The organism is Brevibacillus halotolerans, assembly GCF_026891775.1.
Taxonomy (GTDB): Bacteria; Bacillota; Bacilli; order Brevibacillales; family Brevibacillaceae; genus Brevibacillus_B; species Brevibacillus_B halotolerans.
In genome coordinates this window covers 1-115,343 of record NZ_JAPTNK010000007.1, presented here as the reverse complement: position 1 = coordinate 115,343, position 115,343 = coordinate 1, and the positions used below count along the sequence as shown (strand labels likewise).

At 39.7% G+C, this 115,343-nt stretch carries 47 protein-coding genes, 4 pseudogenes and 1 other annotated feature (1 of these 52 running past the window's edge); of the genes and pseudogenes, 34 read left to right on the top strand and 17 right to left on the bottom strand.

Features of this window, described 5'->3' with window-relative positions; all coding sequences use genetic code 11:
- The 7 genes and pseudogenes from O0550_RS11325 to O0550_RS11295 all read left to right on the top strand — a co-directional run.
- Nucleotides 1-223, top strand: the final stretch of a protein-coding gene (locus O0550_RS11325; RefSeq protein ID WP_258426342.1) for a helix-turn-helix transcriptional regulator. 794 nt of this gene lie to the left of the window's left edge; the window shows 223 of its 1,017 coding nt (coding positions 795-1,017); its start codon lies beyond the left edge, outside the window; the stop codon is at nucleotides 221-223.
- A 96-nt stretch (nucleotides 224-319) separates the two neighbouring features.
- Complete coding sequence (locus O0550_RS11320) at nucleotides 320-811, top strand: DinB family protein (protein ID WP_003339361.1); 492 nt, start codon at nucleotides 320-322, stop codon at nucleotides 809-811.
- Between the two features lie 126 nt (nucleotides 812-937).
- Complete coding sequence (locus tag O0550_RS11315; RefSeq protein WP_258426341.1) at nucleotides 938-2,011, top strand: P1 family peptidase; 1,074 nt, start codon at nucleotides 938-940, stop codon at nucleotides 2,009-2,011.
- A 279-nt stretch (nucleotides 2,012-2,290) separates the two neighbouring features.
- Entirely contained in the window at nucleotides 2,291-2,719 is a 429-nt protein-coding gene (locus O0550_RS11310) for an SRPBCC family protein (protein ID WP_003339359.1), read from the top strand.
- A 1-nt stretch (nucleotide 2,720) separates the two neighbouring features.
- Complete coding sequence (locus O0550_RS11305) at nucleotides 2,721-3,068, top strand: ArsR/SmtB family transcription factor (protein WP_003337621.1); 348 nt, start codon at nucleotides 2,721-2,723, stop codon at nucleotides 3,066-3,068.
- A 701-nt stretch (nucleotides 3,069-3,769) separates the two neighbouring features.
- Nucleotides 3,770-4,342: a TetR/AcrR family transcriptional regulator gene (locus O0550_RS11300; protein ID WP_258426340.1), complete on the top strand. Its 573-nt coding sequence runs from the start codon at nucleotides 3,770-3,772 to the stop codon at nucleotides 4,340-4,342.
- A gap of 65 nt (nucleotides 4,343-4,407) precedes the next feature.
- Nucleotides 4,408-7,104 (top strand): annotated as a pseudogene (locus O0550_RS11295) (cytochrome P450).
- Nucleotides 7,105-7,267: 163 nt separating this feature from the next.
- Here O0550_RS11295 and O0550_RS11290 read toward each other — a convergent pair.
- A complete protein-coding gene (locus O0550_RS11290) occupies nucleotides 7,268-7,945 on the bottom strand; it encodes a TetR/AcrR family transcriptional regulator (protein WP_003337616.1) in 678 nt (225 codons plus the stop codon).
- Between the two features lie 175 nt (nucleotides 7,946-8,120).
- On the opposite strand from O0550_RS11290, the gene O0550_RS11285 reads away from it, so the two are divergent.
- From O0550_RS11285 to brnQ, 7 genes are all read left to right on the top strand, one after another.
- The gene (locus tag O0550_RS11285) at nucleotides 8,121-9,137 is read left to right on the top strand and encodes an NADP-dependent oxidoreductase (RefSeq protein ID WP_003339352.1); all 1,017 of its coding nucleotides are present in this window, start codon (nucleotides 8,121-8,123) and stop codon (nucleotides 9,135-9,137) included.
- A gap of 611 nt (nucleotides 9,138-9,748) precedes the next feature.
- Complete coding sequence (locus O0550_RS11280) at nucleotides 9,749-12,976, top strand: amino acid adenylation domain-containing protein (protein ID WP_258426384.1); 3,228 nt, start codon at nucleotides 9,749-9,751, stop codon at nucleotides 12,974-12,976.
- A gap of 98 nt (nucleotides 12,977-13,074) precedes the next feature.
- The gene (locus tag O0550_RS11275) at nucleotides 13,075-23,841 is read left to right on the top strand and encodes a non-ribosomal peptide synthetase (protein ID WP_258426339.1); all 10,767 of its coding nucleotides are present in this window, start codon (nucleotides 13,075-13,077) and stop codon (nucleotides 23,839-23,841) included.
- 104 nt (nucleotides 23,842-23,945) lie between these two features.
- Nucleotides 23,946-43,409, top strand: a complete 19,464-nt coding sequence (locus O0550_RS11270) for a non-ribosomal peptide synthase/polyketide synthase (RefSeq protein WP_258426338.1) — start codon at nucleotides 23,946-23,948, stop codon at nucleotides 43,407-43,409.
- Nucleotides 43,410-43,507: 98 nt separating this feature from the next.
- On the top strand, nucleotides 43,508-45,310 hold the full coding sequence (locus O0550_RS11265) for an ABC transporter ATP-binding protein (RefSeq protein WP_258426337.1): 1,803 nt from the start codon (nucleotides 43,508-43,510) through the stop codon (nucleotides 45,308-45,310).
- Nucleotides 45,301-47,085 (top strand): ABC transporter ATP-binding protein, encoded by a 1,785-nt coding sequence (locus O0550_RS11260; RefSeq protein ID WP_258426336.1) that lies wholly within the window; start codon nucleotides 45,301-45,303, stop codon nucleotides 47,083-47,085. The genes O0550_RS11265 and O0550_RS11260 overlap by 10 nt, the downstream gene beginning before the upstream one ends.
- Before the next feature lie 109 nt (nucleotides 47,086-47,194).
- Nucleotides 47,195-47,447: a binding site (T-box leader), on the top strand.
- 378 nt (nucleotides 47,448-47,825) lie between these two features.
- On the top strand, nucleotides 47,826-49,196 hold the full coding sequence (brnQ, locus tag O0550_RS11255; protein ID WP_258426335.1) for a branched-chain amino acid transport system II carrier protein: 1,371 nt from the start codon (nucleotides 47,826-47,828) through the stop codon (nucleotides 49,194-49,196).
- Nucleotides 49,197-49,947: 751 nt separating this feature from the next.
- Here brnQ and O0550_RS11250 read toward each other — a convergent pair.
- From O0550_RS11250 to O0550_RS11240, 3 genes are all read right to left on the bottom strand, one after another.
- Nucleotides 49,948-50,166 (bottom strand): helix-turn-helix domain-containing protein, encoded by a 219-nt coding sequence (locus tag O0550_RS11250; protein WP_003339344.1) that lies wholly within the window; start codon nucleotides 50,164-50,166, stop codon nucleotides 49,948-49,950.
- A gap of 10 nt (nucleotides 50,167-50,176) precedes the next feature.
- Nucleotides 50,177-50,659 carry a DUF2975 domain-containing protein gene (locus O0550_RS11245; RefSeq protein WP_003339343.1) on the bottom strand — a complete coding sequence of 161 codons (483 nt, stop codon included), beginning with the start codon at nucleotides 50,657-50,659 and terminating at the stop codon, nucleotides 50,177-50,179.
- A 716-nt stretch (nucleotides 50,660-51,375) separates the two neighbouring features.
- Nucleotides 51,376-51,972 carry a hypothetical protein gene (locus O0550_RS11240; protein WP_003339337.1) on the bottom strand — a complete coding sequence of 199 codons (597 nt, stop codon included), beginning with the start codon at nucleotides 51,970-51,972 and terminating at the stop codon, nucleotides 51,376-51,378.
- A gap of 196 nt (nucleotides 51,973-52,168) precedes the next feature.
- On the opposite strand from O0550_RS11240, the gene O0550_RS11235 reads away from it, so the two are divergent.
- From O0550_RS11235 to O0550_RS11205, 7 genes and pseudogenes are all read left to right on the top strand, one after another.
- Nucleotides 52,169-52,843, top strand: a complete 675-nt coding sequence (locus O0550_RS11235; protein WP_101668254.1) for a DUF1232 domain-containing protein — start codon at nucleotides 52,169-52,171, stop codon at nucleotides 52,841-52,843.
- A gap of 377 nt (nucleotides 52,844-53,220) precedes the next feature.
- On the top strand, nucleotides 53,221-53,598 hold the full coding sequence (locus tag O0550_RS11230; protein ID WP_022584904.1) for a replication termination protein: 378 nt from the start codon (nucleotides 53,221-53,223) through the stop codon (nucleotides 53,596-53,598).
- 214 nt (nucleotides 53,599-53,812) lie between these two features.
- Nucleotides 53,813-53,959: pseudogene (locus tag O0550_RS24675) on the top strand (type I methionyl aminopeptidase); the annotation flags it as partial.
- Between the two features lie 161 nt (nucleotides 53,960-54,120).
- A complete protein-coding gene (locus O0550_RS11220; RefSeq protein WP_003339331.1) occupies nucleotides 54,121-55,656 on the top strand; it encodes an FAD-dependent oxidoreductase in 1,536 nt (511 codons plus the stop codon).
- Nucleotides 55,657-56,383: 727 nt separating this feature from the next.
- On the top strand, nucleotides 56,384-75,562 hold the full coding sequence (locus tag O0550_RS11215; RefSeq protein ID WP_258426334.1) for a non-ribosomal peptide synthase/polyketide synthase: 19,179 nt from the start codon (nucleotides 56,384-56,386) through the stop codon (nucleotides 75,560-75,562).
- A gap of 85 nt (nucleotides 75,563-75,647) precedes the next feature.
- Complete coding sequence (locus O0550_RS11210) at nucleotides 75,648-76,946, top strand: MFS transporter (RefSeq protein ID WP_258426333.1); 1,299 nt, start codon at nucleotides 75,648-75,650, stop codon at nucleotides 76,944-76,946.
- A 337-nt stretch (nucleotides 76,947-77,283) separates the two neighbouring features.
- Complete coding sequence (locus O0550_RS11205; RefSeq protein WP_258426332.1) at nucleotides 77,284-78,024, top strand: YheC/YheD family protein; 741 nt, start codon at nucleotides 77,284-77,286, stop codon at nucleotides 78,022-78,024.
- A 1,427-nt stretch (nucleotides 78,025-79,451) separates the two neighbouring features.
- Here O0550_RS11205 and O0550_RS11200 read toward each other — a convergent pair.
- The 3 genes from O0550_RS11200 to O0550_RS11190 all read right to left on the bottom strand — a co-directional run bounded on the left by O0550_RS11200 (nucleotide 79,452) and on the right by O0550_RS11190 (nucleotide 82,066).
- Nucleotides 79,452-79,763 (bottom strand): hypothetical protein, encoded by a 312-nt coding sequence (locus O0550_RS11200; protein ID WP_181748318.1) that lies wholly within the window; start codon nucleotides 79,761-79,763, stop codon nucleotides 79,452-79,454.
- Nucleotides 79,764-80,137: 374 nt separating this feature from the next.
- On the bottom strand, nucleotides 80,138-80,779 hold the full coding sequence (locus O0550_RS11195) for a L,D-transpeptidase family protein (RefSeq protein ID WP_003339327.1): 642 nt from the start codon (nucleotides 80,777-80,779) through the stop codon (nucleotides 80,138-80,140).
- Between the two features lie 441 nt (nucleotides 80,780-81,220).
- Entirely contained in the window at nucleotides 81,221-82,066 is an 846-nt protein-coding gene (locus O0550_RS11190) for a M15 family metallopeptidase (protein WP_258426331.1), read from the bottom strand.
- Nucleotides 82,067-82,594: 528 nt separating this feature from the next.
- On the opposite strand from O0550_RS11190, the gene O0550_RS11185 reads away from it, so the two are divergent.
- Both O0550_RS11185 and O0550_RS11180 read left to right on the top strand, forming a co-directional pair.
- The gene (locus O0550_RS11185) at nucleotides 82,595-84,058 is read left to right on the top strand and encodes a BglG family transcription antiterminator (protein WP_181748312.1); all 1,464 of its coding nucleotides are present in this window, start codon (nucleotides 82,595-82,597) and stop codon (nucleotides 84,056-84,058) included.
- A 269-nt stretch (nucleotides 84,059-84,327) separates the two neighbouring features.
- The gene (locus O0550_RS11180) at nucleotides 84,328-85,416 is read left to right on the top strand and encodes an ETX/MTX2 family pore-forming toxin (protein WP_258426330.1); all 1,089 of its coding nucleotides are present in this window, start codon (nucleotides 84,328-84,330) and stop codon (nucleotides 85,414-85,416) included.
- Between the two features lie 152 nt (nucleotides 85,417-85,568).
- On the opposite strand, the gene cyoE is transcribed toward O0550_RS11180, so the two are convergent.
- The 7 genes and pseudogenes from cyoE to O0550_RS24660 all read right to left on the bottom strand — a co-directional run.
- A complete protein-coding gene (gene cyoE / locus O0550_RS11175; protein ID WP_068793051.1) occupies nucleotides 85,569-86,420 on the bottom strand; it encodes a heme o synthase in 852 nt (283 codons plus the stop codon).
- A 347-nt stretch (nucleotides 86,421-86,767) separates the two neighbouring features.
- The gene (locus tag O0550_RS11170; protein ID WP_258426329.1) at nucleotides 86,768-90,712 is read right to left on the bottom strand and encodes a non-ribosomal peptide synthetase; all 3,945 of its coding nucleotides are present in this window, start codon (nucleotides 90,710-90,712) and stop codon (nucleotides 86,768-86,770) included.
- Nucleotides 90,709-91,947 (bottom strand): MupA/Atu3671 family FMN-dependent luciferase-like monooxygenase, encoded by a 1,239-nt coding sequence (locus O0550_RS11165; protein ID WP_258426328.1) that lies wholly within the window; start codon nucleotides 91,945-91,947, stop codon nucleotides 90,709-90,711. Before O0550_RS11165 ends, O0550_RS11170 begins: the two co-directional genes overlap by 4 nt.
- Before the next feature lie 30 nt (nucleotides 91,948-91,977).
- Nucleotides 91,978-96,636 carry a type I polyketide synthase gene (locus tag O0550_RS11160; RefSeq protein WP_258426327.1) on the bottom strand — a complete coding sequence of 1,553 codons (4,659 nt, stop codon included), beginning with the start codon at nucleotides 96,634-96,636 and terminating at the stop codon, nucleotides 91,978-91,980.
- A 6-nt stretch (nucleotides 96,637-96,642) separates the two neighbouring features.
- Entirely contained in the window at nucleotides 96,643-97,311 is a 669-nt protein-coding gene (locus O0550_RS24670) for an AMP-binding enzyme (protein ID WP_428994075.1), read from the bottom strand.
- A pseudogene (locus O0550_RS24665) lies at nucleotides 97,291-98,610 on the bottom strand (non-ribosomal peptide synthetase); the annotation flags it as partial. The gene O0550_RS24670 and the pseudogene O0550_RS24665, both read right to left, overlap by 21 nt.
- Nucleotides 98,584-99,924, bottom strand: a pseudogene (locus tag O0550_RS24660) (condensation domain-containing protein); the annotation flags it as partial. The pseudogenes O0550_RS24660 and O0550_RS24665, both read right to left, overlap by 27 nt.
- A 361-nt stretch (nucleotides 99,925-100,285) precedes the next feature.
- Here O0550_RS24660 and O0550_RS11150 point away from each other — a divergent pair.
- The 4 genes from O0550_RS11150 to O0550_RS11135 all read left to right on the top strand — a co-directional run bounded on the left by O0550_RS11150 (nucleotide 100,286) and on the right by O0550_RS11135 (nucleotide 104,368).
- Nucleotides 100,286-100,804 (top strand): hypothetical protein, encoded by a 519-nt coding sequence (locus O0550_RS11150; RefSeq protein WP_003337573.1) that lies wholly within the window; start codon nucleotides 100,286-100,288, stop codon nucleotides 100,802-100,804.
- 410 nt (nucleotides 100,805-101,214) lie between these two features.
- Nucleotides 101,215-101,922 (top strand): iron-sulfur cluster repair di-iron protein, encoded by a 708-nt coding sequence (gene ric / locus O0550_RS11145; RefSeq protein WP_003339314.1) that lies wholly within the window; start codon nucleotides 101,215-101,217, stop codon nucleotides 101,920-101,922.
- 221 nt (nucleotides 101,923-102,143) lie between these two features.
- Nucleotides 102,144-102,833, top strand: coding sequence for a Crp/Fnr family transcriptional regulator (locus tag O0550_RS11140; RefSeq protein WP_258426325.1), 690 nt, complete (start codon nucleotides 102,144-102,146; stop codon nucleotides 102,831-102,833).
- Nucleotides 102,834-103,138: 305 nt separating this feature from the next.
- A complete protein-coding gene (locus O0550_RS11135; RefSeq protein ID WP_258426324.1) occupies nucleotides 103,139-104,368 on the top strand; it encodes a DUF438 domain-containing protein in 1,230 nt (409 codons plus the stop codon).
- 518 nt (nucleotides 104,369-104,886) lie between these two features.
- On the opposite strand, the gene shc is transcribed toward O0550_RS11135, so the two are convergent.
- Nucleotides 104,887-106,779, bottom strand: a complete 1,893-nt coding sequence (shc, locus tag O0550_RS11130; protein WP_258426323.1) for a squalene--hopene cyclase — start codon at nucleotides 106,777-106,779, stop codon at nucleotides 104,887-104,889.
- A 94-nt stretch (nucleotides 106,780-106,873) separates the two neighbouring features.
- On the opposite strand from shc, the gene O0550_RS11125 reads away from it, so the two are divergent.
- From O0550_RS11125 to O0550_RS11105, 5 genes are all read left to right on the top strand, one after another.
- Nucleotides 106,874-108,061, top strand: coding sequence for a DUF2515 domain-containing protein (locus O0550_RS11125; protein ID WP_258426322.1), 1,188 nt, complete (start codon nucleotides 106,874-106,876; stop codon nucleotides 108,059-108,061).
- Nucleotides 107,982-108,461, top strand: a complete 480-nt coding sequence (locus O0550_RS11120; RefSeq protein WP_309304378.1) for a CBO0543 family protein — start codon at nucleotides 107,982-107,984, stop codon at nucleotides 108,459-108,461. Before O0550_RS11125 ends, O0550_RS11120 begins: the two co-directional genes overlap by 80 nt.
- Before the next feature lie 409 nt (nucleotides 108,462-108,870).
- Nucleotides 108,871-109,677, top strand: a complete 807-nt coding sequence (locus tag O0550_RS11115) for a TrmB family transcriptional regulator (RefSeq protein WP_258426321.1) — start codon at nucleotides 108,871-108,873, stop codon at nucleotides 109,675-109,677.
- 79 nt (nucleotides 109,678-109,756) lie between these two features.
- Nucleotides 109,757-110,485, top strand: a complete 729-nt coding sequence (locus O0550_RS11110; RefSeq protein WP_022586542.1) for an AzlC family ABC transporter permease — start codon at nucleotides 109,757-109,759, stop codon at nucleotides 110,483-110,485.
- Nucleotides 110,476-110,808: an AzlD domain-containing protein gene (locus tag O0550_RS11105; protein WP_003337559.1), complete on the top strand. Its 333-nt coding sequence runs from the start codon at nucleotides 110,476-110,478 to the stop codon at nucleotides 110,806-110,808. Before O0550_RS11110 ends, O0550_RS11105 begins: the two co-directional genes overlap by 10 nt.
- A gap of 277 nt (nucleotides 110,809-111,085) precedes the next feature.
- On the opposite strand, the gene O0550_RS11100 is transcribed toward O0550_RS11105, so the two are convergent.
- Nucleotides 111,086-111,352 carry a hypothetical protein gene (locus tag O0550_RS11100; RefSeq protein WP_258426320.1) on the bottom strand — a complete coding sequence of 89 codons (267 nt, stop codon included), beginning with the start codon at nucleotides 111,350-111,352 and terminating at the stop codon, nucleotides 111,086-111,088.
- 168 nt (nucleotides 111,353-111,520) lie between these two features.
- On the opposite strand from O0550_RS11100, the gene O0550_RS11095 reads away from it, so the two are divergent.
- Nucleotides 111,521-111,721: a hypothetical protein gene (locus O0550_RS11095; RefSeq protein ID WP_003339303.1), complete on the top strand. Its 201-nt coding sequence runs from the start codon at nucleotides 111,521-111,523 to the stop codon at nucleotides 111,719-111,721.
- A gap of 847 nt (nucleotides 111,722-112,568) precedes the next feature.
- On the opposite strand, the gene O0550_RS24860 is transcribed toward O0550_RS11095, so the two are convergent.
- Nucleotides 112,569-112,685, bottom strand: coding sequence for a competence protein CoiA family protein (locus tag O0550_RS24860; RefSeq protein WP_463674879.1), 117 nt, complete (start codon nucleotides 112,683-112,685; stop codon nucleotides 112,569-112,571).
- A gap of 174 nt (nucleotides 112,686-112,859) precedes the next feature.
- On the opposite strand from O0550_RS24860, the gene O0550_RS11090 reads away from it, so the two are divergent.
- Nucleotides 112,860-114,536, top strand: a complete 1,677-nt coding sequence (locus O0550_RS11090) for a multicopper oxidase family protein (protein WP_258426319.1) — start codon at nucleotides 112,860-112,862, stop codon at nucleotides 114,534-114,536.
- Nucleotides 114,537-115,343 lie beyond the last annotated feature (807 nt).

The following is a 115,343-nucleotide window of genomic DNA, read 5'->3' as shown; positions in this document are numbered from 1 at the left end:
AGACGGTACACGACAAGCGAAATCGATATTAGATTTAGTCCGGGTGGTTGAAGAGCGCAGCGATGGGACAGGCTGGATCGATACAAGGATTCCGCGTGCTGAAATTCCCTTCTATGCTGAGCTTGTTTGGAATCTAGGCATGGAGGCGATGGCGAAGGAGCCGCAAGAACTTATTTCTTATGTGAGGGAAAAGATTACAAAAATGGCGGAGCGTTATCGGTAAATAAACTTTTTTCATGCGTTCCATTATGACAGAGTTTGTCACTATTAGCTGTTAGAATCAAGAAGAGAAATCTAATAGACTAAAGAGGTGTAAAGCATGTCCAATGTTGTGAAGTTACGGGATGAGTTATTTCATCAGATGAAAGTAGCTATGAAAAGTACAATTTTACTTCTTCAGAAGATTAAAGAAGAGGATTGGGGGTATCGACCTGCTCCGAACATGCGTACTCTACACGAATTAGCCTGTCATCTAGTAGCAATTCCTGAGGTAGACCTTCTTATTATGCAGGAGAAAGGAGAGGATACCATAAGACAGATTGAACAAAAATACAACACATTGGATACGGCCAAGTCCCTGGCACAAGAGATGGAACAAGGATACCAGATGTGCATCTCTTATCTGTTAGCTATGTCAGAAGATGAGTTTTTCAACAAGAAAACAACTCCTTTTTATCATGAACACTCTGCTTCTCAGGCTCACTGGTTTACGGAGAGCGTTACCCATATGTTTCATCATCGCTCACAGTTATTTACTTATTTAAAATTGCGAGGATATGAGGTGAGCATGTTTGATTTGTATGTTGAATAGAGAGTGGTGTGTAAATGCTAGTAACAGATGCTGCTAAAGACTTGTTACTATGGAAGATGTTAATTTTTATGCTGAAAGCTGTATGTAATAATAAAAGATAGATGAATGCTGGGGAGATGTGCATCCATGAGTCAACCTACAAAAAAAAAAGTTCGTGAGCTAGGAATCGTGATTGGAACGTTGCCAACAGGAAGGAAAAATTGCATTACAGATGTTAGCGGTGTAAAAGTTGGTCATGTCACCATAGATCGACCGCTAGATAATGGCACGCAAGATTATGCATGTACCGGTGTTACCGCTATTTTGCCTCATGGGGGTAATTTATTTCAGGAAAAAGTGACAGCAGCTAGTTATGTAATCAATGGATTTGGCAAAACAACAGGTCTTGTACAGATAAATGAATTAGGAGTGCTGGAATCCCCGATCATGCTGACTAATACGTTTTCGGTGCCGGCTGTTACGCTAGGGACCTTACAGGAAATGCTAGCACAAAATCCTGAGATTGGTGATACGACAGGTACGATCAATGTGGTAGTTGGTGAATGTAATGACGGTTATCTCAATGCTATTCGTAGATGTGTTATTCAACCAGAAGACGCTAGAGCAGCAATTATGAATGCGACGGAGAATCAATCCGAAGAGGGAGCTGTCGGCGCTGGAAAAGGTATGGTTTGCTTTGGGTATAAAGGCGGGATAGGGAGCTCTTCTCGTCTCGTCCAGATAGATGGTAAGGAATATTCAGTTGGTGTACTTGTGCTAAGCAATTTTGGAAAAAAAGAAGAATTTCAAAGAGATAAATATCAACAACAATTCGCAAATGTTCAGCGTTCCTCCACTGCTATTGAACATACGTCGGATGGTTCAATCATGATTGTCCTTGCTACCGATGCCCCCGTCAATGAGCGGCAATTGCTACGTTTGGCCAAGCGTTGTGCCATCGGCCTTGGGAGAACAGGTAGCTATTATGGTCATGGCAGCGGAGATATTGTGATTGCTTTTTCAACCGCACATAAAATTCCACATCATAGTGATCATATTGTGGAAAAACGAATGCAGCTACGTGAGGAGCATCCTGTAATGAATCAATTGTTCACTGCTGCAAGTGATGCGACAGAGGAAGCAATTCTTAACTCATTATCTAAAGCCAGAACAACAAAGGGACGTAATGGAAGAGTTGTTGAGGAATACGTATTCACATAAACAAAGATGATGGAGGAAGGAATTATTTGTTAGCTAAGATGGTTTGACATGAAACCAAATGGTGTCATATAATCACAAAGTGAAACCAAATCGTTTCGAATAAACGTGTTATAGATTTATCTCCTTAAGACTGCCAACCGGGGATAGTTTGGCACGAATCGAACAAAATAATTCATGATGTGGAAGATTTTGTTGTATGACCAAAAATGGATATGGGTCAGCTTTATATCTTCGTGGCGACAAATATCAGATAAGTAACAAATTGATGGAGGTAAATAAATGCAAACGAATCAATCTAACAAGATTCCTGAGATTCGCCAAACAATCGTGTGCAATGCACCAATTGAGCGAGTATGGGAAGCTGTTGCGACATCAGAAGGAATTGCTGCATGGTTTATGCCTAATGATTTTAAGCCAATTAAGGGGTATGAGTTCCAATTGAATGCTGGCCCTTTTGGTATGTCTCCTTGTAAGGTAATGGAGCTTGATCCGCCTAAGCGTCTTTCCTTTACATGGGGAAAAGATTGGACCGTTACTTTTGAACTAACTACCTTAGAGGATGGAACAACAGAGTTTACGCTGATTCACAGCGGCTGGGACCCAGATACAGTCACCGAGTTTGGTGAAACCCATATCGTCGTGCGAGACAGAATGGCAAATGGCTGGGTAGGCTTACTGAAAGCATTACGTACTCACGTCGAGGCGTAATATGAGTGCACCAGCTCACAAGTATGATGTGTTTCAAGCCATTGCTGACCCAACGCGACGGCAGCTACTGGAATTGTTAGGTGATCAGGAGCTGTCTGTTACCGCAATCAGTAGCCATTTTCCGATGACTCGGACAGCGGTTTCTAAGCATTTACGGATATTAACAGAGGCTGGGCTACTCACGGAAAGAAAAGTGGGACGTGAAACAAGGTATCGACTTAAAGCAGATCCATTACTTGAATTGAAGAAGTGGCTCGAATACTATGAACGATTCTGGGAAAATAAATTGTCTGCGTTGAAACGTTATGTAGAAGCAGAAGATAAGGCAGTGGAAGAAAGAGGTCGTTAAATAGCGGCCTTTTTCTGTTTTTGTATAGCCTTGCAGGAAGATTTACTTTCTGAGATAAGCTAAAAAATATTTATCCGTGAAAGCAGAATAGGCGTTCAGGGTTACATAAAACGGTGAACAAAACAGATAGAACAAACGTTCTTACACCGGAGAAAACGGCATTTTTCTTAGATACAACTGGATTATTTTAAAGGTTTTCATGTATATAAATGGATTTGTATACTGTTATTTACAAATTATTAGGCCGAAAATCTTCATTTTGTTCAATCGTAAAAGGGATGAAGAATAACCAGCATAATCATACTTTGCTTGTCTTAAAGCACCTGCTGATAACACAAAAAGCCCATAAATATAAGCTTTTTACGAAGTTAGTTGATTTTGTTTCCGAGGAGCAGGAGCTAGAAAACCATAAAACAGAACGAATGTTCGTACCCCGGTAATTTCATCATTTTAGAGATAAATCACTCTCATGAACATATTTAAATCGGGAAAAAATCAGGAACGGACAGCTTGTAACACAATGCTATCAGGGAAGACCGTACATAGCCTGTAGAAAAAGGTCAGGTAGGGAACCCAGATTATGTTGAGGGAATTTTTATCAGAAAAGTTGAATTTATATAATAATTGGTGTAATATTCTATCAAGTGATAGTTTCATCTATCAAAAAATGAACCGATCAAAAAGAAAGAGGGGCCTTCAAGATGAAAAATGCCAGATCAGCGACAAGGGAGGCTAGGCTTAATGCCATTTTGGATGCGGCTACAGAATTACTAGTGGAAAAGCCAACTGCATCTTTGAATGAAATTGCCGAATACGCCGGTATCGGCATTGCGACTCTGCACAGATACATCGAAAATAGGGATCAATTGATCCTGCAACTAGGATTAAGATCTTCTCAGGTGTTCAGAGAGACGATAAAGCAAATTCCGTTAGACGAGGAAAACATCGAATCCTATATTTCACAATTGGTTGAGGCGTTAATTCCACTCGGGGCTAAGATTTATTTTCTAGCTCATGAATCTACGCTGTATTACAGTCAAGAGATGATGGAAGCTGAGGAGGAGGTAAAGGAACCTATTCGACACTCCATTCAGATATTGCAACGCAAAGGCTACCTCCGTGCCGATATGAACAGCGAATGGATTTTGAATGTCCTGTACTCACTTCTCTTTATGACATGGCAGCAGGTTCAAGAAGGTCATATTGCGAAAAGATCGGCCGCGTCGCTTCTTTTAGACACACTTTATCATGGTTTTAAACAAGAAAAATCATAAGTAGATTTGATGATGCGTAGCAGGGCAACTACACTTTCGCGAATGAATCTGAAAGGATGTTTGTGATGAAAGAAGTAGGATATATTCCGCAACCCAAAACGTATGGTCCGCTTGGCAATTACCCCTTAATAGACAAAGATACACCGACACTTTCACTCTGTAAACTTGCAGAAGAGTTCGGTCCAATCTACCGATTAACCCTTTCTGGAAGTTCAAGCTTGGTTATTTCTGGTCATTAACTAGCGGCTGAGGTTTGTGACGAGTCGCGTTTCTTCAAAAACATTACAGGTGATTTGGAAAATGTTCGTGCCTTTAGTGGAGATGGTTTATTTACGAGCAGGATTGAGGAGCCTAATTGGCAAAAGGCCCATAATATCCTCCTACCTACTTTTAGTCAACAAGCAATGAAAGGATACCATTCGATGATGGTGGATATTGCCTTGCAGTTGATCCAAAAATGGGCACGTCTTAATCCTAATGAAAGTATAGATGTTCCTGGCGATATGACTCGACTTACATTGGATACGATTGGGTTATGCGGCTTTAATTATCGCTTTAATAGTTTTTATAGAGAAACACACAGCCCTTTTATCAACAGTATGGTTCGCGCACTTCAAGAAGCGATGTATCAGAGTGGAAGATTGAAAATTCAAAACACACTAATGGTGGGAACCAGACGTCAGTTTACCCAAGATATTGAAACGATGTTTTCATTAGTAGACAAAATCATCGAGGAACGAAAGGCGAATGGCGATCAGGGTGAAATCGATTTGCTCACCCGCATGCTTAACGGGAAGGACCCGCAAACTGGAGAGAGACTGGATGACAAAAATATCCGGTATCAAATCATCACATTTTTAATAGCAGGACATGAAACAACAAGCGGCTTATTATCATTTGCTCTCTATTTTTTGCTGAAAAACCCAAAGGTGCGAGAAAAAGCCTACCAGGAAGTGGATCGGGTATTAACCGGTGTATCTCCTTCGTATCAGCAGGTTCTACAACTTACATATGTGCGTATGATTTTACAGGAATCCTTACGTTTATGGCCAACAGCCCCGGGATTTGAACTTACCGCTCGGGCAGATACAATCATTGGAGGGAAGTATGCCATAAAAAAAGGCGAAGTTGTTGCATTACTCTTACCCCAGCTTCATCGAGATAAAGATGCTTGGGGAGATGATGCTGATGAATTTTGCCCCGAGCGATTTGAGGACCCTGATAAAGTCCCCCATCATGCCTATAAACCTTTTGGAAATGGTCAACGAGCCTGCATTGGGATGCAATTTGCACTGCATGAAGCCACTTTAGTTCTAGGTATGATTCTCCAGAACTTTGAATTAATTGATCATACGAACTATCAGTTAAGCATTCAACAAACATTAACGATCAAACCAGAAGAATTTTACATACGTGTCAAACAGCGAAAGAAACAGAAGCTAGACCAATCTAGCCAAGAGCCAGAAGTAGGAGCTGTAAACATACGAGGGACAGATAGTCGATGGGAACAGATTAAAACATCCATAGCTAGGGTCAACCATGTATCTTTACTAATCCTTTATGGGTCAAATTTAGGCACAGCAGAGCGTACCGCACGAGAGCTTTCTACTATTGCGGGTTCACTCGGTATCAGAAGTGAGATGGCACCGCTTGATGATTGGCTAGGAAAGTTACCGAAAGAGGGAGTCGTACTGATCGTTACCGCTTCTTATAATGGAAAGCCCCCCAATAATGCCCGTAAATTCGTGCAATGGCTGGGAGGAGTAGAGGCAGATGCGCTTCAAGGAGTTACGTATGCGGTTTTTGGATGTGGAGACCGCAATTGGGCAAATACCTATCAAGACGTCCCGAGATTTATTGATGAGCAGCTTACTTTAAAAGGAGCAAAAAGGCTTTCGTTGCGAGGCGAAGCTGACACTAGCGGAGACTTCGAAAAACAATTAGAAGACTGGCAGAAGCGGATGTGGCTTGACGTCATGGAGACTTTTATTCTACAGGAAAACCTTGAGGAAAAACATCACGGAACCCTTACGATTCAATTTATGAATGACTTGTCAGATGTACCGCTCGCCCTCAAGTATAATGCTGTCTATGCCTATATAAAAGAAAACCGGGAACTGGAGAGTGCTAATTGTGGGCGAAGCATCCGGCGAGTAGAAATCACACTGCCAGATGGTCTTAGCTATCAGGAGGGGGATCAAATCGGGGTATTACCGAAAAATAGGAAGGAGCATGTCGAACGAATTTTACGACGCTTTGGCTTAAACGGGAACGATCACTTGATTTTGAGGGCAGATGGACGTAACATAGCCCATCTTCCGCTGGATCGACCAGTACGACTTGATGATTTGCTGAGTCAAAATGTAGATCTGCAAGCAACCGTGACTCATGCACAGCTACGTGAGCTTGCAGCTTACACGGTTTGTCCTCCACATAAACGTGAATTAGAGGCTTTGTTAGATGAGATTACCTATGAACAGCAGGTAGAGAAGAACGGGATGTCGATGCTAGAACTGCTTGAAAAATATGAAGCCTGCGAGATGCCCTTCGAAAGGGTTATCGAGCTGTTGCCCCCGCTTCAGCCGAAATATTATACGATAACTAGTTCTCCAGAGAACAGTCCCCATCAGGCTAGTATTATGATAGGAGCTGATTCTCTAGAAAGTGAATGCGGAGTACATCTGGGAATGCTCGATCATTACTTAGCTGATTGCCGCCCAGAAGAGAAAATTATAATGTTCATCAGTACACCAGAATCTTAATATCCAACTCCTGAAAACATTCAAGAACACCGGCTATTATGGTCTGAAAAGAAGTGCAAGCTTTCTAATATGTATTCAATTCCCAACGAATATCCTATATGGAATAGGGACAGTTGAGCACAGTTAGTCTGATTTGCAATGTAGCTTACACGCTTTATATGAGCTACTCTGTCCACGTAATTTTTTGAATACATTGCCCTACCTGCATGGGAATGAATGAGTCATCTACGTCAGGAATAAGCTCGGGTTTGAGCAGTTGATGCTTTTTCATCTGATAGTAATCAAATAAGGCTTGTTCTAAAGTCATGTGATTTTGAATCAAAAAAACAGGACTAAGTAAACTTGGCAGGAGTAGCTCGTCCTGAGCAATTAATAAAGAAGGATTAACAGAAAGGAACACACCTTCCCTATGACCAGCTTCATAAAAAGCTTTAATATGATCGTTACGAGCTTTTTGCGCCTCAACAATTCGCTGGTATAAATGAGGATACATGCTTTTTAGTTCCTGTAATAATAAATCTGATAAAAAAATAGCCAGAACCACCGAGTTTTCAAAAACCTTTTGGAAGCGGCGTACGAAAGAAGCGGATTCGTTATCAGATAAATCATGAAGGTTCTCAAGGATATAATCAACGTACACTTCTACTGTCGCTTCTAAGATTTCTGTTCGAGAAGAAAAATATTTATACATCGTTGCTTTGCTTATATCCATATATTTTGCAATGTCTTCCATTTTCAAAGAGCTGATCCCTTGCTTTTTAAGAAAGGGAAGTAGACGAATAATCAATTCTTTTTTCGTCTCTTGCTCATTTTTACGTGATCTGCCTCGAGTGTTTGTCACTTCAATGCCTCCCAATCTAAAACATCAAATTACATTATAACGTAAAATTAGCTATTACACATATAACTGCTATTTAACTAAACGAAATATACAAAAAAAGTTTAATTAATACATTTTGTATGATAATATAAGGTTGCAAAGGTAACGTTTCCTAATAAGTAGGGAGGGTATTCTAATGAGTGAAGCAGTTAATAATCAGATTTTACTTTCTAGTCGGCCTGTTGGCGTTCCAACAAGAGATAATTTCACCTTCATCAAATCCTCTATTCCTGAAGTCAATGACAATCAGCTTTTAATACGTACTCTATACCTATCTGTTGATCCCTATATGAGGGGGAGAATGAATGATCAAAAATCTTATATACCCCCATTTCAGCTAGATCAAGTGATAACCGGTGGAGTAATTGGAGAAGTAATAGAAACGAAGTCCTCAAAATTTCAAGTCGGGGATGTTGTCCTTGGTCTATTAGGATGGCAAAATTACTCCGTGGTTGATGCTGGAGAAGTACAAAAAATCGATACAAATATAGCACCAATTACAACCGCATTGGGTGTACTTGGAATGCCTGGAATGACCGCTTATTTTGGTCTATTGGACATCGGCCAACCACAGGCAGGGGAAACCGTAGTTGTTTCAGGGGCCGCAGGAGCGGTGGGAATGCTTGTCGGGCAAATAGCAAAAATCAAAGGGGCACGTGTTGTAGGGATTGCTGGTTCTGATGATAAAGTTCAGTATGTAACAGAAGAGCTCGGATTTGATGCCGCAATTAATTATAAAACAACACCAAATATGCAACTAGCATTAGAAAAAGCTTGCCCAAACGGGGTAGACGTTTATTTTGATAATGTGGGTGGTCCGATATCAGATGCCGTTCTGAGCTTGATTAATCAGGGAGCACGAATTCCTCTCTGCGGTCAGATTTCTCTCTACAATTCAGAGAAGCAGGATATTGGACCTAGGGTTCAGGTGCAGCTCCTCAAGAAAACAGCTACTATGAAAGGTTTTTTGGTAACTCAATATACAGATCGTTATCATGAGGGAATGACACAGATGGCCCAGTGGATCAAGGAAGGAAAAATAAAATATTCCGAGAATATTGTAGAAGGTTTGGAGAATGTACCAGAAGCTTTCCTTGGGCTATTTACTGGAGAGAACACTGGTAAGCAATTGGTAAAAGTTTCTGATTGTTAAAAAATGTAATATAAGAAACGAAGCTTATATTCTTCATAAAGAAAAACCAGGCTTTCAATAGAAGGTCTGGTTTTTTTAGTAAGTAATCATGGAACCGCTTGTCAAGCTCAAAATATTATGGAATAAATCTTTATATGATGAATGAATTTAGTTTTGGATGTTGTAATTTTATGTAACTTATTGTAAATTTAATCCAAGATGAACATTTGTAAAATAAAGCAATTTGCTGAAATGTATGTTATGGCTGTAATGCTTACACATCCATCATGAAAATGTAAGACAAAATTACAAAATGTTGATGTTAACTGTCGATTTGCTCGATATAGTATAAATGAGGTTGTAGCTTGATAATACGATAATATATCTCTTTTTATAAGATGGCGAGACCTTTTATAATCTCCAAGATCAATGATTCTTTTTTCCTCTATGAAACACTCCTTGATTACTATAATTACGATCCAAATTTCCTTTTGTACTGCTTTTCTAAAAAGTGATGTCCCACAGTGTAAAATCTACGAATAGAAGGGGGTGTTAGGTGCTGAATATCATTGGCACGAATATATGAAAAAGAAGTATTTGTATATTTTTCGAGCATAGGAGGTTAAACTGTGATGATACACAGTCATTCGCTCACAACACCCTATCTATCTGACAAGACAATTCATCAGCTTTTTGAAAGCCAAGCTGAAAAAACCCCAGACAATCCTGCCATTATCCTAGAACAAGAAAAGCTTACCTATCAAGAGCTTAACTCCAAAGCAAATCAACTCGCACGATTATTGATAGAAAAAGGCGTTCAGACTGATCAAATTGTTGGTATTTTCATGGATCGATCGATAGAAATGGTTATTAGCATTCTAGCGATTTTAAAAGCTGGCGGGGCATATGTCCCGATCGACGTTGAATATCCGCAAGAGAGAATTCAATACATGCTAAAAGATAGTCAAACCAAAATAGTTTTAACCCAGCATGCTCTTGTTGGTCTTATCCGCGAAGCTGATTTCCAAGGTCAAGTTATTACTTTTGAAGATCCAGCAATTATGATGCAAGCGGAATTAAATCTTAATTTGGACTGCAAGAGTACCGATTTAGCTTATGTAATTTATACATCCGGTACGACTGGAAATCCAAAGGGAACCATGCTGGAGCATAAAGGTATTGTAAACCTAATCGATTATTTCCAAAAAATACTTGAAATTACACCTAACGACCGAGTCGGGCAATTTGCCAGCATTTCCTTTGATGCATCTGTATCAGAGTTCTTTATGGCATTGCTAACAGGTGCTAGCTTATATATGATTTCTAAGGATACGATAAACGATTTTGTAAGCTTTGAAACATTTATGAACCAGCATAAAATTTCGATTATCACACTGCCACCCACGTATCTTATTCATTTGAACCCAGAGCGCATTTTATATTTGCGTAAACTCATCACAGCAGGTTCAGCCACCTCTTTTCCCCTAGTGAATAAATGGAAAGATAGAGTAACCTACATGAATGCATATGGTCCAACCGAATCGAGCATTTGTGCTTCCACCTGGATAGCAAAAACAGAAGTCGCAGGGCAGCAGGCAGTCCCCATTGGTTCACCTATTCAAAATACACAGATTTATATTCTCAATCCAAATTTAGAAGAAGTACCTTTTGGAGACACGGGTGAACTATGTATCAGTGGGATTGGACTAGCAAGAGGCTATTGGAATCGTCCAGAATTAACTTCCGAGAAATTTATTACTCATCCGTATCTACCCGGTGAAAAAATGTACAAAACAGGGGATTTGGCGAAGTGGCGTTCAGACGGGACCATTGAGTATATAGGACGTATGGATCATCAAGTAAAAATTAGGGGACACCGAGTGGAATTGGGAGAAGTAGAAACTGTTTTATTACGGTATCACAAGATTAGAGAAGCCGCTGTCATTGCTAAGAAAGATGAGCTGGAACAAGCCTATTTATGCGCCTATTTTGTCGAAACAGAGCAAGTCTCAACTAATGAACTAAGCGAGCATGTTGCAAAAGACCTACCCGTATATATGATTCCTTCCTATTTTGTACGCTTGGATAAGATGCCACTAACTCCTAATGATAAAATTGATCGAAAAGCCCTGCCTGAACCACATGCCTCTCTACTTGATACAACAGAATTTGAAGCACCGACTACTGAAATAGAAGCGATCCTTGCAGAGATTTGGCAGAGTGTATTAGGGAATAACAGAGTTGGTATTCATGATAACTTTTACGCTCTTGGAGGAGATTCAATTAAAGCGATCCAAGTAGCTGCTCGATTGTATGCCTATCAACTAAAGCTTGAAACAAAGGATTTGCTCAAGCATCCAACCATTACAGAAATTGTCCCCCTTTTAAAGCAAACAAGTAAAAAGAGTGAGCAAGGCATTGTCGAGGGAGAAGTAGGATTAACTCCTATCCAGCAATGGTTCTTTGATCAACAATTTACTAACATGCATCATTATAACCAATCATATGTGCTTTCTCACCCGAATGGAATTGACGAGGTACTCATCCGAAAGGTATTTGACAAAATGATTGAGCATCATGATGCTCTTCGGATGGTATATAAGCAAGTAAATGGAAGGATTAAACAGATCAATCGAGGGAAAACAGGTCCACTATACGACTTTTTCACATTCGACCTAAGATCTAATCAAGATGTACAGCAAGCTATCTATGAGGAATCCTATCGTTTACACAGCCAAATAAATCTAAATGAAGGCCCATTAGTAAAGCTTGGATTATTTCATACCCAAAAGGGTGACCATTTATTTATTGCTATTCATCATTTGATAGTAGATGGTATTTCGTGGCGAATATTATTTGAAGATATTAGTACAGCTTATGCGCAAGTGTTGGAATCAAAAGAGATAGCTTTACCAGAAAAAACGGATTCATTTCAGGAGTGGTCCTTGGAAATTGAGAAATATGCTACTAGTAAGGAGCTTTTACATGAAATTCCTTATTGGCAAGCGCTCGAATCTATTGCAAAACCTACTCCTCTCCCCAAAGATTTTGAGAATTCCTTAGTCAAACAAAATAGTATCCAGCATATGAAAATGGAATTGTCAGTGGAAGACACGGGACATTTATTAAAAAACGTGAATCATGCTTATCAAACAGAAATAAATGATATTTTACTATCCGGGTTAAGTCTTGCACTTCTAGAATGGGCTAAAGTAGATCAAATCCTCATAAATGTAGAGGGGCATGGACGAGAGGATATTATCGAACAAGCTAATATAGCACGAACAGTAGGCTGGTTTACTTGCCAATATCCTGTTCTAGTAAAGATGGATAAATCAGATGATTTGTCTTATCACATAAAGAGTGTTAAAGAGAATTTGCGGAAGATTCCGAACAAAGGGATCGGCTATGAAATCTTAAAATATAAAACTGCAAAAGAAATAAACACTTCTCTTTCCTTTTCTCTTCAACCTTCGATTACTTTCAATTATCTGGGACAATTCGATTCTGATCTGGAGGGTCAAGGTTTTACCCGTTCACCATATAGTCAGGGAAATTCTCTTGGTGCGGATGGGAAGAACAATATCAGTCCGAAAATGGAAAGCAATATGGTTTTACATATCACTGGGGTGATTGAGAATGGCAGGATGAATCTATCTTTTTCATATAGTGACCAACAATATAAGGAAGAGTCGATTAAACAGCTTGGCGATAAATACAAATATCACCTTCTACGCTTGATTAGACACTGTATGGAGAAGGAGGAAACTGAACGTACACCTAGTGATTTTAGTATAAAAGGTCTTGAACTGGAAGATGTGGACGATATTTTTGGTTTATTAGAAGAATCCATGAAGTAATCCCTAGAAGGATAGGTGACGAATGAAACGAGGTGTACTTACACTTTCCTGCTGTTATTTTTTTAATAAAAGTAAAAAATAGAAATGAGGAATGCTGGGTGAGTACTTTTAGGAGAGAACTGGTTCAGGACATGTATGTACTATCTCCTATGCAAGAAGGGATGCTGTTTCATTCCTTACTAAACGGGGATAATAACTCTCATTTGGTACAGATGACGATCCACATTCAAGGAAAAATGGATGTTGATTTGTTTGCAAAAAGTTTACAAATGCTGGTATCCAGATATGATGTATTTCGAACAACGTTTTTGCATGAGAAAATGAAAAAGCCAGTCCAAGTCGTTTTGAAGGAACGCGCCATTCCCATTCAATTTCATGATTTGAGTTCCTTTGACGAGCGAACAAAAATGGAACAAGCGGATCAAATGAAAAGAAAAGACCAAGAAGCTACGTTTCATATAACCAAAGATCCTCTCATGAGAGTGATCATCCTACAAATGAAGGAAAATGAGTATCAGGTCATTTGGAGCTTTCATCATATTATTATGGATGGCTGGTGCTTCAGTATTATTTTTGATGAACTTATCCAGATGTATGATTCTTTAGTCGAAAATAAGCCTTTGTCACTACAACCAGTACAAGCATACAGCACCTTTATTGCATGGTTGGAGAAACAAGATCAAGAGACATCGCTTCAGTATTGGGCGGAATATATAAAAGATTATGAGCATCAAGCTGTATTGCCGAAAAAAGGTTCTTCTGGAGAACAGTCAGCGTTTTTGCCAAAGCAATATCATTTTTCATTTGATCGTGCGCTAACGCAGCAGCTACAGCTAATCGCTAAAAATAATCAGGTGACCCTACCTGTCATTTTTCAAACCATTTGGGGATTAGCACTGCAAAGGTATAATTCGTCAAACGATGTAATTTTCGGCTCAGTTGTGTCGGGTCGTCCAACTGATTTACAAGGAATCGAGAGAATGGTTGGTTTATTCATTAATACTCTTCCTTTCCGCGTTCAAACAAGTGCAGAGCAAGCCTTTTGTGAAGTAGTAAAAGATGTTCATCAAAGAACGCTAAGCTTCCAACAATACGAACATGTTCCTCTGTACGAGATTCAAAATCAATCTGAATTAAAACAAAACCTGTTTGATCATATTGTTGTTATTGAAAATTATCCATTAGTGGAAGAATTGAAAAAGAACAATATCATGCAAAAGATTGGTTTTTCGGTTCTTTCGGTCGAGATGTTTGAGCCAACCAATTATGATTTAACCATTATGGTTCAGCCAAGAGAAGAACTTCATGTTCGATTAGATTATAATGCTTTCGTTTTTACTACAGCGTTTATAAAAAAAATGGAAGGACATTTGAAGCAAATAGCAACATGCGTGGCAAATAATCCAAATGTGGCTGTAAAGGATATTACGATGCTTACGCAGGAGGAATATCAGCAGGTAGTTGTTGAGTTAAACGACACAGAGACTCCGTATCCAGATAAGACCATTCATGAGTTGTTTGCAGAACAAGTAGAGAAAACCCCTGATCAGATTGCTGTTGTTTTGGAAAATAAACGCCTCACATATAGACAGCTAGATGCAAAATCAAACCAATTAGCTCGATTTTTGAGAAACAAGGGAATTGGGCCAGATCGGCTTGTCGGACTTATGATGGATCGCTCGATAGAGATGATGATAGGTATACTAGGAATTCTAAAGGCGGGAGGAGCATTTGTACCGATTGATCCTGCATATCCAGCCGAAAGAATTAGCTATACGCTGGAGCATAGCGGCGTGCAAATCCTTCTGACACAGCAACATCTCATGTATAAAAACCCTTCTTCAATAGAAATAGTAGATATCCAAGCTAGTAGCATTTGGTCAGAAAGCATGGACGATGTTGCAAACCTGAATTCCTCTCATGACCTGTTTTATATTATCTACACATCTGGAACAACAGGTAAACCAAAAGGGGTAATGCTAGAGCATAAGAATATGGTTAACTTAATGCAATTTACCTTTGCAACAACCAATATTGCGTATAAGGAAAAGGTATTACAATATACGACTTGTAGTTTTGATGTATGCTATCAGGAAATATTCTCTACACTATTAAGTGGGGGAGAGCTGTATCTCATTACCGAAGATACCAGACGTAATGTAGAGAAGCTGTTCACTTTCATTGAACGGGAAAAAATAAGTATTTTATCACTGCCTGGTGCCTTTTTAAAATTCATTTTTAACGATAAAAGCTTTTCTAAGATATTTCCAACTTGTGTGAAACATATCATTACAGCCGGTGAGCAATTAGTAGTGACCCATGAGCTGAAGCGATATTTACGTAACAATCATGTATATTTGCATAATCATTATGGCCCTTCAGAAACTCATGTTGTAACAACCTATACGATTGATCCTAACCATGAGATTCCTGAAATCCCGTCGATTGGTAAACCAATCTCAAACACTGGCGTTTATATTTTAGATAAAGAAAAGAAGCTACAGCCACACGGTATCGCAGGGGAATTATTTATATCAGGTGCCAATGTAGGCCGAGGATATATTCACAATTCGGAGCTGACTGCTGAAAAATTTAGTGCCAATCCTTTTAAACCAAAGGAAAGGATGTATCGAACGGGAGATTTGGCCCGTTGGTTGCCAGACGGCAATATCGAATATTTAGGTCGAATCGATCAGCAAGTAAAAATACGCGGTCATCGGATCGAGCTTGGCGAAATCGAGTCACACCTGCTCAATCATAAGGATATTAAAGAAGCAGTTGTCATAGATCAAATGGATGAAAAACAGACAAAGCATATAGTCGCATATCTTGTTGTAAGCAAAAAAGTAAGTGATATGGATCTGCGCAACTATATGGGGAAAACTCTTCCTGACTATATGGTTCCTTCATTCTTTGTGTCAGTAGACAAAATTCCTCTAACTCCTAACGGAAAAATTGATAGAAGATCCTTGCCAAAACCTGAGGGAACGATTAGAGCAGATGTAGCCTATGTGGCTCCATCCACTGAATTAGAACAAAAGCTAGCTATTATTTGGCAGGATGTACTAGGTGTTCCCAGGATTGGCGTCCATGATCAGTTCTTTTCACTCGGCGGCCATTCTTTAAAGGCAATGAGTCTTATCTCTCTCATCCAGAAAGAGTGTGGGATTGATCTTCCGTTACGAATATTGTTTAAAACTCCAACGATCCAAGCCATTGCTAGATACTTGGAAAGTGGCGGTAAAGAGGTAGACGAGAGGTATATTTCGATCCCACCAGTTTCAATCAGGGAATTTTATCCAGTGTCATCTGCACAAAAGCGTATGATTATTTTACACCAGCTCTCAAAGGAAGGTACGGGATACAATATTCCAACCGTCATGATGATAGAGGGCCCTCTACAATATAAACGTCTTGAATGGGCAGTTGAGAGATTAGTGGATCGCCATGAAATTCTACGGACTTCTTTTCATACGGTAAATGGCGAATCTGTCCAACGAGTGAATCCAACTGTCAACATGAAAGTAATGTTTTTGGAGGCAAAAGAAGAGCATATTGACCTCATGATTGAGCAATTTATTCAGCCGTTCCCTCTTGAATCAGCTCCGTTAATACGAGTAGGTTTAGTTAAGGTGACGGAAGAGCGCCATTATTTACTTGTGGATATGCATCATATTATTTCAGATGGTGTATCTGCAAATATCTTTATACATGAATTAACCAAATTATATCAAGCTGAAACAGTTCTTGAGCAACGAATCCAATATAAGGATTATGCTGTGTGGGAAAAAGACTTCTTCCAAACGGAAGCCTTTAACAAGCAAGAAGAGTACTGGCTGACTGCATTTTCAGGAGAAGTAGCACCTTTGAATTTACCGACAGATTATCCAAGGCCTACGATTCAAAGCTTTGAAGGTGATCGCTACTCTTTTGAAATGGAAAAGGAGCTAGTAGACGGCTTGTATCGAATTGCTCAAGAGACGCAAACAACTCTCTACATGGTTTTACTAGCAATTTACAATGTGTTGGTTTCAAAATATTCAGATCAAGAAGAGATTATGATAGGAACGCCAATAGCGGGAAGATCACATGCAGATACGAAAAGTCTGTTAGGCATGTTTGTCAATACATTGGTGATGAGAAATAAGCCTGTAGGAAGCAAAACATTCTCTGAGTTCCTAGCGGACGTAAAAAATAATGCTTTGCTTGCTTTTGAACATGCTGATTATCCGTTTGAGCTTCTGGTAGAAAAAATAAAGCTCCCGAGGGATTTAAGTCGAAATCCCTTGTTTGATACCATGTTTATTCTGCAAAACACGGAGCATACCATTTTTGAATTAGACGAACTAAAATGTACGCCATATGTTCCAAAAGGAAAGCACGCTAAATTTGATGTCTCTTTAGAGGTAAGTGAAGGTAACAATACATTGAAGTGCTGCCTAGAGTACTCCACGAGTTTATATAAGAAAGAAACAATAGAAAGAATGGCAGGTCATTGGCTTCAAATCATCCGTACAGTAGTGCAGAATCCAGAGATTAGCCTGTCTGACATCGATATGTTAACAGAAGACGAGAAACAGAAAGTGATCAAGCAATTTAATGATACGCAAGCTGAATTTTCTTCGGAGCATACGATCCATCAACTATTTGAACACCAGGTAGAAAGGCGATCCACTGGGGTGGCTGTTATTTTCGAGCAGGATCAGATGACCTATCAAGAAGTAAATGAAAAAGCAAATCGGCTTGCGAGATTACTATGCCAAAAAGGGGTTCGGCCTAATCAACTAGTTGGCATTATGGTTGAACGGTCATTTGATATGGTGATAGGCACGTTAGCGATTTTAAAATCAGGAGCAGCTTTCTTGCCAATTGACCCTGAATATCCAGAAGATCGTATCCGCTACATGCTTGAGGATAGTCAGGCAAAATGGGTGATTGCTCAACCACACTTGATGAATAAGGTTGCATGCGATGCTGCGTATATTAATGTCTCAGAACCTATTTTAGCTAGTTTCGTTAGCACTAACCTTCCTCCTAACAGCCAACCAACTGATTTAGCATATGTGATTTATACGTCAGGTACAACAGGGAAACCAAAAGGAGTTATGCTAGAGCATACTGGCATAGCCAACCTTCAAGCATTTTTTGAAAATAGCCTAGGCATCAGTGAACAGGATTGCATTGGCCAATTTGCTAGCCATTCATTTGATGCTTCTGTTTGGGAAATGTTCATGGCTCTAACTACAGGTGCTAGACTAGCGATCATTTCAAAAGAGAAGATTTCCGATTTTATGAAATTCGAAGATTATGTTACTTGCAAAGGAGTTACCGTACTTACTTTACCACCAACCTATGCCATTCATCTTGAACCAAAACATTTACCTACTCTACGTACTCTTATCACTGCAGGGTCTGCTACCTCATTTGGCTTAGTGGATAAATGGAAGGATAAGGTGAACTACATCAATGGATACGGTCCCACTGAAACCTCTGTTTGCGCGACATATTGGAAGGCAGAAGCAGAGAGTGAAAGAACATCAGTTCCGATTGGTATTCCTATGCAAAACGCTCACGTTTATATCGTAGATCAATATCTACAGCTTCAGGGGATTGGCGAGGTAGGCGAGATGTGCGTTAGTGGGGTAGGGCTTGGGAGAGGATATTGGAATCGACCAGAACTAACTGCTGAAAAATTTGTGGATAACCCATTTATACCCGGCGAAAAAATGTATAAAACCGGAGATTTAGCAAAATGGCTACCTGATGGAAACATTGAATACTTGGGGAGAATGGACCATCAAGTCAAAATACGTGGACATCGAGTAGAGCTAGGTGAAATCGAGAGTCTTTTATTACAGCATCCTGCCATACAAGAGGCTGTTGTTCTAGCACGTGATGACCATCAAGGGCAATCATATTTATGTGCTTATATCGTTTCAAAGGAACAAGTCACGGTAACTGAGGTAAGGGAGTATGTAGCAAATGAATTGCCAAACTATATGATCCCGTCCTATTTTGTGCACCTAGATAAAATGCCGTTAACTCCAAACGATAAGATTGATCGTAGGGCTTTACCCGAGCCTGATAAAAATCAGGATACAGGAAAATCATTTGATGCCCCACGAAACAAGATAGAGGAATCACTAGTAGATATCTGGCAAGCTGTTTTAGGGATTGAAAAGATAGGTATAAGGGATAATTTCTTTGAATTGGGTGGTGACTCACTTAAAGCAATGTCGGTGATCACACAAGTCCATAAAGCATTCCAAGTTGAGCTATCTTTACAAATCTTTTTTGAAGCTCAAATAATTGAAGCTCTTTCAGAGAATATCTCTTTATCTGAAAAACAGCTCTACACGCCTATCCCAACTGTTTCTCACCAAGAATACTACCCCGTGTCGTCAGCTCAGAAACGGATGTACGTTCTTCATCAGCTTGAGGGGACAGGCATTAGCTACAATATGCCCGGAATGATGGTAATTGAAGGAGCTTTAGATAAGGATCGCTTCAAACGGGCATTGCAAGAAGTAATGAATCGGCATGAGAGCCTGAGAACTAGCTATGGGGTGGTGCAAGATCAAATCGTTCAGAGCATTCAGGAGCATGTAGAGTTTGACATGGAATATATGCAAGCCCAACAACAGGAAATAAGTAAAATTTTCCAATCGTTTGTAAGGCCATTTGATCTTGCTGTCTCCCCATTATGTAGAAGCCGTCTCGTCAAGCTAGAAGAGGTACGACATTTGTTCCTGTTCGATGTTCACCATATTGCTTCAGATGGTACTTCGATTGGAATAATTCTGAGAGAGGTTGCTGATATTTATGAGGGCAAACAGCTTCCTCAACTGCCTATAACGTATAAAGACTTCTCTTCTTGGCAAAATGAATTTTTCTTAACGGATGCCATAAAAAAACAAGAAGAATATTGGTTGAACAGGTTTGCTGGCGAAATACCTGTGGTGAATGTACCGACAGATTATACCAGACCAGCCGTAAAAAGCTTCGATGGCGATCAGTTCATGATGAGAACGGGAAAAGAGATATTTGATGGTCTGCAAAAGGTAGCGGCTGGGGCAGGTACAACGCGTTATATGGTTTTGTTAGCAGCGTATAATGTTCTACTCTCCAAGTATTCTGAGCAGGAGGATATTATTGTTGGTACCCCTATTGCTGGTCGGTCACATGCTGATGTTGAAAATATGGTTGGGATGTTTGTTAATACACTGGCGATGAGAAATAAGCCGGTAGGGAATAAAACCTTTCAAAATTTTCTTAAAGAAGTAAGACAGAATGCCCTACAAGCCTACGAAAATCAGGATTATCCATTTGATGAGCTCGTAGAAAAATTGCATTTGGAAAGAGACCCAAGCAGAAATCCACTTTTTGATACGATGTTTATTCTTCAAAATGGCGATGTGGAAACAAGAGTCTTTGATCAGCTTGTGATGCGCCCATATGAACAAGGGGATACCCTAGGAGTATCAAAATTTGATATGGCGTTTCATATGACGGAAGGACAAGACGAGATTGTATTCCGCATTGAATATAGTACAAAGCTATTTACCCATAAGACTGTTGAGAGAATGGCAGGCCATTTCCTGCAAATTATACGGACCATTATTGCTAACACAGAGGTTACTTTGTCTGATATTGACATGCTAACGGAAGAGGAAAAACAACTGTTGCTAGTCCAATTTAATGACAATTCAGCCGTGTTCTCATCAGATCAAACGATTCATCAATTGTTTGAAGTGCAAGTAGAAAAGCATCCGCATGAAATAGCTGTTGTTAATGAACAGGTCCAATTGACGTATCAGGAATTAAACGCTAAAGCGAATCAGCTTGCAAGGCTACTCCGAGAAAAGGGCGTACAACCCAATCAATTAGTGGGCATCATGATTGAACGGTCTCTAGACATGGTGATAGGTACCTTAGCGATTTTAAAATCAGGCGCGGCCTTCTTACCAATCGACCCAGATTATCCAAAGGATCGGATACGGTACATGCTAGAAGATAGTAGGACGAGATGGGTGCTTGCACAGCCTCATTTGATGAACGGTGTAGATTCAGATGCAGAATTTATCAATGTCTCCACGCAGCTACTAGCTACCATTGCTCCTACCAATCTAGTTTCTATCAGTCAACCAACCGATTTAGCGTATGTAATTTATACCTCTGGTACGACAGGGAAACCAAAAGGAGTTATGTTAGAGCACACCGGAATAGCAAATTTAAAGACGTTCTTTGAGGAGAATTTGGGCGTAACTAAAAAAGATCATATCGGTCAGTTTGCCAGCCAGTCATTTGATGCCTCTGTTTGGGAAATGTTCATGGCTTTAGTAACCGGGGCAAGGCTCGTTATCATTTCAAGGGACACCATTAACGATTTTGTCAAATTCGAGGAATTTCTGAACCAACAAAGGATTTCAGTTCTTACCTTACCGCCAACGTATGCTATCCACCTTCATCCAGAACATCTTTCTACATTACGAATACTGATCACGGCAGGTTCTGCTACATCGTTTGGCCTGGTCGATAAATGGAAAGACAAGGTAACCTATATCAATGGGTATGGCCCTACTGAAACATCTATTTGTGCTACGTACTGGAAAGCCTCTGAAAGATCAAGCATAGCTCAGTCTGTTCCGATAGGTGCTCCTGTTCAAAATGCACAAGTCTATATTCTAAATCAGCTCCATCAGCTACAGGGCATTGGAATAGCAGGAGAAATGTGTGTAGCAGGTGTAGGTCTAGCCAGAGGATATTGGAACCGACCAGAACTAACTGCTGAGAAATTTGTTACGAATCCTTTTAACCCAAGTCAAAAAATGTACAAAACGGGGGATTTAGCACGATGGCTTCCCGATGGTACCATCGAGTATCTTGGTAGAATCGATCATCAGGTGAAGATACGTGGACACCGAGTAGAGCTTGGTGAGATCGAAAGTCTTCTGTTATTGCATCGTCAGATCAAAGAAGCAGCAGTATTAGCGCGTGAGGATGAGCAAGGACAATCTTATTTATGTGCCTATTTGGTTTCTGACGAAGCATTGTCTGTAGCCGAGATAAGGGGATATCTAGCAGATGATTTGCCCAGCTATATGATTCCATCCTATGTTGTACAGCTCGCTAAAATGCCGCTGACACCAAACGATAAGATTGACCGCAGAGCATTGCCTGAACCAAATAAAAATTTTGATACAAAAAAAGCATACGACGCTCCTCGAAACGAATTAGAACAATTGGTAACAGAGATTTGGCAAGACGTTTTAGGTATAGAGAAAATTGGAATTCGAGACAATTTCTTTGAATTAGGCGGGGACTCAATTAAGGCCATTCAAGTGCTGACTCGTCTGACTACTGCTGGTTGGAAATTAGAAATGAAAGATTTGTTCCAAAATCCAGCCATCGAGCATGTCATTTCTTATGTCACACCTAGCCGTAAAAAAAGCGATCAGGGTGTAATAGAAGGAGAAATAGAGCTCACGCCGATCCAGAGTTGGTTCTTCAAAAATCAATTTACGGGTATGCATCAATGGAATCAAGCCGTTATGCTACACAGGGAAAAAGGCTTTGATCAAGAGGCAGTAGCACTCGCATTCCAAAAAATAGTAGAACATCACGATGCCCTACGTATGGTGTTTAAACGTCAAAATAATAAAATCATTCAATGGAATCGGGGCATTGAGAATCATTTATTTGATCTTTACAGGTTTGATTTGGAAGAAGAAATCAATGTAGACAGTAAAATCTTGCAGTTAGCCAATGAGATTCAAAGCAGCATTGATCTTACAGAAGGTCCATTGCTGAAAGTAGCGATTTTTCATACAAGCACAGGAGATTATTTGCTGATTGTTATCCATCATTTAGTGATTGATGGTGTATCGTGGAGAATTTTGTTCGAAGACTTTTCTACCGCTTATTCGCAGGCACTTTTACATCAGGACATTACCTTGCCGGATAAAACAGATTCAGTGAAAGACTGGGCTATTCAAATGCAAAAGTATGCCAATAGTGAAACAATCATCAAAGAAATGGAGTACTGGGAGAATCTAGAGAAAACAGCAAAGATGACGATGCTCCCAAGAGACTTTAACGAAGTAGAAAATACACAGAAGAACACCCATCTTCTTAAAACTGAGCTTACGAGCGAACAAACAGAGAATCTATTAAGAAATGTAAATCATGCGTATCACACGGAGGTTAATGATATTTTACTGACTGCGGTAGGATTAGCCTTTAAAGACTGGGCTCATACCAATCAGGTGATTATTAACCTAGAGGGACACGGACGCGAGGATATTGGAAATGATATGAATATTTCTAGAACAGTAGGCTGGTTCACCTCCCAATATCCAGTTGTATTAGATTTGGACGAGTCGGAGGACATTTCGCTTCAAATTAAGTTTGTAAAAGAAAACCTGCGGCATATTCCAAAGAAAGGGGTCGGATATGACATCCTGCGTTATCTAACGATTAAGGAGTTGCGACCTTCCCTATCGTTTGGTTTACAACCAGAGGTCAGCTTTAATTATTTAGGGCAATTTGATTCTGATGGAAAAGACGGTGTATTTGCACTTTCGCAAACCAATACAGGCAATTTGTTTAGTCCAGAATCTGAAAGACCATTTTTATTAGATATTTCATCTGTTGTTGAAGGACGAAAATTGCAAATTAGTATTGGATACAATAAGCTCCAATACAAGGAAGAGACAATTGCCACATTAGCAGAAACCTATAAAAAGTATTTGTTGCTAATCATTGAGCATTGCATGTCCAAGAAAGGAGGAGAATTAACCCCAAGTGATTTGGGCGATGATGATCTTTCATTTGAGGATTTAGAAAACATACTTGAGCTCATTTAATACATGATTCATGCGATTGTTCCTCCAATTGAGGATCACAGACTATGGTTTCGTTGGAGGAACAACATTTTTCTCTTTTCATATCACATAGCTGAGGTGCCAATATGAAAAAACAAGATAATATTGCAAAAGTGTATCCATTAACTCCACTCCAAGAGGGCATGCTATTTCATTCTATTTTGGATGAACAAACAAGTGCCTACTATCTCCAGATGACTGCCACGATTCAGGGCGATTTCGATCTTCCATTGTTTCAACAAAGCATGAATAAGCTAATCGAAAACTATGAGGTTCTCCGGACAGCATTTGTATATCAAAATTTACAACGTGCTAGACAAGTAGTGTTTAAAGAGAGAAAAATGCAGGTATATTTTGAGGATATCACGCGTTTTGCAGATGATGAACAAAAAGAATATATTGAAACTTATAAAAACAGAGGGAAAGACCAAGGCTTTCATGTAACGAAGGACGTGCTAATGAGGGCCGCCATTTTTAAAACCGGTGATCACAGCTATCAATTTGTTTGGGCTTTTCATCATATCATCATAGATGGTTGGGGATTAGGAGTTCTTATTCATAAGCTTCTTAGCTATTATGCTGTCTTGAAGGCAAATAAATCAATTCCACGTGAAGTGTCTAAGCCATACAGCGAATATATAAAATGGCTAGAGAAGCAAAATAAAGAAGAGGCACTGAAGTATTGGAATCAGTATTTGGAAGGTTATGAACTGCATACGGAATTTCCTAAAAACAAACCTCAGACTGGTCAGAGAAGCTATGAGTTGAAGGAGATACTTTTTACGTTAGATCAGGAAACAACCAAAAATCTCCAACAGATCGCGAACCGTAATCAGGCAACGTTAAGCAATGTATTCCATGCCGTTTGGAGCGTTTTGGTAAGTAAATATAAAAATACGGAAGATGTTGTATTTGGTTCAGTCGTCTCAGGTAGGCCTCCTGGAATCCAAGGCATTGAAAATATGGTAGGGCTGTTCATCAATACCATTCCGACTCGATTACCTGTCAACTCCTTGCTGTCTTTTCAAGAAGTAATAAACAAGGCACGAGAAAATGCAATTCAATCTACGAAGTATGACTATGCTCCTTTATATGAGATACAAAGTCAGTCAGTGGTAAAACAAGAGCTAATCGACCATCTGGTTACGTTCGAAAATTATCCAGACAACAACATGGATTCTTTGGAGGAAGCCCTGGGATTTCGTATCCGTATTGATAATGGAGAAGAGCAAACAACCTATGACTTAAACGTAGTGGTAGCGGTAGCACCTTGGAACGAGATGATGATTAAATTCAGCTATAATGCTAATGTTTATGACTCAGCTTTTATTACTAGAATGCAAGATCATCTTCAAAACATTGTGACACAGGTCATTAACACCCCTGATATACTCCTCAAGGATATAACAATTCTGACAGAGCAGGAAAAACAACAGCTAGTAGTAGAGTATAATAACACAGCCTCTGACTATCCAAAAACAAAAACAATCTATGAGCTATTCGAGGAGCAGGTTGTTAAAACGCCACATCAAGTAGCAGCCGTATGCCGAGAAAAACAGCTAACATATCAGGAAGTAAACGAATCCTCCAATCAACTCGCGCATGTTCTAAGAGAGAGAGGGGTTACTACTAGTAGCGTTGTTTCCATCATGGCAGAGCACTCCTTGGAATTAGTTATCGGGATACTCGCTATTTTAAAATCTGGAGCTGCTTATTTGCCGATTGATCCAGATTATCCAGAAGATCGAATTCGGTATTTGCTAGAGGATAGTCAAAGCACTTTATTGCTAACCCAACAAACGTTTTCCAATAAAATTGTTGGCCACAATATAGAGAGCCTCTATCTAGACAATCAAGAGCTGTATCAGGGAAGTACCGCTAATCTGAATAATAAAAGCAGCGTGAACGATCTGGCCTATATCATTTATACCTCAGGCTCGACTGGAAATCCGAAGGGAGCAATGATCACTCATCAAGGGCTTGTCAATTATATTTGGTGGGCTAAAAAAGTGTATGTACAAAATGAAATCATTCATTTTCCGCTTTACTCGTCCATTTCGTTTGATTTGACCGTCACATCTATCTTTACCCCATTAGTTTCTGGCAATACGATCTATATTTATGGAGGAGAGGATAAGGTACAGGTTATTCAAGACATCCTCAGAGATAATACAGTTGGAATCATAAAATTAACCCCTACACATCTAAAACTAATAGAAGAATTCGATGGTACGAATAGTAACATCAGGAGATTTATAGTGGGAGGCGAAAATTTACAAACACAGCTTGCTAGCAAAATAGCTCGTAATTTTGGTGGAACTGTACAAATTATGAATGAATATGGGCCTACGGAAACAGTAGTAGGTTGCATGCTCTATACATTTGATCCAAATCATACCTCTCAAGATTCTGTACCAATCGGGGTCCCAGCAGACAATGTAGAGATCTACTTATTAGACACAGCCTTACAGCCAGTGCCAGTTGGTTCGATTGGAGAAATATACATTGCTGGCGATGGTGTTGCTAGAGGCTATTTACATCGAGCTGAATTGACTGCAGAAAAATTTATCGAAAATCCCTTTAAACCCCAAGAGAGAATGTATCGAACCGGGGACCTTGCGAGATGGTTGCCAGATGGCAATATGGAATATATGGGAAGAGTGGATCATCAGGTAAAAATACGGGGTCATCGCATAGAGATGGGAGAAATTGAAGCAAAATTAGTCCAGCATGAAATGATCAAAGAAGCTGTTGTCATTGTCGATAAAGATGAATCAGCGCAGAATGTTCTCTATGCTTACATTGTCTCTGATGCTGAACTGCCTGTATCTGAACTGCGCGAACATATAGGAAGTACTTTGCCAGCTTATATGATCCCTTCTTACTTTATTCGACTGGAAGAAATCCCTTTAACAGCCAATGGTAAAGTGGAGAGAAAAAAATTGCCAAAACCTGATGGCTCAATCCGTACAGGAGTTGAATTTGTAGCACCACGCAACCTTATCGAAGACCAATTGGTAACGATCTGGAAGGGAATATTAAACGTAGATAACATTAGTGTTTTAGATAACTTTTTTGAGTTAGGCGGACATTCTCTGAAGGCAATGACGGTTATTTCTCAAATCTCGAAAGCATTCCATGTTGATTTACCTTTAAAGGTATTATTTGATACACCTACGATTGCTGCCCTTTCTCATTATATAGCTAACACAGAAAGCGGAATGTACTCAGCAATAGAACCAGCGACATTGCAGGAGTATTATCCGGTCTCCTCTGCTCAAAAGAGAATGTTTATTCTTCATCAGCTTAATGAGGAGAGCGTTAGCTATAACATGCCAGGTGCGCTCATCATGGAAGGGAATTTAGATATACAACGCTTTGAATATGCAATGCAAAGCATAGTAGACCGGCATGAAGCGTTTCGCACTTCCTTTCATTCGATAGAAGGTGAACCTTCACAAAAGGTACATCCATCTGTGCAAGTAGAAATCATGAGAATGAATTCTAAGGCAGACCAAATAGAGCAAATTATTAGCGATTTTATTCAACCATTTGATTTATCAATGGCACCATTGCTTCGAGTCGGCTTTTTTACATTAGAAGAGCAAAAGCATCTCTTCCTGTTAGATATCCACCATATCGTATCCGATGGAGTATCTATTTCTGTATTTATCGAGGAGTTTATGAAGCTCTATCGTGGTGAAAGCTTGCCTGAGCTACGTATCCAGTATAAGGATTTTGCAGTTTGGCAAAATGAGCTGTTCCGATCCGAGATATTTGAAAAGCAAGAAAACTATTGGATCAACACATTAAAAGGTGAAATACCGGTACTTCAGCTACCTACGGATTCACCCAGACCCGCTACCCAGAGCTTTGAAGGGGATGGGGTTGACTTTGTTATTTCAAAACAGTTGACTTCAGGGCTCTATGAAATAGCAGCAAGATCAGGAGCTACCCTGTATATGGTGTTGTTGTCGGCTTATAGTGTTCTTTTATCCAAGTATGCGGGCCAGGAAGAAATCGTTATTGGTTCACCCATCGCTGGACGAAGACATGCTGATGTTGAACGAATGATGGGAAGCTTCATTAATACGCTAGCGATGCGAACCTATCCTGAGGCAGGTAAGACAGTAGACGAGTTCGTTGCTGAAGTGAAGCAAATGACATTGGGTGCATTCGAGCATCAAGATTATCCATTTGAAGCCTTAGTAGATAAATTAGATGTACCTCGTGATTTTAGTCGGAATCCGTTATTTGATACGATGCTTGTCCTACAAAACATGGACCAAACCATATTGGAGCTAGATCAATTAAGAATCACACCATATGACTTTGTCCATTCCATTTCGAAAGTAGATATGACGCTTTTTGCTTCCGAGGCAGACGGAGAAATTCATTGTAAATTACAATACAGCACAGCGTTATTTAAGCGCGAGACCATTGAGCAGTTCGCCAAGCATTTCCGAATGATCGTGCGTGTCTTTACGGAAAATATCGGGATCAAGCTAGCCGAAATTCCTTTATTAACAAAAGAAGAACAAGCTGACCTCCTGACAAGAACATCTGGAATAAAAGCAGATCCTCCACGTGATATGACGATGTATGATTTGTTTGAAGCATGCGTAAAGAAATACCCTGTACAAAATGCTGTCGTGTTCGGAAACGATAAACTGACTTATCAGGACCTACATGAAAAGGCAAACCATGTTGCAGCTCTATTACAGGCAAAAGGGGTACGTCCCAATAAGATCGTTGGAATTATGACTCCTCCATCGTTAGAAATGATGGTTGGGATTATGGGGATTTGGAGAGCAGGTGGAGCCTACCTACCAATCGACCCGGATGCTCCAATAGAGAGAATTACTTATATGCTAGAAGACAGCAAGGTAGACGTTGTTGTAACATTGAACGATTTGTCAAATGCTCTTCCAGCATCAGTAAGTACCCTTGCGCTGGATAAAGCAATGCTGGATCATGTGCTACAGCTACCTGCTACAACGAAGGTGAGTTCAGAGGATTTGGCTTATGTAATCTACACATCCGGTACGACCGGAATGCCAAAAGGAGTGCAAATTACTCATCGTAACGTAATAAACTATGTTTTCGCATTTTCGCGTCAGGCTAATGTAACATGGCAAGACAAGACAGTGCTCGTATCTTCCTACGCATTTGACTTAGGCTATACAGGGATTTTCTCTGCTATTTTGTCAGGCAGCCAATTACATTTATTAACAAAGGATGAATATATCAATACCGAACGCTTACTATCGTATATCAGTGAAAATCAAATCACTTATGTTAAATTGACTCCTTCTCTTTTTAGTGTAGTCGTTCAAAGCGAGTCATTCATGAAGACAAATGATTGCGATTCCCTACGTTTGATTGTAATGGGGGGAGAGCCAATTCGAGTGACCGATGTGATGGCATATGTTGATCAATACCCGTCTGCACAGATAATGAATCACTATGGTCCAACAGAGACAACCATTGGGTGCATCACTTCTATATTGCATGCAGGTAATTGTAAGGAATTTGCAAACCGACCGTTTATAGGTAGTCCGATTGCTAATACACAGGTATACATTCTTGACGGAAGAGGTCAGATAGTCCCGCCTGGCATTGTTGGAGAGCTATATATTAGTGGTGAAGGTGTATCTAAAGGATATTTGAACCAGCCTAGTTTAACAGATGAAAAATTTGTTTCAAATCCATTTAACCCCGGGACGATTATGTATCGTACAGGTGATCTTGCGAGTTATTTCTCAAATGGAAATATAGAATTTGTAGGAAGAGCAGATCAGCAAGTTAAAATTGCCGGGTATCGCATTGAACTGGGTGAAATTGAAAAACAATTATTACAGCATACATTCATCAAAGAGGCAGTTGTTATTGCTGTGCAAGAAGAAGAGTCGCACTCACTGTATGCTTACTTTGTTTCTGAACAAGAAATTACAGTATCTGATTTGCGAGTGCATGTGGGTAGCATGTTACCCACCTATATGATTCCTTCTTATTTTGTTCGCATGGATAAAATTCCACTTACACCAAATGGCAAGGTAGACCGCAAAGCTCTTCCGAAGCCTACGGGAACCATTATTACAGGCGCAGAATTCGTAGCTCCGAGAAATCATATAGAAATGAAAATAAGTGACATTTGGGGTGAAGTTCTTTCTGTTACCAAATTTGGGGTAGAAGATAACTTTTTTGCATTAGGCGGCCATTCGTTAAAAGCAATGAGCATGATTTCTAAATTAAACAAGTCATTTCAGATAGAGGTACCGTTTAAAACAATTTTTGAAAATCCGACAATTGCTACATTGGCTACATACATTTCCCAAGCTGAAAAAAGCGATTATGTGGATATTCAACCGGCTCCGCTGCAAGAATATTATCCTGTATCTTCGGCCCAAAAGAGAATGTATATCCTTCGTCAGTTAGCCGGAGCTGATCTTAGCTATAATATGCCAGGTGTAATGTATATTGACGGGAAGCTGGATGTACAACGGCTTGAGCTAGCAATGAAGGCACTAGTTCAACGGCATGAATCATTGCGAACTTCCTTCCACTCCGTTAATGGTGAAATTGTTCAACGTATACATGAAGAGATCGACTTTTCCATATCTTACTCGTCATCAACTGAAGATCAACTAGATACCCTGATTACAAACTTTATGCAGCCATTCGAACTTTCACTTGCACCGCTATTACGTGCTGGAGTAGTTAAATTAACAGAAGAACGTCATCTTTTCTTAGTAGATATGCATCATATTATAGCGGACGGTGTTTCCTTAGGAATTTTTATCAAGGAATTTGTTCAACTATACCAAGGAGAGGAATTGACTGAGCTTCGTTTGCAGTATAAGGATTTTGCTGCTTGGCAGAATGAATGGTTTGAAACAGGTGTATTAAATAAACAGGAGACGTATTGGCTTACTACTTTTGCAGGAGAAGTCCCTCTTCTGAATTTGTCGACTGATTTCCCGCGTCCGCTTGTGAAAAGCTTTGAGGGGGATCGATTTGTTTTTGGTACAGGCACGAACCTGATGCAGGATTTATATCGAGTTGCAAATGAGACAGGGACAACTCTGTACATGGTCTTATTAGCAGCTTATAATATCTTCCTTTCTAAGTATTCTGGTCAAGAGGATATTATTGTTGGTTCGCCTATTGCCGGAAGAACTCATGCTGATGTAGATCAAATAGTAGGAATGTTTGTAAATACTTTGGCTTTACGAAATTATCCGGTTGGAACAAAACCGTTTAGAGAATTTATCGAGGAAGTAAAGCATAATACCTTACAGGCCTATGAAAATCAGGACTACCCATTTGAGGTGTTAGTCGAAAAATTGGATGTACATCGTGAATTGGGTCGAAACCCATTATTTGACACGCTTTTCATTTTACAAAATACGGACAAAAAGATCTTTGAGATTGATAACTTAACTTTCCATCCATATATTACAGATGTTACCCAAGCAAAATTCGATCTCACTTTAGAAGCAACAGAAGAGAATAGGGAAATCGTATTCTGCCTCGAATATTGCTCTAAGCTCTTTAAGAGGGAAACCATTGAACGTATGGCGTCTCATTTCTTACAAATTATACGAGCAGTAACTGAGAATCCAGAGGTCACTTTATCTGAAATCAATATGCTTACATTAGAAGAACAACAACAGGTACTTGTTGATTTTAATGATAATCACGTGTCATATCCTACAGGAACAATTCAGAGCTTCTTTGAAGAACAGGTAGAACGAACACCTGACCATATCGCACTTTGTTATGCAGGCCAAACATTGACGTATCGCCAGTTAAATGAGAAAGCTAACCAACTGGCAATGTTTTTGCGAAATAAAGGAGTACAACCTAATCAAATTGTAGGGATCATGGCAGAACGATCCTTTGAAATGATTTTCGCGATTTACGGGGTGTTAAAAGCAGGAGCAGCTTATTTGCCTATTGATCCAGCTTATCCACAAGATCGTATCCAATATTTGCTTGAGGATAGCGGTGCTTCTATACTCTTAATTCAATCGCATCTGATGAAACAACTCCCAACTGATATCGAATGGATAAACCTTGGGGATGAGCACATTTATGTAGGAAGTGGCGAGAATCTATTCAACGTAAATCAAGCATCTGATCTGGCTTATCTCATTTACACATCCGGTACGACAGGTAAACCAAAAGGAGTCATGATAGAACACCAGTCTGTTATCAATTGCTTGCTGTATCGAAAAGAGGAGTATGGCTTTAGCCCTAATGATAAGATTTTGCAGATTTTCTCATTTGCCTTTGATGGATTCGTTGCTAGTCTGTTCCCTCCTATGATGGGAGGAGCGATTTCTGTCTTACCTAGAGAGGAAGAGGCCAAAGACCCATTTGCTCTTAGAAATGTAATAGCAGGGGAAAATATAACGCATTACCATGGCGTGCCTAGTTTGTTTCATGCCATTCTGGATTGCTCAACAGCCGAGGATCTAGATTCGTTGGGTAACGTTTCGCTAGGGGGAGAAAAAATAACTCCTCAGCTTGTACAAAAGGTCCAGCAAATAAATCCTGCAATCGAAATTAATAATGAATATGGTCCAACAGAGAATAGTGTTATTACAACAATTAAGCGCTCAATTGAGGTAGGGGAAACAATTACAATTGGCCGTCCTATTGCCAATGTAGCCGTGTATATTCTTGATAGCAATCATCTGTTACAGCCCGTTGGAGTAATCGGTGAATTGTGCATCGGCGGCCGAGGCTTAGCAAGAGGTTATTTAAATCGCCCAGACCTTACAGAAGAAAAATTTGTGCCTAATCCATTCGTGCCAGGTGAACAAATGTATAAAACGGGTGATTATGCGAAATGGTTACCAGATGGCACGATTGAATATATTGGCAGGATGGATGAACAGGTTAAAATTAGGGGCTATCGAATTGAGATTGGTGAGATCGAAAATGCTATTCTGACATTCGATCAGATCAATGAGGCAGTTGTTGTCGTTTCAGAGGATTCAACCGAACAACAGTTATTAATAGCCTACTTTACAGCAGAAGAGGAGATCACATTAGCTGAACTGAGAGCGCATCTAGCAAAGGCATTACCTGATTACATGATTCCAACCTATTTTGTGCAGCTAGAGGCTTTCCCTACAACTCCAAATGGAAAAATGGATCTTAGAGGATTACCTAAGCCAGAAGGTGATCCGATACTAGGGACAATCTATGTAGCTGCTAGAAATGCAACTGAATCCAGGTTAGTCGAGATTTGGCAGAATGTGCTAGGACTTGCGAGAATTGGTGTGAATGATAGCTTTTTTGATATAGGCGGTCATTCATTAAGAGCTATGACAGTGATGTCGCTTGTGCATAAGGAATGTGGCGTAGAATTGCCTTTGAAGGTGTTATTTGAAAAATCTACAATTGCCCAATTAGCTACATTCATTGATCAGGCTGCGAAAAGTAAGTATGTCCCTATTCAAGCTGTTTCGCCAAAAGAGTATTACCCGGTGTCATCTGCGCAAAAAAGGATGTATATCCTTCGTCAGTTTGATGGAGCAGGAACCATTTACAACATGCCAAATGCGCTTTACATGGAGGGCAAGCTAGACTATTTACGCTTTGAAGAGACTCTACAGCAATTAATAAACCGACATGAGGCATTGCGAACCTCCTTCCACTCTGTAAACGGTGAACCAATGCAACGTGTACATCAGTCAGTAGAACTTCCCATTTTCTATAACGAAGCCTCGATAGATCAAGTAGATCAGCTTGTAGATGAATTCATTCAAATGTTTGATCTTAAAGTAGCTCCTTTATTACGGATTGGGCTCATCAAATTAGAGGAAGAAAAACATCTTTTCGTAATGGATATGCACCATATTATCTCAGATGGGGTATCAGCAGGAATCTTATTTGAGGAATTTGCAACGCTATATCGTGGGGAGAGTTTGCCAGAACTTCAGATTCAATATAAGGACTTCGCTGTTTGGCAAAATGAATTATTCGCGTCGGACGCCATCAAAAAACAGGAATCCTACTGGACAAACACATTTGCAGGTGAAATCCCTGTTCTCCATTTACCAACCGATTATTCTAGACCTACTGTACAGAGCTTTGATGGGGACCAAGTTATTTTTCATACCGGTAAGAAAGTAACGGAGGATTTATACAAGCTGACGAATGAAACTTCAACAACATTGTTTATGGTATTGTTAGCTGCATTTCATGTCCTACTCTCAAAGTACTCTGGTCAAGAAGAAATCGTGATAGGGTCGCCCATTGCTGGTAGAGTTCATCCTGATACAGAAAAAGTAATGGGTATGTTCGTAAATACATTAGCGTTGAAAAACAATTCAAGTGCTCAGAAGTCTTTCAAAGCATTTTTAACAGAAGTAAAACAAAATACGTTGGAAGCCTATGAAAATCAGGATTATCCATTTGAATCACTTGTCGAAAAATTAGAAATCCAAAGGGACTTAGGGCGAAATCCTTTGTTTGACATTATGTTTATTTTGCAAAATATGGAGAAAAAAGCGTTTGTACTAGATGATCTACAAATAACACCTCATGTTACACAAAGGGGCTATTCAAAATTCGATTTGACATTAGAAGCAAACGAAGAGTCATCTGGCTTACAGTTCTCGCTCGTATATAGTACGAGGTTGTTCAAGAAGGAAAGCATCGAAAGAATGGCTGGTCATTTCCTGCAAATACTCGATACTATTACGAAACAACCAGAATTAGCCTTGTCAGAGGTCAGCTTGTTATCTGAAGAAGAAAAGCATCAAATTCTTGGTGAATTTAACGAAACATCAACAGACTATCCAAGAACGCTCACCATTCATCAATGGTTCGAGGAGCAAGTAGAGAAGCATCCAGATCATATAGCTGTTGTAGCAGAGGGCAATACATTAACGTATCGAGAGTTGAATAATAGGGCTAATCAAATTGCACGTATACTTCGCCAAAAGGGTGTTGTGGCAAATGACGTTGTCGGTCTTTTAGCTGACCGATCACATGAGATGATTGTAGGAATCATGGGAATTCTTAAAGCAGGAGGAGCTTATCTCGGCATTGATCCCGAGTATCCATCTGAACGAATTTCTTACATGATGGAAGATTGCCAAGTTAGCATTGTTCTTTCCCTGCGTCATCTGGCTTCGCGGCTTCAGGAAGAAGCGGACATGATTTTACTAGATGATGAGTGCTTGTATCAAGGGGAGCTGACTAATCTTCTAAGTATTACACGTCCAGGTGATTTAGCTTATATCATGTACACGTCTGGTTCGACTGGTAAGCCAAAAGGTGTAATGGTCGAACATCGAAATGTAATTCGCCTTGTCATACATGCTAATTATGTTCAGGTGAGACCAGAAGATCGAATGATTCAAACAGGTGCTATTGGATTTGATGCTATGACATTCGAAATTTTTGGAGCATTGCTGCATGGAGCGCGTTTATACCTTGTTCATAAGGATATCTTGTTGGATTCAGCGTTATTAGCTGGCTTCCTACAAGCTAATCAAATTACAACGATGTGGCTTACATCGCCGTTATTTAATCAATTATCACAAGACAATGAGAATATGTTTGCCAGTCTTACAGATTTAATTGTCGGGGGAGATGTCCTCTCGCCTAAACACATCAACAAGGTAAAACAAATCAATCCCCAGCTTGTAATTTGGAATGGCTATGGGCCAACGGAGAACACCACCTTCTCAACATGCTTTAGAATTGATGAGGAATTCCTCGATAACATACCGATTGGTAAACCAATAAGCAACTCGACTGCCTATATCCTTGATAACTATAATCACCTGCAACCAATCGGGGTTCCAGGAGAGCTATGTGTAGGAGGAGAAGGCGTTGCTAGGGGATACATGAACAAGCCTGAGTTAACAGCCGAAAAATTCGTATCTAACCCATTTGTTCCAGGAGAGCGAATGTATCGGACAGGCGATTTGGCTAGATGGTTGCCTAATGGAACAATTGAATATTTAGGACGAATTGATCAACAGGTAAAAATTAGAGGATTCCGAATTGAAATTGGTGAGATTGAATCTGTTCTTGCTAGACAAGATAAGGTGAAGGAGTCTGTCATAACTGTAGTAGAGGACAAGCTTGGTCAAAAAGCATTATGTGCCTATTACGTTTCAGAGGATGCTGCTGTTATACCACAATTGCGTGAACAGCTAGCTCAAGAGCTGCCATCCTATATGGTTCCTACTTTTTTTGTCCATCTGGAGAAAATGCCGCTTACAGGAAATGGAAAGGTAGATCGCAGAGCATTACCGATACCAGATGGTGACCTACGTGCAGGGACAGAATACGTAGCTCCAAGCAATCAGATCGAGGAAAAATTAGTTGAGATTTGGAAAAATGTATTAGGTGTCTCCAAGATCGGGGTTATGGACAATTTCTTTGAATTGGGAGGACATTCCTTAAAAGCTATGACCGTAATTTCCTTTGTGCATAAGGTGTTTCATGCTGAATTACCTTTAAAAATTCTTTTTGAATCACCGACAATTTATGCACTAGCCACCTATATTACTGGCGTAGAAAAAGGAAAGTACGTAGCCATTCAGCAAGCTGTCAAAGCCGATTTTTATCCCGTTTCCTCTGCACAAAAACGGATGTATATCCTTCATCAATTTGAAGGCTCTGGTATCAGTTATAACGTTCCAGGCGTGCTGTTCATCGAGGGTAGCTTGGATGACAAGCGTTTTGACTATGCGATGAGAGGTTTGGTCGAGCGACATGAGGCTCTGCGGACATCCTTTAAAACGATCAATGGTGATCCTGTTCAGATTATTCATGATCATGTAGACTTTGCCGTTGCTTATCAAGAAGCGGCAGAGGATCAAGTCGAACAAATCGTGGATGAATTTATTCAACCATTTGATTTGGAAATAGCTCCATTATTTAGAATAAGTCTTGTTCGTCTATCAGAAAAACGACATCTCTTCTTAATGGATATGCATCATATCATTTCTGACGGTGTATCTATGCAGATTATCATCAAGGAATTCGCCCAGTTGTATAATGGACAGCATCTGCCTGACTCTAAGATTCAGTATAAAGACTTTGCTGTATGGCAAAATGAGCTGTTCCAATCTGAAGTGATTCAGAAGCAAGAAGCGTTTTGGCTCGATACATTTGCAGGCGAATTGCCAATTCTAAATCTTGAAACTGATTTCCAGAGACCTTCCGTGCAAAGCTTTGAAGGTGACCATATCCTTTTTAACACTGGAAAACAGCTAATGGCTGAATTGCAGAATCTGTCTAATGAGACGAAAGCAACCTTGTATATGCTTTTGTTGGCAGCTTACAACGTGCTATTGTCCAAATACACGGGTCAAGAAGAGATTGTCATTGGTACACCAATTGCTGGTAGATCACACGCAGATGTAGAAAATATTGTGGGTATGTTTGTCAATACGTTAGCCCTGAAAAACAGACCATTCAGTGAGTTAACATTCCGTGAATTTATAGCCCAAGTAAAGGAAGATGCACTAGAGGCTTACCAAAATCAAGATTATCCCTTTGAAAGCCTTGTAGATAAGCTACAAATCCGACGTGATTTAAGTAGAAATCCAGTGTTTGACACTATGTTTAGCTTGGGTAAAACAGACTCAATTGGATTTGAGCTAGATGGACTCCGCTATATCCCTTATAAAATGAAAGGAGAAATAGCTAAATTTGATATCTCATTGGATGCCTTTGAAATGCAGGATGACATTCAGCTTCAATTTAGCTATTGCACCAAATTATTCAGAAAAGATACCATCGAGCATTGGGCAATCCATTATACTCAAATTTTACAGTCTATCGTTACGAATCCAGATAAAAAGCTTTCGGAAATCAGCATATTGTCAGAGTCAGAAAAAAATCAAATTGTGTTTGACTTCAATGCAACCAAGGCGTCTTATCCAATGAATAAAATGTTCCACCAGTTATTCGAGGAGCAGGTTGAGAAAACTCCTAATAATCTTGCTGTTATTTGTGAAAATGAACAGCTAACCTATCAGGAGTTAAATACGAAAGCAAACCAACTAGCACGCGTATTACGACAAAAGGGAGTTAAACCCGAGCGGACTGTAGGCATTATGGTAGATCGATCGCTGCATATGGTCGTTGGTATGTTAGCCGTATTAAAAGCAGGTGGAGCTTATGTCCCAATTGATATGGATTATCCTCAAGATCGTACGGAATTTATGCTCAAGGATAGCAATGCGATGCTGTTGCTTACCTTGCAAAATCTAGCAGAGCAGCTTGCATTTGCAAATGAGATCTTGTATTTGGATCAAGCTGAAAATTACCAAGGTGATGGTACTAATTTACTAAATGTCACTGAAAAACATCATATGGCTTACATTATTTATACTTCTGGGACAACAGGTAAACCAAAAGGAGTCGTAATCGAGCATCAGAGTTATATCAACATAGCATTTGCATGGAGAGAGAAGTATCACCTAAAGACATTCCCTGTTCGGTTGCTTCAGATGGCCAGCTTCTCTTTTGACGTATCTGCTGGCGATTTTGCTAGAGCTTTACTTCATGGCGGACAATTGGTGATATGCCCAAATGAGGCAAAACTTGATCCAGCTTCCCTTTATGACATGTTAAATAGATACCAAATAACAATTTTTGAATCAACACCAGCTCTAGCTGTACCTTTAATGGAATATATTTATGAACATAAGCTAGATATTAGTCATATGAAACTCTTAATTATCGGAGCAGATAGCTGCTCGATGGAGGATTACAGCTCGCTACTTGGTAAATTTGGTCACTCCATCCGAATCATTAACAGCTATGGTGTTACAGAGGCCTGCATCGATTCTAGTTATTTTGAACAACCATTAGAACTTCTGCCTTCAGTGGGAACCGCACCAATTGGTAAACCGCTTCCTAACACCACAATGTATATCATGGATCGACATGGAGGGCTGGTACCAATCGGAGTAGTAGGGGAATTATGCATTGGAGGAGCGGGGGTTGCCCGAGAATATCTAAATCGACCAGAGCTTACTGCTGAGAAATTTGTGGAGAATCCGTTTGTACCTAGAGAGAAGCTATATCGGTCAGGAGATGTAGCAAAGTGGTTACCTGATGGAAATATAGAGTTCCTTGGCCGAATCGATCATCAAGTAAAGATCAGGGGAGTTAGGATCGAGCTTGGTGAGATTGAGTCACAAATGCGGAAGCTTGATGGCCTCAGAGAAGTAGTCGTTGTAGCGAAGGAAGATCAAGCAAAGGAAAAATTCCTCTGCGCATATATGGTCACAGATAGAGAGGTAAGCACAGCAGAAATACGTGCCCATTTAACAACTCAGCTACCGATCGCGATGATTCCTACTACGTTTATTTCACTTGAGGTGATGCCATTAACTGCAAATGGAAAAATTGATAAGCGTTCCTTACCAGATCCACATCATGCTTTACTTACTAACACTTACGTGGCTCCTCGAACACCACTGGAATTACAGCTTGCTACGGTTTGGCAACAAGTTTTAGGCATCGAGCGAGTTGGAAGCAAGGATGATTTCTTCGCACTTGGTGGTCATTCCCTACGTGCTATGATGGTTATTTCTCACATGCATAAAGAGTATCAACTCGATATTCCTTTACGTGTTCTATTTGAAAAACCAACGATTGAAGAAATAGCGCAATACCTAGAAAGGGAGCGCACGAAGCAGATCATTTCGATCCTACCTGCTACAAAGCAAGACTACTATCCAGTCTCAGCAGCACAACGAAGAATGTTTATTCTTACTCAGTTCGATGGGGTAGATATCAGCTATAACATGCCTTCTATCATATTGCTGGAAGGAAAACTCGATTTAGCAAAACTAGAAACAGCGTTTAAAGGTTTAATCAACCGTCATGAGAGCCTACGCACATCCTTCGAGTTAGTGAATGGTTCTCCTGTACAGAAAATTCATACAGCAGTTGATTTTGCTATTACCCATCAGGTAGCTGTTGACGAAGAACTGGAAGAGATCATTGACGAGTTTATTAAACCATTCCAGTTAAATATGGCACCATTGCTTCGCGTCAAGCTTGTTCAAACCCGATTGGATCGTTATTTGTTACTGGTAGATACGCATCACATCATTTCTGATGGAGTATCATCTGGGATCATCATAAATGAATTAGCGGAATTGTATCAGGGGCATACGTTACCAGCGCTTGCGATTCAATATAAGGACTTTTCTGTATGGCAGCATGAACAGTCTCAGACAGCTATGTATAAAAAACAGGAAGAGCACTGGGTGCAAACATTTGCAGATGAAATCCCTGTGTTAAATCTACCGACAGATTTTCCAAGACCTACTACACAAAGCTTTGAAGGTGATTTAATCACAATGGGAACAGGCAAAGAGCTCATGGAAGGCTTGTATAAAATAGCTACCGATACAGGTACCACTCTCTATATGGTCTTGTTAGCGGCATATAATGTGCTGCTTTCCAAATATTCCGGTCAAGAGGATCTGATTGTGGGTACTCCGGTTACAGGCCGATCGCATGTTGATTTACAGAGCACTGTTGGAATGTTTGTCAATACATTGGCCATACGAAATAAACCAGTTAGATCAAAATCCTTTAGGGAGTTTTTATTAGAAGTAAAACTAAATGCATTGCGAGCCTATGAGAATCAGGATTATCCATTTGAAGAGCTGGTGGAGAAACTGAAACTACAACGTGAAGTAAGTAGAAATCCAATGTTTGATACCATGTTTACTCTCCAAAACAGAGGCGAAGAGGCAATAGAAGTAGACGATCTGCGATTTGTCGGCTATGAAGGAGACAATAAATCAAAGCACTCTAAATTCGATCTAACCTTAATCGCTACTGAAGAAAGTGACCAAATCATGATTAGTGTGGAATATTGCACGAAATTGTACCAGTCCGAAACGATTGAACGATTACTGGCTAATTTCCTCCAGATCATGAGAGCCATCATAGATAATCCTACTGTGAAAATAGCTGCTATCGAAATGCTGACGAATGAACAGAAAAACCGGCTTTTACTAGAGTTTACCAACACAGAGAAAAACGACCAGCAGGATACAACAATTCATCAGCTTTTTGAAGAACAGGTAAGAAAAACACCTGATCAAGTAGCACTTATTTGGAACAAGCAGAAAGTAACATATCAAAAGCTAAATGAAAAAGCCAATCAATTAGCGCGTACATTACGTAATAAAGGAGTCGTTGCTAATCAGCTAGTAGCGATTATGGCAGAACGTTCCGTTGAAATGATTATAGGCGTATTGGGAATCTTGAAAGCTGGGGCGGCGTATGTTCCTATTGATCCAGCTTATCCTATTGACCGGATTGAATATGTCTTACAGGATAGCGGTGCTATTCTTTTGCTGACACAGTCCTATTTGAGCTATAGCTCATCAGCTAATATAACGAGGCTGGATTTAGACGAGCAGAAGAATTATGTATCCGACGGGACGAATGTAAAGGCGATTAACAAACCAACAGACCTGGCCTACGTAATCTATACCTCAGGTACAACGGGACAGCCAAAAGGCGTTATGATTGAACATCGGTCCATTGTGAACTGCCTGCAATGGAGAAGAGACGAGTATGCCTTTACTCCAAAGGATAAAGCGTTGCAGATCTTCTCATTTGCTTTTGATGGATTTGTTGCCAGTCTGTTTGCCCCCATGCTTGGAGGAGCTACTTCGATCTTACCAAGAGAAGAAGAAGCAAAAGATCCATTTGCTCTGCGAAAATTGCTTGCTTCTGAATCGATCACTCATTACTATGGCGTTTCAAGTCTATTTAATGCCATCGTGGATAGCGCTATAACAGAGGATCTTAGCAAGCTACGTTGTGTCACTCTTGGGGGAGAGAAATTATCTTTGCAACTTGTACAAAAGATTAAACAAAAAAATCCTGCTATAGAGATTAACAATGAGTATGGACCTACCGAGAATAGTGTAGTTACGACGATTCAAAGAGCAATTGAAGTAAACCAAGCGATTACAATTGGTCGTCCGCTTGCCAATGTAGCTGTTTATATTGTTAATGCCGAGCATCATTTGCAGCCTATCGGTGTAGTAGGTGAGCTATGCATAGCAGGACGTGGCCTAGCCAGAGGTTATTTAAATCGACCAGAATTAACAGAAGAGAAGTTCGTTCGTAATCCATTCGTACCTGGGGAACGGATGTACAAAACAGGTGACTTAGCCAAATGGCGTCCAGATGGAACGATAGAGTATGTTGGCCGTGTAGATGAGCAAGTCAAGGTACGAGGTTTCCGTATTGAGATAGGAGAGATTGAATCTACCATCCTCCAGTATCAAGGTGTTGGGGAGGTAGTGGTCACTGCTCAAGAGGATCAACATGCACAGCAATATTTATGTGCATACTTTGTAGCTGACACGGAAGTTGTTCTGGCTGATTTGAGAAAATTTGTTTCCAAGGCATTACCTGCATATATGGTTCCTACCTATTTCGTACAGCTTATGAATCTACCGACTACTGCTAATGGAAAAGTAGATAAGAGAGCATTGCCAATGCCTCAAAATGTAGGCGTTGTAGGAAGAGAATATGTTGCTCCTAGCAGCATGATAGAGGAACAATTGACCGCTATTTGGCAAGAAGTATTAGAAGTAGAGCAAATTGGCATCACCGATCATTTCTTTGAAATCGGGGGACATTCCTTAAAAGCAATGCTTCTCATATCAAAGGTGTATGAGTGCATGCAGGAAGAATTGCCTTTGCATCTCGTATTCCAGCAACCAACGATTCAAAAAATGGCAGAATTTATCTTGCATAAGCAGTACGAGCAAAACGCGGGTCACCCCATTCTATTAAATAACAAAACAATTCGATCTGTATTTAGCTTTACACCGATTGGAGCCCACAGCACCTTCTATCAAAAGCTTGCTAAAGAAATCCATGATGTTTCTTTGTATAGCTTTGACTTCATAGAGGCCGATAATCGCATCGAGCAGTATATCAATGCCATGATACAGATTGATTCTGAGGGCCCGTACACGTTGATGGGGTATTCCTCTGGCGGTAACTTAGCTTTTGAAGTTGCTAAAGAGTTGGAAAACCAAGGACATCAGGTGTCAAGCATTATACTATTTGATTCTTATTGGAAGGAGAACGAAATCGAGCAAACAGCTATTGAAGCAAGAAAAGAAATAGAAGCCTTCTTCACAGAAATAGGAGCTCATAACGAGATGTTTAATATGACAAGAGATGATCTTGAGCTGTTCGTAACCAACGATTTTGTCAAACAAAGCTTTATTCAAAACATGCTCAGCTATCTAATGTTTTACAACCAATTGGTAAATGGAGGCAGGATAAAGGCTCCCATTCATCTTATCCAATCCGAGTATGAATCAGAAAACATAGCGGCCTATGAGGCTGAGAAATGGAATGAGGAAGTGTGGGCACAAGCATCTGAGCAATTTATACACTATCGTGGCCATGGAGAACATTCGAAAATGCTTAGCGGTGAACAGATTCCTAAAAATGCTTCCATGCTCGAAAGTATTCTTCAAGAGATTTTTGTCCTGAAGTAAATGTTGTACCGATGAAAGTTTCGTTTTCGTGATTTCCCCTATAAAGAATCTGAATTTGTAGGGGAAATCACTATCTATCTTTTCGAGAGGAGCAGCAGATGAATTTTCAAAAACAAGAGCAAGCACCCCTAAAAAAACCTGTATTCCAGTGGGTATTAACACATGTAAAACCATATCGTTTTTGGGTTTTTCTCTGTATCGTTACTTCTCTTATTGTAGCGACAGTCGAAATTTGGATGGGCATCTTAATTAGAACGATGGTTGAAAATACAAATGACTATCAGAAGCTAATAAGCTTTGCTACCCTGATTTTCGGATTAACGATTGTCGGCTTTGTTTCAAAATATTTCATAAAATTTTCAGCCGTAAAATTTAGCGCAAACGCTCTCCGAGATTTAAAAAATAATGTTACTAATCATATCGAAAAAATGCCTATTTCGGTGGTTGAAAAATATCACTCTGGAGATATTACCTCTCGCTTAACAAACGATGCTACGGTATTACAGAATTTTTTGCAGCAGCATTTCTACCAAATTTTTTATATGCCAATTATTTTTATTGGAGCACTTTGCTTACTTGTTTCTACTAATTGGAAATTGGTTGTGTTAAGCATCTCCATTTTGCCAGTAGCAATTTTGATTATGAATTTTTTGAGTAAACCTTTACAAAAACATACGGAAGAATTACAACAGAACCTTGGGAAAGCTAACTCCATCGCCCAAGATACGTTGGCAGGGATACATATGGTCAAAGCTTTTAATTTAACAGATGTGTTATTTGGGAAATATTCTTCTACCATGGCTATCGTTTTGCAGAAAGGAATTTTGGTAGAAAAGAAGCGGGCATGGATGACTGCACCTGGTATGTTGCTTTTCTCTGCACCAATCGTGTTTTTTATCGCATACGGAGGATATTTAATTCAAACAGGGGAGTTAGATTTAGGAAATTTGGTCTTGTTTAGTTATTTGCTTACCTACATTATAGAGCCACTTTCTCTCATGCCTGTATTATTTGCACAAGTTCAAGAGGTTTCGGGTGCATCTAAACGTATGTTCGATATTCTGGAACAGCCAATTGAACAAGAGGACAAGCCTTGCTTGGACATGGGAGCAAACACACAACCAGTTGTTTTTAACAACGTATCATTTGCTTATGATGGTCATGAAAAAATATTGGATCGGGTTAGCTTTACTTTATCTGAGAACAAAACAATTGCATTAGTAGGTGCTAGTGGAAGTGGAAAAAGCACAATCTTAAAACTATTATGTGGTTTTTACTCCGCGACAGATGAGAAGGAAGGCAGCAGCATCACTGTTTATGGACACAGTCTACAGGAATGGAACCTAAGCGACATGCGTAAGTATATTTCCCTGGTATCTCAAGACACCTATCTTTTCCCCGTATCTATTGCCGAAAATATAGGGTTCGGAAAAACAGATGCTACAAGAGATGAGATCATTGCCGCAGCAAAGGCAGCAAATGCCCATCAATTCATTATGCAGCTTCCTGAAGGCTACCAAACTATCGTTGGGGAAAGAGGATCACGCTTATCCGGGGGACAAAAACAACGTATTGCAATTGCTCGGGCTATTTTAAAAGATGCACCTATTCTGCTACTAGACGAACCTACCTCCGCATTAGACACCCAATCCGAAGCACTGGTGCAAGAAGCACTTGAACAGATGATAAGAAATCGTTCGGTTCTTGTTGTTGCCCACCGTCTCTCAACGATTAAGGAAGCCGACGAATTGCTGGTATTAGATAGGGGACATATTGTCGAGCGTGGAACACATACGGAATTACTTACGAAAAATGGAGTATATGCGAGACTTTATAAAAAGCAATTTATTGAGGGAGAAAATAAAAGGATGGCAGACGAGGAGGTATACTCATGTTCTTAAAAAAATGGCTCAACGAACTTGTATATCTGCTATCTTTTATGGGGTCTAGAAAGAAGAAATATATTTTTGGTATGCTAGGTGACGGCTTTATTCAAGCTGGTATTGTGATCGTTTTACCGTTTGTATTTAAAGATGTAACTGATTTTGCTAGCGGCAGCGGCAGGGATACCGCTTTGTTAATTCGTGCGGTACTTATGATTAGTGGAACTCTGCTGCTAGTGAGTATCTTGTCCCCAACGTTTAGCTATATGTATCGTCGTACGGTCAAAGAGGTAATGGCTGATGTGAGGCTAATCTTATTTAAACAAGTAGGGAGATTGCCATCCCGCTACTATGAACAGCATCATTCCGGCGATATTATGTCCAGATTGAGTAATGATTTACTGACGATGGAGCGGACGTATTCAGAACATATCAAGACGATTGCGATCGTTCTCATTTCTTTACTAGGTTCCTTGACGGGTATGTTTTTATTAGATTGGAGATTTGCTTCAGTACTGGTTGGCCTTAGTGCAGTAACTCTTTATATTAATACACGATTTGCTAAATCCGTGCGTAAGATAAGTGATAAAACACAACTACAACAAGGAGTTTTGACGGAAAGATTGAATGATTTTTTAGCCGGGCTGCCTATTATTAAAATATTCCATTTAAAACATGTTGTCACACAACGCTACATCGAGATGAATGAACATGTAACCTCTTCAACAATTAAACAAGGTCATAAGAATGCATTGTTAGAAGGAACCAACTTTTTCATTAACTTTTTAAGCTTTGGTGGGATGCTGGTTTTTGGGATTATCATGGTTGCTCAAGACGTAATCGGTGTAGGCTCTCTTGTAGCAATCATTCAACAGCAACTATTAGTAACAGTAGGATTTCTTCACCTGGGCCAGGTTTTATCGATTCTACAAAGCTCTCTTTCAGGTGCTTCTCGTGTTATTGAGCTCCTTTCAGAACCAATTGAACCTGAACGTTATATCCCCTTACCCGATGAGCTACCTTATCAAAAGGATAAGGTGTTAGAAATGAATCAGATTGTTTTTGAATATGATTCTGACGCGAAAGTATTAGATGATTTTTCATTCTCGATTGGAGAGGGCGAAACGGCTGCTCTTGTAGGAGCCAGTGGCAGTGGAAAAAGCACAGTGATTAAATTATTACTGGGGTACTATCCAGCTAAAAGCGGGTCTATCCTCATGTTTGGCAAAACAATTGGAGAATATAGCCTTCAAGAAATGAGAAGCCTGATCGCTTATGTTCCACAGGATGCTTATTTATTTGAGGGAACAATTGAAGAGAATATTCGCTATGGAAAGCTAGACGCTACTCATGAGGAAATCGTTGAAGCTACTAGAGCAGCATACGCGCATGATTTTATCATGGGTCTTCCAAATGGCTATGAAACCCGTGTAGGGGAGCGTGGCGCCATGCTGTCTGGTGGTCAGCGTCAACGAATAGCGATTGCTCGGGCCATTATAAAAAATGCACCTATCCTTTTATTGGATGAAGCCACCTCAGCGTTGGATTCTGGATCAGAATATTGGGTGCAAAAAGCCTTAGCCGAACTCATGAAAGATCGAACAACTCTAATCGTCGCACATCGTCTTTCTACAGTAGAGGAAGCTGATATGATTTATGTTGTAGATCGAGGAAAGGTGGTTGAGAACGGGCGCCATCAAGAACTTCTTTCGAAAAATGGGTTTTACTCTACCTTGTATAAGATGCAAACAAGCCTTTCAGAGGAGCATGGGCTTAAAGCATCTTCTGTTTAACCATTTTTTCTCTCATAGCAAAAATAACAACGTATCGCTTGACAGTAGCAAAAAGCTGACTATAATTAATAAAAAGCAACTATGTTTTCTGCTTGTTAACATTTACATATAAAAGGCATTGAAAAGGATAGTAGATAATCAAGTGTGTGATTAGAGAGCTGCCCCTTGGCTGGAAGGGTGGTGACGGACTGATTATTGAATGTCACCTTTGAGCTTTACTCGCCAAAGATTGAGTAAGATCGAGTAGTGAGTAACGGTTGGTCTCGTTAATAGACCCGAGTCATGATAATTGACTTACAGAGCTTGTTTTTGTGAAAAAGCAAGAAAGCTGAGTGGTACCGTGTAAAATATACACCTCAGAATGAGATGATAAATGTCATTTCGTTCTGAGGTTTTTTATTTTTTTATAAATGATGTAAAATTTCATATCTTCATGACTTGCAATGAATAGGAGTAGTAGAAAGAAGCTCTAGATGTACAGAAATCCGTTCCACGGCTGAGAGAACGGGCACTATCTTTTTCCGAAGTCGCCTATGAGCAGTGTATGTGAAAAGCAAATGCCCAAGTAATATACACCGAGTGATCCACGTTATAGGATGAAAGTCTATGACTTCATAATGTCTAATTCTCGTGAGTGAATTAGAGAAAACTGGGTGGTACCGCGAACCTCTCGCCTCAGTCATCATTTTTACGATGATAAGGCGAGAGGTTTTATTTTTTTGAGAAAAAGGAGAAGAAAAATGAAACAGCTATCATGGAAGGAACAGTTGTATATTGGACTTATGTTATTCGCTTTATTTTTTGGAGCAGGTAATCTAGTATTTCCCCCTGCACTTGGATTTTCGGCAGGCGAAAATTTATGGCAGGCTATGCTTGGCTTTCTCATTACTGCTGTTGGCCTACCGATCTTAGGGGTAACTGCGATTGCGAAAAGTGGGGGCTTAGATGTCTTAACGAATCGGGTGCATCCTATTTTTGCTATCGTATTTACCTTGACGACTTACTTATGCTTGGGGCCCTTTTTAGTTATACCGCGTGCAGGTAACGTTGCATTTGAAATGGGTGTTGTTCCCTTTTTACCTGATTTTTTACGTGCTAATTCATTGACATTAACAGTGTATACAGTTATTTATTTTGTCATCAATTTTTGGCTCTGTCTCAATCCTTCTAAGATGTTTGCACGTATTGGAAAAATTTTAACCCCTATTTTACTTAGCATGATTACAATCATTTTTATACAAAGCCAGTTTTATCCGATTGGTGATTTTGGGAAACCAGTTGAGGCGTACCAACAGTCCGCTACCTTCAAAGGCTTTATGGAAGGCTATATGACAATGGATACATTAGCTGCATTACTATTTGGAGGAGTAATCGTTGCAGCCTTTGAGAGAAAAAATATCTCGAATAAAAAACAAATTGCCCGTCTTACGATGAGAACGGGGGTATTTGCTGGATTCCTACTAGCTCTAATCTATCTTATGCTGGGGTATTTAGGGGCGGTTAGCCAAAGCTTATTGCCTTCTTATCAAAATGGAGGAGAGATTTTGACGGCTGTTTCCACCAATTTATTTGGACAATACGGAACGATCTTACTAGGAACAGTATTTACTCTTGCTTGTATTACAACATCGGTTGGCCTGATAACCTCCTGCGGACAGTATTTCGCAAAGCTTATGCCACGTTTTTCTTATACGGTGTGGACGGGAATCGTGTGCTTTACGAGTATGATTATTGCTAATTTGGGACTTAATCAAATTATTGTTTTTTCAGTACCCATTCTGTTAGTGATTTACCCATTAACAATTGTTTTAATCATTTTATCCTTTGGACATTCCCTTTTTAAAGGATATAAGTCAGTTTATAAAATGAGCTTGCTGGGAACGGCTATGATTAGTTTAGTAGACGCCTTACAGCAAAGTAAATTCGTAGATGTTTCGTTCATTACAAACATATATCGTTACCTTCCGTTGTATGAGCAAGGAATAGGGTGGGTACTACCAGCCTTAATTGGTGCATACATTGGCTTTTTATGGGGGAAAGGAAAAGAAAATCAGTTGCAGCTAGGGAAAACATCCCATACTTCCTTTTCACAAATAGAGGAGGGCCAGTAAATAGATAAGGCGTTGCAGAATAAATCGCCCTATATCATCTGCGCCATATCAATCCTTATTTAATATTGCTACCCTGTGGAACAATCATAAGCAAACAGTCGATCTCACGAGCATGAGGGTGAGAACGGCTGTTTTTCCTTGGCATCCTTATCGTAATGTTATATTGACCACTACTAAAAACTCTGCATCACATTCTCGATGCAGAGTTTTTAGTAATCAACGGGATAAGCTAACTGTTTGAGCGCCGTGTTCTCCAATCCATTCATCGTTGTGGAAAATCCATGGCTATTCCTGCGAATCTGCTGAGAAAAAGAAAGGGAGTTTGTGAGTTTTACTTACTGTTGTCACTAAATACTTGTTTTTTTCATCTTTATTTAGTGTAATTTTGACACGAATTATAATATATTTTGTCATTATACTAAAGTTTTATCAGACGTTCACGAAAAATAAGGCTTTAGACTCGCACTCCAAAACTGGTGCGGGTTCTCAAACTTTAAAAACTTCTGTCTCTAATAAATATGTTTTAGACTGTGTTAACTAATATAAATAAATGCAGTCTAAAACTTGAAAATAAAGTCTTTCTGTAACTCTTTATTACAAATTTAAAGAACTACATGTTTATCGCATATGTGCTTAGAAATTTAATTGGAAAATCTAAAGAGGTAATTCAGGAACGAAATAACATGTTTCTGAATTACCTCTTTTTAATATACTATCGAACCCGTTAGTTAAATAAATTTGTTGTCTGTTTTTATTGAGTGTCTTCGTTGCTTTTGTACTCCAAAATATCACCCGGCTGACAATCCAAAGTCTTACATATCGCTTCTAATGTTGAAAAACGAATCGCTTTTGCTTTCCTGTTTTTCAGAATGGAAAGATTCGCCATAGTAATTCCAACCCTCTCCGAAAGTTCTGTTACGCTCATTTTCCTTTTTGCCAACATTACATCAATATTGATGATAATCGCCATGATATACACCTCAGATCGTTAAATCATTTTCTGATTTTATATTAATAGCTTCTTGTAAAAGTCTTTGGAGAACAGCAGCAAAAACGGCGATCACCATAGAGGCGAAAATAATGACCAATCCGATTGGTCTGAAACTTGGAGGGTCAACTCTCTCCGCCATGAGATTGTAGAGTGGCATACCTAGCAGGTACAAGGTACTGATTGTGATGGCACAGTATTTTATATTCTTTAAAGCCTTTACGGATAATTCCGAGAACGCTTGGTTCTTATCAATATAGTTTAAAAGTTTAAAAGCTTGATACAGAGCAAAGTAAAAAGGTATCGCTGCCGCGTACATATCGATTAAAACGAGGGATTTCATATAAGCAATATCTGGATACAATTCTCCAGCAAAATTCCCGATCTTAGGCACCAAAAATATGCAGAATGCAAGAACTGGGATTCCAATAAGAATATTAGCTATCTTCAAAAAGAGTGTTGTTCCCCGTTTCATAAAGAGCACCTCGCTAATTTAATTATAAAATGACTTTAACACGTAATTTATTGTTTTACAATAAATTTATATCGTTTTTTATTACATTGTTATTGTTAATGGAATATCCTTTTTATTTTAAGCAAAAAAATAAAAAGCATTTCTCATTACAAAGAAATGCTCTTACTTTAAAATGTTAAATTTACAACTTGTTTAACAAAACAATAAAATAAGCAGACTGCGGTAGTCTGCTCAACAATGTATAGTATTCAACTATCGTATCCGTTAGTTCAACACAATATAAGTGTGCTGAATAGCATGAAACGTGATAAATCCCGGTATTTTGATCCTATTGCCACTTTGTCACAGACCGAAGAGCTTGCTGAAGGGTTAACTGATGAGAAAAAGGCTTAGCTATTATTAAGAAAGCAAATAAAAACCCTTAGGGCTAAAAAATCCCGAGGGTTTTAAATCCTTTCAAGTCCTGATCCGTATGCATATCTTTGGCCATTACTCCTTTTCTTATTGAAGCTGGCACGAAAAAACGGTTCAGGACGACTTCTTTTATCTACAGTATCTTCCAAAAGACCTCTTCTCCTCATGATACTTTTTGATTTTTACAAGTTACAGCAATCCCATTTTTACATCCGTTTGTTTTAACAATAGACCGTTTCCTTGATGTAATAGGGGAAGCCGGTCTATTTACGTGTTGGTGATGAGTGGAACAGACATCTCACTTACAGAAACATTTCAAGCACGCATAATAGGATGATTGTGCCGCTGATGAGGGTCCCAAATTTGCCAAGATGCAAGGAGCAAATTTTGATCTTTCTTACTTTTTCTCCAAAGGCTAGACTCATCCACAGAGTGAAAAAGCTGGAAAGAGATACTGTGAAAGTGATCGTAATGGCTGGGAGTTTATGAAAAAAAGCAATTAGTTTGTTTGATAAGGCATGAATCGAAAAAGCAAGTAGCAGAATCGTTGCTTCTCCTATTTTTAGTGGAGCAGATTTATGACAATAGGAGCATTCAGCAGTGCTTAGCATGTGCGTAAGCTGTTTGGAAAAAATGTTTTCAAGAACGATCACATTTTTTCGATCGATCGCTAATAAAATAATTTGACTAACAATTACACTTACTAAGAAGCCAACGACGAGAAGGGAAATCCACTGACCAAAATAAATGCTGCTTAAGCTAACGAGTAAATAGATCAGAGGGATCCATATCGCAGTTACATTTAAATTATGAAGTTCTCTTAAGCTATGAGCTAAGGTAGCACTTAATTGATCCAGACTAGATGATGAGGCAAGACCAACTAATAACAATGCATTCATTGGAATACACTCCTTTTTGATAATGAACTTAGTTGTTAGTTACTTTTCCTACGTGAAAGCTATCTATATCATGAAAAAGCTTTTTCTTACTTGTATGTTACGAAAACGTTTAGAAAATGTGCGTATTGCCAGTGCCCAATGTTTACTTTATCTAAACAGGTTTGCATTCATAAATGTAAATGGGGGAGGATGGGTAATGGGAAACCAGTCAAAAGAGACAGAATTAGGAATTCTCATTAAGAAATTACTTCAAGAACGGTCAATGTCCATGCGCAAACTAAGCAAGCAGTCTAGAATCAATGTGGCAACCATTTCTCGAATTATAAATGGGAAACAAGCTGCTCGCCCAAGGCATTTGGAGCAAATCAGTAAGTGTCTTGAAGTATCAATGGACCTTTTATATGTAGCGGCTGGATATCCTTTAACAATCTCTAGAGAGCCTCTACCATCTGATATTCATACCTCCATTGACCACATCCAAAAGGTTCTTGAATCATCAGGCTTATTCGACTGGAAATATACAACGAAGCAGGTGCAACAAGAATTAGAAAAATATGAAAAGCATGCACAAACGAATGAAGGAAGTAGAATCATTAAAGAAGAGTTTCAAGAGAAAGTTGAGAATGTGAATGGAGAAGGACCGTTTATTGAGCAATTAAAAGAAATGTATGGGCGATTTTACCATGAGGAGATTCACCCACTAGAGAAGGCTGTGATTGGCAGTGCGCTACTATATTTTATTTTGTCAGTTGACATCATTCCTGATTATGTCTTTCCCATTGGATATCTGGATGATGCAATTGCGGTTCAACTGACATTGCAAAAACTAGAGATGATAGAAGAGCAGAGGAGGAATGGGGATAGGGAATAAAACGTTTCAACTGATTAATAACAGGGGGGCTTGTTCAGATATAAACGTAAGAGTTGTTCTTGATCAAGAACAAGTGTTTTTGTATTATGATGAGTAGAAAATAGAAGGTACATATAAATGGCATACGATAGAGTCTGATGGTTAATAAAAAGCATCAAAAACAAATTGTACTATGTACTAATTGTACATATAGATTTTAGAAACATTGTGGTTTGTAATAGCTCCTTTTCCTCTTATAGCTCACTGTTTATCAGTTTAAACGAAAGTACTTATTCCTTTTGCCAAAAGGGGGAAAGAAAAAGAAACCATTGTATATTTTTTCCTTTTATGTACAATTAGTACATAGTACAATAATAGAAAGAAGGTGACACTCCACTATGTCAGAACGAGAAAGCACTGGGTTTTTAATGAAACAAAGAGCCTTTCTTAAGCTATATTTGATTACTATGGTGGAAATGAAAAAGGGATATGCCCTACAAATGCTTGATATTTTACAGCATGACTTTAAAAATCTTGGTTATCGACCGAATCACGCGGAGATTTATCGTTCTCTTGATGATCTTGTAGAGGATGGAATTTTGTATCGTGTAAAAAAGCTTCAGCCTAATATGAATTCGAAGCATAAGGAAGTTGTTTATTATCATTTTGTTTCGGACGGCGGATTTGAAGCAGCGATGCGTTATAAGGCAAACGTAAAAACGGATCTAGACAGATGTATCAAAATATTGCGAAAAGCAGTTGCAGATAACTATTAAGAAGATCATGACCAAGAACTGAACCAAAGTAGCCCTCTTACATGATTACCTTAAAAAGTCAAAATGAAAGCAACCGATAAGCCGTTAAAAAATGGGGATATCGTAACCATAGACTTTGTTGCTAACTTGCATGGTGGTCTTGCGGATTCGCTTGGACAATACAGTCGGGTACCATTTCTGAAGAAGCCAGACATTTATTGCAGGTTACGAAGGGCCTATGGTTAATGTTGGCTCATGGCATGTGAAAATAGATGCAAATACTTGGACAGCTCTCACTGTTGATGGTAAACTCTCCGCTCAATATGAGCATACTGTGGCGGTAATTAAGGATGAACCTCTGGTTTTTACGGAACAAGAGTAATTCCTCTCTAGTATGACGAAACATGCTATTCTTCTTTTATTTCCTTTCCAGGGATTCAAAACGTGAAAAAGATTACTTCCAAATACTCTTACAAGGTATAAGAACCCATGGTTTTTGGAAACAACTGTTTTCAACAAGGATTGAAAAACGGAGGATAACGAATGACACGTAATGACTTAGGAAGGGAAGACCTACCACGCTTTCCTGACCCATACTGGAAAGATTTCATTCAATTGCCGACATTTCCGGCCTTGCAAGAAGACCTAAAGGTAGATGTGGTTATCATTGGCGGAGGAATAACTGGCATCACAGCTGCCTATCTTCTCGTAAAGGAAGGCTTGAAGGTAGCATTACTAGAAGCCAATCGGTTAGTAAATGGAACTACTGGGCATACAACAGCTAAAATTACAGCCCAGCACGATTTGATTTATGATGAATTAATCAGTCATATGGGACAAACAAAAGCAAGACTGTATTATGAAGCCAATTCAGAAGCACTCCAATTTATTAAGCAGACTGTTTCGGAGCATCAAATCAACTGTGATTTTAGTCAACAGGATGCCTATATTTATGCTACTACCAAAGAGTATGCCCATAAGCTGGAGCAAGAGTATTCGGCCTATCAACAGCTTCGTATTCCTGGGGAGCTGGTCAATGACATCCCCTTTGATATTAACATTCATAATGCGTTATCAATGAAAGATCAAGCACAATTCCATCCGTTAGCTTATTTAGACAAGCTTGTACAATTGATTGTTGAAAATGGAGGCCTCATTTTTGAAAATTCGATGGCCATCGATCTCGAAGAAGGCGATCAGCCAACTGTAATTACCCGCGAAGGTCAACGAGTCACAGCAAATTATGTTCTTTCGTGTTCCCATTTTCCTTTTTACGATGGGATGGGTTTTTATTTTACAAGATTGCAAGCACAAAGATCATATGTAATTGCCATTAAAACGAAAAAAGAGTTTCCAGGTGGTATGTATATTAGCGCAGATCAGCCAACGCGATCTCTACGATCCGTAAGCATGAATGGAGAAGATCTTGTGCTGATCGGAGGAGATGGTCATAAAACCGGGCAAGGAAAGGACACTCTTGAACATTACAAAGCCTTAGAAGCATTTGCTCATGAAGTATTTGATGTAAAGGAAATCCTTTATCGCTGGTCAACTCAGGATCTCGTCACCCTAGATAAGGTTCCATATATTGGAGAGATCACTGCCAATCATCACAATGTTCTAGTGGCAACGGGCTACAGAAAATGGGGAATGACAAATAGTACTGCCGCAGCACTACTTCTTCGAGATATTGTGCTAAAAAGAGACAACCCTTATCTTGAGCTATATCGTCCTTCACGGTTTTATATAAATCCTAGTTTGAAGGAATTCTTTGCAGTAAATCTTGATGTCGCTAAGCATTTAATCAGTGGGAAACTTGAAGTCCCTGATCGAAAAATAGAAGATTTAGCGGATGGGGAAGGCTGTGTTGTTCTATATAATGGAGAACGTGCGGGTGCTTATAAGAATGAAAAAGGTCAATTATTCGTCGTAGATACGACATGTACACATTTAGGATGTGAAACAGAGTGGAATCATGGCGATCGGACCTGGGATTGTCCTTGCCACGGCTCAAGATTTTCACATACGGGCGAAGTTCTTGAGGGTCCAGCAGAGCTTCCTTTAAAAAGATTACATTAGGTCTCTTAGAAAAGAGAGCAATCAATAAGTCGATTCCTTCACTAAAAAAGGAATTGGCTTTTCTTTTTTGCGGTTTTACGCCTCAAGAGATCGTTTGGAGGATACATTGAAATCTAAATAATTAAAGTATTATATATTATTTCTTTGAAACAGTAAATGATGCAAACTAGCATCTTTGGATTTGATCAGGAAAAAAGCTCCTTCGCCAGTCTGTTATTGGTTAATTTTTACATGTAATTATATGTAACTATTTTACATTTTCAAGAATAAATAGGATTCTTGTTTTTTAGTCTACTATTTTGCAAAAGGTTCATTAGCATAGCCTGTTTGATTATTGTAAAGAAAACCCTATCATTTACAAATCAAGAAGATGGGGGAGAGAATCGAATCAGAATTAGCTTGTAAGCTTTAGAAACATTGATAGATATAATGAGGACTTTGATTGTTTTATGCTCTAAAGTAGCAAATAACTCTTTTACTAGTTATAAATTTGTAATGTAAACATGCACAATTAACCTTTGTTATTTCGTATTTTAGGATTTTTATTTTTTAACTTTTCTGTTATTTTTGGTTTTGTTTATTACTTTTACTTGATAAAATGGCAATAAAAAACAGAATGAGAAGACAGAATATTGATAATTTCACTTTAAAAAATAATGCTACAATTGTAAAAACACAACTTATTAACAAATACTTACACTAAATTCTATTAGGAGGAAAAATTGGGATGCTCAACCACGAACAGATTTACCCGCTCACTCACTCCCAGAAACGTATCTGGTTTACAGAGGAATTTTTTCCTAACACCAGTATTTCAAACATTGGGGGTCTTATTAGGCTACAAGCAGAAAAGCTAGACTATGCCCTGTTGCAAAAAGCAATCCAAACATTTATTCAAATGAATGATTCGATTCGCCTACGCATTATGGTGGATTCTCAGACCAATGAACCAAGGCAGTATATTGCACCTTATCGTGAAGAGGCACTGCCCATCATAGATTTTAGTGATAAAACGACTGAGGATGAGCTCTACTCTTGGGCTAATGAAAGATTTGCAATACCATTTGAACTTATAAACAAACAATTGTTTGAATGTTCCTTCATTAAGTGTAATGAACAGGAAGGGTATATTTACCTAAAAACTCATCACATCATTACGGACGGCATGGCTTATGTTCACATTGTGAATCATATCATTTCCATTTATACAGAATTGCTTGCCGGTACAGATGTATTAAACTCTCAAAACATGCATATACCAGCTTCTTTTATCGATTTTATTCACGATGAGGAAAAGTACATAAGCTCAGTGCGTTTCCAAAAAGATCGAGAATTTTGGCATGAGGAGTTTGCTACTTTACCAGAATTTACTGGGTTTAAAGCCTATGACGCTTATTCTGTAAGTACGAAAGCAAAAAGAAAAAGAATCATAGTACCACAGGAATTACGAGATCAGGCACAACAATTTTGCGCAGAAAATAATATTAGTATTTTCACACTATTCATGTCGATGTTTCATGCCTATGTGTATCGTTTGACAGGACAAACAGACATCACCATCGGTACAACCTGCAATAATCGGACACAGCGTAAAGAAAAAGATATGGTTGGTATGCTAGTTAGTACGATGCCGTTTCGGTTTCAAGGAAATCCCGCACAAGATGTTCTTACGTTTATTCGGGATGTAGCCAAGAAGCAGAATAAATTATTTCGTCACCAGAAATATCCATATGATCAAGTCATGCAAAAGGTTCGTTACAAGCATCCTCATGTAAATAGTCTGTTTCGCCTTTTTGCCGGGTATCAAATCCTCGATTTTGAACAAATAGCAGGGGTTCGTTATACAGTAGAACAGTTGTTTGTAGGTCATATGACAGAAGAGATCGCTTTACATATTCAAGAGCATAAAGATAAGGACTTATTGACTATTGAAATAGATTATGTAGCGGAAATGTATACAGAAGATGAAATAAATAGACTGGCTGATCATCTATTACGTATAACCCAAGATTCAATCTCATTCCCAGAGAAGAAGATAGCTGAGCTAGAAATGCTCTCGGAAAGGGAAAAACATAATCTTATTGCTTTATCTAATCAAACTGTGAAGCCATTCCCACAAGAGAAAACGATTCATCAACTCTTTGAAGAGCAGGTGGCAATGAACCCTGAGCATATAGCTGTCTACTTTGAGGGTTCAAGGCTCACGTACCAAGAATTAAATGAAAAGGCAAACCAACTATCCCATTGCCTTCGTGATATGGGAGTCACTACTGATCAGCTAGTAGCCATACTCGCAGATCGTTCTGTGGAAATGATTGTTTCCATGTTAGCTATTCTTAAGGCAGGAGGAGCCTATGTTGCGATAGATCCTGTGCATCCATCAGAGCGTATTTCTTACATGCTACAGGATAGTGAAGCCAATATTCTGTTGGCTCAACAACAATATGTAAAAGATATATCGTTTGACGGACACATCCTAGAGCTAGAGGATGAGAAGCTTTTCGTTGGAGATACTGCAAATCCTACATGGTCAGTGCAAACGACTGATCTTGCTTATGTCATCTACACTTCCGGAACAACAGGTAAGCCAAAGGGGGTTATGGTTGAGCATCGTGGAATTGTCAATTTACAACAATTCCTTTCTACACAATACGGACTCTGCGAGCAGGATCGAGTCGTTCAATATGCTAGCTCCTCTTTTGACGTATCTGTAAAAGAAATCTTCATGTGCTTGCTACACAGTGCTACCTTGTATATTCCGACCAAGGAAACAACACAAGATCCAGCCCTTTATGAAAGCTATTTGAGTAATCATCAAATCACAGTGGCCGTATTACCGCCTGTTTTTGCTGTTCATGTAAATGCAGACAAGCTCCGTTCCTTACGTCTCTTATTTACGGGCGGATCTGCAACGACATTAGAAATGGTACGCACTTGGAAAGATCGTGTGATGTATGTAAATGCATACGGTCCCACAGAGGCATCCGTTCAGGCAACGGCATGGCTTGCTGAAGAGCGAGAAGACGGCATGATCTCTATTGGTAAGCCGATTGATAATGTTCAGGTGTATGTTCTTAACTCCGAGCATCAGCTACAGCCTGTAGGTGTAGCCGGAGAACTATGCATAGGCGGTGTGGGACTAGCGCGTGGTTACCTTAACCGCCCTGAGTTAACCCAAGAAAAATTTATCGCTCATCCTTTTAAAACTGGTGAGAAAATCTACAGAACAGGTGACCTGGTAAGGTGGATGCCAGATGGCAACATAGAATATCTGGGACGTATGGACGATCAGGTAAAAATTCGTGGTTACCGTATTGAATTACTAGAGATCGAAGCACAAATGCTAGAAATCGAAGAGGTTGTTCAAACTACCGTCATCCCGTTTACCAACGATAATGGACAGACTGACCTATGTGCCTACTTTGTGGCGACACGAGAAATGAGCGTCCTGGAGCTGCGCCAATCCATTGGGAAAAACCTACCAGCTTACATGATTCCTTCTACTTTTATGCAGCTTGACGAAATGCCGCTTACTGTAAACGGCAAGATTGACAAGAAGGCTCTTCCAAAACCAGAGGGAACGCTCCATACTGGCTTGCCATATGTGGCACCGCGAAATGAGGTCGAGGAATTACTAGCCAGCGCATGGGAAAAAGTGCTCGGCGTAGAGCGTATCAGTATTATGGACAACTTTTTCGAGATCGGTGGAGACTCGATTAAAGCAATTCAAATTTCAGCACGTCTGCATAAAGATGGCTTGAAAATAGAAATGCGCGATATATTTAAGCATCTATCTATTGCCGAGCTAAGCAAATACGTTAAGGTAGTGAAAAACTCCTATGATCAGGGCATGGTGGTAGGTGATGTTTTGCTTACTCCTATTCAGCATTGGTTCTTCCAGAATCAAAGAAACAATAGACATCATTTTAATCAAGCCAATATGCTGTATCGGGCAGAGGGATTTGACGCTGAAATAATTAGACAGGTGTTTGAGCGCATCATCGAGCACCATGATGCACTACGAATGACCTATTCTACTCTAGAAAATGAAAGCATTCAGCAGGTAAATCAAGCATTCACTACTGATCGTTTTGATTTTGAAATAATTGATTTGACCGATGAAACAGACGAATTAGTCATAAAAGATCAAATGAAACAGCATGCCGATCGTCTTCAAACAAGCATCGATCTCGAAAATCAGGGGCCGTTGGTTAAGGTAGGTTTGTTTAAAACTACTTCAGGAGATCATTTATTGATCGTGATTCATCACTTGGTTATAGATGGAGTCTCCTGGCGTATTTTATTGGAGGACTTATCAACAGGTTATAGCCAAGCAGCTAGAGGAGAAACTCTCTTGCTTCCAGCAAAAACAGTCTCGTTTAAAGAATGGTCGAATCAGTTGCAATCCTATGCAGCAAGTAAGGCGTTTCTTAAAGAAAAACCTTATTGGAGACAGTTGGAGCAAACTACCATTCAGCCTTTACCAACTGATGGACCTATTACAAATAATCTCAAAAAGGACAGCTCGGATATTCACATAGAACTTACTCCACAACAGACTAAGCAGCTATTAAAAGATGTACACCATGCTTATCACACGGAAATCAATGACCTCTTATTGACTGCATTAGGTCTCACAGTGAAAAACTGGACAGGAGAAGAGAACGTACTCCTATTACTCGAAGGACATGGTCGTGAAGACATCATTGCGAATATGGATGTTACTCGTACGATCGGCTGGTTTACATCTGCCTATCCGGTTATTCTGCCTATCAAAGAAGATGAATTGTCGAAACAAATTAAGCTTACGAAAGAAGCATTAAGAAGCATCCCAAATAAAGGTATTGGTTACGGTATCCTACAATATATAACCCCAAAAGAGTATACTGAATCAATGTCGTTTACGTTACAGCCACAGATTAGCTTTAACTATTTGGGACAATTCGATCAAGACACTGCAACAGAGGTGTTCACTTCTTCGCAGATGTCTAACGGGGAAGCAATCAGTCCATACTTTGTGCGCAATCAATTGCTAGAATGCAATGGTGGAATTTTCAATGGTAAGCTACAAATGATTTTCACCTACAATCATCACGCCTATCATGAATCCACGATTCAACACATTGCCGACCAGTTTAAGACAAATCTGCTCCAGCTTGTTGACCATTGCGTGATAAAAACAACAAGCGAGCTGACTCCATCCGATGTAGGGGCCCATAATCTCTCTATCGAGGAATTCGAAAGCATTCAAGCCATCTTACAAGAGATGATTGGTCAGACAAGCATTAGCAAAATATATCCGCTGTCACCTATGCAGGAAGGTATGCTATTTCATTCTGAATTACAGCCTGAGAGTCCCGCCTATTTTGAGCAAAATAGCATTCCGCTTCATGGCACCCTTGATCTAGCTCTTCTTGAACAAAGCTTAAACGCAGTACTAGCTCGCTATGATGTATTACGAACTGTGTTTGTCCATCAGGAATTGAAACGCCCGGTACAGGTTGTTCTGCAAGAGCGGAAAACAACCATCCAGTTTGAAGACATTTCTCATTTAGACGAGGCCAACCAGCAATCATATCTTGATTCATACAAAGAGAAGGATAAGCAGGAAGGGTTTGCAATCCATAAGGACGTTCTCCTACGACTTACGGTGTTAAAAACAGGGGAGGACACCTATCAATTGCTCGTAAGCTTCCATCATATTATTATGGACGGCTGGTGCTTCGTTCTCGTATTGGATGAGCTGATACGAACGTACCATTCCCTGCTGAACAATACAGCTATTCAGCTTCATGCTGTTTATCCATATAGCGACTATATTGAATGGTTGGAGAAGCAGGACAGAGAAGATGCTCTTTCTTATTGGAAAAATGAACTTCTCGGATATGAGCAGCTAGCTACTCTACCGAAATGGCGCTCGCAGAAAACAAGAAACTACGTTCAAGCTAACCATCTTTTCCATTTTGATAACGAGACGACGCTTGGACTAGAACGATTGGCAAAACAACATCATACTACATTAAACAATGTTTTCCAAAGCCTATGGGGCATTCTTTTAGGTCGCTATAACGGAGTAGACGATGTTGTTTTTGGAGCTGTTGTCTCTGGCCGGAACGCAGATATACAAGGTATTGAACAAATCGTGGGCTTATTTATCAATACGATACCTGTACGTGTGCAGCCTTTTGCCGAACTAAGCTTTACTGAGTTATTACAACAGGTAAAAGAACGTGGAACTGCTGCGTCGCAATTCGACTATTTATCACTTGCCGAAATACAGGCTATGAGCTCCTTAAAGCAAGGATTATTAGACCATCTTCTCGTCTTTGAAAACTATCCAACGCCTGACAAAGAACAAGCTTCCTCCAATCAGCAGAGATTGGATTTTGAGTTTGCAAGGATGGAGGTATTTGAGCAGACAAACTATGATTTTAATGTGCTCGTTGCCCCTTATGATCAGCTATATGTAAATTTTAGATACAACGAACAAATCTATGCACCTCAGCTTGTAGAAAGCATAGCTTCCCACTTGACAGAATTGGCACGTGCGGTTGTTTCCCAGCCAGAAATGAAGCTAGGCAATATCAATATCTTATCTGAGGCTGAGAAACATCAGATCCTTTATGAATTTAATCAAACAACAGCAGATTACCCACGACATAAGACGATACATCAGCTATTTGAAGAAACTGTTGCTAGAATTCCCGACAATACCGCTGTTTATTTTGAGAATGAAGAATTGACCTATCGTATGTTACATGAGCGTACGAATCAACTAGCTCGAACATTACGAGCAAATGGTGTAACACCGAACAGTATTGTAGGAATCATGCTTGATCGCTCCTTTGAGATGATAATCGGTATTTTGGGGATTCTGAAGGCAGGAGGAGCCTATCTGCCACTAGATCCGAAGCATCCACAGGATCGTTTAGAATTTACGCTAGAAGACAGTAAGGCACAAATCTTATTAACCCAATCAACATACAATAGACTAGTCGATTTTAATGGTCTTGTCATCGAGATAGATCAACCTGCTGCCTATCACACAGACAGCACCAATCTAGAACATGTGAATCAAGCGACCGATCTGGCTTATGTTATCTATACGTCTGGTTCGACTGGTAAACCAAAAGGCGCGATGATTGAACATACGTCTGTACTTAATCGACTGCTCTGGATGCAAAAAGCATATCCGCTCACTGAAAATGATGTCATCCTGCAAAAGACTCCGTTTACCTTCGATGTTTCTGTATGGGAAATGTTCTGGTGGGCATTTGTAGGAGCCAAGGTGTGCTTCCTCATACCAGAAGGAGAAAAGGATTCGTCTACTATTGTAAATGCAATTGAACACCGGCGTGTGACGACCATGCATTTTGTACCGTCGATGCTTCATGCCTTCCTAGAGCATGTCCATTTACACGTAGCGGAAATCGAAAGACTGGCAAGCTTGCGTACGGTCTTTGCTTCTGGTGAGGCATTGCAAGTCGCACATGTAGAACGTTTCCAATCGCTTCTTCACAATGCGTACCAGACCAAATTAGTGAATTTATACGGACCAACAGAAGCTACTGTGGACGTTTCGGTGTTTGAATGCTCCGTAGAAGAAGAGAGAATGGATACTGTACCGATCGGAAAACCGATTGATAATACGCAGTTATACATTGTCAGTAAAGAAAATCAGCTTCAGCCTGTAGGAGTAGCAGGTGAACTTTGCATTGGCGGGGTACAAGTAGCACGTGGTTATTTGAATCGACCGGAGCTAACCATTGAAAAATTTGTTTCGAATCCGTATGTAAACGGCGAACGAATGTATCGTACCGGGGACCTTGCACGATGGATGCCGGATGGAAATATTGAATATTTGGGTCGTATCGATCATCAGGTGAAGATTCGGGGCTTCCGTATAGAGCTTGGCGAGATCGAAACCCAGATATTGGCATTTGAGGGTATAAAGGAAACCGTTGTGATTGCAAGTGAAGATAGTCAAGGGGAAAAATATTTGTGTGCCTATTTTGTAGCTACGAAAGAAATAGACTCCGCTGAATTGCGGGACTTTTTAGCAAATGACCTACCTAGCTACTTTATTCCAGCACGGTTTATTCAGCTTGAAAAAATGCCGCTTTCTCCAAACGGTAAAATTGACAGAAAAGCGCTGCCCAAAGACGAATTTATTGGAAAAACTGCTGAATATATTGCTCCACGCACAAAAGTAGAAGAAAAGCTGGTTGTGATATGGCAGGAATTGCTTGGCATCAGTCCTATCGGGATACATGATGATTTCTTTGAACTCGGCGGACATTCTCTCAAGGCTACCATTCTTGCATCTAGATTGTATAAAGAATGTGATGTACAAATTGCATTACGTGATCTGTTCCAATATAAAACCATAGAGTCACTGGCAACACTGATTACAAATACACAGAAGACTCATTATTCGGAAATACAACCGGTTAAGCCAAGCCAGTATTATTCTGTGTCCTCTGCACAGAAGCGCGTGTTAATTATTGTCCAAATGCAAGGTGCAGAATTAGCCTACAATATGCCTGTTGTATATAAATTAAGTGGTTATATCGACCGGGATCGATTGGAAGAAGCATGCAAAAATCTGGTACAACGTCACGAAAGTCTGCGTACTTCATTTGATTGGATTGATGGGGAGCCTGTGCAAATTATTCATCCATCTGTTGATTTCAACATGTCTTGCAAAAAGCTGTTCACTGATCATTCAACTCATGAAAAAGCCATAGCTCGTGCAGTACAGGCATTTATTAGACCTTTTGATCTAAATCAAGCTCCGTTATTTAGAGTGGAATTAGTCACCATAAAAGAAGATGAGCATATCCTCATGATTGATATGCACCATATCATCTCAGATGGTGTCTCCACAAACATCATACTTCGTGAGCTATCGAAGCTGTATGCCGGGGAACAGCTACCAAGTCAACGAATTCAATACAAGGACTTTGCGGCATGGCAACAAGATCTATATCAGACTGATAGGATGCAAAAGCAAGAGGCCTATTGGCTAAAAACATTTGAAGGAGAAATACCGACACTTCAAATGCCGACAGATTATGCTAGACCATCAATCCAAAACTTTGAAGGAGACATTCTTTCGTTTGACATCGATGCAGATTTGACCAAGAGCCTTCATCAAATCACCTCACAAACGGGTACAACAATGTATATGGTTCTTCTTGCGGCGTTCCAGGTCTTGCTTGCTAAATACAGCGGACAAGAAGAAATAATTGTAGGAAGCCCTGTGGCAGGCAGACAACATGCTGATGTTGAGGAAACGGTCGGAATGTTTGTTGGAACACTTGCTCTGAGAGGATTCCCTGCTTTCGAAAAGACATTTACCAGCTATCTTAAAGAGATAAAAGAAAGCACTTTGCAAGCGTTTGAAAATCAAGATTATCCGTTTGAAGAACTAGTGGAAAAGCTTGATGTTAATCGTGACATGAGCCGCAATCCGTTATTCGACGTTATGTTTGCCTTACAAAACGTCGGCAATGAAATGCTGAAAATAGATGGGGTTGCAACGACTCCTTATGAAGCCATCTTCAATCTAGCTAAATTTGATCTTACATTAGCGGCATTTGAAGTAGGAGAAGAGCTCAATTGCTACGTAAACTACAGTACGAAACTATTTAAAAAGGACACCATTGATCGTTTAGCAGGACATTTCGTGCAAGTATTGCGTTCCATTGTCAATAATCTCGATATTCAAATTTCTCAAATTGACATGGTCACACCAGCAGAAAAAGAACAGCTTCTCTTCACATTTAATGATACTGACAGAGAGTTCGATACCCAAGTAACGATCCAGCAGCTGTTTGATAAACAAGCAGCTTTGTCACCAGAGCAGGTAGCTGTTTATTTTGAGGGGAAACAGCTCACTTATCAGGAATTAAATGAAAAAGCCAATCAACTGGCACGCCTGTTAATGAGCAAAGGGGTAGCGAAAGACAAGATTGTCGCTATCATGACAAATCGATCAATAGAGATGATTGTATCGATTATAGCCGTACTCAAGGCTGGCGGTGCGTATGTACCAATTGATCCTGTCTATCCGGCAGATCGGATCCAATATATGCTGGAGGACAGCAATGCAAAGGTTCTCCTTACACAGAAGCATCTTATGGACAAAGTTCCTTTTGATGGTAGTATCCTCGATATAGATGACGAAAAACTCTATCAGGGTGAAGTAGCTAATGTAGACATACAAGCTTCACCAACAGACCTAGCTTACGTGATCTATACTTCAGGTACTACCGGTAAACCAAAAGGGGTTATGGTTGAGCACCACGGAATCATTAGCTTGAAAACCTATTACCAATCAGACTTTGACATTGGCATTGGCGATCGTATGGTGCAATTTGCAAGCTCTTCTTTCGATGTTTCTATCTGGGAAATCATGATTAGCTTACTAACAGGAGCAACATTATACATTCCAACCCAAGATACAATTTACGATCCGGTTGCTTTTGGGGACTATATAGAGGCACACCAAATTACGATAGGCCTACTACCACCTGTATATATCGGCAACGTGGAGCCAAACAAATTATCATCGATGCGTCTTCTACTAACGGGCGGTTCTGCATCGAATAATGAAATTGTAGCTACTTGGAAGTATCGAACGACCTATATGAATGCCTATGGACCGACTGAATCGTCTGTCATAGCTACTACATGGATTGGTACAGATCGTGAAGATGAGGCTTTACCGATTGGTAGCCCCATTCCAAATACGAAAGCCTATGTTCTTAATAAGCAGAACCAGTTGCAACCGATTGGTGTCTTAGGCGAATTATGCATTAGCGGAGCAGGCCTAGCCCGTGGCTATCTCAATAAACCAGAGCTTACCGAAAAGGTGTTTGTTGAGCATCCATTTGCAGAAGGCGAACGCATGTACAAAACAGGAGATTTAGTAAGATGGCTACCTGACGGAATGATCGAATACTTTGGACGGATAGACGATCAGGTAAAAATACGCGGCTACCGTATCGAATTAGGCGAGATTGAAGCACATTTGCTTTCTCTTGATGAGATCCACGCAGCAGTAGTAATAGCCTTTACGAATGAAGAGGGACAACCCGATTTATGTGCATATATCGTTGCTAATCATGAAATCAATATAGCTGATATAAGACAGCAAATTGGACAGCATTTACCTTCTTACATGATTCCAGCTTACTTTGTGCAGCTAGAAAGCATACCGGTATCGGTAAACGGAAAAGTTGATAAAAAACGATTACCAAAGCCAGCTACATCAAACTCAACTGGTAGAGAATATGTAGCGCCACGAAATGAAATCGAAGCAACACTTGCAAGTATCTGGCAAGCTGTTCTAGGAGTAGAACAGATCAGTATTCATGATAACTTCTTTGAAATAGGTGGGGATTCAATCAAGGCGATTCAAATTTCCTCCCGCCTGCATAAGGAAGGTCAAAGACTAGTAATTAGCGATTTGTTTAAAAATCCGACGATTGCACAGCTAAGTTCGTATGTAAAAGCAGGCACTCAAGCCTTTGATCAAGGATCGGTTGAAGGAAACGTACCACTTACACCAATCCAACGCTGGTTATTCACGGAACACAGTGCAAGCCTGCATCATTTTAACCAGGCGAATTTCCTCTACCGACCAGAAGGATTTAACGTAGAGCATGTTCATCAGGTATTTACCCAAATTGTCCATCATCACGATGCATTACGCATGGCTTATTCCTTTACTCCAAACGATATGGCAAAACAAGTAAATCGAGGAATCAATGACACGGAGGCCTCTTTTACTATCGAAGTTATTGATTTGTTGGAGGAATCAAACGAAGAACAGGTGGCTGTACGGATTGAGCAAGAGGCAAACCGTATTCAAAGCAGTATGGGCTTGCTTCATCAAGGGCCGTTGGTCAAATTAGGCTTATTCAAAACTACAGAAGGTGATCATCTTCTGATCGCCATTCATCATCTTGTCATTGACGGTGTTTCATGGCGTATCTTACTGGAGGATTTTACAACAGGTTATGAACAAGCACAAAATGGGGAGCCAATCGTTTTCCCTGCGAAGACCGTTTCGTTGCAAGAATGGGCAAAACGATTAGAGGATTACTCTACAAGTAAAGAGCTACTTAGAGAGAAGAGTTATTGGGATCAACTAGAACAAACAAGCATTGATCCGATCCCAACTGATTTCATAACTAGTCATAACCGTATGAAGGATAGTTCTACTCTATCAATGGAACTTTCCGAGACGGATACAGCTCTTCTATTAACAGACGTGCATCGTGCATATCGTACTGAGATGAACGACATCCTGCTAACAGCGCTTGGGATAACGCTTAAAGAATGGACGTCAAATAATGATATAGCTATCTTACTTGAGGGACACGGTCGCGAGGATATCATGGAAGAGATTGACATCAATCGAACAATCGGTTGGTTCACATCTGCCTTCCCGGTCCTGCTACCTATGTCTAAGGTGTCAGACATTTCATACGGAATTAAGCAAGTCAAAGAAACCCTACGCAAAATTCCTAATAAAGGGATTGGCTACGGAATACTCAAGTATTTGACCCCAGAAGATCAAAAGCTAGATATGTCGTTTACCATACAACCAGAGATAAGTTTTAATTACTTAGGCCAGTTTGACCAGGAGGTAACAACAGAGGTATTTACCATTTCAAAAATGTCGAGAGGTTGCCTTGTAAATCCAGAGATGAATCGGGAGCAATTAATCGATATTACTGGTGCAACCGTTGGAGGCAAGCTGCAATTGTCATTTGTATATAACCATCTTGCCTTCCAGAAGGAGAGTATTGAAAAGCTAATCGAAGTCTTCACATCAAACCTCCTTCTCATCATCAGACATTGCACAAGCCAATCAACACCTGAATTAACTCCTTCTGACTTAGGTTATGCAGGTCTATCTATTGAAGAGTGGGATATAATTCGAACCTTTGTACTATCTGAATTGGAAACCAATGAAATTAGCAAATTATATCCACTTTCTCCCATGCAAGAAGGAATGCTATTCCATGCAAACCTAGATACAAATACCTCTATGTATGTGGAGCAATACAGCTTGCCGATATCAGGGCATATGAATCTTTCTAAAATGGAACAAGCCTTTAATTCAATCATCCAACGCTACGACGTGTTACGTTCCATATTTGTACAAAAAGACCTAACACGTCCACTGCAAGTAGTTCTTAATGAGCGCAAAGCCACTGTTCACTTTGAAGATATCTCTGCTTTAGCTCAAGAGGATCGAGTGAACTATACGGAGGACTTTAAACAACAGGATAAAGAACGCGGGTTTAAGCTATCTAGTGATAGGCTCATTCGATTGGCTATCCTGCAAACAGCAGCAGAGGAATATCTTATGATTTTAAGCTTCCATCATATTCTTACAGATGGTTGGAGCATACCGATCATCATGGGAGAATTTATTCATACGTACCATTCTCTGCTTAATGATCTTCCATTATCACTTGGTCCGGTTTATCCGTATAGTGACTACATCAATTGGCTGGAAAAACAAGATAAAGCAGAAGCAATCTCATATTGGAAGGAATATGTGGCAGGATACGAACAACTGGCTACAATACCAAAGGAAAGAAAGGCTGAAGCTGTAGAATACAAGACAGAATTGTATGAGTTTTGCTTCGATAAAGTGATGACAAGTGGTTTAGAGCAGATAGCCAAGCAATACCAAACCACTTTAAACAGTGTATTCCAAACGATCTGGGGGGTATTGCTAGCTCGATATAATCGTACTAATGATGTGGTATTCGGTGCTGTAGTCTCTGGTCGGAATGCTAATGTTACAGGTATTGAGCAAATGGTCGGTTTATTTATCAACTCCATTCCTGTTCGTATCCAACTAGATGCAGAGACAAAATTTACTCAAGTATTGCAGCAGGTACAAGAAGATGCTCTTGCTTCTGCTGATTATGACTATCTTTCACTTGCCGAGATTCAATCCACAAGTGAATTACGCCAGGGCTTGCTTGACCATTTGATTGCTTTTGAGAATTATCCGACTCCAGCAGAAGATAACCATATTCATTTAGCTAAAAAGATAGACATTGACTTCCAGCAAATGGAGGTATATGAGCAAACCAACTACGATTTCAATATAGCAGTGGGACCTGGTGAGAAGCTTTATATTAAGTTTATGTACAACGCACATGTCTACAACAAGCAAATGATGGAGGGCATTGCAGCTAATCTGCAACAAATCGCCCGAAGCATTCTAGCAGATCCATCTAGTAAAGTTAGTGAAATAGACATTGTTTCTGCTGAAGAAAGACAAAAATTACTAGTGGAATTTAACCATACGCAGACCCCGTTTGAACAAGACAAGACGATTCCGCAGATTTTTGAAGAGCTGGTTATGAAACATCCACATCATCCTGCTGTTTACTTTGAGGGTGATCAACTAACGTATCAAGAGTTAAATGATAAGGCAAACCAGTTGGCACGAGAATTACTTGCACTTGGAATAGGAACAGACCAAATTGTTGCAGTTATGGCAGACAAAAGCATCGAAATGATTGTGGCGATTATGGCCGTTCTAAAAGCTGGAGGAGCCTATGTGCCAATTGATCCAGCATATCCAGGTGAGAGAATCGCATATGTCTTAGAAGATAGCCAAGCTAAGGTTCTTTTAACACAAAGTCATTTACTTGAATCTGTTCATATGGATATCGCTACGTATCAGGGCAAAATTGTAGAGCTTTCAGATGATAGGCTGTATCAGGGAGATTCTACTAATCTGAAGCTATCAATCACACCAGCTGATCTAGCATATGTCATCTATACATCTGGTACAACAGGAAAGCCAAAAGGTGTAATGCTGGAGCATCACGGGGTTGTTAAACTAAAACAGCATATTTTTGATCATTACGGCATGTATCAGGAAGATCGCGTTTTACAATACGTTAGTCCTTCTTTTGATGCATCTGTGAAAGAAATTTTTGCTTGCTTGTTACATGGAGCAACGTTGTACGTGCCTAAGAAGGAGACGACTCAAGACCCTGCCTTATTTGAAGATTACGTAAATCGTCATCACATTACTGTGGCGGCCTTACCACCTGTCTTCCTCGTACATGTAAATCCTGATAACATAACATCTTTGCGGCTTTTATTTACAGGTGGATCTGCAATCACTACCGATCTGGTTCAAGCATGGAAAGACCGAACAGTATACGTCAATGCTTATGGGCCAACTGAAGCGTCTATTCAAGCAACAGGCTGGGTAACAGAAGAAAGAGCAGATGGACTCTTACCGATCGGGCGTCCAATTGATAATACCCAGATCTACATTGTTGGAGTCGATTACCAATTACAGCCGATTGGCATTCCAGGAGAACTTTGCATAAGTGGAGTAGGGCTGGCACGGGGCTATCTCAATCGTCCTGAGCTAACGCGTGAAAAGTTTGTAGACAATCCATTTGTTCCTGGCGAAAAAATGTATCGAACAGGTGACTTAGCAAGATGGCTTCCTGATGGAAATATTGAGTATCTTGGTCGCGTAGATGATCAGGTAAAGGTTCGTGGCTTTAGAATAGAGCTAGGAGAAATTGAAGCCCACCTGCTATCACATGAGGACATTACTGAAGCGGTCGTCCTTGCTCTTACAGATGAGATAGGACAAACTGATTTATGCGCTTATTTTGTCAGCACGACTAGCATAGCCATTACCCAATTGCGTCACTATCTTGAGCAAAGCCTGCCTTCCTATATGATTCCGGCATTCTTCATTAAGTTGGAGAAAATGCCAGTGACACTAAACGGGAAAATCGATAAGCGTAGTCTGCCAAAACCGGACAAAAATGTTGACACAGGATCAGTTTATGTGGCCCCACGCAATGAAATCGAATCTAAGCTGGTTTCGATTTGGCAAGAGGTATTGGGTGTAGAACGAATCAGTGTCCTTGATGACTTCTTTGCACTGGGAGGGCATTCATTAAAAGCGACTGTACTCCTCTCGAAGATTCATAAAGAATTCGAAACAGAGACATCTCTTCGTGAGATTTTTAAACACACAAAACTCGAAGAAATGGCCACACTCATCAGTCAAGGACAGAAGAGTGCCTTTGAGGAAATACACCCTGTGGAGATAGCAGAAAGTTATCCAGTCTCTTCCGCTCAAAAACGCTTACTTATTCTAACACAGCTGGAAGGAGCTGAGCTGAGCTACAATATGCCAATAGCCTTGAGGCTTTCAGGTGATATTGAAGCTGCTCGACTGGAAAGCTCATTCCGAGAACTAATCAATCGTCATGAAAGCTTGCGGACATCTTTTGATTGGACAGATGGACAAATGAGACAGATTGTTCATGAATCTGCAATGTTCCATTTGGTTCATACAGTAGGGTCAGAGGATGAGTGCAATCAAATCGTCTCGACATTTACACAACCATTTGATTTGAATCAAGCACCGCTTTTGAGAGCGCACCTTGTCACTTATAAGGATAAGGAACATCTTTTATTGCTTGATATGCACCATAGCATTTCTGACGGGGTTTCCATGAGTATCATACTCACAGAGCTAGCTAAGATTTATGCAGGAGAAGAACTACCCGCATTATCAATCCAATATAAGGATTTTGCTAATTGGCAACAAAAAATGTTTACATCTGATGAAATGCAGAAGCAAGAGCTGTATTGGCTTGAGAATCTATCCGGCGACTTGCCAGTTCTCCAAATGCCAACAGATTATCCAAGACCGCCTGTTTATAGCTATGATGGTGATAATGTTCCATTTACTGTGGACAAGGAACTTTCAAGCGCTCTACGACAACTGGCCATGGAAACTGGTACGACTATGTATATGGTATTACTAGCAGCATTACAGGTTACGCTTGCCAAATACAGTGGTCAAAATGACATTCTTATCGGTAGCCCGATCGCTGGACGTCCACACACTGATTTACAACAAATTGTCGGGATGTTTGTAGGAACGTTAGTCATGCGTGGGTTCCCAGAAGCCGAGAAACGTTTTTCGACCTTCTTAACTGAGATTAAAGATACAGCGCTTCATGCCTATGAGAATCAAGACTATCCATTTGAAGTGCTGATAGAAAAACTAGACCTCAAACGTGACATGAGCCGTAATCAACTCTTTGATGTTATGTTCACTCTACAAAATATGGATGGTCCAGAAAGCGGATTAGCCTTTGGTGAAGCCAAGGTCTCGTTATATGAAACCAAGCAAAATATGGCGACCTTTGACCTTACTATGACGGCTCATGAATCTGAAGAAGGAATTGGTGTTGATCTAAATTATTGCACGAAATTGTTTAAGCGTGAAAGTATGGAGCGTTTCGCAGACCATTTTACACAGGTACTACGTGCAATTAGTAAGAGCCCTGACGTCATTTTAGCTGATATAGACATGGTGACAGATAGGGAAAAACATCAATTGGTAACAAAATTCAATGATACAAATAGGGATTTCCGATCTAATAAGACGATTCATCAGCTCTTTGAAGCTCAAGCAGAATTACACCCAGCTAATAGCGCTCTCTATTATGAAGGACAAGCTTTGACTTATCAGGAGTTGAATGAAAAAGCAAATCAATTGGCGCGTGTACTGGTTGCAAAAGGGATAAAGGCGGAGGATAACGTAGCAATTATGGCTGACCGCTCTCTTGAAATGTATATCGCTATTTTAGCTGTTCTCAAAGCGAATGGTGTTTATGTCCCAATCGATCCCGCATATCCAATGGAGCGGATTCGCTTTATTCTCGAAGATAGTCAAGCACAAATTCTGCTTACACACACAACCGTAGACGTACAAGCTAACATTTCAGACAGCCTTGAAATTATTTCTTTACATGACCAGTCTCTGTTCCAAGGGGAGCCACAAAATCTAACATTGCCAGCTTCACCAAGGAATCTTGCCTATATCATCTATACATCCGGCACAACAGGTAAGCCAAAAGGTGTCATGCTAGAGCATCGCGGAGTGGTTAACCTATTAGATCATATCCAAGCAGAATATGGTGTGAGCGAGCAAGACCGTATCATTCAATACACAAGCCAATCGTTTGATCCATCCATCATGGAAATTTTCTTGGCATTACACAATGGGGCACAGCTATACATCCCTACCAAGGAGATAACTCAAGACCCTGCGTTGTATGAGACATTTATCAATAAACACCTAATAACAGTAGCAGAAATACCTGGAGCATTCGCTAGTGTAGTCAACCCAGAAAGACTCATTTCACTTCGTTTCGTCTCAACAGGTGGCTCTGCCTTGACACCTGGAGTAGCCAAAGCATGGAGAGATTATGTTCGTTTCATCAATGCATATGGACCAACAGAGACTACTATTCAATCAACAGAGTGGGTTGTAGAGGAACGACTCGATGGGGCACTACCGATCGGACGTCCGGTGGCAAATACACAAATCTATATCTTAAATCAAACAAATCAGCTACAGCCTATTGGTGTACCAGGAGAGTTATGCATTGGAGGAATAGGGCTTGCCCGCGGTTATCTCAATCGTCCTGATTTGACAGCAGAGAAGTTCATTACGAACCCATTTGTTGTAGGTGAAAAGATATACAAAACAGGTGATTTAGCTAGATGGCTTCCTGATGGAAACATTGAGTTTTTAGGCCGGATTGATGATCAAGTCAAAGTTCGTGGATTCCGCATCGAGTTGCTTGAAGTTGAATCTCATATTCTAGAGCTTGAAGATATTGCGGAGGCGGTAGTGACTGTTACTCAGGATTTAACAGGTCAAAATCAATTATGTGCATACTTCGAAGCAAAACGAACAATTACCGTTTCCGAGCTGAGAGAGCAACTGGCAAAAACTCTACCAGCCTATATGATTCCTTCTTATTTTGTTCAACTAGAGAACATGCCGCTAATGGTAAACGGTAAGATTGATAAAAAGGCTTTACCGGCACCTGAAGAAAATATGGTTATCGGTAATGAGTACATTGCTCCGCAGACTGAGATGGAGGAGAAGCTTGCGGTTATCTGGGAAGAAGTGCTTGGTATGAAACAAATCAGTGTAGAGTCGGATTTCTTTGAGCTAGGTGGACACTCTCTCAAAGCAGTTCAGCTTGTCTCCGCTATTAGTAGAGATATCGGAATAGAAATGCCACTTCAGCTTGTATTCCGCTACCGTAGCATTCGCCCACTAGCCGAGAAGCTAACTGTCGTGCAATATGTGCAGGTGGATGAAGAAATTCCTGTTACCCTGCTAAATGAAGGAGGAAAACCAATCGTCTTTGCCTTCCCGCCAATCGCTGGTTTAGGTGCTGCATTTAAAGAAATTGCAAGTGAGCTTCCTGATTACTCGATCTATTCATTTGATTTTATCGCGCATGACTATCTGATTAATGAATATGTCGACCACATTTTGAATATCCAACCAGAGGGGCCATATCTACTGATGGGGTATTCAGCAGGGGGAAATCTGGCGTTCGAGGTTGCCAAAGTACTAGAAGAAAAAGGTCATCACGTTCAGGGAATCATTCTTTTAGATACACTAAGGCAGACCGAGTATCAGCTTGTAAATGATGAAGAAATTCGTGAAAATGTAGCACTGATTGATAAAGCAGCAGAAGAGAATGAAATACTCAAGGTAGCGAGCATACGGAACAAAATTGTTCAAAACATCGAGAATTACGGTGCATTGCTCAATACTATCATCAATGACGGTATGGTTGAGGCAAGCATTCACCTCATTTTAGCAAAAGAGATTGAACGGGAAGAGGAACTAAAATGGAAGGAGTCGACGATGGGTACCTACATGGAATACCAGGGCTTTTCTACGCACCATGAAATGGTTGACAAGAAATATGCCAAACAACATGCTTATCTCATTCATGAAATTTTGGAATTGCTGCTGGATCAGGTTAAGGTATCCCATTAAGAAGTAACGTTTACATGGAACTGGGGGTTCATAACATGGGATACTCCCAGTTCCTTTCTTCTATCTCATTGTAAGGAGAACAAGCATGGGAGAAATGAAATCGTTGTTTACCAATAAAAATTTTACCTTGCTCATGATTGGTCAAGTTATTTCGTTTACGGGCAGTATCATCCAGCGTTTTGCTCTTTCCTTGTATGTCCTTGGGATTACTGGATCAGGTACGTTATTTGCTTCTGTTCTGGTTATGTCATTAATCCCAACCATTCTACTAGGACCGATCGCTGGTGTATTCGCTGATCGGTTTAGTCGCCGAAATATCATGATTGTACTGGACATTCTTTGTGCAATTATCGTCGGTGTGATGCTACTCTTGTCTAAAAACGGACTACTAGACCTGCCAGCAATCTACATAGGGGTAATTTTACTATCGGTTTTCACTGCTTTTTACGAACCGGCTGTACAAGCATCTATACCTTCATTAGTAGAGGACAAACAGCTTCTTAATGCCAATTCGCTTAATAGCTTGTTCATGACGCTAGCTAATATGACAGGTCCAATTTTTGCAGGAATATTATATGGGACCTTTGGCTTGGATGCTCTTCTGCTAATCAATGGAATTAGTTTTTTATTGGCGGCAATTCTTGAAATGTTTATGGTTATCCCACAAACAATTCGTGACAAATCCTCCAGCATCGTTTCGGACTTTGGGAATGATTTAAAAGAAGGACTCAAATTCGTAGGGAAGAGCCAATATCTTGGTAAATTAATCTTTGCGACTCTTATTGCAAATGTGTTCATATCACCGATTTTTACAGTTGGAATTGCTTACATCACGAAAATAAACTTGAAAATGTCGGATCAAATGTACGGTTTAAGCGAAGGAGTAATCATGGCTGGTAGTCTCATGGCTCCAATCGCCTTGAGTCTATTAACGAAAAAACTGACGGTGAAAAATGCTTTTGTGTCCATGCTTTTTCTATCAGGTATTTTCCTATTAGCCACTAGTGGCTCCATCCTCCCATCTTTCACAAGTATTTTCCCAGATGCAACAATTCCGTTCTGGATATTTACAACATGTGGATTTGGTATCATGGCTTCTATTACGATTCTTTCTATCGTTGGGATGACCATGCTACAAAACGATACACCAAATGAAATGCTTGGTCGTGTAATGGCACTGGTTACATCCATGACAATGGCTGCAATACCACTTGGACAACTGATGTATGGTTTGTTGTTTGATCGCTTTTCCGATAGCAGCTATATCCCGATGGTACTTTCTGCTATTGTCAGTGTCATTCTTAGTCTTTACATTAAATTTGCACTTGCCGGATATGAACATGATGCATCAGCACCGAAGAATCCAGATTCGACTTCTGCATAAGGATACGAATGAGAAGATAGGGGGAGTAGTAATCCCTATAGCAATAGATTCACCTAGCAAAGCGAGAAAGGAACCTTAAAAATAAGAACTATGAAAAAACATATCTGGCATACAAAAAGAGTCGCTTGGTATCGCGACTCTTTTTTTGCGTTCAAATCGATACGAAGTCTGTTAGTGGTCGACAATAGCGAATTGAGCTTGAAAAGGCAATAGACTTTTTTTCTATTTTGTTTCCATGCACGGTAAAAAGTTATTTTGGAAATGTAGATATACGCCGTGTCTCAATAAATGCTGATTCATAAAATGTTTAACATGTCAAGTTGAAAAGAGGATACCTGTGGGAATTGGAAAAATGAGAAAGCATAAGGAAATGTTACAGCATTCCGTACTGCGACACCATTTACCTGAGACACACTGGCTTACGAATAAAAAGGCTTTAAAGCTTTTGAAATCGCATTCAACTATCTATATTAAACCCAACCACGGTAGTGGGGGATCGGGGATAATTAGAGTTAAAAAGCTTACATGTGGTTATGAGATTCGACGCGGTCGTTATGTTAGTTATGTTGGTGCTAGTTCACTGTACAAGGGGATTCAGTATTATCAGAAGGCCTCCAGGTGTTATCTTGTACAGAGAGGAATTAAATTGGCAACCTACAAAGGCGCTATTTTTGATATAAGAATCTACATGCAGAAACCGAAAAGAGATTGGGTCATTCCTGGTATTGTTGCTCGTGTTGCCGCCCCGAATCTTTTTGTTACTAATTATCAAAAAGGGGGGTATGGGGTACAACTCGATAAGGTGCTATGGAAGCTCTTCGAAGATAGAGAAAAAGTGAAAAGAACACTAAAAAAAATAAAAAGTCTATCTTATCTCATTGCTCGAACGATGAGCAAACATCATTCGTTGTGTGAAATGGGAATCGATCTTGGAATTGAAAAAAGTGGCCGAATTTGGATTATTGAAGTTAATTCGAAGCCTGGTCATATGTTGTTTACTCGGCTCTCAGACAAATCTTCGTTGCGTAAAATTAAGGAAAATAAACGTTTGATTCGTAGAGATAGACTCCGACGCTGAAAAAAATGATCTAGAAATGTAAGAGTCCATGTAAATCTGAAATCAGTATATAGTAAGTAACAATTTCTTCTTTGCTGTGAAATATATCAAAGACTTTCTCTTTTTTCTAGTAAAATACTCACCGTATTACCCTGTAATGGATAAGTCGGTTCCCTTTTAATAGGGAATCGGCTTTCTAACAAATTGCCTAATGGGGGTAAGCTACGTTTTTTACTAGTTCACATGTATCTTTCACGATCCATTCGATCAGAATTAATATTGAATACGGATGAAGAAGAGCTATGGCGTAAGCCTTTTTTAAACAAATAAGACCACCAAAAGTTATATCTACAAACGTATTTCCGGATAATAAAAAGGGGAAGAAGTCGTGATCTAAGATAATGGAGTAGGGATTTAACTGTTTTTGTCTCCAAACAGGCAGAGAAAGTGGCAAGTTATCAGTTATACATGACATCTGAAATTAGCTGCATACCTGAATCAACTCAATTAAATAACCTAGTTTAAAGGAATGGGGACCATTTACAGTTAATGATGCTTTTAAAGAGATAGTATTCGATCCAGATGAGTGAAAAGATATCTTATAAGTAAGATTGGGTTCCAGAAAGAATGTAAAAAAGTAAGATTGAATCCTTGTTATCAGTAAAGGTATTAAAGAAAATCTGATCATTTAGGACATATTTGAAAAATTAAAGTGTAACTCAAATATCTAATCTATATACAATATATGATATCCATATCTAAGTCATTAGGAAGCAAGAAACGATGGAAATCTGTAATCCTTAAAAAATTTCTAATTTCAGTTCTTAAAACAGCCATTTCATGAACTGAAATTAAAATAATAAATTCAATTCCTTTTACCAACACTATCCCATTAGTTTCTCTCCTGTTTGTTCAATTATGTATGTTGAGGCAACGTGCTTTTTATCTAGTTTCAGCATGTGAAAAACGAAACGACAGGAAAAAAACTTGTCCATTTGATGTTTACTAACAGATTTAGCTTCCACGATCGTTGTTCAGTAATAACTGTGGTTAATTTTATAACCAATCTGATTCTAGACGGTTTGTACGTAATCAGGAACAGCCCATTTTATATCAACAAACTCGACTGTTTTTTAAAACGATTTTATCCCTTACTAATAACCAATACAGTGCCACTAAAGCTCCTAAATTACTTCCAAATATCACTATATGTAAATAAATCAAAATTCAAGCTGCTTATAAATTATCGCTTATGATACGTAAACATCCCAAGGTATATGTATATAATGAAAACCTCCAATCGAATACAACTCGTCGTATTATCATATGTCTTATTGTCTGCCTCATTATATTTTCTTTTTGTTTTATTTGTTTACATAATATATATTATCGGACTCAATAAAAATAAAGAGAATTAAAAGAAGAATATCTATTAACCCACTCAATCCTCAATCCCCCATAGAATACCCTGTTCGTCCCGGCGTGTGGCGAGGACACGGCTTCTGCCATCCCGGGCGCCGAGCTAATGTTGGTTGACGGCATGGGACACGACTTGCCGCACCAACTGTACAAAGTAACCGCTGATGGCATAGAGCGAACGGCTCGTCGCAATTGACACGCGCTTCCTGAATAGCAACTAACCGGAGTCCCGCGGTACCCAATGGGGCTGAGTAGGTCCAGGGGCCCCATCGCTGCTCAATTTGCACCCTTGGCGCATACGCCCCAGGTGGAAGCGGCGGTGAACTCCATATCATCAACAATTAACGGGGCTTCCTAACAGAGACTCCATTTAAACATATATGTGGAATCGATCGAAAAAGCGCCGGTTTCATGATAACATCGTGAGCCGGCGCTTTTTCTGTGGGGATTTTTCCAAACAGACGATGGTCAGATTCAGAAACGAATTATTCAAGTAACGGGCACGATAGTTCAACGAACAGAATGCAATTGGTACATTTATATCCATCTACATTGCCCCTAATGACAGCTACGCTGGTATTACCCCAATAAGGAAACAGCTTCCCTACTCGCCTTTCTGACCATTAAACTATTGCCGTTGCTTTTCTTCCCCATTATCGAGCTAACACACCTTTGTTTTGCTGTACAGTCCTCTCAAAGCAGATGCTTCAGCTTCTTACTCCAACAAACCAAATTCCTCATAAACCCCTTTTGAAACAACACCGTCCTGTGGCAAGTGATGATCGCGTTGAAATTTTTTGAGAGCCGCAGTTGTATTTGAACGAAACTTTCCGTCACATACTCCATTGAAATATCCAGCGCTTTTCAAACGTGATTGAATCAGCTGCACATCTCCACCGACATCCCCTTCAGCTAAATATCTCGGATTATGATTGGGATCCCCTAATACATGCCCATGAATCGTAACTTTTGTTCCGATGGGAATCATATCGAACAATTCAAGGATGTCTCTATTACGCATACGGATACAACCATGGCTCAGATGCTGTCCAATGGAATGTGGCTTGTTCGTGCCATGAATACCATAAATTCCCCATGGTACGTTTAATCCTAGCCAGCGTGGACCAAAAGAGGGTCCCCAGTTTTTCCCTTTGTATATAACTCTATATTCACCAACCGGTGTAGGGGTAGATGGATTCCCCACGGCAACAGTATAAGTCTTAATTTTTTGATCCTGTATCCGCACAATTAGTTGATGTTGCTGAGGATAAATTTCAATAGAAAAAATCCCTTGACTAACTCCAATAGGAAGCGATGGTTCTGCATAAGCGGGCTGGCAATTGATTACTGCAACCATGATCAGACTGAGAAAAGTAGCTACAACGCCTCGACAGGAAGGATATCGTGAATTTCGTTTCATCATTTCATCACTACTTTATTTGATAGTTATTCAATATCGTGTACAACGTTTAGCTGCTTTTGTTAACACTCAAGTAGATATCTCCAAATAACATGGGAAAATCATGCATGTGTCCAAACGCGATATTTGTCGAGATATCCCCCTCAACGAAAGTAATGAAATCACATTCCTACATATCTTACCCTCTTTTATTGCTTCCAATACGAACTATCAATCCACATTTGCCGTATTTGTGAGCAATAAAAATGGAGTAGCCGCGCTAACACACTACTCCACTTCTGTTTACCTGTCGTACATTATTTCGCCTTACTACTCAGCAATCGCTCTTTCACTGCTGTGCTTAATATAGCCCAAAGCTACATATGTACATTCTTGTCATCACGATTTTCTAGGGTATACGGTCACTATTACTCCATCTATGTTGTTTCCTGAAATTTCATAGTCCCGATTTTCTGGTATGCTGATCGTAAAATCTGGGTCGTTGGAAACGGGATAATAGTAAATATTATACGTTTCGCCATGATCATGAAATGAAATCGATTTTTCTGCTTTCAAATAATCCAAATACTCTTCTAATACAAAATCATGCTCCTGAATAATAGCGCTGTGTGGCCACCCAACAAAGCGGTAATGCCAAGGCTCATATTGCGTGCCCGTAATCCCTGCTTTTTCTTTTGGATAACGTAAAATAAAACCATATTTGTAAGCGTTCCTTTTAAGCCACTTTCCCTCAGATGCTTGATCCATCTTCATTTGCGTAGATCCAATATCAAGAGCCAAGCCTAAATTGTGTTCGCTATATCCATCAGGCAAAGCATAATCGGAGCCTAATTTTTGATAAAGCTCATTTTGTTCTTCGCTGCTTCGAAAACCACTATTAATCATAAAATGTTCAACGTTATCCCTTTTAGCGTCTCGTACCAGCTCCATAAAAATTTGAGCCACACTCTTCGATAAATAAATATGCTCGTCAAATAATCTATATCCCCTTATCAGTTCTTTATGTTTCGAAAGATTGACCACATCGGATTTAACGCCTTCTTTATGAACTGGAATCTCCTTATTAACTAATAATAGATTCCCTTGATGAACCTGTTCCTTAGAAATTTCTATTGTTAGGTTATTTTTTTCAGAAATCTCTGTTTGCGCTCGATTGCCTTGGTATACGTTAATAGTTGTATAGACCAGTAGCAAAAGTATCGCGAAAAATAAAATCCTCTTCATTGTTCAGTTTCCTCCTTACTCTTGTTTTTCTAGAATAGAGAAAACTATTTAAATAAAAAGTAGGGTAAAAATAAAATTTATCTTAAATGTAGATGCCTCGCATAGCCCCTTCATTTCCCTCCCGCTTTGCTCACATTTTAATTTCAACTAATAAAACCCCTATTCTCTTCAGGCTTCATTCTCTATTTTGTCAAAGAAATAATCTCTTATTGCCTAGATTTGTTAAGGAGCTTGGGAATAATTCCCGATATATACATTACAGGTTCTCCCTATTAAGAAATCATAATGAAGCTTCTGTTACTGTCGATCAAAGACTAACATGTTTTGAAGCAATCACGAGTTAACCCCGCTCCTCCTGAAAATTTGTAATTTTTATGACGTATTAATTATTTTTTTGTATTTGTTATTTATTTTAAGATAAAATATATCCTACATTTTAACCTGCAACGTAAATCCTAAACACTACAACACACCTTACAGGAAATCATATAAATAAAAAATATAAGACTAGGAGGAATATGCAAAATAATGCTAACATTATATTTAGAAAAAGGAATTCTTCGCTGTATTCAGCTTGCTAAACTAATAACAAGTGAAAATAGATGGTTTACCATCTCGGAGCTGGTGCAAAAATTAGGAGGTTCAAATCAAACCATTCGAAAAGACATTTCATTTATAAATGAAGTCTTACCCCCATCCTGGGAGCTTACTTGTCAAAAAGGGAGAGGGATTCAATTAATAAAACCCTCAAGCTCTTCTAATAATGAATTGTTCTGTTTGTTATACAGACGATCGGTGGCATTCGAAATATTTGACGAGCTACTGCAAGGTGATATAAAGACAGTATGTCACTTGACTGAGAAATTATTTTTGCAACCCCGCTCTGTCTACACCCATCTAAAAAAAATCCAGAAGCATATCCAGCTATACGGTTTGCATTTAGAAAAGAAGCCTTTGAGGATTGTGGGTAATGAATCACAGATCATCTTGATGTTTTATGATCTGTACCTGCAAGCCTATTCAGACCATGAATGGCCATTTACTGAGATCAATCAAGAAGCTATTCTTCGTTATATTCATCGTTTTGAAGAGCTAGCCGGTATAAATTTTCATCAGAGTTCCAGACGAAAATTATCTTTTTTTCTAACTATTTTCTTTAAACGAAAGCAACAAGGGTATGTAGTAGAGTTAGAGCCTTGTAAAATAGATACTTATGTAGATACAAGTATTTATCAAAAGATGTCAGTAATAAGTGAAAAAGTACGCGATGAACTCAATATTTCTTTAACAATTGATGATATCGTGCTGATCACCATTGCTATTAATGCTTCTCGGTACACTTTTAAGGATATTAATCTTGCGAAACAAACGTTCCTCCACTATTTTAAAGAAGGAAAGATAGCCATCTATCAATACGCGAAAGAATTTATTAGCATGCTAGAACAAGAAACCGGGCAACGCTTAACTGAAAATGAAGAGTTCATTTTTGACATCTGCAATTATTTAAGAAGAATTCCTTATCGTTTCCAGCGCTTGTCCATGATCAAAAGACCAGAAAAAATAACCACAAAGTATATTAAAGAAAAATATGCTAATACGTATGAACAGGTGAAAATCGCCTTTGATACCTTTGTCCAAAAATACGGGTTGGCTAGTAATGCTTATGAGGAAGAAATTGCGAAGGTTACTTTGCGGATCGAGGCCTCTAACATGCTGGCTGCAACTGCTCACAAAAAGGCAATGCTTGTGATTGCAGAAGGTGAAAGCTGGAAGGCTTACATAAGAGCCGCTCTAATCCAGCGTTTTGGCGGAAAGCTTCACTGTGTGCAAAAAGATATGAATGACTTTACGAAAGATGAATTACTATCAATGGGTATCGATTTGATTATTACGACGACACCTCTGGAAATCGAAGGGATATCAACAATTTGTATCAACCCTATTATTTCGCAAAGTGATATTGAAAACATACGGGATTTTATAGACGACTAACATCCTGTCTGCTTGAAAACGCAAAAGCCCCCCTAGACAGCTCGTATGCTTCTTCAGTTGAGAAGCTAACAAGTTATCCGAGGGGGGTTTTTTACAATGTTCATTTTTGTATCATTTCTTATAGAAAACAACATTTGTCAAAAATAGTTTTTGCTATAGTGAAGATTAGTGTAGTTTTGATACGATTTAACTGTAAGAAAAAGTTCTCAATTAAAGGAGGATTTAAAAAATTACTGATCCCCAACAGGAGCATCTAGGGAGGTTTTATTATGAAGAAAAAACTTATCGCTACCGCCGCCATATTGACTCTCGTAGTAACAGGACTAGAAGCAGGCATCCCCGTTAATGCCCTAGCCTCCGATCACGTAAAAAATTATGTATTGCAAGATCACATAGAATCCAAAGTATTTGATTTAGAATCATTGCTTTTTACGCATACAAAAAATGACATGGCTCTTCCCGATCTAAGCACTTCTACTAGAACGGTACTAAATTTAGATACCTTACAAGCAGATGTAGTCTTCGGTGAACAAGAAGTCATTGCCGATTCCTTAAAGAAAAAAACGAACTTTAAGACAGCGAATGTGTTTATAAATGAAGACCCTGAGCCTCAAGCCTTTCCAACTAGAGAAATAGTAGAAAATGTATCCGATACTCACTCTAAAACGATAACACAAGGCTTTAAAGCAGGAGCAAGCGTAAAGGCAGGCTTCGACCTAGGCTTTACCAAGGGAGACGTTACGCTGAACACTGAGTACAATAGAACAAATCAGGAAGGTAATACAACCATTACCTCCAAAACGATTAAGTACCCTTCGCAAACAATTACAGCTCCGGCGAAATCCGTAGTCGTATTAGAATATAGTTTAGAAGAGAATAAAGCGAAAGCCTATACAGATGTAAACGCCGTGTTATCTGGGGAATATGAGAAAAAGTACTACTTTATTCCTGCCCATAAATTTATTCCTGATCCACTATGTATTGGCATTCTGACTGACCTAATCGAGACTGGCGATATTAAGCCGGAAAAGGAAAAAACACAAAAATTTAACTTATATGATGAATTAGCTAATAACGATTTACTTAAGGCTGACGATCCAGTCACACTAGATGAAAAGAATAAAAAAGTCATTCTAAATGGAAAAATCTTAACCGATTCATCTGTTTATATCGATAGATTTATTATTAAAAAGAAAACATACTCCCTTGAGGAATATGAACAGCTTCAGAATAACAGAAAAGGTGGCAGAAGCAAGAGAGATGTTTCTAGCTTAGATGCTGCTCACAAGGACTTTTCTGCTTTAACACCAATCGATGAAGAAACCTACACTGTTCAGGCTATTGTTACTGAAAAATAGGCTTGATAGCAATCAAAATTTGCCCACTCCCCGTGTGTAATCGTTTCAATAATAAAAGAGGCTCATACGCTATTAGTATGAGCCTCTTCTTTCTTCATCAACCCGATTCATTATGTTCCTTTGTAAGACAGCCATTAGAAAAGCCAATACTACTATGTCGTGTTGACAATCATAAGAATAAAGACGATCGATAAATAATTAATCGAAATAAAAAAATTCGTTTTCGCCCAGCTTTCATCATCTTTTACATAGAGTCCCTGTAGGGTGTGAATTAGCCAAATCACTCCTCCCAAAACAGAAACAGTCAGAAAAATAACACCGACATAGCCATAATAAAACATGAGTATGGTAGCCGGGATCACCAATACAACATAGGGAATCATTTGCAACTTCGTACGTTTTATTCCCTTTACAACTGGTAGTAGCGGAAATCCTGCTGCACGGTATTCCTCTACTCTCCGAATGCCAAGTGACCAAAAGTGAGCAGGCTGCCAGAAGAACAAAAGAGCAAACAAGAGCCACGCTCCTATATCAACCTGATTCGTTACTGCACAATAGCCGATTACAGGCGGCATGGCTCCGGAAATGCCACCAATTGATGTACTCCAGGTTGAACTTCGCTTTAACCAAATCGTATAAATCACAATGTAGACAAACCAGCCAAGAAGCGCAAGCCAGCCGGCAACAGCGTTAACAAAGGTAAATAACAAGCCTGTTCCCAGAATGCCGAGCAATATTCCATAACCAAGAGCAAAACCAGGCGTAATGCGATCAGTAGCCATCACTCGGTTTTTCGTACGTTCCATCTTTTGATCAAGCTCGCGATCCCAGTAATTATTAGTCACGCAGGCTGATGCAATGATTAGCGTAGTACCTATTAGCACCCAAGTCAGCTCTAGCCAGTCTACACTCCATTTGGAAGCTACCCAGAAACCAGCTACAACTGCAAATACATTAAGCAGAAGGAGCCGTGGTTTCGTCAATGCAATCATATCCTTAAACACGAAGTAAACCTCCTGAAATAAGACAAGGTGTCACATGTACACCTAAGAATATTTTTGAATAACAGAAAATTTCACTAAATTCGTACCAATTACAATATCATACATAAAAGTAATAATAATTACAACAGACCCTCTCCTTTGTTCATGATTACGCCACTTGGAATCGGCACGAAAGTAATCAAATAGTCTCTTTGACAAAAAAATCTTTCCTTTTAGCAGCATTAGCTAGTCAGGAAAGATTTTTTGTCTATAATCTTAGGCTTCTAATACATACAGGTAACTGCTTGTTTGGCCAAACGGAATAGACTGTTCGATTGAAAGTCCTACTTTCTGTAATCTCCCATCATTTATTTATTCGAGCCTTTCAGAATTGAGTCTATAATTCGTGCATTTTCGGCTAGGTTATTCGGGTCAATAAGCATATTCATATGTTCACCCGCTCCTTTATACACATATACCTGATGAAGAGTGGAGCTTTCCCAGGATTGAATATCATCCTTAGTTGTCTCATTGGAAGTGATGATATGAATATTTGCATTCAGTACGCCTTTATTGATCATTTTATTGGTATAGTCATAATACTCCTTAATCACATCGATGTTTTGATCTGCCACTGTACGAATACTTTCACCTAAATGCTCTGCCATTAGGTTTACTAGCTTCTGTGCTTCCGTTTGAATTTTTTCGCCATCCAATTCCACAGCCTCTACTCGTAGAGGTGAATCGATTATGATCAAATCGCTTACTGCTAACCCGCATTCTTCTAATTTCTTGGTGACTTCAAAAGCGAGATTACCTCCGGCTGAATATCCTAATACCACATACGGCCCTTCTGATTGAGCTACCTTTATATGCTGTATATACTTCTCAATCCGATCTTCCCCTCTAATGAAATCAAAGGCATGTAGCGTACAACCTGATAATTTTTGATGTAGAGCTTTATAAAGTACCCCCTGCCCTGTCATCGGTGGGAAGCAAATGACTTCCTTCGCATGCTCTGTCTGATCACGGAAGGAGATAAATGGTCTCTTCTGCACGATCCCCTTTTCAAGCAAATGAGCCATTTGCCGTACTGTTGGGTATTCAAATACATTTCGAAGCAAAAGTTCAACTTGGAATGTCTCTTTGATTTTGTCAACCAATTCCGCCGTCTTCAAGGAATGACCACCTAGATCAAAAAAGTTCCCTACAACGCTGACTTGCTCAATATTAAGCACTTGTCCCCAAATTTTTGCCAACTTACTTTCCCATTCATTCTTTGGGGGCACATATTCAATCAACTGTTGCGAGAAGCTCTCCTCAGGAGCTGACAAAAGCTCCCGATTGAATTTGCCATTTGTAGTTTTCGGGAGAGAATCGACAAAAACATAATAGAGAGGCACCATATATTCAGGTAGCTTTTGCTGCAAATAGGTGCGTAGTTCCGCTGAGCTTATGTCTTGCCCTTCTTCTATCACGACATAAGAAACTAGGGAATCATTATTGGTTTTATCGCGATGAACACTTACCTTAGCTTGAATTACACTAGGATGTTGAACTAAGGCATTGCCAATTTCATCGAGTTCAATTCGATATCCCCTGATTTTGATCTGATTGTCCCGGCGTCCAAGATATTCTATTGTGCCATCCACCAAAAAGCGTCCAAGATCACCTGTTCGATATAAACGGACGGACTGATCTGGCGTAAATTGATGGTGTATAAATTTGGCCGCTGTTAATTCAGGCTGATTTAAATATCCTCTGGCTACCCCGACGCCACCGATGTAAATCTCCCCTTTTACCCCGATTGGAACAGGATTTAAAGAATCATCCAGTATATAAGCCTGCATATTGGCAAATGGACGACCTACTTGGCTCGGTAGACTATCCTTTGTACATAAATGTACGATGTTAATGATAGAGGTCTCTGTTTGACCATAGCCATTATATAGTTTACGTGATCCCTTACTCCATTCAGCCATGTCCACGGTGCAAAGCTCGCCTGCACTTACTATTGTCTGCAAGGAATCTGGCAGCTCATCTGGGGTTAGCGTTGCTAGAACAGAAGGCGTAATAAACATAGTGGTAATCTGCTTTTCATGTAAAAAGGCAACAAGATTCTTTCCTCCCGCTCTAGCATCAGGACTTATCAGGCATAACGTAGCCCCTGCACATAGAGCGGAAAATATTTCATGAGCGGACGCATCAAACCCGATAGAAAAAAACTGGGCCAGCTTACTATCTGAGGTAATCTGAAATCTGTTAATGGTGTCTTCGATTACGTTACATAATCCTTGATGCTCAATCATGACCCCTTTTGGATTCCCAGTAGAGCCTGATGTATAGATAATATAAGCAAGACTGTGAGCATTCGCTTGTGACGGAAGATTTTGAGTATCTTCACCTGAAATCGCCTCTTGATCACTATCCAGACAAATGCACTGCATTCCTTCCTTGCCCATCAATTCTTGTAAAGATTGGCTTGTAAGGACAATTTGCAAACCAGAGTCTTGGAGAATATGTCGAACTCTTTCTATTGGATAGATAGGATCAATTGGAATATAGGCTCCCCCTGCTTTTAAAATACCAAGGACCCCCACAATCATTTCAATCGAACGTTCCATATACAAACCAATGAGTGTCTCACGTTTTACGCCTCTTTTTCTTAATAAACGAGCCACCTGATTCGCACGATTGTTTAATTCCTGATAGGTAATGATTTGGTCATTATACGTAAGAGCAATTTGCTCTGGAGTTCTCTTTACTTGGGCTTCAAATAATTCATGGATGCAAGCATGATCAGAGAATGGCTGCTTGTTGCTATTCCAGTCAATAAGGAGCTGTTGTTTTTCTCCCTCCGTTAACATAGCCAAATCACTTATAGAGGCATGTGGATTTTCTAAAATGGCGTAAAGCAAGCGATGCCAATGCTCTCCCATCCGCTCGATCGTGTCTTGACGGAACAAATCAGGTGAATATTCAAAAAATCCTTCCAGCCCTTTTTCCGTTTCAGAAAAACCTACTGTAATATCATACTTGGCTGTTTCACCATCAATCATCTCAAATTCTACGGTAAGATCTGGCAACTGTAATTTTTCCTCTGGCACATCAACATACACAAATATAGCTTGAACTAACGGGCTTCGGCTAATATCCGCAGGTACTTTCAATTCATCAATTAATAAACCAATCGGCATATCCTGATGCTTGTATACCGCGAGAGCTGTTTCCCTTACACTATGTAATAATTGAATAAATGTCATATCCTTAGACATTCGGGTGCGGAGTGTACCCAGTGTTAGGAAATAACCCATTACCTCCTCTAGCTCTACTCGGCTGCGATTGGCAAGGGGAGTACCGACCAAAATATCTGATTGACCTGTGTATCGATATAAAAGCAATTTAAAAGCGGCTAGTATAATCATGAAAGCAGACGCGTTTTCTTTTTGGGCGATCGCTTTTAGACCATTCAATACTTCGAGCGGTGTATGAATAAAACATCTGGCACCACGGTAGGTAATAGCCGGTGGACGCGGAAAATCTGTACTGATATCCAAGACATAGTCACAGTTTGCTAGCTGTTCTTTCCAAAATGTTAGTAATTTAGCTTTCGTCTCACCTTGTAAGTAATTTCGTTGCCATTCAGCATAATCTGCAAATTGGATGGCAAGCTCCGGCAACTGTACGGGGATGCCAGTAAGCATGGATTGATAGTGCAAAGATAGCTCTTTGAAAAAGATCGAGAAAGTAATCCGGTCAATGACAATATGATGTACAGTCATGACTAACATTGATTCTGTATTACTTACGTGAAACAGCTTAAAGCGGATGAGCGGACCTTTTTTCAAATCAAAAAGCCGCTGGACCTCTTCTTTCATTTGTCTCTGTAGTTCTTCATCCCGGGTTTCATTTGGAACAAGACGAAGATCAACCTCTGGCACCGTTACTTGGAGTTCTGGCAAGACAATTTGACGTGCTTGTCCATCTACGCTGTCAAACAAGGTACGCCATGCTTCATGACGCTTCACAATCTCATTGATGCTCTTCTCTAAAGCCCAATGATGCACAGTGCCTGTTAATCTAGCGGCTCCATATACGTTATAGGTGTGACTTTCTGGATGCATTCGATTGAAAAACCACAAGCGTTCCTGATCATACGAAAGGGGACTTGCATTTGTGTGCCCACGAGGATTAATCATTTCTTTATTAATCCTAATTTTGTTCACATCTACATTTTTCTTCTTCAATTGCTTTTCTAGTAATTCACGTTGTTCGTCAGAAAGTGAATTGATACGGTCCGTCAAGCTTTTCATAAAGTCAGCTCCTTTTGATTGCACGATTGTTTCAGATCAGTCAGCATTCTGATGCTATTCATAATCGTCTCATTATCAATGCCAAAGTCCACTAAGCAGGCCACCTCGTCTACACCAATATCACCGAGCGTCTCGATCAGCTTTTTACATTTGTCGTGGCTTCCAAATAATGCACTTTCTTGGAAATAAGATTCAAACGCATGATCGACAATGACATCAAAGTCAGAGGCAGCCATGGATGCATAATCTGTCAGGATGTTCTTCTGTTGCTTCATAAAGGTTTTTAAATATTCCTTCATCGGCTTTTCTACCTTCGCCTTGACCTCCTCATCACTTGTTCCTAAGCAAGTATGAAGCATCACCGCTACTTTGCGAGATTCCGGCGAAAATCCACTTTGGGATAAAGTCTTCCGATACAACTCAATTTTTTCTTCTAAATCCGCTAAATCACCAGCCGTAATTCCTGTGAGAATATTAGCCCCGATTTTGGCCGCACGCTCATAAGTGTCCGCACTACCATTCGTCGCTATCCAGATATTTAGTTCATTTTGCAACGGTCTAGGTAAAGTACGTATTTCGTGAACAGCTCCATTGGCATCTGTAAAAGGAATCTGCTCACCAGCCCAAAGCCTTTTTACCAAATCTATAGAGTTGAACATCTCGTCTTTTCTGGACTCGTAGTAATCGGAGGTTTGGACAGGGGCAATCACAAAATCAGCAGGATGCCAGCCCGTCGCAAAGGCAACCGAAACACGTCCTTTTGAAAGATTGTCCACCACAGACCATTCCTCAACAAAGCGAATTGGGTGATGCAATGGTAGTACAACGCTTCCCGCCCTAAGCTCAATTCGTTCTGTAATCGTAGCTAGAGCAGCACTTAGCACTGAAGGATTTGGATATAATCCCCCAAAGTCCTCAAAATGTCGCTCAGGCGTCCAAACACCTGCAAATCCATGCTGATCAGCATAAGCTGTACTCTCCAAGAGCAAAGCATACTTATTCTGATCCTGCGTAGAACCATCACCTGAGAAAAAGAAGAGACTAAAATCCATCTTATCCACTTTTCTTTTTCGCTTCGGCACAAAGCTACTTGCAGGGCTGTTTCGATTTTTCACTTCCTGCTTAGATAATCTAGCAGGAAACGGGGTTTGAATGCCTTTTTGTTTGAGGCGTTGTTCAAATAAAACCCGTTGTTCAGGAGAAAGTGCTGCTAACCTTTTATCTAACTGATTCATTCTTTATTCTCTCCTTAATTGTTCTCGCCTTTATACTTCGTTAACAAGCTTGAGTGACAGCTCCTCTGGTGACATTTTCTCGATTTCACTCAGCATACGCTCGATCTCATCCATCTCCTCTTGCCCGATCTGAGACATCGTTATCGCCTGAGCTAACTCAACAATAGTTGGAGATTGGAAAAGAATATCCATCGGTATATCGTTATAGAACGTATTTCTCAAACGCGTAACAAGCTGAATGGATAGTAGAGAGTTACCACCTAGTTCAAAAAAGTTAGCTTTCGTACTGATTGCAGGGATACCGAATAGATCTTGCCAAATATCCGCTATTTTTCTTTCTGTCTCATCACGTGGTGCAACATATGTATCAGCTGCTTGCTTGCGATGATCATTAGCACGGTGAGAATAAGTGCTTGATTGTAAGGTATCGTATTGATTGAATTCATGAATCGCAGAATGAATGTCCTGTGTAGAAACAATCACTTGAGAGTAGTCGCTTGTAAGAATACGGTTCATGACATGGGTGCCTTCTTTTGCTGTAATTCCGTATTGTTCTTGCAATTGTTCCATATGCAACTGCATCTCTAATGGCATCCCTGTCTGGCTACGAATCCAATTATCGTTTTTCCACATGCCCCAGTTAATCGCAATCGTAGGTATTCCTTTTGCAGTTTGATATCTCGCGAATGTATCCAAAAAGACATTTGCTACACAATTGTCCATTTGACCTACCCCGCCTGTAAGTGAGAATGTACGCGAGAATAGCAGCATAAACTCTATGTTCATATGATCAATAAGCTTTTCTAAGACGAGTGGGCCATACACTTGCTGTGCAATATTTTGATAGCAGGAATCTTTACTTTTCAACGGGATGAAGCCAGAGCTAAACCGTTCTGCTGCATAAACGATACCTGTAATCCTTCCCACGCTATCTTCCGCTGAACGAATCACCTGCCTCATTTCCTCTTCGTCTGTTAAATGAGCTGAGTGATAACGTACCTGTTCACAATTTTGCTGAAGGAGACGGATTCGTTTGATTTTACTCGCAATCTCGTCCTCTGCATCATGAGCTTGCAGGTAGCTATCCCATTGCTCCATAACTGGAAAATCCGGGTCGCCTATTAAAATGAGGGAAGCTTTTACTGCGTTGGCTATCTCTTCACTTACCGACAATCCTATTTCCTGAGTCGCACCTGTAATCAGGTATATGCCTTTATCACGGAAAGAAGGGGAATAGGAGTGGGATTTCTTCTCTGGTAATCTTGTTTGTTCAAATTTTTGCACAAATCGGTGAGTGCCGCGAATAGCGACCATAAAATCAGAAGTAGTACTCAAAATCTCATCCAAAACTTTTTTGAGCAAGCGATCTGATTTTTTAGGTAACATATCTGTCAGTTGAATATCAATATAACGAGTTTTTATCTGTGGATATTCTTGTGCTATGACACGTAGAGGTCCGAGTATGGTTGATCGTACTGGCATAAGAATCTCTTCATTGGATATTTCCTGGAGATTATTCGACAATGCAATGATTTCCATTTTTTGTTGGAAGGCATATATTCCTAATTGTTTAGCAATATATAGCATGCTGTATAAGCCATAATGCTCTAGCTGTTCATCCCCCTGCTCTGATTCTTGCTCGTCTGTATGCTGAATGCTCCACATGTGAATGATTTTATCTGGCAATAAATTGTCCATATCCAATGTTTTAAACAACTCTTGGTAGGATTCTTCACTCATGATATCGATGGTAAAAACTTTTTCATCAATTTTAGAAAACGTCTGACCAGGAACGACCGTCACTACCTCAAGCCCAAGCCTTTCAGCATAACCCCTTACTTGCTTGCCTAAGCCTTGCTTATCTTGAAAAATCAACCATCTTTGATTGGTAGTAACGTTTTCTGCGTCTTCGATAGAGTAAGCTGTGCCCGATTGATTCCACACAGGAATATAGAACCAATCAGCCATTTCCCTTCTCTTTCGATCGAGTGCATCGACGTTACTTATTGGATTGTCCTTTTTCTCTAGGAAGTAGGTCTTTCTTTCAAAAGGGTACGTTGGAAGATGAACGCGACGAGCGTTTTCATGATTCCCTAAAGCAGACTGATCCATCTCTACTCCGTGGCACCACAAGCCCGCAACTGCTAATCGTAAGCTAGCCACGTCTGAGTGTTCCTTTTTCGCCGATGGAAGGGTGGTGATAGTGATCGCCTGTTGAGCCTGGTACGTTTCTCTATGCTGTCGTACAAGAGAGACAAGCGACTGGCCCGGTCCTACCTCCATAAAAATGCAATTTGGCTCTTCCATCAGAGTGCGGACTCCTGTAGAGAAGTGAACGGTCTCTCTGAGATGTTTTTGCCAATAAAGAGGGTCTGTTGCTTGTGAAGCAGTAATTTTTTCTCCTGTAAGATTAGAAATGTACGGTATTAGCGGTTCATGGAAGGTCTTCTGCTGAAGCGCTTCATAAAACTCTTCTAGCATAGGCTCCATCATCATCGAATGATAAGCATGAGAGGTAATCAATCGTTTCGATGTAATACCTTTTTCCTTCATTACCTTCTCTAGGCTACCAATATCTGTATATGTACCTGCAATAACAGTAGATATCGGACTATTCACAGCTGCTATTGAAAGCTCTCCACCATGTTCCTGCAATAATTCACGAACCTGTAAATCTCCTAGTGAAACTGCTAGCATTGCGCCTTTCTCCATCTTTTGCATCAAGACACCTCGTGTTGAAACCAAAGACAGAGCGTCTTCCAATGACAGAACGCTGGAAAGGCAAGCTGCGACATACTCGCCTATACTGTGGCCGATCATGGCATGTGGGCGAACACCCCATGATTCCAACAATTTGGCTATAGCGTATTCAATGATAAAAAGCGCAGGTTGGGCATAGATGGTTTCTTGTAATTGTTCTTTTGCTTGTTCTTCCAGCTCTTTAGCTGGATACATCAGCTCACGTATATCCATGCCAATGTGTTTTGTTACTTGTAGGGCGCAATAATCGATTGTTTCTCTAAATATTATCTCGGTCTCATATAGTTCTCGCCCCATATTCACATATTGAGAGCCTTGACCCGAAAACATGAATACGACGGAAGGACTTTGGACCACTTTTCCTTCTACGATCAGTTCCTTTGAGGTGCCCTGGTAGTGAGCAAAGGGAATAAACTCGTTTTGGAAAAGCATTTTCGCAGATGTCGCTTCACGAGCAATCACAGCGCTTCGATGAGAAAACTCCTTTCTTCCTGCTTGGAGCGTATATGCGACATCCCCTAGATTTACCTCCGGATTTTTGTCAAAGAATTCAGCTAGATTTTCTTTTGCCTGCATAAGGGCAGCTGGTGTCTTGGCAGAGAGAGGCAGTACATTCCACTCGCTAGGTGAAACCGCTTCTCTTTTCGCGGATACAGGTGCCTCTTCTAGGATTACATGTGCATTTGTTCCCCCTATGCCAAACGAGCTAACTCCGGCACGGCGAGGATAGTCACCCGTCTTCCACTCTGTAAGCTGCGTATTTACATAAAAGGGACTTTGTTCAAAGTCGATCTGCCGATTAGCTTCTACAAAATGCAGACTTGGAGGGATTTGTTTATGGGAAAGAGCCAGCACTGTTTTAATTAAACCTGTCACTCCTGATGCATTATCAAGATGTCCAATATTGGTTTTTACAGACCCTATCGCACAATAGCCTGTCTTGGATGTATGCTCACGATACGCCTCTGTTAGTGCCGCTATTTCAATCGGATCTCCAAGTGTTGTACCTGTTCCATGTGCCTCTATGTAGCTAATCGTTTCAGGATTCATATCTGCAATGCTAAGAGCTTCTTTGATTACCTCAGCTTGATGAGTAATGCTTGGAGCTGTAAAGCCCACCTTTTGCTTACCGTCATTATTAATAGCGGTTCCCCTTACAACTGCTAGGATATGATCGTTGTCAGCCAAAGCGTCCTCTAAACGTTTAAGCAAAACAACTCCAACCCCATTGCCAATTACTGTTCCTTGAGCATTTGAATCGAAGGCACGGCAATGCCCGTCTGGGGACAAAATGCTGCCTTCTTGTAATTCAAGATCATTACTTTGATCTGCCTTAACTGATACTCCACCTGCTAAAGCCATGTCACATTCGTATGTCAGTAAGCTTTGGCATGCCATATGTACACTTACCAAGGAGCTAGAGCAAGCTGTCTGCACCGCTATACTAGGACCCTTTAAATCTAGCTTGTATGATACACGCGTTGAAAGAAAATCAGGTTGTGTACCAAGCATGATCTGAAAGCTTCCAAGCGAATCTACAATTGCAGGATGACTATGGACATGAGCTAAGTATCCGGATTGTCCACTGCCTGCGTAAACCCCAATTCTCCCACTATACTTCTCCGGATCATACCCTGCATGCTCCAAGGCCTCATATGCTGTTTCGAGGAATAAGCGTTGCTGAGGATCAGTGATCTCTGCTTCCCGTGGAGTCATTTCAAAAAACGCTGCATCGAATTCGGCCATATTTTCCAAAATACCCATTGCTGGGATCTTTTTTTCATTTTTCGGCTCAAAAAAATGAATGGATTCTTTCCCTTGACGAAGGTTTTGCCAAAATTCCTCTATGTTACTAGCACCCGGGAATCTCCCTGACATACCGATAATGGCAATTGAGGATTGCATATCCTCGCTTATCAACTCATGCATCTTTTTTTACCTCCCACGTTTTCTGATCTGTTTTTGTTTCTGCATTGCTTCCTTACGTTTTAAAGCTATTTCTCTATTTACAGTCACCGTTGGCACACTGCTCAACTCCTGACTCAGTCTATGTGCCAATGTATGGATGGTGGGGTAACGAAACATATCAATAACCGGCAATTCTCTTCTGAATATTTCATTAATTTCTTGATGAACATGAAGTAATCGATAGGAATCTCCGCCAATATGGAAAAAATGATCATGAATACCCACCTGTTCAACACCTAGTGCCTGTTGCCAAATTTTTGTCAACGTTCTTTCTATTTCCGAGATAGGAGCCAGATTTGCCGTCTGCTCGTCTTTACTGTTGGACGGATTTGTTTCAATAAAATTAATTTTTTTGCGATTAATTTTGCCATTTGGAGTCAATGGAACATTATCGAGTAACCTGATTGCGTTTGGTATCATAAAGAAAGGAAGCTTTCCCTGTAAAAATTCTCGCAATTCTTTTTCTAGAGAAAGAGAAGCTCCTTCTTCTTGAGAAATAGGCACAACATATGCGACTAATTTCTTTCCGTACTTCTCATCATCTTCTACTACTGTCACGCACTGTTTGACTACTGGATGCTCACATAAAACATGTTCGATTTCTCTGATTTCAATTCGATGCCCGCGTATCTTCACCTGATCATCAATTCGACCTACGTATGCAATACGTCCATTCGGTAAAAATCGAGCTAAATCTCCAGTGCGATAAAGTCGAATCGCCCCTTGCCCAAGCTCTTCAAACTCAAGATAGATGAATCTTTCTCTAGTCAAGTCCTCTCTATTCAAATATCCACGTGCCAAACCAGCACCACCGATATACACCTCACCAATCACGCCAACAGGAACAGGCTGCTGGTTTTCATCTAATATAAATATTTTTGCATTTGAAATAGGCTGTCCAATGTCCGGTGGTACCGGGTTGTTCAGCTCTTCTTGTCTATTTGAACATACATACTCGCCACTAGTTGAACATACCGTTGCTTCCGTAGGTCCGTACGAATTAAAAAAACGACGGTTTTTCCCCCAACGAACAGCAACAGTAGCAGGACAAACTTCTCCACCTACCTCCAAGGTTTGAAGATGCGAAAGCTCTGCATCAGGAAGGATAGCCATTACCGAGGTTGGGACTGATGCTATAGTAATTCTTTTCTCATGCAACCAATCAATCAATTGTTTGCCTGGAAATAAGCGTTCCTTCGTATCCATGCATATTGTACCGCCGCTAGCAAGTGTCGGAATAATTTCACAGACTGAGGCGTCAAAGCTAAAGGAACAGAATTGTACCATCCTGGTTTCAGGCGATAATTTATGCAAATCGCGTCTTGCAAAGATTAAATTACTGAGACTTTTGTGTTCAATCATGACACCCTTTGGCCTGCCAGTCGAACCAGAGGTATAGATGACGTAAGCCAAATCATTCGGATGGGGAGAACATAGTGTTTCCAAGTGACTTTTTACTCTTGGAGCGCGCTCTATGTCCGCTACAAACTGCAAAACGTCGATCCTCTCTCCCAAAAAGCCAATATCCGATAGATCAAGCTCCCCCGTTGTAAGCAAAATAGATGCGGCACTATCCTTTAGCATGTACGCAATTCGTTCCAGTGGGTAATCAGGGTCAATAGGCAGATAAGCAGCACCAGCTTTACTTACAGCCAGCAGGCTGACAATCATCTCGATGCTACGCGGAACCATGATCGCGATTATGCTTTCTCTCCCAGCTTTTTCTCGTAATGTATGTGCCATACAAGTAGACAACTCATCTAATTCCTGATAGCTTAGTGCCTTCTCCCCAAACTCTACCGCAGGATGCTCTGGTATCTTACTTACCTGTTCTGCAAATAAATCGACAAAGGTTTTCTCTAGCGGAAATTCCTTTTCTGTTCGATTCCAATCAACTAAAATCTTTGTTTTTTCTTCTACTGAAAGCAGGTCCAATTCTTTGATGCACTTCTTCGGGTCTCTTAAAGCGCTTTCAATGATTGTTCGGTACCGCTCGCTCCATTCCCTAATCTCTTCTTGAGTAAATATCTCCAGATGGTGATCAAAATCGAGCTGATAGCTTTTCATCTCACGTCGATCTTTAATATGTAGAACTAACTCCTGTGCCTCGTATCCACTGAATTGTATGTCAGATGTATAACGTAAATCATCCTGCATATCGAATTCTAACACCTGAAATTCCATTGCTATTGAAAAGAGCTGCTGGACGTCTGGGTGCTGCTCTCTCACCTTGGACAACAATGTTTGATAGGGATATTTCTGATGCCGAAGCATTTGCCTTTGCTGTTTCGCGATCTCTTGACAATGACTAACAAAATCCAAATCAGGATTGATCAGATGGCGAAACGGGAGCGTGCTTGCAAACATCCCAAATGTATGTTTATCACGAGCATTTGAGCGATTGCTAATAATATGTCCTACGGTAACATCTTTCTTACCCGTGATCCGATAGAGGTATAAGTAGAAGGTACCTAGAAAAAATACATTAGGGCTGATCCCATATGTATCACAAAAGCATTCAATTTGATTACGAAGATCATGTTGTATGAACAGGCTATGTCGTCCACTAGCGATATTGCGAGACAACTCATCTTGATCACTAAGACTTACTAATTCTGGAGCTTTTTCGAACTGACTACTCCAATAGGCCTCATCCAATGAAAAGCGCCTAGACTCTAGATATTCCCTTTCTCTATCGAGCATCTCTATATAGGAAGGCTTTACTTGCTTCTCCCGCTCTTCCCCTTTGGCTAGCTGCTGATAGCAAGCAACGATTTCTTTAATGGCATATAGCATGGCTACACCATCAGCGATCAGATGACTGAATTTCATATAGAGAATTGTCTCGGTATCTGTTTTTTGTAGTATGGCAAAGTAATACAATGGCCCTTGCGAGAAGGAAAAAGGCTGTTTCGTGGTTTGACTAAGCCATTCTTGAATTGCCTGCTCTCTCTGTTCATGAAAACGAAAATCAATTATGGGTATACTTGGATGGGTGTCTTCGGAAATCATTTGCATGGGAAACTTATTTGTATCGGATTGGCTGAAGATCGTTGTGAGGCGAATTGAGTCATTTTCACTAATAAAATGATGAATTGCTTTAATCAAAAAATCATGTTGTAGGCTTGAAGAAAAAGCAAACGAAGTAGCTAGATTCGTTGCTCCTACATTTGGATAGATATTTTCCACAAACCAAATTCGCTTTTGGGCATTGGTCAATGGATAGGACGGAACTGCTTCTACGTGCATAAATGCTGCCCTCCCATATGTAAAATTTTAACGACACGACACAAAACCTTACCTCCACAAAAAAAAGAAGCATTGTATAAAAACTTATCCTTTATACAACGAACTATAGATAACTATTTAGTAAGTAACACATGGCGAAAAGATTTTTAGGCATTCCTCCTGTAGTCATAAAAGATAAATTTTTATGGTATATATTTATTATTTAACCAATACTTTACTAAATTATCCTAATTCCGCCTTGAAATGTCAATCGAATCTGAATATTTTTATTACATATAAATTTTAAAGAAATAAAAGGATTAAATACCAATTTATAGAAATGAATATATGTTTCTACATTTCATTCAAGGAGAGGGTTCAAATGAAAAAAAGTCTTGCCGCTCTGATGGTCAGCACACTTTTAGCCAGCATGTATTTTTCTCCAGCTTATGCTGCAACAAAAGCAACAGGAGTTGACTCCAAATCGATTACAAATGTAAAATCATTGGATGCAACGGTTTCCGATCCAAATCGATTCAACGGTTTACGTGTTAAGGTAGTCGATGAACCTACCGTATTTCTTATTATGGATGGAAAGAAAAGAGGAATTGTTAGCGAGGCCGTGTACTTCAGATTATTCCGTTCATGGGATGGCATTCAATCATTCTTATCACTTGATGGCATCCCTGATGGACCCGTTATTAACGAAAATACACAATTGATCAAATATCAAAACAACCCAACGGTATATTTAATAGATCATGAGAACGGAAGAACTGTGAAACGCGGCTTTGTTAGCGAGGCGGCATTTAACAAATACAGCTTTGATTGGAATAAAATAATTACGCTTCCCGATTCCTTGCAAAATACCATTCCTGATGGTACTCCCATCACCCATTAAAAGTTACGTTTAATAGCCGGAAAAACACCTCTTACCGTAGTTGCTTGTCTTTCCTGTGTGATGGACTGCCAACTTTAAGAGGTGTTTTTATGTTAGTTAACAGATCGGGACACAGCCATTTAGTCTCTTTTGTGTAATGTAAGAAATCCCTTACTTCTGCCCTTCGCCTACAAGCAAAGCATCACCCCAAAATACCCCCTGGTTTTCTAAAAGCTCTCCAGCTAAAATACGTTCACCTACTACCTACTTTTTAATACGTACTTTATCTTCCCTTTATAAAATGAATGGATGTTTAAAACAAGTGATGACAAAATTAACACATTTTAAGTGATTGAAATCACGACATAAATTTAAAATTATTCATATTCTTAATCCAGATACAAAATTTTAAACTTTATGGAGGCATTCATATGGAACATACATTTACCGAGTCTTCTATTATTGGTGAGATTGTAACAAAATTCCCAAAGGCAAGCGACCTTTTCAAATTATATAAAATAGATTTTTGCTGCGGTGGTAATAGACCCCTTATTGACGCTATTCAAGAAAGAAATTTATTGGCTGATGAGGTGATAACAAAATTAAACACACTGTATCATGATACAAAGCTTTTACATGAATCTGTAATTGATTGGACAACTGCCTCTTATAGCGAATTAATTGACTATATTGTGAATAAACATCATCGTTACTTAAATGAAGAATTGCCACAGCTAAGCCCTTATGTAACAAAAGTGCTACGCGTTCATGGATCGCAACAACCACATTTAGCTCGAATTCATACGTTATTTCATGAGTTAAAAACAGAATTGGAACAGCATTTAATAAAAGAGGAGACTGAGGATTTCCCATTGATTTTAGCATTTGAGCAGCAAGCAACAGATGAAAATTATACAAAACTCTGCAAGGTAGTGGAAGAATTGGAGAATGAGCATAGCCACGCCGGCAATATTATCAAAGAGCTTCGGACCATTACAAATGACTTTACCCCACCAGAAGGAGCTTGCGGTACTTATCGTCTGGTCTACCAACGCCTTGAGGCACTTGAAGCCGATTTATTCCAGCATATCCATCTAGAAAATAATGTGTTGTTCCCACGTGCAATAGCACGAACCTAAGCCTCTTCCTAAGAAATGGGACATGAGTAAAAAGTCGCTCATATCCCATTTCTTCTATATTTTATGGGTTGAGTATAAGATTTCATGAAGCATGTAATGTCCCAATTTGCAAATACAATGGCAAAACCCTCTAACCTTCCTTCTAGACCAGTCTTTTGCTACATGTAGCCATTGATATTATATAGAAAGAATATGCCTAGATTGGGTAAGGAGTTGTCTATATGAAAGAAGATTTATTTCAGAAGCATGTGCGAAATATCCCCCTTTTTAACGAACTTTTGGATGAAGAGCTTCAAACTATAGTGGATATTTCTCAGGTTCGAACGTATAAAGCAAGGTCTTTTGTATTTTTACAGGGTGATTCACTTGATCGTATATTTTTTATCCATTCGGGTAAGGTGAAAATTCAAAAAACAGATAAAACCGGAAGAGAACAGATTGTTTCTGTACTCCAAGCTGGAGAAATGTTTCCGCATGCGGGATTCTTCAAAAAAGGTACTTTCCCAGCAAATGCCGAGATACTAGAGCTTGCAGAATTAGTCGTTATACCAATCGTTGATTTTGAGAATGTTTTACTTCAGTATCCTCGATTATGTATTACATTGTTTAAAACTCTAGAAGAAAAGATTGTGGATCTCCAGAATAGATTAGAGGAAAAAATTCTTCATGATACCTATGAACAAATTATTATGCTATTGCTTCGCTTATGTAAATCAAATGGCATCCAGATTCAGGATAAATACAAAATAACGACTCAATTTACGAATCGTGAACTCGCGAGTATGATTGGCACTTCTCGGGAAACAATTAACCGCACAATTAATCGGTTAAAAAGGAAAAAGCTGATTGATATTGATGAAAACGGATTCTTTATTCTGACTCCAGAAAGATTGCAGGAAGAAATCGCATAATGCAAACCTCTCCCGCCTAATCTTTCAAAATAAGAAGTTCATCATTCAAGTTGATTAGCTGCACCTTTTCATAGCCTAAGTGCTATCCCCCATCAGCTTCCTTACACAAATTCTAGTAAAGCCTTCAAAAAGTTTGTGATTTCACTCACAAACTTTTCATTCTCTCTATGCTACACTTTCATTGAGAATCACTATCACTCATTGCTAAAAGTGAGCAAACTGGCAAATTGATGGTTTTAGGTAAATAGATCGCGTTGGTTTTTTATCAAATGATAAGCACAAGCAAATAGTAAAGGAGAATTCCTATGAGTGAAATAATTAATAATCGTGAACAAAAAAGCATGAATTCAATTGAAAGACAAGCTATTTTAAAAAAAATCATCAAAAATCTTCATCAAGGGAAAAGTGTAGAAGATGTGAAGGCTCAATTTGAAGAAGCTGTTGGGAATATTACGGTTGCAGAAATTTCTCAATTAGAACAAGCTCTCATGGAGGAAGAAGGAATTCCAGTTGAAGAGGTACAGCGCTTATGCTCGGTTCATGCTGCCATTTTTAAAGGTTCCATTGAGGAAATCCATAGATCAGACAAACCAGAAGACCAACCTGGCCATCCGATTCATACCTTTAAGCTTGAGAATAAAGAAATAAATCATCTTGTGAACTTCAAACTGAAGCAGCATTATGAGCATTTTGAAAAAGAAGATAAGAAAGAAAACGTCTATTTGCTTATGGAAGATTTAAATCTATTGCTGGATATCGATAAACATTACAGCCGAAAAGAGAATTTACTTTTCCCTTTCTTAGAGAAGTATGGCATTTATGGGCCAACAAAAGTCATGTGGGGCGTCGATGATGGTATTCGCAATAGCATTAAAAATGTTAAACAAAAATTAACAAACTACACTGGAGACAAAAAAGCAGTCTTAGATGGCCTTTCTTTTGTTATCCGCGAAGTCAATGAAATGATTTTTAAAGAGGAAAATATCTTATTTCCTATGGCATTACAAAATCTTACGGAAGACGAATGGATTAAAATTGCTCATGAAAGTGATGAGATTGGCTTTTGCTTGACAAGTCCTGCCGGTGTATGGAAGCCTGGAAGACAAGCTATCGCACAACAGTCTATATCTGAAGGTTTTATTCGTTTGGAAACAGGCATTCTCTCTTTAAAGCAATTAGAGCTGCTCATGAATCACTTGCCCGTGGATATTACATTCATTGATCAGGATGATGTGGTACGTTACTTCTCCCATGGAAAAGAGCGGATTTTTGCTCGCACGAAAGCAGTAATAGGCAGAACCGTTCAAAACTGCCATCCTCCGAAAAGCGTTCATATCGTTGAAAAACTCTTAGAAGATTTTAAAGCTGGTAATAAAGATTGTGAGGATTTCTGGATTAAGTTTCAGGACAAATATGTATACATTCGCTATTTCGCTATAAGAAGTGAAGATGGTGAGTATATGGGTACTCTTGAGTTTACACAAAATATTAGTCCTATTCAAGAAATTGAAGGCGAAAAACGAATACTCTCCTAAGCTTGGGATTGTCATGAATTACCTTGACCGTTTTCGAAGGAGGTTGAATCCTAGCCTGTATAGCGATTCAACCTCCTTCAGCGGTTCAGGCTATTGACTCTTCTTAGGCAATTAAAAATAAATAGTGGTTCGAGTTGTGAGAGCTTTTTTATGATCATATTCTATATTTTTGAAGGCGTTATTGCTCCAGAAAATAATGAGGATTCCCTATTTAGTAGCTATGGTGCCTTTCTTATGGGCTTGTAACCAGACTACTTTTAAAGATTATCTTTACTTCATTTAAATTTAGTTTACATAATAATTATTACGTTAATTCGAACTTTACCTACCTCCTATGGTCTTCTGAATACTTTCGCTTTACATGCGGAAATAACGTTCAAACTTATTTTATGCTCAACAGAATCCTGCCCTATACGAAATATGGTATTAGCCTCAGCAAAACCATAAAATGTCCATTTTCATCCAGAGTGTAAACCTTATCCATATACCCGTGTGAAATAAAAAACATAAAGAGATATTTAATATTTCTTTTTATAATTACCTAAAGCAAGCAGAGGCCAAATGTACCGGTAACTGTGGTAGTGAAAGTAAAAACCGCCGGGTAATCCTCCTCCTGTCGGATAGGAGTGCGTCCAGTCCTGATTTTTTTCGGAATCAATTAAAAATTGAATTCCACGTTCAATCGCCGGAATTGGCTTTTGGAACACTGAAATGAGGGCATCCACTCCCCATGCGGTTTGAGAAGGTGTACTGGCACCTAAAGAAACATATGTTTTAACAATATCGCTCTTACATGACTCTCCCCACCCCCCGTCTTCATTCTGGATTTTTAATAACCACTGTACAGCTTTCTGAATTGCAGGATGTTCAGAAGAGACTCCGACAGCCATTAGGCCGGTAATAGCGGCCCATGTGCCGTAAATGTAAGAAATGCCCCATCGCCCGTACCAAGAGCCATTGGCTTCTTGATTGCTTAGAAGCCACTTCACCCCCTTTTGAATCTGGGGATGGCCGATGGTAAATCCTGCATTGTTGCCGAGAAACTCCAAAGTCCTACCTGTTAAATCTTCCGTAGAAGGGTCTGTACTAACTGCGTCTGCCGCATCGAAGGGAAGCCAATTTCCTATTCTTTTATCCGTATTTTTCTCAAATGCCGGCCAGCCTCCATCGGCATTTTGCATTGATAACAGCCAATTGAGACCTCGATCCCATGAATGGTGGAAGGTCGGGTCTGTTTCTCTTAATTTGCTTATTGCTCTTAATGCAGCCGTTGTGTCATCGACGTCGGGATTGATGGTATTGATATCGGAAAAGCCCCATCCCCCTGGTAAAACAAAAGGATTTTTTATCATCCAATCACCATATTTATGATGCTGGCGAGAGAGTAAATAGCGGCCAGTGTTTTGAACTGTAGGCTCAGATGCAGAAACCCCGGTTCCTTGCATAGCATGAGCCAATAAAGCGGTATTCCAGACCGTTGATGTCGCAATCTGAATATGTAAATGTCCATTGGTCAGGCAAGTCATTGCTTTCAGCCCTGAAATCGCACGGGTGATCACTGGATGATTGGCCGAATATCCAAGGGATAGTAGAGCGAATATCATAAGAAACGTGGAAGTGAAATAGCTGTACAAGGTTCCATCCGGTTCAATTCTTTCCAGTATATAGCGTTCAGCCTGACGTAGCGCCATATTATGGATTTGCGACGGAAGGTAAGGAAGATTCTTGAAACCATCCAAGATTGTGTTAAGAAACGCACGGTATTGATGGGATCGTTGATTTGTCAGATAGGGATGGTTGCCCAATGCTGTTGGAAGGTCGTTTTTTCGAAGATCGGACATGTCTGGTGTTCTTCTTGTTTTCATTACGAACTTGCGGTCTGCAACGACCAATATGGGTGCGATGTGTACTCTAGCATATCCAACAAAATCGAAGAAATTAATGGGGAGCCAGTGCGGCAGCAGGATGATTTCAACCGGGATTTGAAAGTATCCCGACCAAGGATACTGCCCTGTCAAGGCAAGAAGGAGTTTTGTTAGCATACTTGCCTCCGAAATTCCGCCTTTGGTTAATATAAACTTCTTTGCTAATTGCATGTGCCCATCCGTTTTCTGACTGTACCCTGAAAAAAGCAAGGCATAGTATGCTTCAATGGTTGCAGACAAATTTCCTTCCTCTTCATCATGAAACAGCTTCCAGGCTCCGTTTTTCTCCTGCCTTATAGTAATGCGATCAGCCAAACTTCTAATTAACTCCTCGTCATCAATCATCAAGGTCCGTAATAGGATTATCATATATGCATCGGTTAGTGGTCCACTTTCCGAACAATAACGCCAGGCGCCGTCAGCTGATTGAGCTTTTTGCAATAGATGGATTATGCGTTTAATTTCTAATTCAGCTTTTTCTTTCATATTTCAAACATACCTTTCTAAAACCCAAGTGTAATGCCTATATCCACTCTATTCACTTTCAGACGAAGGGTTCTTACAAGGGAGAGGAAAAAGTATGGGAATCCGGATTCTGAAGAAGAATTTTGACTGGTTTAAACAAAGTCAATTTCCGCCTCTTCTTAAAATAAACAAAGAATTGAAGAAGAGATTGAAAGAAGTCAACAAGCCTCTCATGAAAGAAGCGGAATTACCCGAACAAGATCAAATATTGATTCGTCAAATTAAAGAATCCACACGCCAGCTAAACTTGAACAATGTAACGCGGACTACGGCGTATTTTGACTACTATCGAAAACATCCAGAGATACACTGGGCCTTGTTGGGTCACATGGTGTCGCGAAATGGCGGCTGGAATATGACAGATTTGAAGGGAGAGCTTCTGTCCAAATTACTTTCCGACGCGGAACAGAAAGATTATTTTCTGTTTCTGGAGCGCGGCAATTGGTTGATTTTCCAAGATGTCTATCCTCAATTACTGCTGTATGAGGAAAGTTTGAAAAGAGAGACGAGCTTGTTCTATCTGCTTTCTTTTTTTCATGTATCCGTCTTTATGGAGGTTATGTGGGATCATTTCTGGAAGAATGGAGACCGCTATCTTCTAGCAATTGCCCTAGTCATCAACGAGCAGAGCTATCTGGAAAAAAGGGTGATTCAGAATCCCTATTATCAAAAAACGGTTCTGGAAACGAAAGAGTTCAAAGTTCAGGATTTATTAAGTTTAAATCAAATTCTTTTCCCATGTTGTAACAATATGAACAAGGTTCCCGGGCAGGTACCTGACCTTATCGGACAAACGCTTCATCATTTTGCTTCCCTTCAAGAACGCATATTATTGGGTAAACGATTATATTCAGTGCTTTTTGGCTCTTCTGAAATTCTACAGGGCGTAATAAACTGGGCGGCGGATCATCCGCATACGGGTTCCCGTAAAGATTACTGGCCCCATCTGTTTAACGACGTAAACGAATCTGTGCCATCTACGCCTAGAACTCCCTATAAGAGGCGAACGGATGATTGTCAATTGAAAGCTGGAGCTAATCGATTATTCAGCCCAAAATTACAGTACGCTTGGAAAAATATAGAGCATGGTGAAGCGGAAATCGAGGATTGGTTTGAGGATTGGAAAATCTTAACCTACTTTATCAATCAAAAAAAAAATGTAAATGGGGAGATCTATCATAAATACTGTAAAACACTGGAGAAAATCGAACTTGCGGTCATGGCCAAAACAGCCATCTTTTAGAGAGAAACTTAAATCTTATGTTCCAACAATGATATTTGTTTCTTGGTTGGGAACTTATCTGGATCTCATCTTCGTGGAGAAGCAATTGTATTCTTTTCCAGTGCGGCCGTTTTCCGATATTTTTAAAATCAATATTATGTTTACTCTGTGTATATTGCCGATTGTTACAGCTATCTTTCTGCATTGCTTGCAGTCGATGAACTCATGGCAAAGAAAGGGACTCATCCTGTTTTCCGGCATAATAGCGGCAGGAATTGAACAGATATCGGAACAACTGGGATGGTTTGCCCATAGCAGCGAATGGCAGCATTTTTATTCCTTTTTCGGTTATATCTTATTTATGTGGCTTGTTTGGAAATTTCATCTATGGATCATTCATTTATCAGAAGAAGCCCCTTAACAATATTTTTTCAAAAAAAGGACCCAATGAGTTGAAAGCTTTCTCGATTTTGGTACCGTTTGGATACTGGACATGTACGGTATCCCCTGCTGTGGATGTATCGTAGGTGCCTATAGAAACAAGGATACAAATACCCCTGCCATTAATTAATATAATGGTAGGGGTATTTATGTAACTCATTTATAATAAAACTGGCAACAGATAGAGTTTATTTCTTTGCATATACCGAATAATTTGATGAAAATAATTTTAGATGATACGAAAATATAGCATCAAAATGGTGAAGATTTTCTTTTAAACAAATGGGGCAGTTTAGTTGAAGATAAGAAACTAGGATTAGTAAATAGCTTTGACAGAAAATTCATTTTGAATTATAGTAAGTACTACACTAACTACTAAAGGAGTTATCATGGAAGAACTTTACAAAGAACTTCAGAAATGGGGCTTTTCGCAATATGAATGTAAAGCATATATAGGACTTTTAAAAAATTACCCCATAACAGGATATGAAATAAGTAAAAGATCAGGTGTACCTCGTTCAACGATCTATGAAGTATTGGCAAAATTAATAGATAAAGGTGCGGTTTATGTAGTACCTTCTGACCCTGTGACCTATGCACCCTTACCGGCAAAAGAATTAATCCGCCGATTGCGTAATAACTTCGAAAATTCTATGGATTATCTTGAAAAGAATTTATCTGCTTTAGAAAGTGAACAGGAAGTAGATGTCATTCGACGCATCAGCAGTGATGAATATGTTGATGCCGAAATGATTGACATGATAGATAAAGCAGAAGAAGAACTATGGTTGTCGATTTGGGAACCACAGGTCTCTTGTATAAAAAGTGCTATAGATAGGCGTGTAAAAGAAATCCATGTTTTTTCTATTCTTTTTGGAGCACCTGAGATTCAGCTTGGTGTAACTACTCACCACAATTACATGGCTCCAGAAGTAGCTGAGGAACGTATGAATGGTCGATTAACGATTGTTGCGCGGGACAATAAAGAAGTATTAATTGCAAATTTTTCTCCAAATACACCTGCATGGGCGATAAAAACAGAAGATCCAGCACTTGTATTAATCGCAATGGAATACATCAGGCATGACATTATGTTTTCAGAATTAGTTAAAGAAATTGGTCCAGAGAAAACAGAAGCTCTCTGGAAAAACGACCCTAACCTATTTCATGTTGTTACTGGAAAACGGTTCAAATAACTTGAACCGTATTTTCTTTCATTTTTTCGTAGTAGTTAGTGTGTTAGCTTCTAATTTCCAAAAATAAGGAGGGAATGAAATGAGCCTATCGAACGTCCAAATGAATTCGTCTCAGAGGTATGAAGATAGCTTTATCAAAGGAGTAAAAGATTGTATCCCTACATTACTGGGTTATTTAAGTATCGGAATAGCTGCTGGTGTTATTCAAAAGGCTGCGGGACTTAGCATAGCTGAGATAGCTCTGATCAGTTTAATTCTCTATGCTGGCTCAGCTCAGTTTATTGCTGCAGGAATGATGGCAACAGGTAGTTCTCTTACTGCCATTATTATTACTATTTTATTTGTTAATCTTCGTCATATTTTACTTAGTGCAGCCCTAGCACCTTATTTTCGGCATCTTTCTCCACTTAGGAACATGCTAGTAGGTTCTCTCCTCACCGATGAGACATTCGGTGTCGCGATTAGTGAGACTGCGAAAAAAAACCAAATTAGTGAAAAATGGATGCATGGCCTCAACATAACAGCTTATCTAAATTGGTTTGTTGCTAATTTAGCAGGAGCATTTTTGGCGCAATGGATTTCAAATCCTGAAAAATTCGGTCTAGAATTTGCCTTGCCAGCCATGTTTATTGGAATTCTTATACTAACAATGTTAGGACGAAGTAAAATCAAACTTGATATAGTTGTCGCAATTATAGCAGTTGTCATTGCTGTGGGAAGTACTTTCTTGTTGTCCAGCAGTATGGGTGTTATTGTTGCTACAATTATTGCTTCAACAATAGGAATGGTGGTGGAAAAATGGAAGTAAGATGGGAAGTTTTTTTGATTATTCTAGGGTCAGCTTTTGTAACGTTCATTCCAAGGGTCGTTCCCCTTATGGTACTAAGTCGTTTCGAATTACCAGAATGGGGAATGCGATGGTTAAATTATGTCCCCATTTCTGTTATAGCTGCTTTGATTGGTCAAGAGATATTTATACATGATGGAAAGATTGCATCCCTTACAAATAACATTGAATTTTTAGCAGCCATACCGACTTTTTATATTGCGATAAAAACACGTAGTTTACTGGGAACCGTACTGGGAGGTATTATTTCCATTATAATTTTACGCTTTTTGTTTCAAATCTAAATACTTTATTTGGGCAAATGCCATGTAAATACAACAGCCATTGCAGGAAAGAATAACTATAGAACGCAGGGTAAAAAATAAGGGTTGAAATCGATGTTGAATTTAATTGCTATAATAAAAGCATAGCTTATTGGAAAGAGCATATTTCGATCCACAGATAAATACATGCCCAATAATGACCGAAATGGTCAGCCAGCAAAACTAGCGATTGGTCCATCTAGAAGAAGTCCTGCTCTCCACAAAGGTTTAAGCAGGACCATTCTCTTTTACATTCTATCTACAAATTCTTAGCTATATACGGCTTGCTGTAATGGCTCGTTCCGCCGCCGCCAACCAATACTCGTCCGCCCTTGTTGAAAATGAGCAGCTTGCTCGAACCGTTAGTTAACAAGACGGTCACTTTCGCGCGATTGGCTGTTGCAATATAGATCACGTAGCCGCTTTTTGACACAATGGTTCTCCATTTCCGGTCGAACTCGGATCTGGCGACACGGTTGGAATAGACTTGGTTCTCGACTTTACGGGTTGCTGTTTTTTTGAGCATGCAGAATGTCACCTCCCGTCATTATCATCATATGCATGCCCTGCCGATTGGAATGGACAATTATCAAGGCTTGGCAAGCCTGTTTTGTTTGCATTGACTCTCAAACCGGATTATGATAACAGTAAACACAGCACTACCGAAACCGTACATCACAAAGGAGTGAATTAAATGGCAAAGAGCAGCGCACGCAAGCACCGGGATAAAATGATCCGCGAAGGGAAACGGAATCCCGAACTTAACAGGAGCATTTTTGCCCTTGTCGATATGACCCAGCGTCGAACGAAAACAAAAGCGGAAAAATTGAAACAGCAAAAGCATAAAAGACCGTTATCCTTTCAAAGTGATGATGGTCTTTTTTCTGCGGTTTGATCTTCGCAATCCGCTCTACTAATCTTGTAGCTAACGCCACCGAGTTAAAAACCACTTTTTTAATATTCTGGCGATGGAAGGTGACGCTAGCCGGAAGGCACATACCAATAAACAAGAACCACAACACAATGATTAGCCGTTTCGTGGGGAAATTCTTTAGCTCCTCTTATTTTTGGGTTGCTGAAAAATTATTTTTTATTGGTTGGGTATAATTCCAACTATCAATCTAATATTGTATTTTTTAATCAATTCATCTTCTTGTATACTACCATTCGCACCACTTCCATCTTGATACTGTTCTGAAAACCAAGCATTTGGAAACCCATGTTCATATCTTGTTACCACGTTCATAATCGCCCATATAATACCAAGCCAGTCTTGGTTCATAATATATTGTTATGAAATGCTATTCCTGGAGCACCTTCCGCATTCAATAAAAGTGCACACAGATAAATCAAGCAAAAGACAAAAAAATTCATTTTGGATAACGGTTATTTCAGGCCGTATTTCTAAAAATGGATTTTTTCTGTCCTATTTGTTACTGTAATTGTTCTGTGAACAAAGCTATCGTTTATTCCTTCAAAGTCTATAACATCTCGATAGCCAAATGATTCCCCCTATCAAATTAAACTCTATCTTTTCTTAGTCATAAAAGTGCATGTATGACCTATATTTTCTTGCGTTACTCTTGCGAATATTCAATAAATTTCTACCTTCATAGTTGTAGGATTTAATGGAAGAATGCAATTTCTTCCAAGGGAAGCTTTTCGCTTATCAATTCTTGACTAATCCTTTTAAAATTTACTGAGTCATCCTTTTGAATCTTAGCGAGATTTTCTCCAACAATCTATATGTCTTTAATATCTGCTTTTGCGTATAGTTCTCTTCGTCTAATCAAAGTATCTAGAGACATGTTCGATCTTTGGTACTCGATTGCCCATTCTTGTCCATTCTTAAATGGTATATCCCAGACCAGCTCAGAGTATAAAAAACGCCAAATCGGATATGTTCGGGGCTAACATATATTTTTGCGAAATGTTAGTGGCCCCCTACCATTAGCCAAATCCTATTTATATATTCCCTCATAATATAAACAAGCTAAAACAATATTAAATTGGTTGAAAGGAGTGAGAACGAAGTGTCTCTAAAGAAATTTGTAGATGCATTACCTATTCCTCCTGTTATTGAACCAAAAGGTAAACGTGATGGCATACCTTTTTATGAGGTAAAGATGAGGCAAATCCAACAAAAACTACATCGAGATCTACCGCCGACTACCGTTTGGGGCTATAACGATATGTACCCAGGTCCGACATTTGATGTTCGCAGGAATCGTCCCATTCTTGTGAAGTGGGAAAATAAACTACCTTATCAACACCTTCTGCCAGTAGATACGACCGTTCATGGTGCCGATCCTAGTCAACCTTCTGTCAGAACGGTGACCCACTTGCATGGGGGGCGTGTTCGCCCGGAAAATGACGGATATCCAGAAGCCTGGTTTACCAAAAACTACGAAAACGTCGGCAGCAAATTCTTGCATGAAGTTTACTACTATCCGAATTGTCAGCGTCCGACTACTCTCTGGTATCATGATCATGCCCTTGGGATCACTCGATTAAATGTGTATGCCGGGTTAGCAGGGTTTTATCTTATTCGAGACCAGAAAGAGGAAAAACTGAATCTCCCACGAGGAAAATATGAAATTCCCTTAGTGATCCAGGATCGTTCCTTCTATCCTGACGGTCAGCTCTTCTATCCATCCCAGCCCGGCCAAGAACCACCACCTGCACCACAGCCACCTCCTCCAACCGATCCAGACCTCCCGAACCCATCGGTTGTTCCGGAATTTTTCGGAAATACGATTCTCGTCAATGGAAAAGTGTGGCCCTATCTTGAAGTCCAACCGCGAAAATACCGATTTCGAATCCTCAATGGTTCCAATTCCCGTTTTTACCGTATGCGATTGAGTTCAGGTCAAGATTTCATCCAAATCGGTACGGATGGTGGGTTATTGAAAAAACCTGTACCGATTTCTGAAATTATACTGGCTCCGGCAGAACGAGCAGATGTAATCGTCGATTTCTCCAGACATAAAGGGGAGAATATCATACTGACAAATGATGCACCAGCACCTTTTCCTGATGGAACTCCTCCGTCACCAGACATTTCGCAAATTATGGAATTTCGCGTTAAACAAAAAGGTTCCAAGAAGGATAACAGTAAAGTTCCCAAAAGACTAAGTTGCTTGGAGAAACTTGATCCTAAAGATGCTATAACTGTCCGAAAAAACTTTTTAGTTGAAAGTACCGATCAATTTGGACGACCGTTGCTCTTACTCAATAACATGAGGTGGTTCGATTTAATTACAGAAACACCATATAATGGAACAATCGAAATTTGGGAACTTTATAATGTAACCCCTGATACCCATCCGATTCATTTGCATCTGATTCAATTTCAGATTCTCAATCGAGCACCAATTACCGTGGATGAAAATGGGAATATCATTGATGTAGGAAAAGCAAAGGAACCTGATCCGAATGAAATGGGTTGGAAAGATACGGTACGTGCAAACCCTGGTGAAGTTACCCGTATCATTGCACGTTTTGGGCCGTTTACCGGAACTTATGTTTGGCATTGCCATATCCTTGAACATGAAGATCATGATATGATGCGACCATACGAAGTACTCCAAAACCACGATTTTGATCCATGGATCCCTATTCGAGGTGTATGTCGGGACGATTCATTCACCCAATGTTGTCATAAAGACGATGAAAACTGTAAATGTAAAGAACGTAACCCTAAAAAATAAAAAAATATATGCTCCCCTCCAGATAGACAGGTGAAATATCATAACCTGTAGCAGAGGGGGGCTTTTTTATACGTTGATTTTTCTAGTGAAGAGCATCAATCCTATAGATTCCATCACAAGAGTTTCGTTTTTGATTTGGTAAATGAAATAACGCAGATTTTTAGAGATTAAGTTTAAAAAAAGGTAGTTTTGATCTACATTTCCACCCTACTTTAGTTCCGATACTAACCATTCTGCCTCGTTCGAGGGTTCCAATTGATCCAACCAATTCAATGATTCCAAAATAAATCCTCCAGTTGTTTATTGTAGTAAAAAACCTCATTCCTCCCTTCTTCATAGTTTGGAATGAGGTAATAAATTCAGCTAGAATGGTTTCTGCTTTTTCCGAGAAACAATTACAATAAATTCATCTGGAGAATCACCTTGAATTACATCTAAAACAATAACGTTAACGGTATGCCTAACTGTTTCTCCTTCTAGTCTTAAAGGGATATCTTTTGATTCAATTTTCTAAACTACTGCTTGTAATACCTCTTTGCTCTTTTTTGCTTGTTTTACAAAGTCTAAAGGATCACTCGTCCAAAAAATATGTTGTTCACTCATAAAAAATATCCTCCTCTAACATTTATAGTTTTATGATCTTACATCTTGAAAAAAACAAAAAAGAGCACACAAGATTATGGAGTTAGTATAGTTTCATGGACACCTCTTAGTTAAGTCCTTACAATGAAAACAAGAGGAGATGAGTCCGGATGGAACACAAAAAAACGAACAAGAGATACAATGAAGATTTTAAAAGAACAGTGG

What these genes read in the sequence shown, in the direction of transcription:
- O0550_RS11320 (WP_003339361.1), top strand. Translation starts at nt 320, where the DNA reads ATGTCCAATGTTGTGAAGTTACGGGATGAGTTATTTCATCAGATGAAA.
- O0550_RS11315 (WP_258426341.1), top strand. Translation starts at nt 938, where the DNA reads ATGAGTCAACCTACAAAAAAAAAAGTTCGTGAGCTAGGAATCGTGATT.
- O0550_RS11310 (WP_003339359.1), top strand. Translation starts at nt 2,291, where the DNA reads ATGCAAACGAATCAATCTAACAAGATTCCTGAGATTCGCCAAACAATC.
- O0550_RS11305 (WP_003337621.1), top strand. Translation starts at nt 2,721, where the DNA reads ATGAGTGCACCAGCTCACAAGTATGATGTGTTTCAAGCCATTGCTGAC.
- O0550_RS11300 (WP_258426340.1), top strand. Translation starts at nt 3,770, where the DNA reads ATGAAAAATGCCAGATCAGCGACAAGGGAGGCTAGGCTTAATGCCATT.
- O0550_RS11285 (WP_003339352.1), top strand. Translation starts at nt 8,121, where the DNA reads ATGAGTGAAGCAGTTAATAATCAGATTTTACTTTCTAGTCGGCCTGTT.
- O0550_RS11280 (WP_258426384.1), top strand. Translation starts at nt 9,749, where the DNA reads ATGATACACAGTCATTCGCTCACAACACCCTATCTATCTGACAAGACA.
- O0550_RS11270 (WP_258426338.1), top strand. Translation starts at nt 23,946, where the DNA reads ATGAAAAAACAAGATAATATTGCAAAAGTGTATCCATTAACTCCACTC.
- O0550_RS11265 (WP_258426337.1), top strand. Translation starts at nt 43,508, where the DNA reads ATGAATTTTCAAAAACAAGAGCAAGCACCCCTAAAAAAACCTGTATTC.
- O0550_RS11260 (WP_258426336.1), top strand. Translation starts at nt 45,301, where the DNA reads ATGTTCTTAAAAAAATGGCTCAACGAACTTGTATATCTGCTATCTTTT.
- brnQ (WP_258426335.1), top strand. Translation starts at nt 47,826, where the DNA reads ATGAAACAGCTATCATGGAAGGAACAGTTGTATATTGGACTTATGTTA.
- O0550_RS11250 (WP_003339344.1), bottom strand. Translation starts at nt 50,166, where the DNA reads ATGGCGATTATCATCAATATTGATGTAATGTTGGCAAAAAGGAAAATG.
- O0550_RS11245 (WP_003339343.1), bottom strand. Translation starts at nt 50,659, where the DNA reads ATGAAACGGGGAACAACACTCTTTTTGAAGATAGCTAATATTCTTATT.
- O0550_RS11240 (WP_003339337.1), bottom strand. Translation starts at nt 51,972, where the DNA reads ATGAATGCATTGTTATTAGTTGGTCTTGCCTCATCATCTAGTCTGGAT.
- O0550_RS11235 (WP_101668254.1), top strand. Translation starts at nt 52,169, where the DNA reads ATGGGAAACCAGTCAAAAGAGACAGAATTAGGAATTCTCATTAAGAAA.
- O0550_RS11230 (WP_022584904.1), top strand. Translation starts at nt 53,221, where the DNA reads ATGTCAGAACGAGAAAGCACTGGGTTTTTAATGAAACAAAGAGCCTTT.
- O0550_RS11220 (WP_003339331.1), top strand. Translation starts at nt 54,121, where the DNA reads ATGACACGTAATGACTTAGGAAGGGAAGACCTACCACGCTTTCCTGAC.
- O0550_RS11215 (WP_258426334.1), top strand. Translation starts at nt 56,384, where the DNA reads ATGCTCAACCACGAACAGATTTACCCGCTCACTCACTCCCAGAAACGT.
- O0550_RS11210 (WP_258426333.1), top strand. Translation starts at nt 75,648, where the DNA reads ATGGGAGAAATGAAATCGTTGTTTACCAATAAAAATTTTACCTTGCTC.
- O0550_RS11195 (WP_003339327.1), bottom strand. Translation starts at nt 80,779, where the DNA reads ATGGTTGCAGTAATCAATTGCCAGCCCGCTTATGCAGAACCATCGCTT.
- O0550_RS11190 (WP_258426331.1), bottom strand. Translation starts at nt 82,066, where the DNA reads ATGAAGAGGATTTTATTTTTCGCGATACTTTTGCTACTGGTCTATACA.
- O0550_RS11185 (WP_181748312.1), top strand. Translation starts at nt 82,595, where the DNA reads ATGCTAACATTATATTTAGAAAAAGGAATTCTTCGCTGTATTCAGCTT.
- O0550_RS11180 (WP_258426330.1), top strand. Translation starts at nt 84,328, where the DNA reads ATGAAGAAAAAACTTATCGCTACCGCCGCCATATTGACTCTCGTAGTA.
- O0550_RS11170 (WP_258426329.1), bottom strand. Translation starts at nt 90,712, where the DNA reads ATGAAAAGCTTGACGGACCGTATCAATTCACTTTCTGACGAACAACGT.
- O0550_RS11165 (WP_258426328.1), bottom strand. Translation starts at nt 91,947, where the DNA reads ATGAATCAGTTAGATAAAAGGTTAGCAGCACTTTCTCCTGAACAACGG.
- O0550_RS11160 (WP_258426327.1), bottom strand. Translation starts at nt 96,636, where the DNA reads ATGCATGAGTTGATAAGCGAGGATATGCAATCCTCAATTGCCATTATC.
- O0550_RS11150 (WP_003337573.1), top strand. Translation starts at nt 100,286, where the DNA reads ATGAAAAAAAGTCTTGCCGCTCTGATGGTCAGCACACTTTTAGCCAGC.
- ric (WP_003339314.1), top strand. Translation starts at nt 101,215, where the DNA reads ATGGAACATACATTTACCGAGTCTTCTATTATTGGTGAGATTGTAACA.
- O0550_RS11140 (WP_258426325.1), top strand. Translation starts at nt 102,144, where the DNA reads ATGAAAGAAGATTTATTTCAGAAGCATGTGCGAAATATCCCCCTTTTT.
- O0550_RS11135 (WP_258426324.1), top strand. Translation starts at nt 103,139, where the DNA reads ATGAGTGAAATAATTAATAATCGTGAACAAAAAAGCATGAATTCAATT.
- shc (WP_258426323.1), bottom strand. Translation starts at nt 106,779, where the DNA reads ATGAAAGAAAAAGCTGAATTAGAAATTAAACGCATAATCCATCTATTG.
- O0550_RS11125 (WP_258426322.1), top strand. Translation starts at nt 106,874, where the DNA reads ATGGGAATCCGGATTCTGAAGAAGAATTTTGACTGGTTTAAACAAAGT.
- O0550_RS11120 (WP_309304378.1), top strand. Translation starts at nt 107,982, where the DNA reads ATGGGGAGATCTATCATAAATACTGTAAAACACTGGAGAAAATCGAAC.
- O0550_RS11115 (WP_258426321.1), top strand. Translation starts at nt 108,871, where the DNA reads ATGGAAGAACTTTACAAAGAACTTCAGAAATGGGGCTTTTCGCAATAT.
- O0550_RS11110 (WP_022586542.1), top strand. Translation starts at nt 109,757, where the DNA reads ATGAGCCTATCGAACGTCCAAATGAATTCGTCTCAGAGGTATGAAGAT.
- O0550_RS11105 (WP_003337559.1), top strand. Translation starts at nt 110,476, where the DNA reads ATGGAAGTAAGATGGGAAGTTTTTTTGATTATTCTAGGGTCAGCTTTT.
- O0550_RS11100 (WP_258426320.1), bottom strand. Translation starts at nt 111,352, where the DNA reads ATGCTCAAAAAAACAGCAACCCGTAAAGTCGAGAACCAAGTCTATTCC.
- O0550_RS11095 (WP_003339303.1), top strand. Translation starts at nt 111,521, where the DNA reads ATGGCAAAGAGCAGCGCACGCAAGCACCGGGATAAAATGATCCGCGAA.